Annotated in this window: 94 protein-coding genes, 1 pseudogene, 3 riboswitches and 1 other annotated feature; of the genes and pseudogenes, 22 read left to right on the top strand and 73 right to left on the bottom strand. The window is 38.1% G+C overall.

Annotated elements, in window-relative coordinates:
- Positions 1–112: 112 nt before the first annotated feature.
- The 14 genes from FAR12_RS20075 to FAR12_RS20010 form a co-directional block, all read right to left on the bottom strand.
- On the bottom strand, positions 113–1,117 hold the full coding sequence (locus tag FAR12_RS20075) for a PAS domain-containing sensor histidine kinase (protein ID WP_126410554.1): 1,005 nt from the start codon (positions 1,115–1,117) through the stop codon (positions 113–115).
- A 21-nt stretch (positions 1,118–1,138) separates the two neighbouring features.
- Positions 1,139–1,579: a GAF domain-containing protein gene (locus FAR12_RS20070; RefSeq protein ID WP_126410553.1), complete on the bottom strand. Its 441-nt coding sequence runs from the start codon at positions 1,577–1,579 to the stop codon at positions 1,139–1,141.
- 12 nt (positions 1,580–1,591) lie between these two features.
- Positions 1,592–2,245, bottom strand: a complete 654-nt coding sequence (locus FAR12_RS20065) for a response regulator (RefSeq protein WP_126410552.1) — start codon at positions 2,243–2,245, stop codon at positions 1,592–1,594.
- A gap of 27 nt (positions 2,246–2,272) precedes the next feature.
- Positions 2,273–2,920: a sensor histidine kinase gene (locus FAR12_RS20060; RefSeq protein WP_126410551.1), complete on the bottom strand. Its 648-nt coding sequence runs from the start codon at positions 2,918–2,920 to the stop codon at positions 2,273–2,275.
- A gap of 144 nt (positions 2,921–3,064) precedes the next feature.
- Positions 3,065–4,384 carry a NarK family nitrate/nitrite MFS transporter gene (locus FAR12_RS20055; RefSeq protein WP_126410550.1) on the bottom strand — a complete coding sequence of 440 codons (1,320 nt, stop codon included), beginning with the start codon at positions 4,382–4,384 and terminating at the stop codon, positions 3,065–3,067.
- Between the two features lie 2 nt (positions 4,385–4,386).
- On the bottom strand, positions 4,387–4,662 hold the full coding sequence (locus tag FAR12_RS20050) for a hypothetical protein (RefSeq protein WP_246010460.1): 276 nt from the start codon (positions 4,660–4,662) through the stop codon (positions 4,387–4,389).
- Positions 4,649–4,960 (bottom strand): hypothetical protein, encoded by a 312-nt coding sequence (locus FAR12_RS20045; protein WP_126410549.1) that lies wholly within the window; start codon positions 4,958–4,960, stop codon positions 4,649–4,651. The genes FAR12_RS20050 and FAR12_RS20045 overlap by 14 nt, the downstream gene beginning before the upstream one ends.
- Positions 4,950–5,159, bottom strand: a complete 210-nt coding sequence (locus tag FAR12_RS20040) for a hypothetical protein (RefSeq protein ID WP_126410548.1) — start codon at positions 5,157–5,159, stop codon at positions 4,950–4,952. Before FAR12_RS20040 ends, FAR12_RS20045 begins: the two co-directional genes overlap by 11 nt.
- Positions 5,149–5,673, bottom strand: coding sequence for a QcrA and Rieske domain-containing protein (locus tag FAR12_RS20035; RefSeq protein WP_126410547.1), 525 nt, complete (start codon positions 5,671–5,673; stop codon positions 5,149–5,151). Before FAR12_RS20035 ends, FAR12_RS20040 begins: the two co-directional genes overlap by 11 nt.
- A gap of 12 nt (positions 5,674–5,685) precedes the next feature.
- The gene (locus FAR12_RS20030; protein WP_126410546.1) at positions 5,686–6,246 is read right to left on the bottom strand and encodes a 4Fe-4S dicluster domain-containing protein; all 561 of its coding nucleotides are present in this window, start codon (positions 6,244–6,246) and stop codon (positions 5,686–5,688) included.
- Positions 6,247–8,412 carry a molybdopterin oxidoreductase family protein gene (locus tag FAR12_RS20025; RefSeq protein WP_126410545.1) on the bottom strand — a complete coding sequence of 722 codons (2,166 nt, stop codon included), beginning with the start codon at positions 8,410–8,412 and terminating at the stop codon, positions 6,247–6,249.
- Positions 8,399–9,460 carry a hypothetical protein gene (locus tag FAR12_RS20020; RefSeq protein WP_126410544.1) on the bottom strand — a complete coding sequence of 354 codons (1,062 nt, stop codon included), beginning with the start codon at positions 9,458–9,460 and terminating at the stop codon, positions 8,399–8,401. The genes FAR12_RS20025 and FAR12_RS20020 overlap by 14 nt, the downstream gene beginning before the upstream one ends.
- A 330-nt stretch (positions 9,461–9,790) precedes the next feature.
- Positions 9,791–10,078: a hypothetical protein gene (locus FAR12_RS20015; RefSeq protein ID WP_126410543.1), complete on the bottom strand. Its 288-nt coding sequence runs from the start codon at positions 10,076–10,078 to the stop codon at positions 9,791–9,793.
- Positions 10,079–10,347: 269 nt separating this feature from the next.
- Positions 10,348–10,707 carry an aminoacyl-tRNA hydrolase gene (locus tag FAR12_RS20010; protein ID WP_126410542.1) on the bottom strand — a complete coding sequence of 120 codons (360 nt, stop codon included), beginning with the start codon at positions 10,705–10,707 and terminating at the stop codon, positions 10,348–10,350.
- Positions 10,708–10,957: 250 nt separating this feature from the next.
- On the opposite strand from FAR12_RS20010, the gene FAR12_RS20005 reads away from it, so the two are divergent.
- Complete coding sequence (locus FAR12_RS20005) at positions 10,958–11,527, top strand: cell wall hydrolase (protein ID WP_126410541.1); 570 nt, start codon at positions 10,958–10,960, stop codon at positions 11,525–11,527.
- Positions 11,528–11,788: 261 nt separating this feature from the next.
- Here the strand turns inward: FAR12_RS20005 and FAR12_RS20000 are convergent.
- Positions 11,789–12,118 (bottom strand): annotated as a pseudogene (locus FAR12_RS20000) (transposase); the annotation flags it as partial.
- Positions 12,119–12,712: 594 nt separating this feature from the next.
- On the opposite strand from FAR12_RS20000, the gene FAR12_RS19995 reads away from it, so the two are divergent.
- A complete protein-coding gene (locus FAR12_RS19995) occupies positions 12,713–12,970 on the top strand; it encodes a hypothetical protein (RefSeq protein ID WP_126410540.1) in 258 nt (85 codons plus the stop codon).
- 23 nt (positions 12,971–12,993) lie between these two features.
- Here the strand turns inward: FAR12_RS19995 and qoxD are convergent, their stop codons facing one another.
- The 4 genes from qoxD to qoxA are packed head-to-tail and all read right to left on the bottom strand — an operon-like array spanning position 12,994 to position 16,779.
- On the bottom strand, positions 12,994–13,275 hold the full coding sequence (gene qoxD / locus FAR12_RS19990; protein WP_126410539.1) for a cytochrome aa3 quinol oxidase subunit IV: 282 nt from the start codon (positions 13,273–13,275) through the stop codon (positions 12,994–12,996).
- 1 nt (position 13,276) lies between these two features.
- Positions 13,277–13,873 carry a cytochrome aa3 quinol oxidase subunit III gene (qoxC, locus tag FAR12_RS19985; protein ID WP_126410538.1) on the bottom strand — a complete coding sequence of 199 codons (597 nt, stop codon included), beginning with the start codon at positions 13,871–13,873 and terminating at the stop codon, positions 13,277–13,279.
- Entirely contained in the window at positions 13,870–15,819 is a 1,950-nt protein-coding gene (gene qoxB / locus FAR12_RS19980) for a cytochrome aa3 quinol oxidase subunit I (RefSeq protein WP_126410537.1), read from the bottom strand. Before qoxB ends, qoxC begins: the two co-directional genes overlap by 4 nt.
- 45 nt (positions 15,820–15,864) lie before the next feature.
- Positions 15,865–16,779 carry a cytochrome aa3 quinol oxidase subunit II gene (gene qoxA, locus FAR12_RS19975; protein ID WP_126410536.1) on the bottom strand — a complete coding sequence of 305 codons (915 nt, stop codon included), beginning with the start codon at positions 16,777–16,779 and terminating at the stop codon, positions 15,865–15,867.
- Positions 16,780–17,141: 362 nt separating this feature from the next.
- Between qoxA and FAR12_RS19970 the strand changes: the two genes are divergently transcribed.
- Positions 17,142–18,035, top strand: a complete 894-nt coding sequence (locus FAR12_RS19970) for a VanW family protein (RefSeq protein WP_126410535.1) — start codon at positions 17,142–17,144, stop codon at positions 18,033–18,035.
- Here FAR12_RS19970 and FAR12_RS19965 read toward each other — a convergent pair.
- From FAR12_RS19965 to FAR12_RS19950, 4 genes are all read right to left on the bottom strand, one after another.
- Positions 18,016–18,159: a Fur-regulated basic protein FbpA gene (locus FAR12_RS19965; RefSeq protein WP_126410534.1), complete on the bottom strand. Its 144-nt coding sequence runs from the start codon at positions 18,157–18,159 to the stop codon at positions 18,016–18,018. The two genes, FAR12_RS19970 and FAR12_RS19965, sit on opposite strands and share 20 nt — an antisense overlap.
- A gap of 82 nt (positions 18,160–18,241) precedes the next feature.
- Positions 18,242–18,349: riboswitch (SAM riboswitch) on the bottom strand.
- A 61-nt stretch (positions 18,350–18,410) separates the two neighbouring features.
- Entirely contained in the window at positions 18,411–19,004 is a 594-nt protein-coding gene (thiT, locus tag FAR12_RS19960) for an energy-coupled thiamine transporter ThiT (protein WP_126410533.1), read from the bottom strand.
- Between the two features lie 67 nt (positions 19,005–19,071).
- Positions 19,072–19,171, bottom strand: a riboswitch (TPP riboswitch).
- 147 nt (positions 19,172–19,318) lie between these two features.
- On the bottom strand, positions 19,319–19,921 hold the full coding sequence (locus tag FAR12_RS19955; RefSeq protein WP_126410532.1) for an alpha/beta hydrolase: 603 nt from the start codon (positions 19,919–19,921) through the stop codon (positions 19,319–19,321).
- A 164-nt stretch (positions 19,922–20,085) separates the two neighbouring features.
- Complete coding sequence (locus FAR12_RS19950) at positions 20,086–21,285, bottom strand: alanyl-tRNA editing protein (protein ID WP_126410531.1); 1,200 nt, start codon at positions 21,283–21,285, stop codon at positions 20,086–20,088.
- A 222-nt stretch (positions 21,286–21,507) separates the two neighbouring features.
- Here FAR12_RS19950 and FAR12_RS23580 point away from each other — a divergent pair, with 222 nt between their 5' ends.
- Entirely contained in the window at positions 21,508–21,681 is a 174-nt protein-coding gene (locus FAR12_RS23580) for a hypothetical protein (RefSeq protein ID WP_170972265.1), read from the top strand.
- A 128-nt stretch (positions 21,682–21,809) separates the two neighbouring features.
- On the opposite strand, the gene FAR12_RS19945 is transcribed toward FAR12_RS23580, so the two are convergent.
- A complete protein-coding gene (locus FAR12_RS19945; RefSeq protein WP_126410530.1) occupies positions 21,810–23,171 on the bottom strand; it encodes an aspartate kinase in 1,362 nt (453 codons plus the stop codon).
- Positions 23,172–23,401: 230 nt separating this feature from the next.
- Between FAR12_RS19945 and FAR12_RS19940 the strand changes: the two genes are divergently transcribed.
- Positions 23,402–24,586, top strand: a complete 1,185-nt coding sequence (locus tag FAR12_RS19940; RefSeq protein ID WP_126410529.1) for an MFS transporter — start codon at positions 23,402–23,404, stop codon at positions 24,584–24,586.
- Between the two features lie 184 nt (positions 24,587–24,770).
- On the opposite strand, the gene FAR12_RS19935 is transcribed toward FAR12_RS19940, so the two are convergent.
- Together FAR12_RS19935 and FAR12_RS19930 are read right to left on the bottom strand one after the other, a co-directional pair.
- Positions 24,771–25,562 (bottom strand): ABC transporter ATP-binding protein, encoded by a 792-nt coding sequence (locus FAR12_RS19935; protein ID WP_126410528.1) that lies wholly within the window; start codon positions 25,560–25,562, stop codon positions 24,771–24,773.
- Positions 25,563–25,661: 99 nt separating this feature from the next.
- Positions 25,662–26,654 carry a zinc-binding dehydrogenase gene (locus FAR12_RS19930; protein ID WP_126410527.1) on the bottom strand — a complete coding sequence of 331 codons (993 nt, stop codon included), beginning with the start codon at positions 26,652–26,654 and terminating at the stop codon, positions 25,662–25,664.
- Positions 26,655–26,829: 175 nt separating this feature from the next.
- On the opposite strand from FAR12_RS19930, the gene FAR12_RS19925 reads away from it, so the two are divergent.
- Complete coding sequence (locus FAR12_RS19925; protein WP_126410526.1) at positions 26,830–28,317, top strand: diguanylate cyclase; 1,488 nt, start codon at positions 26,830–26,832, stop codon at positions 28,315–28,317.
- A gap of 276 nt (positions 28,318–28,593) precedes the next feature.
- Complete coding sequence (locus FAR12_RS19920) at positions 28,594–29,505, top strand: MerR family transcriptional regulator (RefSeq protein ID WP_126410525.1); 912 nt, start codon at positions 28,594–28,596, stop codon at positions 29,503–29,505.
- A 128-nt stretch (positions 29,506–29,633) separates the two neighbouring features.
- Here FAR12_RS19920 and FAR12_RS19915 read toward each other — a convergent pair whose 3' ends face one another.
- Positions 29,634–30,788, bottom strand: a complete 1,155-nt coding sequence (locus tag FAR12_RS19915; RefSeq protein ID WP_126410524.1) for a CaiB/BaiF CoA transferase family protein — start codon at positions 30,786–30,788, stop codon at positions 29,634–29,636.
- Positions 30,789–30,976: 188 nt separating this feature from the next.
- On the opposite strand from FAR12_RS19915, the gene FAR12_RS19910 reads away from it, so the two are divergent.
- Positions 30,977–31,564: a TetR/AcrR family transcriptional regulator gene (locus FAR12_RS19910; protein WP_126410523.1), complete on the top strand. Its 588-nt coding sequence runs from the start codon at positions 30,977–30,979 to the stop codon at positions 31,562–31,564.
- 32 nt (positions 31,565–31,596) lie between these two features.
- Here the strand turns inward: FAR12_RS19910 and FAR12_RS19905 are convergent, their stop codons facing one another.
- The 3 genes from FAR12_RS19905 to FAR12_RS19895 all read right to left on the bottom strand — a co-directional run bounded on the left by FAR12_RS19905 (position 31,597) and on the right by FAR12_RS19895 (position 33,958).
- Positions 31,597–32,034: a hypothetical protein gene (locus FAR12_RS19905; RefSeq protein WP_126410522.1), complete on the bottom strand. Its 438-nt coding sequence runs from the start codon at positions 32,032–32,034 to the stop codon at positions 31,597–31,599.
- A gap of 84 nt (positions 32,035–32,118) precedes the next feature.
- Positions 32,119–32,313, bottom strand: coding sequence for an IDEAL domain-containing protein (locus FAR12_RS19900; protein WP_126410521.1), 195 nt, complete (start codon positions 32,311–32,313; stop codon positions 32,119–32,121).
- A 118-nt stretch (positions 32,314–32,431) separates the two neighbouring features.
- Entirely contained in the window at positions 32,432–33,958 is a 1,527-nt protein-coding gene (locus FAR12_RS19895) for a class I adenylate-forming enzyme family protein (protein WP_126410520.1), read from the bottom strand.
- A 440-nt stretch (positions 33,959–34,398) separates the two neighbouring features.
- Positions 34,399–34,636: a binding site (T-box leader), on the top strand.
- Between the two features lie 58 nt (positions 34,637–34,694).
- Here FAR12_RS19895 and FAR12_RS19890 point away from each other — a divergent pair.
- On the top strand, positions 34,695–36,236 hold the full coding sequence (locus FAR12_RS19890) for a 2-isopropylmalate synthase (protein ID WP_126410519.1): 1,542 nt from the start codon (positions 34,695–34,697) through the stop codon (positions 36,234–36,236).
- 42 nt (positions 36,237–36,278) lie between these two features.
- Here FAR12_RS19890 and FAR12_RS19885 read toward each other — a convergent pair whose 3' ends face one another.
- Together FAR12_RS19885 and FAR12_RS23575 are read right to left on the bottom strand one after the other, a co-directional pair.
- On the bottom strand, positions 36,279–38,258 hold the full coding sequence (locus FAR12_RS19885; RefSeq protein ID WP_126410518.1) for an acetoacetate--CoA ligase: 1,980 nt from the start codon (positions 38,256–38,258) through the stop codon (positions 36,279–36,281).
- Between the two features lie 160 nt (positions 38,259–38,418).
- On the bottom strand, positions 38,419–38,592 hold the full coding sequence (locus tag FAR12_RS23575; RefSeq protein WP_170972263.1) for a hypothetical protein: 174 nt from the start codon (positions 38,590–38,592) through the stop codon (positions 38,419–38,421).
- A 169-nt stretch (positions 38,593–38,761) separates the two neighbouring features.
- Between FAR12_RS23575 and FAR12_RS19880 the strand changes: the two genes are divergently transcribed.
- Both FAR12_RS19880 and FAR12_RS19875 read left to right on the top strand, forming a co-directional pair.
- Positions 38,762–39,646 (top strand): SDR family oxidoreductase, encoded by an 885-nt coding sequence (locus FAR12_RS19880; protein WP_246010461.1) that lies wholly within the window; start codon positions 38,762–38,764, stop codon positions 39,644–39,646.
- 93 nt (positions 39,647–39,739) lie between these two features.
- A complete protein-coding gene (locus tag FAR12_RS19875) occupies positions 39,740–39,880 on the top strand; it encodes an FbpB family small basic protein (protein ID WP_126410516.1) in 141 nt (46 codons plus the stop codon).
- A gap of 258 nt (positions 39,881–40,138) precedes the next feature.
- Here the strand turns inward: FAR12_RS19875 and FAR12_RS19870 are convergent, their stop codons facing one another.
- The 7 genes from FAR12_RS19870 to FAR12_RS19840 form a co-directional block, all read right to left on the bottom strand.
- Positions 40,139–41,137, bottom strand: a complete 999-nt coding sequence (locus FAR12_RS19870; protein ID WP_126410515.1) for an LLM class flavin-dependent oxidoreductase — start codon at positions 41,135–41,137, stop codon at positions 40,139–40,141.
- 18 nt (positions 41,138–41,155) lie between these two features.
- Positions 41,156–41,425 carry a DUF3219 family protein gene (locus tag FAR12_RS19865; RefSeq protein ID WP_425456206.1) on the bottom strand — a complete coding sequence of 90 codons (270 nt, stop codon included), beginning with the start codon at positions 41,423–41,425 and terminating at the stop codon, positions 41,156–41,158.
- Positions 41,426–41,537: 112 nt separating this feature from the next.
- Positions 41,538–43,022: an alanine/glycine:cation symporter family protein gene (locus FAR12_RS19860; RefSeq protein WP_126410513.1), complete on the bottom strand. Its 1,485-nt coding sequence runs from the start codon at positions 43,020–43,022 to the stop codon at positions 41,538–41,540.
- A gap of 213 nt (positions 43,023–43,235) precedes the next feature.
- A complete protein-coding gene (locus FAR12_RS19855; protein WP_126410512.1) occupies positions 43,236–43,628 on the bottom strand; it encodes an acyl-CoA thioesterase in 393 nt (130 codons plus the stop codon).
- A 122-nt stretch (positions 43,629–43,750) separates the two neighbouring features.
- Positions 43,751–45,208: a TerD family protein gene (locus tag FAR12_RS19850; protein ID WP_126410511.1), complete on the bottom strand. Its 1,458-nt coding sequence runs from the start codon at positions 45,206–45,208 to the stop codon at positions 43,751–43,753.
- Positions 45,209–45,313: 105 nt separating this feature from the next.
- Entirely contained in the window at positions 45,314–47,188 is a 1,875-nt protein-coding gene (gene htpG / locus FAR12_RS19845) for a molecular chaperone HtpG (protein ID WP_126410510.1), read from the bottom strand.
- Positions 47,189–47,293: 105 nt separating this feature from the next.
- On the bottom strand, positions 47,294–48,052 hold the full coding sequence (locus FAR12_RS19840) for an NRDE family protein (protein WP_126410509.1): 759 nt from the start codon (positions 48,050–48,052) through the stop codon (positions 47,294–47,296).
- A 130-nt stretch (positions 48,053–48,182) separates the two neighbouring features.
- Between FAR12_RS19840 and FAR12_RS19835 the strand changes: the two genes are divergently transcribed.
- Together FAR12_RS19835 and FAR12_RS19830 are read left to right on the top strand one after the other, a co-directional pair.
- Positions 48,183–49,316 carry an MBL fold metallo-hydrolase gene (locus FAR12_RS19835; protein ID WP_126410508.1) on the top strand — a complete coding sequence of 378 codons (1,134 nt, stop codon included), beginning with the start codon at positions 48,183–48,185 and terminating at the stop codon, positions 49,314–49,316.
- A 1-nt stretch (position 49,317) separates the two neighbouring features.
- Positions 49,318–49,578, top strand: coding sequence for a DUF3006 family protein (locus FAR12_RS19830; protein WP_126410507.1), 261 nt, complete (start codon positions 49,318–49,320; stop codon positions 49,576–49,578).
- Between the two features lie 50 nt (positions 49,579–49,628).
- On the opposite strand, the gene FAR12_RS19825 is transcribed toward FAR12_RS19830, so the two are convergent.
- From FAR12_RS19825 to FAR12_RS19785, 10 genes are all read right to left on the bottom strand, one after another.
- On the bottom strand, positions 49,629–49,811 hold the full coding sequence (locus FAR12_RS19825) for a hypothetical protein (protein WP_170972262.1): 183 nt from the start codon (positions 49,809–49,811) through the stop codon (positions 49,629–49,631).
- Positions 49,812–49,834: 23 nt separating this feature from the next.
- Positions 49,835–50,998 (bottom strand): Ger(x)C family spore germination protein, encoded by a 1,164-nt coding sequence (locus FAR12_RS19820; RefSeq protein ID WP_170972261.1) that lies wholly within the window; start codon positions 50,996–50,998, stop codon positions 49,835–49,837.
- A 40-nt stretch (positions 50,999–51,038) separates the two neighbouring features.
- Positions 51,039–52,544, bottom strand: a complete 1,506-nt coding sequence (locus FAR12_RS19815; protein WP_126410504.1) for a spore germination protein — start codon at positions 52,542–52,544, stop codon at positions 51,039–51,041.
- Positions 52,537–52,737, bottom strand: coding sequence for a hypothetical protein (locus FAR12_RS23880; protein ID WP_246010459.1), 201 nt, complete (start codon positions 52,735–52,737; stop codon positions 52,537–52,539). The genes FAR12_RS19815 and FAR12_RS23880 overlap by 8 nt, the downstream gene beginning before the upstream one ends.
- An 18-nt stretch (positions 52,738–52,755) precedes the next feature.
- Positions 52,756–53,646: a GerAB/ArcD/ProY family transporter gene (locus FAR12_RS19810; protein WP_246010458.1), complete on the bottom strand. Its 891-nt coding sequence runs from the start codon at positions 53,644–53,646 to the stop codon at positions 52,756–52,758.
- Positions 53,647–53,967: 321 nt separating this feature from the next.
- Positions 53,968–55,056 (bottom strand): iron-containing alcohol dehydrogenase family protein, encoded by a 1,089-nt coding sequence (locus tag FAR12_RS19805; RefSeq protein WP_126410503.1) that lies wholly within the window; start codon positions 55,054–55,056, stop codon positions 53,968–53,970.
- 53 nt (positions 55,057–55,109) lie between these two features.
- Positions 55,110–55,940: a MetQ/NlpA family ABC transporter substrate-binding protein gene (locus FAR12_RS19800; RefSeq protein WP_126410502.1), complete on the bottom strand. Its 831-nt coding sequence runs from the start codon at positions 55,938–55,940 to the stop codon at positions 55,110–55,112.
- Positions 55,941–55,973: 33 nt separating this feature from the next.
- Positions 55,974–56,645: a methionine ABC transporter permease gene (locus tag FAR12_RS19795; RefSeq protein ID WP_126410501.1), complete on the bottom strand. Its 672-nt coding sequence runs from the start codon at positions 56,643–56,645 to the stop codon at positions 55,974–55,976.
- The gene (locus FAR12_RS19790) at positions 56,635–57,648 is read right to left on the bottom strand and encodes a methionine ABC transporter ATP-binding protein (protein WP_126410500.1); all 1,014 of its coding nucleotides are present in this window, start codon (positions 57,646–57,648) and stop codon (positions 56,635–56,637) included. The genes FAR12_RS19795 and FAR12_RS19790 overlap by 11 nt, the downstream gene beginning before the upstream one ends.
- Positions 57,649–57,725: 77 nt before the next feature.
- Positions 57,726–57,835: riboswitch (SAM riboswitch) on the bottom strand.
- Between the two features lie 137 nt (positions 57,836–57,972).
- The gene (locus FAR12_RS19785; RefSeq protein ID WP_126410499.1) at positions 57,973–58,752 is read right to left on the bottom strand and encodes a carbon-nitrogen family hydrolase; all 780 of its coding nucleotides are present in this window, start codon (positions 58,750–58,752) and stop codon (positions 57,973–57,975) included.
- Positions 58,753–58,834: 82 nt separating this feature from the next.
- Between FAR12_RS19785 and FAR12_RS19780 the strand changes: the two genes are divergently transcribed.
- Positions 58,835–60,001 carry a pyridoxal phosphate-dependent aminotransferase gene (locus FAR12_RS19780; RefSeq protein WP_126410498.1) on the top strand — a complete coding sequence of 389 codons (1,167 nt, stop codon included), beginning with the start codon at positions 58,835–58,837 and terminating at the stop codon, positions 59,999–60,001.
- Positions 60,002–60,271: 270 nt separating this feature from the next.
- Here FAR12_RS19780 and FAR12_RS19775 read toward each other — a convergent pair whose 3' ends face one another.
- From FAR12_RS19775 to FAR12_RS19765, 3 genes are read right to left on the bottom strand one after another with little or no spacing between them, the layout of a single operon-like run.
- Positions 60,272–60,592 (bottom strand): zinc-binding dehydrogenase, encoded by a 321-nt coding sequence (locus tag FAR12_RS19775; RefSeq protein ID WP_246010457.1) that lies wholly within the window; start codon positions 60,590–60,592, stop codon positions 60,272–60,274.
- An 18-nt stretch (positions 60,593–60,610) separates the two neighbouring features.
- A complete protein-coding gene (locus FAR12_RS19770) occupies positions 60,611–61,888 on the bottom strand; it encodes an MFS transporter (protein ID WP_126410560.1) in 1,278 nt (425 codons plus the stop codon).
- 24 nt (positions 61,889–61,912) lie between these two features.
- Positions 61,913–63,229 (bottom strand): alkaline phosphatase family protein, encoded by a 1,317-nt coding sequence (locus FAR12_RS19765; protein ID WP_126410496.1) that lies wholly within the window; start codon positions 63,227–63,229, stop codon positions 61,913–61,915.
- A 184-nt stretch (positions 63,230–63,413) separates the two neighbouring features.
- On the opposite strand from FAR12_RS19765, the gene FAR12_RS19760 reads away from it, so the two are divergent.
- Positions 63,414–63,842, top strand: coding sequence for a cell wall hydrolase (locus FAR12_RS19760; RefSeq protein WP_126410495.1), 429 nt, complete (start codon positions 63,414–63,416; stop codon positions 63,840–63,842).
- A 50-nt stretch (positions 63,843–63,892) separates the two neighbouring features.
- Here the strand turns inward: FAR12_RS19760 and FAR12_RS19755 are convergent, their stop codons facing one another.
- From FAR12_RS19755 to FAR12_RS19705, 11 genes are all read right to left on the bottom strand, one after another.
- Complete coding sequence (locus tag FAR12_RS19755) at positions 63,893–65,077, bottom strand: aminotransferase-like domain-containing protein (RefSeq protein WP_126410494.1); 1,185 nt, start codon at positions 65,075–65,077, stop codon at positions 63,893–63,895.
- 288 nt (positions 65,078–65,365) lie between these two features.
- On the bottom strand, positions 65,366–68,500 hold the full coding sequence (locus tag FAR12_RS19750) for an MMPL family transporter (protein WP_126410493.1): 3,135 nt from the start codon (positions 68,498–68,500) through the stop codon (positions 65,366–65,368).
- A gap of 48 nt (positions 68,501–68,548) precedes the next feature.
- Positions 68,549–69,001 (bottom strand): MarR family winged helix-turn-helix transcriptional regulator, encoded by a 453-nt coding sequence (locus FAR12_RS19745; protein WP_126410492.1) that lies wholly within the window; start codon positions 68,999–69,001, stop codon positions 68,549–68,551.
- 150 nt (positions 69,002–69,151) lie between these two features.
- Positions 69,152–70,519: an MATE family efflux transporter gene (locus tag FAR12_RS19740; RefSeq protein WP_126410491.1), complete on the bottom strand. Its 1,368-nt coding sequence runs from the start codon at positions 70,517–70,519 to the stop codon at positions 69,152–69,154.
- Between the two features lie 137 nt (positions 70,520–70,656).
- Positions 70,657–71,352: a CDP-diacylglycerol--serine O-phosphatidyltransferase gene (pssA, locus tag FAR12_RS19735; RefSeq protein WP_126410559.1), complete on the bottom strand. Its 696-nt coding sequence runs from the start codon at positions 71,350–71,352 to the stop codon at positions 70,657–70,659.
- 26 nt (positions 71,353–71,378) lie between these two features.
- Complete coding sequence (locus FAR12_RS19730) at positions 71,379–71,882, bottom strand: shikimate kinase (RefSeq protein ID WP_425456205.1); 504 nt, start codon at positions 71,880–71,882, stop codon at positions 71,379–71,381.
- A gap of 160 nt (positions 71,883–72,042) precedes the next feature.
- Positions 72,043–72,852, bottom strand: coding sequence for a zinc transporter ZupT (zupT, locus tag FAR12_RS19725; RefSeq protein WP_126410489.1), 810 nt, complete (start codon positions 72,850–72,852; stop codon positions 72,043–72,045).
- A gap of 271 nt (positions 72,853–73,123) precedes the next feature.
- Positions 73,124–74,221 (bottom strand): GerAB/ArcD/ProY family transporter, encoded by a 1,098-nt coding sequence (locus FAR12_RS19720; RefSeq protein WP_126410488.1) that lies wholly within the window; start codon positions 74,219–74,221, stop codon positions 73,124–73,126.
- On the bottom strand, positions 74,218–74,439 hold the full coding sequence (locus FAR12_RS19715; protein ID WP_126410487.1) for a hypothetical protein: 222 nt from the start codon (positions 74,437–74,439) through the stop codon (positions 74,218–74,220). The genes FAR12_RS19720 and FAR12_RS19715 overlap by 4 nt, the downstream gene beginning before the upstream one ends.
- A complete protein-coding gene (locus FAR12_RS19710) occupies positions 74,439–75,596 on the bottom strand; it encodes a Ger(x)C family spore germination protein (RefSeq protein WP_126410486.1) in 1,158 nt (385 codons plus the stop codon). The genes FAR12_RS19715 and FAR12_RS19710 overlap by 1 nt, the downstream gene beginning before the upstream one ends.
- Before the next feature lie 24 nt (positions 75,597–75,620).
- Positions 75,621–77,162, bottom strand: a complete 1,542-nt coding sequence (locus tag FAR12_RS19705) for a spore germination protein (RefSeq protein WP_246010456.1) — start codon at positions 77,160–77,162, stop codon at positions 75,621–75,623.
- 284 nt (positions 77,163–77,446) lie between these two features.
- Here FAR12_RS19705 and FAR12_RS19700 point away from each other — a divergent pair, with 284 nt between their 5' ends.
- On the top strand, positions 77,447–77,635 hold the full coding sequence (locus FAR12_RS19700) for an alpha/beta-type small acid-soluble spore protein (RefSeq protein WP_126410485.1): 189 nt from the start codon (positions 77,447–77,449) through the stop codon (positions 77,633–77,635).
- A gap of 53 nt (positions 77,636–77,688) precedes the next feature.
- On the opposite strand, the gene FAR12_RS19695 is transcribed toward FAR12_RS19700, so the two are convergent.
- Positions 77,689–79,806, bottom strand: a complete 2,118-nt coding sequence (locus tag FAR12_RS19695) for a peptidoglycan D,D-transpeptidase FtsI family protein (protein WP_246010455.1) — start codon at positions 79,804–79,806, stop codon at positions 77,689–77,691.
- Positions 79,807–79,950: 144 nt separating this feature from the next.
- Here FAR12_RS19695 and pxpB point away from each other — a divergent pair, with 144 nt between their 5' ends.
- The 4 genes from pxpB (at position 79,951) to FAR12_RS19675 (ending at position 84,452) form a co-directional block, all read left to right on the top strand.
- Positions 79,951–80,637 carry a 5-oxoprolinase subunit PxpB gene (pxpB, locus tag FAR12_RS19690; RefSeq protein WP_126410484.1) on the top strand — a complete coding sequence of 229 codons (687 nt, stop codon included), beginning with the start codon at positions 79,951–79,953 and terminating at the stop codon, positions 80,635–80,637.
- On the top strand, positions 80,634–81,605 hold the full coding sequence (locus FAR12_RS19685) for a 5-oxoprolinase subunit C family protein (protein ID WP_126410483.1): 972 nt from the start codon (positions 80,634–80,636) through the stop codon (positions 81,603–81,605). Before pxpB ends, FAR12_RS19685 begins: the two co-directional genes overlap by 4 nt.
- A gap of 11 nt (positions 81,606–81,616) precedes the next feature.
- Positions 81,617–82,372, top strand: a complete 756-nt coding sequence (locus tag FAR12_RS19680; RefSeq protein ID WP_126410482.1) for a LamB/YcsF family protein — start codon at positions 81,617–81,619, stop codon at positions 82,370–82,372.
- Positions 82,373–82,448: 76 nt separating this feature from the next.
- On the top strand, positions 82,449–84,452 hold the full coding sequence (locus tag FAR12_RS19675; protein ID WP_126410481.1) for a metallophosphoesterase family protein: 2,004 nt from the start codon (positions 82,449–82,451) through the stop codon (positions 84,450–84,452).
- Positions 84,453–84,531: 79 nt separating this feature from the next.
- Here the strand turns inward: FAR12_RS19675 and FAR12_RS19670 are convergent, their stop codons facing one another.
- The 8 genes from FAR12_RS19670 to FAR12_RS19640 form a co-directional block, all read right to left on the bottom strand.
- Positions 84,532–85,779, bottom strand: coding sequence for a glutamate-5-semialdehyde dehydrogenase (locus FAR12_RS19670; protein ID WP_126410480.1), 1,248 nt, complete (start codon positions 85,777–85,779; stop codon positions 84,532–84,534).
- A gap of 1 nt (position 85,780) precedes the next feature.
- On the bottom strand, positions 85,781–86,896 hold the full coding sequence (gene proB / locus FAR12_RS19665; RefSeq protein WP_126410479.1) for a glutamate 5-kinase: 1,116 nt from the start codon (positions 86,894–86,896) through the stop codon (positions 85,781–85,783).
- Positions 86,897–87,227: 331 nt separating this feature from the next.
- Positions 87,228–87,902 carry a hypothetical protein gene (locus FAR12_RS23875; RefSeq protein ID WP_246010454.1) on the bottom strand — a complete coding sequence of 225 codons (675 nt, stop codon included), beginning with the start codon at positions 87,900–87,902 and terminating at the stop codon, positions 87,228–87,230.
- A 73-nt stretch (positions 87,903–87,975) separates the two neighbouring features.
- Positions 87,976–88,845 carry a hypothetical protein gene (locus FAR12_RS23870; RefSeq protein WP_246010453.1) on the bottom strand — a complete coding sequence of 290 codons (870 nt, stop codon included), beginning with the start codon at positions 88,843–88,845 and terminating at the stop codon, positions 87,976–87,978.
- The gene (locus FAR12_RS19655) at positions 88,842–89,627 is read right to left on the bottom strand and encodes an ABC transporter ATP-binding protein (protein ID WP_170972266.1); all 786 of its coding nucleotides are present in this window, start codon (positions 89,625–89,627) and stop codon (positions 88,842–88,844) included. Before FAR12_RS19655 ends, FAR12_RS23870 begins: the two co-directional genes overlap by 4 nt.
- 86 nt (positions 89,628–89,713) lie before the next feature.
- On the bottom strand, positions 89,714–90,382 hold the full coding sequence (locus FAR12_RS19650) for a GNAT family N-acetyltransferase (protein ID WP_126410478.1): 669 nt from the start codon (positions 90,380–90,382) through the stop codon (positions 89,714–89,716).
- Positions 90,366–91,250, bottom strand: a complete 885-nt coding sequence (locus tag FAR12_RS19645) for a carbon-nitrogen hydrolase family protein (protein WP_126410477.1) — start codon at positions 91,248–91,250, stop codon at positions 90,366–90,368. Before FAR12_RS19645 ends, FAR12_RS19650 begins: the two co-directional genes overlap by 17 nt.
- Before the next feature lie 23 nt (positions 91,251–91,273).
- Positions 91,274–92,992, bottom strand: coding sequence for an ABC transporter ATP-binding protein (locus FAR12_RS19640; RefSeq protein ID WP_126410476.1), 1,719 nt, complete (start codon positions 92,990–92,992; stop codon positions 91,274–91,276).
- 202 nt (positions 92,993–93,194) lie between these two features.
- Here FAR12_RS19640 and FAR12_RS19635 point away from each other — a divergent pair, with 202 nt between their 5' ends.
- A complete protein-coding gene (locus FAR12_RS19635) occupies positions 93,195–93,407 on the top strand; it encodes a hypothetical protein (protein WP_126410475.1) in 213 nt (70 codons plus the stop codon).
- Between the two features lie 104 nt (positions 93,408–93,511).
- Here the strand turns inward: FAR12_RS19635 and FAR12_RS19630 are convergent, their stop codons facing one another.
- Positions 93,512–95,698, bottom strand: coding sequence for a beta-propeller domain-containing protein (locus tag FAR12_RS19630; RefSeq protein ID WP_246010452.1), 2,187 nt, complete (start codon positions 95,696–95,698; stop codon positions 93,512–93,514).
- A gap of 165 nt (positions 95,699–95,863) precedes the next feature.
- Here FAR12_RS19630 and FAR12_RS19625 point away from each other — a divergent pair, with 165 nt between their 5' ends.
- On the top strand, positions 95,864–96,325 hold the full coding sequence (locus FAR12_RS19625; RefSeq protein WP_126410474.1) for a DinB family protein: 462 nt from the start codon (positions 95,864–95,866) through the stop codon (positions 96,323–96,325).
- Positions 96,326–96,446: the final 121 nt, after the last annotated feature.

The following is a 96,446-nucleotide window of genomic DNA, read 5'->3' as shown; positions in this document are numbered from 1 at the left end:
ATTTAGTTTAAGGGGAGGCTTTAGCAGGTTACGGGCTTCCCCCTTGTTTTGGCCAATATTTCCGTCAGATTATTGACAATTAACTCCGTCAATTTCTTGCCATTAAAAGGCGTCAATAACATTCAAATATAACCTTCGTTCCCTGCCCTACCGTTGAATAAATGTGCAATTCCCCGTTTACTGCACGTGCTCTCTCCTCCATACTAAAAAGGCCGACTCCACGGTGAATTTCATCCAAGTTAAAGCCTTTCCCAAAATCCTCAATCATGATTCGTACAGACCCATCCATCTCTCGAATCGTCACATTTGCACGATCAGTTTCTGCATACTTTCTCGCGTTCGTTAGGGACTCCTGAATAATACGATAGATGGCAATTTCCTTATTGGAAGAAAGTCTATTCATTAATGCACAGTCAAAACCAACGTCTATGCCGTAATGCTCAGAATAGCGAACTAAATAGGAGCGAATCGCTGGTACTAAACCTAAATCATCAAGAACAGAAGGACGGAGTTCCCAAGAAATCTCACGAACCTCTTCAATTAAGTCCGTAGCTTCTTTCTGTAATTTTTCCACAATCGGATGATCGATTTCAGTCTGTAATAGATTAATGGTGATAAGATGACTGTAAAGGTTTTGCCCAATCCCATCATGTAAATTACGAGATAAACGGCGTCGCTCTTCTTCCTGTACATCTATAAGTTTAATCATCATTTTCTGAAGCTCTTCCTCTATCTTCTTCAGCTTCGTAATTTCATATCGAATGGCCAAATACTGGTACGGTTTCCCTTTATCATCGAGAAACGGCACAATCGTCGTGTCCACCCAATAATATTCACCATCTTTAGCACGGTTGCGGATTTCACCCTTCCACACCTTCCCAGACGAAATCGTTCTCCACATCTCTTTGAAAAATTCCTTCGAATGATAGTGAGAATTAACAATTCGATGATCAGAGCCGATTAATTCTTCACGAGAGTACTTTGAAACAGCACAAAATTTATCATTCACATATTGAATGATACCTCTTTTATCCGTATAGGCTAAAATCGTTGATTCATCCAAAGCATATTTTAAGTCACTGAGCTCATTATTCGGCTGCGACAAATGATAGTCCATCTTATTAACCTCCAAAAGTTATTAACTAATTGTGTCTTCGATTGAACGAGCCTGTATAATGATTACCTTCTTTTCTTCTTCAGATAATCCCTTTCGCAACCTCTGACCAATTAAAAACACACCTTTTGGAGCCCCATTAAGGTAAATTGGTACGGCATAAGCATATATCAATTTCTCTGCAAGCATGATCGGGTATTCTAGCGCTTTTCCAAGAATATCATGGGGAAAGTCCTCAATCGTCATGGGGCTACCTGTAGAAATGACTCTACCAGCTATTCCTTTCCCATAACGAAGGGTGATATGCTTATATTTTTCGTTTTGATTTCCGGCTACTACATGCCATTTAATATCTGGGCCAATCTGATTTTGAAAAGCAAAACCGACAAAGTCACAGTTCACTTCGTGTAACGTCTTTATGCATATATCCATAATGGCAGCGTTATGTATCGTTTTATCAAACATTCAAATCTTCCTTTACATTCCGTAGCCCAGTAGCCCTTTTTTCAAAGCAAAGGCTACGAGCTCTGGTCTCGTCTTCATTTGGAGCTTTTCCATTAAATTACCTTTATGGGTCTCTACTGTTTTTACACTTATCGATAGCTTTTCGCCAATTTCCTTATTAGAATATCCCTTTGCAATTAAAGTGAGTACCTCTCGTTCCCGATCCGATAATAAGTTAAAATGGTCTGCCTCACCGTCGCGTATTCCGATTAAATACTCTTCCATTAATCTCTTCGTTGCAGAAGGATGAAGATAAGCATTTCCTTTTGAGACGGACTGAATAGCTTGAATAAGTTCATCATGAGGTGCGCTTTTTAAAATACATCCTGAGGCACCCGCCTGAATGGCTCTAAATAAGTATTCTTCATCATCATGCATCGTTAAAATTAGAATGGCTACATTCGGCAGTTGCTTTTTGATTTCTGAAGTGGCTGAAAGACCATCTTTACCGTGGGGCATACTTAAATCCATGACAATGACATCTGGACTTAACTCATGAGCTTTTTCTATTCCTTCATTTCCTTCGGAAGCCTCCCCAACAACCTCCATTTCAGCATGATTATTAAGCAACATTTTCAAGCCCATTCTCACGACAGCATGATCATCAACTAGCAAAATTTTAATCAAGGTATTTCCTCCTTAGCTTGAAACTGGCTATTGTAACGGTAACTCTAACTGAATCGTTGTCCCTTTGCCTAATGTAGAAGTAATTACACAATTCCCACCGATTAGCTTCATTCTCTCATACATCACAGCTAATCCTGGTTTATGTCTATTCTTTTCTACATCAAAACCAATTCCCTCATCACATATAACAATTGCCACTCCATGTTTTTCCCATTCGAGCTTGATATGTACCTGATGAGTATCAGCATATTTCGCAATATTCCCCAACGCTTCCTGACAAACTCGGAATAACATGATTCGATGACGTTCTGGTAGAAGTATTTCTTGCCCAACTTGTTCAACCTCAACAAGAATTCCATACGTCGCTTTATATAAATTCAGATAGCTCTTCAGTGCTGGTAAAAAACCCAACGAAGACAGGGTTGGTGGGTGTAATTCCACGGATAAGAACCGAATTTCTTGAATTGTTTTTTCCAGAATCTCGTTCATTTCATGAACATGATGTTTGCTCTCGTGATCAGTCATATTCGCTTCAAGAAGCTGCATACCTGTGAACACACTATATAACGTTTGCCCAACTCCTTCATGGAGTTCAAATGCAATTCGTTTAATTTCATCTTCTGATGACTGAATGATATAGTTGCTTATTTCTTTTTTCTCTGGCAAACGTTCCATCCAAGTTCCTCCTATTTCTGCTAAACGCTTCTATTGATAATATAACATTTAGTAGGTTTGCTATAAATAACCTAAGCGAGGAAACATAAAAAATGGCCCTCTCTTTACGCTAAATGAAAGGAGAGGGCCATTTAAAGTCTTATATTAAGATGCCTTGTGCACAGAAGGTGACGTACCCTTCTTATCAATTTTATTTCGTTGGTAGAAGTACCAGTTTAGGCCGAATGATAAAACATAAACGGCAATAAAGAAATAAAATGCAGTGACAGGAGAACCTGTTGTACTTGTTGACCATCCAAATAGCTGCGGGATAAAGTATGAGCCATAAGCTGCAAATGCTGCTGTAAAGCCTAATACTGGAGCCGCTTCTTTGGCTGGGAAGATGCTCGGAATCATTTGGAATGTTGATCCAGAGCCAATTCCTGATGCAAGGAACAGGATTAAGAATGACACTAAGAATCCTGTAAATTCTTTTGCATTCGTGAAGTATACAACTCCTAATGCTCCAACTGTCATAACAATAAATACCCATGCTGTAACGAGGGCTCCCCCTAATTTATCAGAAATCCAGCCACCAACAGGTCTAGCAGCTGCTGCAAGTAGAGCTCCTAAAAATGCAAGAGATACATGCTCAGGGAATTGAGATCTTAGTAACAACGGAAATGCTGCTGAATATCCAATAAATGAACCGAAAGTGGCAACATATAAAACTGTCATTATCCACGTATGCTTACGTTTTACAATAACAAATTGTTCTTTAGCAGATTGCGATGTGTTTGGAAGGTTATCCATGCCAAAATATGCGGCAATTGAAACAATCGCAATCGGAATTACCCAGATGAAAGCGGCATTGTGTAACCAAATTGTTTCTCCGCTAGAGAGTACCTGACCTTCACCCATAAAAGCAAAGGTGCTAGTTGCAATGATTAATGGAGTCACAAATTGAACGACTGAAACCCCCATATTTCCTAATCCACCGTTAATTCCAAGCGCTGTACCTTTTTCTGATTTCGGGAAGAAATAGCTCATATTGGATGAAGATGATGAGAAGTTTCCTCCACCTAATCCACATAGTGCTGCTAATAGAAGCATCATAGAAAATGGTGTATCAGGATTTTGAACTGCCATCCCAATACCAATTGCTGGAATAGCTAGAATCGCAGTAGAAATCACTGTCCAATTTCGTCCACCAAATTTTCCAACAGCAAAGGTATAGAAGAATCGCAATGTTGCCCCTACTAATCCTGGAATGGCGGCTAATGTAAATAATTGCTCCTCTGTATAAGTAAAACCAATATCATTTAAACGTACCGCTACAACTGACCAGATTTGCCATACGACAAAAGCTAGCATTAATGACGGAACAGAAATCCATAGATTTCGCTTCGCATGTCTCTTTCCCGTACTCTCCCAAAACTTTTGATCTTCCGGATTCCAGCTTGTAATACGAGTACTTTTTTTCATGACTATCCTACCTTTCGAATAACATACGTTAATTTGTTACACACGTCCGTTGCTGTCCAAGTATCTCCAACTATTTCAACCTTTGATTCCAATGGAATAGCAAAGAATTTCCGCTGGTCAAAGTAAATTCGCAAATGAGTTTGATCTGGACATATCTCTATTTTTCTTATTTCTATACGAACAAAAGGGGCACGTTCTTCTCCCTCATCATCCTGTATCGAAACCTCGACGGGAGATTGAATCAATCCTTCTAAAAGCTCAAAATTAATGGCTGCCACAGGAATTGCACCCTTTCTTATTAGGGTAGACGTACATTTGATAGCCTTGAAGATACTCCCAAAATGCGTCTTCTCCACGTTCTTCTAAGTATTGAATCACTTCTGATTCTGACTGAAAGCGGCTCATTCCTTTTACTTCTGCTACAACAACATCGGCACCATCAACCTTTTTCTCATCTATATACCAATGAAGACGTGTACCCTTAAAAAGTTGTTTCAATATGACATCAATCTCTGCGCCAAAATCTCCACTAGCTTCACGAATGAAGCAGAAATCTAAAAATGTTTCACTGTTCACGTCTGTTCACTTCGCTTTGCTTTTCGTCTCGTTTAAATACAAACAGGGCAATCGGGAAGACGATTAAATTTAAAACGCAATACATAATGGCTACATCATAGTTTTCAAATTTAAATTGATGAACCATTTTCTGAGTGAATACGATGTTCAAAAATAGACAGATTAACAAAGATATAAAATTTACGAGTCTACGATTCATATCTTTTCACCCTTACTGCGTAAACCGCTCCATTTTCAACCTTTACTTCGATTGTTGGCAGTGGACGTCTCGGTGGTCCAGCAATCGGAGAACCCGATTCAACATCGAATTTGCCATGATGACATGGACAAATCATTTCTCCTTCTTCCTTAACCCAAAATACTGGACATTGAAGATGTGTACATGCACTGTTATAGGCAACGAATTTCTCTTCAGAAAGACGAATCAATAAAGCATCGTCATGCTCACCGGGAAACTTGAAATCGACTGCTTCCCCTATACCAATTTTGTTTAAGTCTGCTATTTTCTTATGCGGATATTCCTTTTCACTTAAGCCCATTAGTTCCTTCGCAGCAACTGCTCCCCATGGAAGAGAGGAAACAGCGAATACCCCCGCTGCCCCTACTAATGTTTTCATAAATCCTCGTCTATCTAGCTTTCTTTCATTATTACGATGAATATTATGGGTGTAATTATTTTCATCAAAGGGGATTCGATTGTTTTTCTCTGACATAATTCATCCCTCCTAAAACAATTTCGTAACGCCTTGAAGAATACCTGGCAAATTCACTTTTACATTCGTTTCATTTTCTAGATACGGCATACTTGTTACCCATTTGCCATTATCAAGATTAAACTGCTTTTGCTTTGCTTCAATCTCTACCTCAGTTAGCCACTGAAGTGTATTTGTTGGACAAACACTCGCACACATTGGCGGAATGCCGTCCTTTGTACGGTCGATACACAAGTCACATTTATACATAAGATTTTGTTCTGTATCAAACTTTGGAATTCCATATGGACAGGCAATCGTACAGTTTTGGCAACCAATACATTTTTCTACTAACGCTGATAAAACAGCACCTGTCTCATGAATTTGAATCGCTTGCGCCGGACAGCTTCTCGCACATGCCGGATTAACACAGTGAAGGCACATGAGAGGCATCGTTTGTCGGTTCACAAGAGGATTCACATCATACACATAGTTGCGATTTCTCTCCTCGTGACCGCCACACTGCGTACAAGCAGCTAGGCAAGAGCGACAGCCGATACAGTTTTCTAATTCTATATAGAGCCTCTTCTTCATTTAGTGCACCTTCTTTATTGATTTCTCGATTTGCGCAGCACATGCCTTAAATTCTGGCATTCTAGAAATTGGGTCAAGTGCTGGATTTGTAAGTAGATTAATGGATTGATCATGACCAAAGTGGTACGGAACGAACACCGTATCTTTTCGAATCGCTTCGATAATTTTCACTTTGAACATCGCTTCGCCTCTTCGCGTATATAAACGTACAAGCTCTTCATGCTCAATATCGTACTTGGCCGCTGTTTCTGGATGAATCTCAATATATGGTTCAGGACACATATCTCGTAAAAATTGAATTCTTCTTGTTTGGTTCCCAGATAAATAATGGTAAACAACACGACCAGTTGTTAAACGAAGTGGGTACTCTTCATCTGGCTCTTCTGCTGGTGGACGATAAGGAAGCGCACAGATTTTCGCTTTTCCATCTGGATGATAGAATTTCTTATCGAGGAACATATGTGGTGTCCCTTCATCATCCTCGCTCTTACATGGCCAGAAAACACCATCTTGCTTCTCGATTTTGTCCCAAGTAGCTCCAGAGTAGTCTGCATATCCACCTTTTGTTGCTGCTCTGAATTCATCAGCGACATCTTTTGCAGTTTTTAAATGAGAAAAATACTTCCCTCTTCCTAACCGTTCAGCAAGCTCCACTTGAATTTGCCAATCTGGCTTCGATTCACCAAGTGGCTCCTGTGCTTTGTTAATCTTAATGATGCGTCCCTCTAAATTCGTTACTGTACCTTCGTCCTCAGACCATGTTACGGCTGGTAAAATCACATCCGCAAATTCAGCTGATTCTGATAGATAGAAGTCCGAACACACCATAAAGTCTAAGTCTTTCAAAGCTTTTCTGACAAAGTTTGAGTTAGGCGCAGAAACTGCTGGGTTCGAACATAATAGGTAAAGACCTCGAATCACTTTTTGATCCATTAATTCAAACATTTCATAAGCCGAAACCCCTGGCTGTGGCATCTCTTCTTCTGTAATTCCCCAAAACTCACATACTTCCTTTACATGCTGTGGGTTTGTCAATTTACGATACCCAGGAAGTAAGTCTGATTTTTGACCGTGCTCACGTCCACCTTGACCGTTCCCTTGTCCTGTAAACGTTGCAACACCTGACTTCGGACGCCCGATTTTCCCTGTGATAAGCGCCATATTTGTGTAAGCAGATACGTTATCTACTCCTTTATGTTGTTGCTCAATTCCACGAGCAAACATCACAACAGCATTCGGTGCTTTACCATAAATCTCGGCGGCTCGAATAATTTTTTCAGGTGCAACTCCAGTGATTTCGCTTGTATATTCTGGTGTAAACTGCTTCACAAGCTCTTTTGTTTCTTCAAAACCATTTGTGTGATTGTTCACAAACTCTTCATCAACATGACCATTTTCGATTAATAGATTCAGAATTCCATTTGCTAATGCCAAATCAGTTCCTGGTCTTAAATCAAGATGCACATCGGCTCTTCTTGCAATTGGTGTTTCACGAGGGTCTGCAACAATAAGATAGCCCCCTCTTTCTTGTACATGCCATACTCTAAACATCGATGTTGGATGACATTCGGCTGTATTACTTCCAGCGATGAACAAGCAATCGGTCTCATGTAAATCCGTCCATGGTAATGTTGAACCACGGTCGACTCCAAAGGAGCGTAAGAACCCACCGGCTGCACTGGACATACAGAAACGTCCATTGTAATCGATATAGCGAGTTCCAAGTGCGACACGGGCAAACTTACCAGTTAAGTAGCACTTTTCGTTCGTCATGGAAACACCGCTGAATACAGATAGAGAATCTTTCCCATAAGCCTGTTGAAGCTTTTGAAAGTTTGTCGCAATTAAATCATACGCTTCATCCCAACTTGCCTCGCGGAATCCTTTTGTTGTTCCTTTTAATGATTTATCATCACGAATTAAAGGCTTAAGAATACGGTCATCATGATTTGTTTGTTGATAAGCCGTAACGCCTTTCGGACACATTTTTCCTACATTTACTGGCCAATCATATCTAGGCTCTACGCCGATAATTTTATTTGATCTCGTATCAACTCGTAAGTTCATTCCACATTGCATCCCACAGTAACTACAATGCGTTTTAACAAGTGTTTCGTTAGGATGCTGCAGATTCTCTATTTCTTTGAAAAATTTATCCCTTTGCATTCTGGTTTGCCTCCTTAACCTTTACTTCATGTGTAGGGAATCCAGAAAATTGTGCAATCCGATATTTTCTACGACATGGCAGACAAAGCTCTGCTAAATGGAACTGTTCTTTTTTAAATTCAATTTCATTAACGCCTAATACTTGAATAACGTCGTTAGATTGTTCTGTAGAAACAAACTCGGTTCCACACACTTTACAAGCCTTCATCGATTGCTCTCCATAATGTTCACGATAGTTTTTCGCAAAGACACTAAGCGGTCGGAACGGAATATGTGCAAGTTTTCCAAACGGTAAATAGATTAGTGTAACGATAACTGAATATTGATGGATAAGACTCATTGCATAATGGCCCCAACCATGTAGAAAGACATTACTGAATGTAAGTGCTAATCCAGTTACGCTGATGAAAATTAACATGATTAATGGTAAAAAGTCATACATAAACTTTTGGTCGGCTCTTGCTTGCATATTTTTTAGGCGACGATAGAGCGCCATGCAAACCCCAGTAATAACCATTAAAGCTGAAATATTTAATGCATTATAGGAAAGCTGAGCAATCAATCCTTCTGCAGGAACTGTCATGATGTTCATTCCAAAAAGAACAATTGTATAGTACCCATTCTCTGTCATTGTGAAGTACATCCAGCTGAATACTAATGGGAATGTGACCATACAAGAAAGTAAACAACCCCACCCGATTAAAAAGTGTTGCGTCCAACGGTAAATACCACGGTTCCAGATAAAACGGTAAGTAGCTAAATGCTCAACTGACGTTTTCGGTGTTGATTTTCGAAAAAGTAACTTTATTCCCTTCTTAATAATGATTTTTGTAGGTGGTCTTTCTCCCCAAGCGATGAAGCGATAGAAAAATCCTCCTAAAAAGACGATGGTTCCAACCATATACCCGTATAAGTTTAAGTCAACATGCGTGAACATCCTTGTGCCTATAAAGGTTAGAATGATAAGTCCTAAGACAGCTAAGAACATTGACTTAGCAAATTTTGACGCAAACGCGTTGTCCAGTGAGTTCACATTTTTTGATTCCATGTTTGCTCCTCCTTGTGCTCCAATAACTTACCTTCATTTTAAAATCACTTAAGAATTTCTCGTATAGGGGGATCTCCCTACTCACGAGGAGAAATTCCCCTAGTGACCGTTTTTCGCCTATTTTCACAGGAATTCGACCGTTACAAACCTTGATTTGACAAGGTTTTCTCAAGTCTGTACATTTTGTGACAACTTTGTTACGCATTGCACAAACTTTCAATTTAGGTTTTTGCAAAAATAAAAAGGCTAATGCAGCCGCATTAACCTTTTGGGGTGATCGAAATATTCAACTTCTCTATTTGTATAATACTTTTATCTACTAATATTGGATTAGCCTAAATGACCAACAAAAATAATGTAAGCAAGGAATGATGTGATGACTAGAGTAAAGCCTACGGTAAAAATACTCCTGAGTGCCCCTTTCCAGTCTCTTACACCCAAAAATCCGATTATTCCTAGTAAAAATACAACTAGACAGAAATAAAATAGAAGTTCAAGAGGATGGATACCAAACCATTTCACAAAACGGTCATTCATCGAATTTGTAGACAGCAAGATCATTGCTACTACACAGACAAAAGATAAGTAAAAGGACCATCGATTGAATATGGAACCCACTAGCATCCCTCCCTCACTAGGCGTATGAGGTCTCTTAAGAAACATGATTTTAGAACTGGCAGAGATTATATTAAGGCTCTTTTCTCAAACTTTGTTCCTTTTAGAACATAAAATCAATGAATTAAACTGTATCTATAATAATATCTAGTTTTATCTTAATGAGAAAAGAGCTTGCAAACATCACAACGATGCACCAAATAGCTATTTCTACGTTAAAATCAGCTGTAGGATTTTAACAACAATCTTTACGAAAGCAGTCAACATTAAAATCAATACAATGAAAATTCTCCAATAAATCTTTGACCTATTAATCTAGGCATAGGAGGAAGTGAAACAACTGTCAATGCTCCGTCAGGAAGATGGCTAAAACTCCTATCTCTTATCGAATAGAAGCCATTTTCCTTTAACTTATACAATTCCGTTTCAGTCCCCTTCAATACAATTTTACTCATACCTGCTTGATACCATTCCACAAAATAATCGAAGTAATCAGGGAACTGGCAATTATTCGCGCTCACCATATTGATGGTTGATATCGTTGCAGCGTGCGCGACCTGTGCAGCAACTTTTCCGGGCTCCATTTTTAAATCACTATTTACTACAAAATATTGAATAACTTCATTGTCCATTCTCCCCAGCCCTCCTACATCCAATTAATATAACTTACCTTATTTATACGGTTATGTATGATTGTTTATGAGTCTTTTAGTTTACTTATCAAAAGCAGTAACAATTATATTAAAATACTATTACCAAACTTTACCTTATGAAGACATGTCCCAGGTGTATCAATAGTTTAGAAGTGTTGGAAATATATAGAGGATGTCCCTCCTAAAATATCATGTTACTGTAAATGAGAACTTTCAAGGAGGTATTGAAATGAAAAAACTAATTTCAATCATAGCATTCAGTACAATCATGTTTGCAGGTGTCGGTAGTACTTTCGCTGCAAGCCATACTGTATCTAAAGGAGAAACATATTGGAAAATTGGAGTCAACTACGGGGTACCTGTTAATTCTTTAATGAAAGCAAACAATGCTAAAAATAGTAATTTAAATATTGGACAAAAAATCACGATTCCAGCATCATCAATAACAACTTCGGAAAAAGATTTATTAGCAAGACTTGTGGAAGCTGAAGCAAAAGGCGAATCTTACGCAGGAAAAGTAGCCGTTGCTACTGTAATTTTAAATCGTGTCGATAGTAGTCTTTTTCCGAACACTGTTAATGGAGTCATTTATCAATCTGGACAATTTACACCTGTTAGCAATGGATCGATTAAAAAAGCGGCAAGTAGCACTTCTAAGAAGGCTGTAAACGAAGCATTAGCATTTCGTGGACAAGGTAGTGGTTCCCTTTACTTCTATAATCCAAAGAAAACAACCAACACATGGTTACGCTCGAAAAAAGTAACCATTACAATTGGAAATCACGTATTTGCGAAATAAGCTACAACAATACACTAAGCACTCCATTTGGGGTGCTTCAGAATGTCGACAAAAGCCATCGAGAGGCAACCTCTCAGTGGCTTTTGTCATTTTTGGCATAGTTTGGCTATAAAAATCCGTTGATTTCCGCTCCGGGCACTTGCTTTCCGGGGGGCAGGCGGTGAGCTTCCTCGGAGCTGTCGCTCCTGTGGGATCTCACCTGTCCTGCAAATCCCCCAGGAGTCAAGCACCCTCCACTCCAATCAACTAGCTTGGCTCCTCTTAAGCGGGTTCCAAAGTCCAAGTTGCCATTTTCTTTAAGTACATGGCAGCAAACGTAAGTATCGCCTGCATAGACAATTTTTTAAGACTTCGTAAGGTTGTCCATCTCATTCCATGATTTTCCTTCGCATCCGCAAAAACATGTTCAATCTTCTCCTTGCGTTTCGCGTATATCTGTTTGATTTCTTCATTGTGACGTAAATGTTCTGCTTCTTCTATGTAAGCTTCCTAAATATGACGTTGTATAAGCTTTTGATGGTTTTTACATTCAGTGCACTTCGAAAGAAACGGGCATTCTGCAAAAATCAATAGATTGGATTTATATTGTCTTAAATATGAACTACTGGAGCGATACTTGGACGACCAACCCCTGAATATAAGTTTTCAACCAAGGGATAGATGAACGAAAAATCAATAGCTGCCACTAGCTTGGCTTGCGCACTAAATGCTCTTCAGGAACTAGTTGATCTATCGTCAGTATTTCTAATTGTGCACGGTCATTTGATTGGTTTCTCGTCATCATGTTACGTCAACTCGAAAATTTTTTATCTTATTAGAAGTTGATTGGAATGGAGGGTGGCGACTCCTGCGGGAAAAGCGGGAAAGTCGAGACTTACTGTCGCTAGCGCCTTCCAGCTCGGCCCCGCCCGCGGAAAGCGCCACACGGAGTGGAAATCAACCTATATCGTCTATCATAACTCTATTTTAAAAGAAAAAAGACTGTAGGCACTCATTTAAGGTGCTTTATTTATTTTGCTTAAGACTTTACAAGAAATACATCGAAAACTACTTCGGTAGTCAAGGGAATTCAATTTGACATTGATCAGTTAATTGAATTTCATCGATGTCAATAAACTTTTTCAAAAAAAGTTTGACATTTTTGTGAACAAATTGAATAATTTAAATAAAGGGAGGTTGAATATTGTGACATCAAGAGAAAAAGTATTAAATCTTGTTAAGTATATCGGTTTAACCTTATTAATATCTGGTTCGGTTATGTTCTTATTCGGCTTTATTGGAAGCGGTTTCGGAATATTGACACCTATTGGTTTAGGTATGATAGTTGGGGCTGTTTTCATTTTTCTTATAGGGGTATTCTTTGTTGCAACGGAAGAAATGATTGATAATACTCATAAAGGAATTCAACTGAAATCGATGAATACAAAAAAAGGAGCTCAATAACCTGAGCTCCTTTCATATACAAATTACATATCCCACACAAACAGGAATAGCGTACCAAATATCGTAATCATGGCGATTAATATCATAAAGTAGACATTACCATAAATAGCCCATTTGTCTTTCGTTTCACCAGCGTGCATAAACACCACTAATTGAAGCAATGCTTGAACAAAGGCTGTTACGACTAAAATGGTAAGTCCCGCTGTGAAGGACAAGTCTAAGAAATATACAAGTAAAGCAATTGCTGTGAGTATCAAAGAAAACACAAAGCCCATTACTTGTTTTGCCGGGAATAATTCTTTCATATTACATCATTCCTTTCAAGTAGATGAAGCTGAAAATAAAGATCCACACTACATCTAAGAAATGCCAATAAAGTGAGAAAATAAATGATTTATTTGCTGTTTCTGGTGTTAAACCACGTTTTTTCACTTGAAGAATAATAGCAGTTCCCCAGAACAACCCGAATGTTACGTGAGCTCCGTGCGTTCCTAATGTCGTTAAAAGACTCGCAGTAAATGCGCTTGTTTGTAGACCTGCACCAATATGAACATAATGTACAAATTCGAAGATCTCAAAACCTAAGAAGCCCAAGCCCAATAATAACGTGATGGCAAAAAATGTAATCATCGCTTTTGTTTTACCAAGACGCATCGCGTGAATCCCTAAACCGATCACAAAGCTACTTGTTAAAAGTAACAGCGTTTCAATTAAGACAGGAGTTATTTCAAAGATCTCTGCTCCTGCTGGGCCACTTCCGGTTCTGTTTTCTAATACAAAATAAGAAGTAAATAGTGTTGCAAAAAGCATGATTTCTGCACCGAGGAATACCCAGAAACCAAAAATATTTAAATCGTTTTGTTTCGTACTATATTCAAGAGGTTGAGAGTGTTCTAGATTCATTTTTTTGCACCCCCTAATTTTTCTTCCGTTTCCTCTACTTCTTCTAATGAAATATAACGCCCATGGTCGTTTTCAAATGAACGACTCGCTAGGCAAGCGAATATTCCTAATGTTGCAATTATAACCAAAGGCCAAATGGCGAATACGAACGAAAATCCCCAAACAAAGAATATAGCAGACAAGATAAATGGCATTCCACTATTATTCGGCATATGAATTTTCTTCAGTGGCTCTGGGAATAATACATGTTTCTTTTTCTTTGCATCCCAGAACGGTTCAACTGAATTCACCGCAGGTGTAATAGCAAAGTTATATTCTGGAACTGGAGTATGTGTTGCCCATTCCAAAGTACGTGCATCCCATGGGTCGCTTCCAATATTTCTTGGAGCATAACGAATGCTATAGTAAATGTTATAGACGATCAGCACAAAGCCAATAGCCATAATACCTGCACCAATGAATGATAGCATATTCAATGGTCCAAATCCTGTTGACTCAGAATATGTGTACATACGGCGAGCCTGACCATCTAAACCAGTGATATACATTGGGAAGAATGCTAAAACGAAACCAATTGATAGTGCCCAGAACGTCCATTTTCCAATTCTTTCGTTTAACATAAATCCAAACATTTTTGGCCAATAATACGTAAGACCAGCAAGCATCGCGAACACAACACCCGGAATAATTGTATTGTGGAAGTGAGCCACTAAGAACATCGTATTATGATATTGATAATCTGCTGCTGACATAGCAAGCATTACCCCTGTAACTCCACCAATTGTGAAGAGCGGGATAAAGCCAATTGAATACAGCATCGGAACGGTAAAACGAATTTTCCCCTTCCACATCGTAAACAACCAGTTGAAAATCTTAACCCCTGTTGGAACCGCAATAGCCATTGTTGTAATGGAGAAGAAGCTATTCGATGCAGCTCCTTGACCCATCGTAAAGAAATGGTGAGCCCAAACGAGACAAGATAGAACTGAGATAATGACCATTGAAGCAACCATTGATGTATAGCCATATAGATTTTTACTTGAGAATGTTGAAATGATTTCACTATAGAGACCGAAGGCCGGTAAAATTAAGATATATACTTCAGGATGTCCCCAAACCCAGAAAAGGTTTGCCCAAAGCATATCCATACCACCATTGCTACTTGTGAAAAAGTTTGTTGCAAATAGACGGTCCATTGTTCCCATTGCTAAAGCAACTGTTAAAACTGGGAAAACAGTGACAATGATTAAGTTAGCCACAAGAGTCGACCATGTGAACATTGGCATTTTCATTAACGTCATGCCAGGTGCTCTCATTTTTAAAATCGTCGTAATCATATTAATACCTGTCATCAATGAACCTAATCCAGATATTTGTAGCGCGATCATATAATAGTTCGTCCCCACTGACTCACTAAATTCAGTACCTGCAAGCGGGAAATAGGATGTCCATCCTGCATCAGGCGAACCACCGATAACAAAAGAGATATTAAATAACATAGCCCCCATAAAGAACAACCAGAAGCTGATCGCATTTAAACGAGGAAATGCAACATCACGAGCTCCAATTTGTAATGGGACAATGTAATTCATAAATCCAAAAATGAATGGCATCGCCATGAACATAATCATTACGACCCCGTGTGTCGTAAAAATTTCATTGTAATGCTGGGCATCCAGCAATTTACTGTCAGGTGTTGCGAGCTGAGCACGCATCATAATGGCATCGACGCCACCACGGAACAGCATAAGAATAGCTGATATTATATACATTAAACCAAGTCTCTTATGGTCTACAGTTGTTAACCATTCACGCCATAAGTAGCCCCACTTTTTAAAATAGGTTAACCCAGCAATAATAGCGATCACTGTAAGTGCAATTACAACCATTGAAGCATAAATTGCTGGACTTGGATGTGGTATTGCAAAACGTTCAAAAAATTCCATCCGTTTGTTTCTCCTTTCGAGAAAAATTACTTTTCGATTTACTTATTAATGACCCTCATGTTCAGAATGGTTTGCCTCTGAATGAGAATGTTCCTCGTGAGATTCATCAGTTTCTTCAGTTTCAGATGTACCATGATCATGTTCAGGTGCTGGTGAAAATTCTAAATGAGTCCCAGTGAACGTCATTTGACCAAGGTGACCAGGTTCAAGAATTTCATCAAACTTTTTCTCTGTGAGAGGAGCAGCAGTCTCCTTAACCTCTTCTACCCAATCATCAAAATCATCTGCAGTCATTGCTGTCACGTTGAAAGAATTTTCAGCGAATCCCTTCCCACTGAAGTTCGCATTACGTCCCATATATTCACCGATCTCGTCAGCTGCTAAATGTAATGTCGTTACCATGTCTGCCATGGCATATTTCTGACCACCAAGCTGTGGAATCCAGAAACTTGTAATAGGACCATAAGAATAGAGTTTGAATTCAATTGGTCTATCTGTTGGAATATATAAGTAATTAACTGTTTCGATGTCCTGTTCTGGATAGCTAAAATGCCATTTCCAGTTGGAAGATGAAGCATAAATAACTAAAGGCTCTTGTTCTTCATACCCTACTGGAGCTGATTCAACAATATAATTACTTTTAACAGAAACAAAAGAGAAGAAAGCCACAATAATAATTGGAACTCCTACACAAATTAATTCAACCCAGAAGTTCCCTTCCATATGCGGAGGCTCATAATCTTCCGGTAAGTTTGAAGCACGGTATTTAATCAAAACATAGATTAATATCGCAAACACTATGATAACGATACCGGACATAATCCCGATTGATAATAGGATGTCTCCGGCTTGCCTTTCAGCTTGAGGACCTTTTGGATCTAAGACCATTAAAGGTTCGCATCCTGTTAACACAGTGACAATAGTGAAAATTATCATTAAAAAAGTCCATTTTATTTTCATAAAAGGTTGCTCCTTTCTTGTTCAATTAATCACAATCTCATATATGTAATGACAATTCGAAATTGGATTATAAGAATATTTGTTTTTAAGTACCTGATTGCACTTACTATAGTAACACGAGTTAGCTGTATATAAATGTGACGAAATTTCGAAGGATTTATTTTACAATATTTAACGCTTTCACTTACCTGAATTTACACGAAGTTCTGATTTGTAGGATTTTCGTGACTATATAGGGAATATTAATTTGTGGAATAAACGAAGGATAATCTCGGACACTAATACTAGTAGAATGATGTTAGCGACAATACATTGATATAACTAACACCCATGGAGAAAATGAACTAACTTGGAGGTACATCATGGATTTTTCGTGGATTTTTGGTGTGTTTTTATTCATCAATCCAGCTAATACTCTGACCATTGTAGAAAATGATGAAACGATCGCAGAAATCAATCGCGAAGATATAGCCTTACAATTACCAGGATTAGAGCTTTTGGATCCTATAAAGTCCGAAACATTATCCCAACAAATTAATGAACAAATTAAAAAACCTCCAGAGAATGCTTCCATTAGTGATGCCGGTAGCATTATTCCTGAAAAAATTGGCCATCGACTGAATGAACACGCATTTATGGAAAAGTTGTATGAATTCTATTATAAAAATGGACCCGGTACATTCGAGGTACCAAAAATATATCAATATCCAAAGGTAGACAGTGAGCTATTGTCAAATATTCGCACAAAACGGATTGGACAATACATTACATACTATAATTCCTATAATAAATTTCGCTCTCATAATATTGCTTTGGCGGTTCAGGCGATTAATAATTACGTCGTCTTCCCTGGAGAGATTTTTTCATTTAACAAAGTGGTTGGCCAACGTACTGTAGCGAAAGGGTATCAAAAGGCACCGGAAATCGTTAGAGGCGAGACAATAGAAGGAATCGGCGGAGGAATATGTCAGGTTTCCTCCACCCTATTTAATGCTGTAGATCGGTCTGGTGTTACGATTACCGAGCGCTACTCTCATAGCAAACGCGTACCCTATGTACCTCCAGGTCGAGATGCAACCGTGAGCTGGTACGGTCCAGATTTCGCATTTAAAAATGAATATAACCTCCCTATATTGATACGTGCTCGGGCATTTGGAGGGCAAGTAGTTGTGTTCATCTATTCTTCTGAGGATATTAATTATCATCCTCGTAATGTGCGAGGGATTTTACAATTTCCTACTCGTTTTGCTGAGTAATTTTATTTAGCTCATTCTCTAAATCTTGAAGTGAAAGCTCGAACAATTGTTGGTTTTTAATTTTAAATACACCATGCTGAAGTAATCTATCAATAAGTTCATCTCTTTTCATTGCGTCGTTCATTTATTTACCTCCTTAACTAAACAAAAAACCTCTTCTTATCATTTATCCAAACAATAAGAAGAGGTTTATAATTTAGCCGCTCGTCTTATCTTTCAAGCAATCTGCTTGATGGAATTGGCACAGTTCTCATAAAATGAGTCTGTTGCCGAGGTTTCTTAGGGCCAAATCCCTCCACCTCTCTGGATAAGAAAAATAATTCATATTAAATTTATAGGAATAATATAGATCAGATTTTTATTTTAGTCAATTGATTAGGCTTTTTTTGCTGAAATAGTGCCAGTTCCTTTACGCTGAATCAATCTCGGTGCATTTGATAACAACAGCAGAATGACTACTGAGCATAGGATCGTAGCCCCTAGCATTGTTCCACCATTCACAATTAATGAATAGATGACTGGCGACATTCCCTCTGGAGCATTTTCACCCCAGAAAATAACTCCCGCAATAAAATGCCAAAAATAACGAGCCACACTTCCAACAAAGATGGCTACAACAGCCCATTGCAATGCTTTTTTCTTTTCCCCATTTTGCAGATGAGATTGAATTGGTTTATAGAAAAGACCCGCAAATCCAATAAAAGCAAAAGCAATGAAATATTCAATGGCAAATTGAATCGGTGTTAAGAAATAAATATCTCCTATTGCAACCTGAAGTAATCCCCAAATAAAGCCAGATAAGATACTTACCGTAAAGCCCCAGCGAAAAGCCAAAATAAAGATGGGTACCATTGCGAATGAAATGGAAATCCATGGACCTAATTGAATGGCTGGTAGAAGGTCTAAAATCAATGCAAATGCTGCAAAAAAGGCAGCCTCAATCATCGCAAGTAAACCTAATTTTTTCATAAAAAAATCTCCCCTTTTATTAGATACGAAAGACCTCAAGGGAGAACATGTCTAAAGACGGATACTATTGAACCGTCTTCCACATCCCTGCGCTAGCATTAACTAACAGGTTCAAAGGGTCAGAACAAAACGTTCACTCTCAGCTATAAGCTCCCCTTGTGGTTTCCGCTATGTATATGTCTCATACATTATATCCCATTTAATAACCTTTTTGAAGTAATAATTAATTCTCATTCATAAAGTGCAAAATGTTCGAATGAGAAATAATAAAAATAAGGGGAGCAATCGTTATTTAACTGCTACCCCTTACGTAATCAAAAATGCTTCTTATACCATTCCTTAGCTGCTTCTACCTCAGACATTGTTAATTGATGACCAAATCGCTCCCAATGAATGTCTGTATCTGCTCCGGCATTTGCTAATAGAGTCTGCAATTCAATCGATTCTTGTGATGGGCAAATCGGATCATTCTCACCAGCACCGATAAAAACTGGCGTACCTTGAAGATTTGGCAATTCCACTCCTCTTCTTGGCACCATTGGATGATGGAGAATCGCACCTCGCAAGGCATTTTCATAGTGGAATAAGAGGCTACCAGCGATGTTCGCCCCGTTCGAATAACCAATCGCGATCACATTATTACGATCAAATCCGTGTTCTTTGGCTGCTTCATCTAAGAAATCATATAGTTCCTTTGTACGGAAGATCAAATCCTCTTCATCAAATATTCCTTCTGCTAAGCGACGGAAGAAACGAGGCATCCCATTTTCTAAGACATTCCCTCTGACACTTAAGATTGAGCTTTCCGGATCGATCATATTTCCTAGGCTTAATAAGTCTTGTTCATTTCCTCCAGTACCATGTAATAACAGCAATGTTGGTTTTTCTTTTGAACCTTCTTTAAAAATATATTTCAACGTAAGAACCCCCTGGATTTTATCTTGAATTCAAGATAATTTTATTAAAAGGAATTAGGAATGTCAAATTTTCTTCCTATCTCTTCTTCGAATATCCCAACTCTATTATGTCCAAATTGGCCATAATAGAACGAGCTTGAGTGTTACACTCAAGCCCTAAATAGTCATTCACCGACAAAATTCTTGATTTGTTTTAAGAGCTCTTCGCCAGAAATTATCGCTTTTCCTCCGCCTTGTGCTGCTGTTTCATTGCCTCCACCTTTACCTTCGACGAGAGGTAAGATTTGCTGAACTACCACTTTCATATTAATGCTAGCTTCCTTATCTCGAAGGCAGACGAATTGCAACTGCTCACCGTTCTCTGTAATAAAGAAGACATTTATTTTTTCTACTTGATTTGTCAATAATCTAGCAAGCTTTTGTAGCTCTTGAATCGTCCGATTTTGAAATATTTTTGTAACCATCTTTTCTCCATCCAAGACACTTGCAGCAGCGATTAATTCATTAGCCTCATACTGTAGAAGTTCCTCTCGGAGCCCGTCAATCGTTTTTCCTAAAACTTTGTTCGCTTCAAGTAGCTTATGTGTGGCAGTCGGTAATTCCCCTTCAGGAACACTTAACAATCTGCTTAATTCAGTAGTTGTGGTATGTTTGAAATGCAGATGCTTTAACACTCTATTTCCACAAATAAATTGAACACGGGTTTTATCCTTTTGTTTTTCCCAATCTAATATTTTCAAGACACTAACTTGCCCAGTTGTAGTTGGATGCGTCCCTCCACAACCGTTGTAGTCATAGTCAGGAATTATCACCAAACGAATATTCTCCGTTACCGATAGTTTCTTTCGTAAGTTGTATTGAAGGGCCTCTTCCTTTGTGACCCATTTCGTTTCAATCGGACGATTTTCAAGGATAATTTCGTTTGCTCGTTGCTCTACTTTCTGCAATATGTCTTCTGTTAAAGCATTCGTAGTAATATCAATCGTAGCTGTATCTTGACCGAGATGAAAACTAACTGTCTCAAACCCAAAAAGCTCAACAAAAGCTGCAGTCAAAATATGCTGACCAGTATGCTGTTGCATGTGTTCAAACCTTCTATCCCAATCAATGATTCCTTTAATTTCTTCGATTTGATCAAGCTTCTTTTCTACATAATGACGAATTTCACCGTCCGCTTCTTCTACGTTCGTTACTAGTTCACCATTCAGTGTACCAGTATCATGAGGCTGTCCACCTCCTGTTGGATAAAAAGTTGTCTCCGATAAAACTACAAACCAATTTCCTGCTTCATCTTGCTTTTGATAGAGTCCTCTTGCTGTAAATTCTTTTTGGCATACATCTTGATAATATAATTTTTCCGTCAATGGTCTTGTTCCTTCCCTTTATGTAAATAGAATTAAGAATACGAACATTTTTAAACATATCTATCTCAATTATAAGCAGATTTCTTACATATAACAGCAAAAAAACGATAAAAATGGATCATTTTATCGGAACTCCTTTAACTAAAAATACAGAAATATGTATAAATTTTATTCAGAAGGTGATTCTATAGATGATTTGATAGGAAAGGAGGGCATGGAAGAATGGATGTTACAATGAGTTCTGCTGAGGTACTTGAAGAAATTAAACGCTTAAATTCTAGTGGGGCAAACTTGAGTAAGAAGCATATCAAAAAAATGAACCCACACCTTATGCGAAGCGCGCTTCACTATTTTCCTGACTGGGACAGCGCAATTGAAAGAAGTGTTTCTAGCTAAATTGTTGTAACGTTACATAGTCTATGGCCGTATTTTACCTTAAAGCTTGGCACCGTTGATATGCCGCTAAAAACGAAAAGACAACACGAACAAATCCACGTGTTGTCTTTCTTCGCCCTTCCACTAAACTAAACTGGAACCACCGCAAAAAATTCTTCATAAATCGCTTTGACAGCTTTTCTTTCACTTGCTTGCTTAACCCCAAACATCATGCTTACCTCTGAGGATCCTTGATTAATCATTTCAATATTGACTCCTGCATTTGCCAGTGCTTTTGTAGCTCGAGCAGCCGTGCCAACATTTTGTTTCATTTCTTCACCAACTAGCATAATAAGTGCAAGGTCATGCTCAATTTTCACCTCATCTGCTAGTAATTCTGTTTTGATTCGTTCCAAAATGTCCTGCTCTGTGTATTGATCCATTTGATTTTGCCTCAAGATGACACTAATGTCGTCAATCCCTGATGGTGTATGTTCATAGGAAATTCCATATTCCTCTAAAATCGCCAATAACTTTCGACCAAAGCCCACTTCTCTATTCATTAAGTACTTACTCACATAAATACTACAAAAACCTTTGTCACTAGCAATTCCCACAACAGGCCCATTTGTATTATCTCTTTTATGGACAATTTTTGTACCTGGTGCTGTTGGATTGTTGGTATTCTTTACATTGACAGTAATTCCAGCACGAAACGCTGGAATTAGGGCCTCATCATGAAAAACAGAAAAGCCGGCATAGCTTAACTCCCGCATCTCCCGATAGGTTAACTCTCGTATTTCAACTGGATGATGAACAATCATTGGATTAACCGAATATACCGCATCGACATCAGTAAAGTTTTCATATAAGTCCGCTTTAAGTCCATTTGCTAAAATCGCCCCAGTAATATCCGAACCACTTCTTGAGAAGGTTGCCACTTCTCCATTTTTCGTATAACCAAAAAAGCCAGGAAAAATGATGATACCTGGTATTTTTCTTAAAGTGTACAAACGCTCATAGGATTCAGGCAGTACTTGTGCATTTCCTGATTCGTCACTGACGAGAAGGCCAGCATCTTTTGGACTAAAATATGATGCGTCAATTCCTCTGCTTTGAAAAAACTTTGCTACTAGCTTAGCATTCATATCTTCTCCACTTGCTTTTACTGCATCTAAAAAGCGATTTTTATTTGTAATATCTCTATTTAAAAGCTCTAAAAGATCTTTGTGTAGTTCCTGAATGAATTCGATAGGTAGCTTAAGTTCATCGGCAATATTCCGATATCTTTCGAGCACGGCTTCAATAAGCTCATGGTTATTTTCACCGTTTATTGTCTTTTCAGCACATTCGATTAATAGATCCGTTACTTTGATATCTTGCACGAATCTTTTCCCCGGCGCAGAAACAACAACAAATTTGCGCGCTGGATCGGAAACGACGATATTTAACACCTTTTCAAATTGCGCCGCTGTGGCTAATGAAGAGCCTCCAAACTTGACTACCTTCATGACAGACATCCCTCGTTTATTTTTTATTCACACTTCCTAAAATTTAGTATTTATTATCACTCTAAATAGTAAAAGAATCAAGAGTTTTTTCTCTCTGTTAAGTACATTTGTGCTTTTGGGAAAGACTCGAATTTTTAAAGCACAAATAGATGGATATTTTAAAATTTCCAGGTAATATAATACTTAGTGTTACTAAATATTTTATCGGTTATATTTTGAAAGGAGTCATTATGAGTCAATCTATGGCGAAGGATTCGCCGCAAGGTCAATTTCAATCTGATAAGATTTGGACAAAAGATTTTACATTAATTGTACTATCTAACTTTTTTATCTTTCTCGGATTCCAAATGACTTTGCCGACGCTCCCTCTATTTGTTGAAGAGTTAGGTGGAAACGATCAATTAATTGGTATTGTCGTTGGAATTTTTACATTTTCTGCGCTTCTCGTTAGACCCTTTGCAGGAAAAGCACTTGAAACACGAGGAAGACGGTTTGTATACGCTATCGGTCTCAGCATATTTGTACTCTCCGTTGGTTCCTACGGTCTTATTCATAGTTTAGTTTTCCTTTTTATTATGAGAATGGTGCAAGGGGTTGGTTGGGGCTATTCAACAACAGCTTCTGGAACCATTGCTACTGATTTAATTCCAGTCCATAAACGCGGGGAAGGAATGGGCTACTATGGACTATCAGGGAATATTGCACTTGCCATTGGACCAACACTCGGACTTGCCTTGGCTGGAAAAATATCCTTCACACAGATCTTTCTAATTTGTGCAGTTCTTGGTTTAGTTGCACTTATTTTTTCATCACTGATTCATTATAAGAAGGTTGAACCGGTGAATATCCCGCAAAAAAAGTGGGATCTATTTGAAAAAACAGCGATTCCACCTTCTCTATTACTCTTTTTTATCACGGTGACTTTTGGGGGAATTGCTTCATTCTTACCTATTTATGCTACTCAGAATGATGTAAGCGGAATTGAATGGTATTTCCTTTTTTATGCTCTAGCTTTACTCTTATCCCGAACATTTGCTGGAAAGCTCTACGATAAAAAAGGGCATCAAGCCGTATTTATTCCAGGGACGGCAATGGTAATAATTGCCATGCTTCTTTTGTGGTGGTTGCCAAATAGTCCTATCCTCTTCTTAGCTGGAATTATGTATGGATTAGGCTTTGGTACTGTTCAGCCAGCATTGCAGGCATGGTCGGTGAAGGATGCACCTGTCCATAGAAGAGGAATGGCAAATGCAACCTTTTTCTCTTTCTTTGATTTAGGTGTCGGAATTGGTGCGATCTGTTTTGGGCAAATCGCATTCTTCTTTGGATACAGCAGCATCTACCTTATCTCTGCCGTATCAGTATTCGTTTCTATCCTTCTATATTTGATTATTTTAAGAAAAAGTAGAGGCTAAGAGAAAGCTGTGTCAAAAGGTTGTTAAAAATCAACTTTTTGATCACAGCTTTTTCTTTTTGATTTCTTGGTGATTGCCTTATTGTGTGATTTCCGCAATTATCGTGAGAAGTTCCTGAATAAAAGACAATTCAATAACTTACAAACACTATATGACAAAGGGAAGCCTGTAAATGCTATGCTTCCTAAGACATACTCTTTTCCTTTTTCGTTAACAACGGCCTCTTATTTCTCCATATCACCTCAACCTCTATTCCAAGAAACTCCGATAATACATTTTCTGAAAGGATTTGATAGGTGTTACCTTGAGAGAATACTTCTCCCTTTTTTAATAAAAGAGTCTTCGTAAAGGCTGGTAATATTTCTTCAACATGATGAGTGACATAGATAAGGGTTGGACCATTTGGCTGCAGAGCAATTTTTTCAATAACCTCTAATAAATGTTCTCTTGCGATAAAATCAAGTCCATTCGTCGGTTCATCAAGAATGAGAATTTCAGGATCATTCATTAAAGCACGAGCAATTAAAATCCTTTGACGCTCTCCTTGAGACAACGTTTCGTAGTCTCGATCAGCGTATTCAAGACTACCAAGCTCTTTCAACAAGGATATTGCCTTTTTACGCATTTCATCATTTGGAGTTTCATAAAGTCCAATCGACGTAAAAGCTCCACTTAAGACAATCTCATAGGCACTATCTTCTCTGTAAAATCGTTCCTGTAATGAGGAAGAAACGAGTCCTATTTTTCTACGAATATATTCTCGAATATCGACTTTCCCAAACTGCTTACCTAAAACGTATACTTCTCCATTCGTTGGATAATGGTAGCCATTCAAAAGATTTAACAACGCCGTTTTCCCTGCCCCGTTTAACCCAAAAAGTACCCAATGTTCACCTCGTTCAACTTGCCAATTTATATCATCTAGTATCGTAGAGCCATTTCGCTTTAATGCAACATTTTTTAAAGAGATGACCATATTCATAAATTCCTTTCATATGCAGTTTTAAAAACATCATTAAATTGAATTTTCTGTTAATGTCTATTAAAAAAACAAGAGGAAGTATCTCCTCTTATCTTATACTATCGAAAATCCTATTTTTCCAAGTTGCTCTGCTTTTTCCATTCTTTCAAAGGCTTCTTTAAATTCGCTAAGGTGATAGGTTCGATCAATGATAGGCTTGATTTCATGTTTCTCAATAAATTGAAGCATCTCTAGATATTCTTCCCCACTTCCCATGGTGGAACCAAGCAGATTAAATTGCCCATAGAAGAATCTACGTAAATCAAATTCTACTACATCTCCTGCTGATGCACCGAAGGTAACGATCGTTCCTCCTGGTCGAAGCTGGTCTAATGATTTATTAAAAGTAGCTGCACCTACAGATTCAATAATAAGATCCATCTTTTCTCCCACGAGCTCAGCTGTCCAATCGACATTACTATCAAAAGCTTTATCAGCTCCTAGTTCAAGGGCTTTCATGCACTTCTCCTTAGAACGCGAAGTAACATAAACTGTTGCTCCGGCAGCTTTTGCAAATTGCAATAGAAAAGTTGCGACTCCACTCCCGATTCCCGGAATTAATACTTTCATTCCCGCTTGTAGTTTTCCTCTCGTAAAAAGCGCGCGGTATCCAGTCAGAGCAGCTAGTGATAAGACACTTGCCTCCTCCCAAGATAAAAATTCAGGTTTATGTACAGCATTTTCAGCTGGAATAACAATTTTTTCAGCGAAAGTACCGTGGAAAGGAAGACCTACTATCTCAAAGTCCGCTGGGGGTGCATCACTATTTTCCTTCCAACCAAGACCAGGATTTATGATTACACTATCTCCCACTTGCACATTTGTGACACCTTCTCCAATTGCGTCGACAATTCCTGCTCCATCGGATCCGATAATAAGTGGAGGATCTGTATTTTTATGGCGAGTCAATGTAAATAAGTCACGGTGATTAAGGCCTGCTCCTTTTAAAGCTACTCTGACTTCACCAGCCTTCGGTTGCTCCTCATTAATTTCTCGATAAGCGAGTCCTTCAAATCCATTAATTTCTGCATGAACTAAAGCTTTCATATCAACACTCCATTTTGTGACATATTATCTTATATCTATATGATACTTTTTCTTTTGTCAGAAAAAAAACAAAATGCATTCAAATTCCAAAAAATGCAGATAATATTTCCGTTATTTACAATAATTGAGAATTTAATTCACCTTCCTTCATCAGATTTCCTGGAGTAGTGATTCGATGATCCTTAATATTATTGAAGATTTAATCCCAAATCTTGCAATATTTGTTTCCACAAGTTTTCTTATCTATTTCTTAATGCGAAATCGAATTAGATTCAAAAATTTTAATGCTATTAAACCAAATGCCCCTTTACCAGAAAGAATGATATTTGCTGTGGTCGATGGCATTATTGGTTCAATTATCATGCATTATGGAATAACCGTTGATAATGTGCTAATTGATCTTCGACATTTTCCGATTATGATTAGTGCTTTATTTGGGGGAATTCCATCCGCGCTAATAACAGGTGCGGTTATCGCTTGCAGTCGCTACTTTCTATTTGATGAACCGTCCTTTTCCACAATGTTAGGAGTGATTAATGCTTTTAACATGTCACTTGTTTGTGGAATGATTTCTACATATCTTAAAACGCGTCATAAATGGATCTACATGAACATTTACTGTTTTTTCTCTATAACTGTAGTGGGAGTCATCCTACTAGAAGGAGAAACCTATCGATTGGTTTTTTCATTTTTACTCATTTCATGTATTAGCGCTTTTTGCATATTCCATTTGCATGATTACCTAAGCAAAACTCTTTATTTACTAAGAAAAACCAAAGAAAACGATGATAAATTCCGTGCTATCACGGATAATATTTCGGATGTTGTCTCAATTCTTGATAAGGAAGGAAATACTACCTATGTTTCCCCTTCAATTCGGAACTATGGAATTGAGCCGAAAAAATATACTGCAGAGTTTTATGGAAATTTCATTCATCCAGAGGATAGATCGAGCGTAATGTCTTTGTTTAGAAGTAGTGTAGAGGAGAAAAAAACTTTCAGAATAGAATTTCGTTGGCGTACTCCAAATGGTTCGTGGAGTGATGTAGATATTAGCGGAACCCCAATTATTGAAAATAATACAGTTACCAGTTTGGTACTAGTTTGTCGTGATATTACTGAACGAAAAAAATTAGAACAATCCCTTCTCTATTTATCAAATAATGACGGTCTCACAGGTGTTGCAAATCGGCGTTATTTCGATGAAAGACTAAATATAGAATGGGATCTGTCGATTCACAATCACTCCTTTCTATCACTGATTCTATTTGATATTGATGATTTCAAGCTGTACAACGATACATATGGCCATCAAGCTGGTGATATATGTCTCAAAACGATTGCTTCATACGTCAAAGAAATTGTTAGGTCCCCTCATCTTATTGCTAGGTATGGAGGGGAAGAGTTTGCTGCCATTCTTATCGGTATGAATAATGAAGAATCACATAAAATAGCAGAAAAGATTCGCACTGTGGTCGAATCTTTAAAGATTTCTAATCCTAGTTCAGAAAATAAAGTTATAACAATAAGCCTGGGGTTAGCTACTCAGGGAAATATATCTTTTCGCTCCAAAGAAGAACTGATAGAGAAAGCAGATCTTGCATTATACGAAGCGAAAAAAGGAGGGCGAAATCGTGTCGTATGTTATAATCCAAAATTTTGATTCCATCTCTGAACACATGTCGTCACAATCTGACATCTTACTCTTATCTCTCCCATAAAAAATTCAAAAAATGACATACACAGCGCGGGATATGTCAGGTCCTGCGCTTTCCCGAGAAATATTTTCTGAAAATTCCACCTAAGCATAATCGATTCCAATCAAATCGTGAATAATTTGCTGATTCTTTTCTTCTTTTGATAGGTTTTGTCATATAGCAGGAAAACGGAACCCCTTGCAAAGAATATAGATTTTAAAACCTTTGAAGGGATTGAGAGTATGCAAAATAATAAAGTACTTAAGGCTTATTCAATTAAGGAAGTTTCAAAAAAAGTGAACATCCCGACTGGGACCATCCGACAATGGGAAAAAGACCTGAACGGATTGCTTATCATCCCAAGAACTAAGCAGGGCGCTAGATTTTTTACAGAGCACGAAATCAATCTATTATTGAAAATTAAAGAAATGCGAGAGCAGAATGTTAGTAAAGAAATGATTCGTACCTTACTACAAAAACATTTTTCCGAAGTTTCGGAACCCCCTTCCGAATCGTTCGAAACCTCACTTCCTCCAGCAAAGATAGAAACGAATGAAACTACACCAACATCAGTAGAAGATTTTCAAGTGTTAATCAATGAGTATAAAAAAGAGCTCGTCAATGAAATCAGACAAGAAATTATCTTTAATCAGCAGCAAATTGTAGAAGACTTGAAGAACGAGTTAGCTTCAAACTCACTTCATTCAATCAAAGAAATTTCAAAGTCCATCCAAAGGGCAAATGATAAACGTAAGGCAGAGCTTCAGGATATCTCAGGTGCTATTCTGAATGTTTCGGAACAGACTTCCGAATCGTTCGATATTCTAGCCGACCAGGTTTCGAAGACTTCGCAGGATACTTACGAAAAAATTTCGAAGAAGGTGGCCGAAACAACAAAATCATCCAATAAAGAGAATCATGCTAGCTTGAAGAGAATCTCAAGAAACTTAAATGAATCCAAGAAGGAAATTGAAAGATTAGTATCAGCTCTTGAAGATAATCAGAATAGTTTGTTGGACACTATGCATGAATTGAAGCAGTCTACTGAAGAAATCCAACATCGTGAAGAAGTATTTCAAGGGATGCTTTCAAGCTTTAGAGAAGCTGCTTCAGCAAAATCGAAGAAGAAAAGTTGGTGGAAGATCTGGAGCTAGGTTAGGAAACTCTGAACTCAAAAGCAATTCCTTTCTTTTAATACAAATTTGAACGACTAGAGACTGTGTACCAGATGAAACTTGAAAGACAAGTGCCTATTCCGTGTTTGGTTTAGGCACTTTTTCATTCACTCTTCGAGGCCATTTACAAGCCTGAGCTCCCTCAGAACTTCTTCATTATGCTCCCCGAGCTCTGGAGGTTTACGATATATTTTCGCCGGAGTTCTTGATAGCTTAATAGGATTGGCAATTTGTCGCATCGGCAATGAGTTTAGGTCTTCTACTTCCTCTATCATTTTGCGCTGCAATATTTGTGGATGCTCTACCATTTCAGCAATCGTTAATACAGGTGTTACACAGGCATCAACGTCTTCGAAGAGTGCTACCCATTCCTGTAAAGTTTTCTTCTCAATAACAGACTGAATCTCCATTTTCATTCGCTTCTGTTGTTCAAATGGAGCATTTAGCTGAGTGATAAGTTCATCCTTACCTATGACTTTACAGAAATTCAACCAAAACTTAGGTTCAAGTGCGCCAACTGATAGAAAACGTTTATCTCTCGTTTCATAAATTTCATAACATGCCATTCCACCACTTAAAAGTAGCTCCCCGCTCTCCTGAAGTTCATTGGTAGCCAAATAATTGGGCAAAGTAGTTTGCATCCACGATATCGTTCCATCAAGCATGGAAATATCAATGAATTGGCCATCTCCGGATTTATTGGCTTCAATAATAGCTGTTAAAATCCCGATTGTAGCCATTAAAGCTCCTCCGCCTATATCTCCAATTTGGACAGGAGAGCTGACAGGATATCCCTTGGAATCTTTCTGAAGATCGAGAACACCAGAATAGCTCAAAAAGTTAATATCATGTCCTGGTATATCCCGTAATGGACCCGTTTGTCCATACCCTGTAATCGCACAATAAATGAGTTTAGAATTATAGTTTTTCAAGACTTCGTAACCTAGACCAAGTCGCTCCATCACACCCGGTCGAAATGATTCAATTAAAACATCAGTGGTCTTCACCAAATCTAAAAACATTTCTTTTCCCTCTTCAGACTTTAAGTCCAGCGTTATGCTTCGCTTATTGCGATTTAAAGAGTGAAACATGGCATTGTAATTATTTATTTTGGGTTCTCCCCAGCGTGCATAATCTCCTACCTTCGGATCCTCAATTTTAATTACATCTGCTCCAAAATCTGCTAACATTAAGGAAGTATATGGTCCTGGGAGAAGTCTTGTTAAATCAAGTACACGAATTCCATCAAGTGGCAAAGACAAGTACAACATCTCCTTCTCATACCTATTTTATTAAATTTTAACAATTTTCTATTAATTATACAATTGAGCAATTTTTAAATGGCGGGTAAGAAGATGTTGTTGAAATTTTCATAGACTTTTACATTGGGTTTTTATATGATAGTAAGCAAAATAATTCGAATAAATTGTTAATAGATTGGAGAGAAACAATGTCCTCTTTTAAGGAAAGAAAAATTGCGAAGAAGAAAGAAGAAATTCTTCGCTCTGCTGCAGCTATTTTTGCTGAAAAAGGCTACCATGGTACAACGATGGAGGAAGTAGCAGCAAAGCTTCTAATGACAAAAGGCTCAATGTACTATTATTTTAAAAACAAAGACGCACTCCTCTTTCATTGCCATCAAATGATCATGGATAAGAGCATTGTAACGATGGAGGAGATATTTAATAGTCCTTTGACATGGACGGAAAAATTAACGAATGCCATTAAGGCACATGTTCAGCTTGCCACTTCTGAAAAATCAATGTTCATGGTCATGGATAAGCCGAATCAACATTTTACTGATGAATACTTACAGGAGATTCTTGCTTCGAGAACAAAGTATGCTCAGTATTTCGACCAAATATTACTTGAGGGAATAAGGTCAAAAGAGTTTCAAAACATTGATGTAAAAATGGTAAGAATGATTATTTTAGGAGCTTTAAACTGGATTCAAGAGTGGTACAGCCCAGAGGGTGAAAAATCCGGTGAAGAAATTTCAGAAGCATTTTCTGCCTATTTACTAAAAATCGTCATATGAAACTAAAGCCCCCTATCCAGGGGGCACTCATTTCACTCCCGCTGACCATCAAATTTCAGCTCGAGCTTTGTAAGCAATTTATCAACAGAACCATTAAACCTAAAGAAATAAGGCATATTTTCATTATTAAACACCATCAAGTGTGGATTTTCATACTCGGGAAAAATCACAATAACCTCACTGACTAAATCCTCCATCCACTGATTTTTCACCATAATAGCTGGGTCCAATGGGATTTTTACCATGTACCCTTTTTGTGGAATTGGTTCTAACTCTCTATACAAGTCCGTAACACTTTGAATAATGGTTTCAGTTTCTTTGTGAATAACATCATTCATAGGGACCTTTTTAATAACTTTTCCTTTATTAATATGGAAAATTTCAGCTTTACCTTCGGCATGTACTTGCACTTGTAGACTGAATGCACAAATGAACGAGAGTATGACCAAAAGGAAGATTTTTCTAGTCATCGAATACCACCTCATGACTAGTATATCCAAAAAATACTAAAAAATAAGACTGCTGGTAAGTACCAGACAGTCCGAAATAATGATTTAAGATATTGAGTTCAATTCGGAAGACAAACGAAGAAATTCATCTTTGTCTCGTTCCAGTAAGGATTGGTCGATTTCCTTCCGTAGCTTCTCTTTTCTGTACTCCAGTAGAGACTCATTCAAAATCTGCTCGGCTAACACGGATAACTGTTCTGCAACTGTTGGCTCAGGTAACTTAAGCAAATCCTTATTCATTGGAAATCAACTCCCTATGCTTTTTAAAATTATATCATCAATTATCAAACAATTCAATTATTTTATCCTGGTGTTTTTTGACATATAGATAGACATTTTAATAAAATTCCCGCTTTATTTAAGTCGTTGGAGTACCTTGATAAGACTCCCTCAGCTTGTATTTTAGCACCTTACCAGATGCATTCCTCGGGAGCTGCTCCATTTCATAAATAACTCGTGGAATTTTATAGCCCGCTAGCTCTTGACGGCAAAATTGCAACAAGTTTTCGTGCTCAATCGTCTTATTTTCTTTAGCTACAACTATAGCTGCAACCGTTTCGCCCCATACCTCGTGTGGAATTCCTATAACTGCTGCCTCTAATACATCTGGATGCTTATAGAGAACCTGTTCCACCTCTGTTGAATAGACATTTTCCCCACCGGAGATAATCATATCCTTTTTCCGGTCCACGAGGGTGATATACCCTTCCTCATCAATCGTAGCTAAATCCCCAGTATACAACCATCCGTCTTTGAGTGTTTTTCTCGTTTCCTCAGGCTTCTTATAATATTCCTTCATAATTGTTTCCGCTTTGATGATAAACTCACCAACTTCACCAGGTTTCACATCGACGCCAGCTTCATCAACTATTCTAGCATCAGTAAAATGGTTTGCTCTACCGCTTACACCGAGTTTCACTTTATGCTCTTCTGGTGTGAGGAATATACCACCCGGTCCCCCTTCAGTCAGACCACAAAGATTAAAGAATTGATCAGAATTAAACAACTCCATCGATTTTTGTAAAGTCGCAATAGGCATCGGTGCAGCTCCATATCCTAAACGAGTGACACTCGAAACATCAAACATTCCTTTTGGAACTTGTAGAAAGAAATTATACATGGTTGGTACACCAAAAAAGAGGGATATCTTATGTGTAGCAATCATTTTCAAGGTTTCCACAGGGTGAAAATCCTGCTGAACGACTTGTGTGCTACCAAGAAAGGTGCCTGATGCTAAAAACAAATTCAGTTGGGCTGAGTGGAATAAGGGTGCAACATGAAGGAGGTTGTCCTCTGAACCAATTTTCATAGTAATTGTCATCATGAATGCTACATGGAGGACACGATGATGATCAAGGACTACCCCTTTTGGGAGGCCGGTCGTCCCCGACGTATAAAGAATTTCAGCATCGTCAGATTCCAAAACTTCTAATTCAGGATTTGTCGTCAATGAACTTCTGAAGTCAGCTAAACGTTTTTGTGGTTCTTCTGCTCTTTCTCCAACAATGACTTGGAGCTGAAGCTTTTCATTCCCTTCCCCAGCCTTTGCAACTATTTCTGCATACTCTTCGTCAGCAAAAACGATTCTGGAATCTGAATCATCCAAAATGTACCGAACCTCATGTGCTGTCAAACGAAAGTTGATCGGTACCGCAACGGCCCCTGCTTTCAAGATCCCATAAAATACAAAAATAAAACTATCGCTATTTTTCATCATAATGGCAATCTTATCGCCCTTTTTTACGCCATAGTTTACTAGGGCATGTGCTATTCGATTAACCTCTTCGTTGAACTCTCTATACGTATAAACCTTATCATTAAAAATGATCGCTTTCTTTTTTGATTTACTTCTGGCATTTCTCTCTAAGCTTTGAAAAAGATTCATAACATCCCTCCTCGTTTAATTCTCTTTTCTAGTTAGAAAAATCATTTCTATTCTTATTTGAATACGATTGCGTTTCTAGTTAAGCGCTTACATTTTTTAAAAAAACTATTTCCTATACACTTACAATTTGAGAAAACTCAAAACCTCCTTCTGATTTAATTACAGAAAATTCTTTCTATTATAATTATACAGCCTAGTAACCTATTAAACAATTCATTTTTAGTGTGGAATTTTATTATTATAGCTACCCTTGTCACACATCTTTTAACAAATCCACCTACTTCATACAGATCTCCAAAGTTGTCCCTTTCGATTCAGCTATCACCTTTAATTTATTAAACATTGTTATAAAATTTAGCCCTTTAAACGATTAAGGTATTGCAATTATATTTTTTATGTAGTATTATTTTTTTAAATTTTAGAATTTTTAATATTGTATAAAATCGTCTGAGATAAGGAGCAAGAAAGAACCTTCTTCTACAAGAGAGCCTGTGGTTGGTGCAAACAGGTGAAGAACTCTTTCGACTCGCCTTTGAGACTTTCTTCTGAAACTTAAGTAAGGAGAAACGATTCACAATCGTTATTCTGTGTAGTTAAAGATATACCTTAACTTACGAAGGCTGTAATCCGTGAGGAGCAGCAAATGAGGGTGGTACCACGAGTTTTCTCGTCCCTCAATCGAAGTTAAGGTATTTTTATTTTTGCTGCTACATACTAATTAGGAGGTTTTAGAAGCATGAGTGAAAGAGTGTATTTCTTTGATACGACATTAAGAGATGGTGAACAAACGCCAGGCGTGAATTTAAATCAAGAAGAAAAAGTGGAGATTGCGCTTCGTTTAGAACAGTTAGGAATCGATGTTATCGAAGCAGGCTTCGCCGCTGCTTCACCTGGGGATGCAGCTGCAGTTCGCGCTGTTGCAAAAGCTGTCACAAAACCGATGGTCGTAAGTCTCGCTCGTGCTAACAAGGGAGATATCGATGCTGTCATTGAAGCTTTCAAGGGAATTGACAACACAGGAATACACGTGTTTATTGCAACCTCCCCTATCCATCGTGAAAAAAAATTGAATATGACGAAGGAGCAAGTCATTAACAAAGCAGTAGAATGTGTTTCCTACGCGTCTCAATACTTTACTCATGTTGAGTTTTCTTGTGAGGACGCAACACGATCGGAGCTTGAATTTTTACGAGAAATCTCGGAAAAAGTCATTGAGGCTGGTGCAACTGTGTTGAACTTCCCTGATACTGTTGGTTATACAACGCCAGAAGAATATTCTGAGCTTTTCCAATACATCCTTGAAAACACAAAAGGAGTAGAAAAAGTCATTTTGAGCTGCCATTGCCACGATGATCTAGGTCTAGCTGCAAGCAATAGTATTGCGGCAATTAAAGCTGGAGCGACGCAGGTTGAAGGCTGCGTCAATGGGATAGGGGAACGGGCAGGGAACGTCGCCCTTGAAGAAGTTGCAGCATTACTTGAAACACGAAAAGATTACTATCAAAAAGAAACAGATATTGTCTTGAAGGAAATTGCGAAAACGAGCAAATTAATCAGCCGTTTAACAGGCATTAGTGTTCCACCTAATAAGGCAGTGATCGGCAATAATGCCTTCACACATGCATCTGGCATCCATCAAGACGGCGTTATTAAAGATAAGTCAACCTATGAAATATTGAAGCCGGAAACTGTAGGATTCATGGAAACAAAACTTGTACTCGGAAAGCTTTCCGGTAGAAATGCATTAAAGAAACGTTACGAGGAGCTTGGCTATACAATTAGTCAAGAAGAATTAACCGATCTCTTTTCCAAATATAAGGATTTAGCAGACCGTAAAAAAGAAATTTTTGATGAGGATATTATTGCACTTTTAGAGACGAAATCGGCAGCAGAACATCAATCGACATATACGTTTAAAGATCTTAGCTTACAAGTATTACCGAACAAAAACTACCGCGCTTTCGTTCATATCATTCAAAAAGACGGTTCTATTATTGAAGGAATTGGCGAAGGAAATGGGCCAGTTGATGCGATCTATAAGGGAATTGACCAAGGTTTAAATATTGATATCGAATTAATTGATTATAAAATCAAATCGATATCAAAAGGAAAGGATTCTATCGGTGAGGTTTTTGTAAAAATCAAGAGTGGTGACTCACTCTTCCAAGGTAGAGCGATTCATGTAGATATCATTTTTGCAAGTGCAAGTGCTTATATAGAAGCCATTAACCGACTAATAAGTATCCATCCAAAATATGTAGTTGCAGAAACGAAATAACAGTAGAGCCCAAAACCGAAAATCAGTTTTGGGCTCTATTCGTTAATTCCTTAACTCCCCTGCTAGTTCTAAAAAGATTTCAAGTGAATCTGGATTGCTTAAAGAGCCTTTATTCACCGCTTTTTCAAATGGAACTCCTGTGAGAATTTTCTTAATGGGTACCTCTAGCTTCTTGCCATTAAGGGTACGTGGCACCTCTTTTATAATCATTATCTCATCAGGGACATGCCGTGGTGAACAATGCACACGTACTCGCTCTTTAATAGTTTTTTCGATTCCTTCATTATAAAGAGTGCCTTCCTCTAAAACGATGAATAACAAAAGCCCACTGCCTTGTTCATTGCTTAAATCAATCACAAGACTATCTTTTACACCTTCAACGCCTTCGACTGCACTATAAATTTCACTAGTGCCCATACGGATGCCACCGCGATTAATCGTAGAATCAGAGCGCCCATAAATCTGACAGCTTCCAGTAGACGTGACTTTAATCCAATCTCCATGCCTCCATACACCTGGATACATATCGAAATAACTGCTATAATATCGTTCTCCTGACGTATCGTTCCAGAAAAAGAGCGGCATGGATGGCATCGGTTCTGTTAAGACTAACTCTCCTACCTCATCAACAACAGATTTCCCTGCTTCATCATACGCCTCTACCTTCGCACCAAGCTCTCGACACTGAATTTCTCCTGCACGAACAGGTAAAATCGGTGATCCCCCGACAAACGCAGAACAAATGTCTGTACCTCCACTAACTGAAGCGAGCCATAAATCTCTTTTCACATGATCGTATACCCAGGCAAACCCTTCTGGAGGAAGTGGGGAACCAGTTGAACCAATCGCTCGCAAATGACTCAAATCAAAATTTGCAGGAGCAATTTTACTGTTCATACATGAGAGGATAAAACTCGCACTAGTTCCAAACACGGTCATTTTCGTCTCCTCAGCAAACCTCCACAGCGTATCAAGACTTGGGTAGCCAGGATTTCCATCAAATAAGAGAATGGTCGACCCGTTAAGGAGTCCGCCAACAACGATATTCCACATCATCCAGCCAGTTGTCGTAAACCAAAAGAAACGGTCCCCTTCCTGTAGATTCATATGCAAGCCACATTGCTTTAAGTGCTCTAGTAAAATACCACCGTGCCCTTGTACAATTGCTTTTGGAAGGCCAGTTGTCCCAGAAGAATATAAAACCCATAATGGATGGTCAAACGGTACCTGCTCAAAATAAAAGGAAGCACCAATATGAACGTTGATAAAATCCTCCCATAATACAACATTTTCTAGCTGCTCTATTTCAGGTGACTCATTCAAATAAGGTAGCAAAATTGTTTTTTCTAGAGATGTAATCGCTTTCTGAATTTCACTCACAGTTTCAACTCGGTCGAAGTCCTTCCCACCGTAACGATAACCATCAACTGCGATTAAGATTTTCGGTTCAATTTGCTTGAAACGAGCAATCACAGTCGGACTTCCAAAATCCGGTGAACAGCTCGACCACACGGCTCCAATACTTGCACAAGCTAAAAATGCAATTGTTGCCTCTGGGATATTCGGTATATAAGCGACTACTCGATCCCCTGATTTAATACCATTTGCTTTAAGTCCCGCAGCAAAGGCAGCCACTTTTTCCTCTAATATCTTCCAACTGGTTGTTTGCAAAGGGCGCAACTCGGACCGAGAAATTATTGCAGTATCATTCCCCTTACGATTACGAAATACTTGTTCAACATAGTTCAATCTTGCCCCTTCAAACCATTTTGCCCCAGGCATGGCTCTATCTGACAACACACGTAAATAAGGGGTTGACGATTGAATTTCGAAATACTCCCAAAGCGTTTCCCAGAAAGCTCCAATTTCAGTTACCGACCAAGCCCATAAAGATTCGTAGTCTTCAAATTCAAGATTCCTATTTTCCTTCAGCCACTTCATGTAATCGACGATTTGCGATTGCTCCTTGAAGTTTTCAGACGGCTCCCACAATAAACTTCCCTCTTTCACCAATTGAGACAAACATCTCTCCCCCTTCCCTCAATACTATTTTATTATATAAGATTCTGAATTATTTAACTATTAAAATATCAAAAAGAAAACAAGAACGAATACGCTCTTGTTTTCTTTTTATTAGGTTTTAGTCAGCAAAATATTTTCATAGGTGGCATTCTCTTTCCTACTAAATCTTCGTATAATACGGCTCGTATCGCGGATGGATAAAATATGGCGGTCTAGTCGCTATTAGTGGCAATGAAAAAGGCCGTGGATTGTGATTATATAAGACACTTACCCGCTCATCTGAATGCTCAATTAACAAATACTTTACTTCTGGATTATATTCATAAACAGCCATTTAATCTCCCCCTTAGTCATTACTACACCCTATTCCTCTTCCATACAATTGGAGCCGGTACAGTAGGCACTTTTTCATCGAATTAACATAAAGTATTTAAAAAATGGTTTTGAGGTGGATGCATTTGTCAAATCATAATCCAAAAAAATCGGAGAAACCTAACTATCCGATGTATCCGAATTATGGGAAAATCACACGTTATGAAGAAGTTCCTTTAACAGTACCTGAACAGCGTCAATTTCGTCAGCCTGGGGAAGAGAAATATATGGTTCCGCGGCCAATAATTGAAAATCCCAATTACATTGGAACAGGAAAGTTGGATGGGAAGGTTGCTTTAATCACTGGCGGAGATAGTGGTATGGGAGCAGCAGTCGCAATCGCTTTTGCAAAAGAAGGAGCCGATATCGCGATTTCCTATTTGGACGAAGAAGAGGATGCAAACCGAACAAAAACGAGAATTGAAGAACTTGGGCGACTCTGTCTCTTGTTACCTGGTGACGTTAGAAAAAAAGAACAGTGCATTTTCAATGTTGAGAAAACAGTAGAAGTATTTGGCCAGCTAGATGTTTTGTGTAATCACGTAGGTATTCAATTTCAGCAAAACAGTCTCCTTGATATAAGCGATGAACAATTTGATGACACCTTTAAAGTCAATATTTACTCTCATTTTTACACAACAAGGGCTGCTCTTCGATACTTAAAGGCTGGAAGCTCGATCATAAATACGGCTTCAGAAGTAGCATATTATGGAAATGAACAACTAATCGATTATTCTGCGACAAAGGCAGCAAACGTTGGTTTTACACGTGCATTAGCAAATAATCTCGTTAAGGACGGGATACGTGTTAATGCTGTTGCACCTGGTAGAATGTGGACACCGTTGATTCCTTCTAGCTTCTCAGCCGATCTTGTAAGTCAGGCAGGAAATCCAATGGATCGACAAGGACAGCCCTTCGAAATTGCTCCAGCATTTGTATTTCTTGCATCCGATGATTCTCGGTTTGTTACCGGTCAAACCATACATGTTAATGGTGGAAGGGTCATGTCCTCATAATCAAATTAAATTTGTTGATTATTTCTGAAAATTTTGATACATTTATTTTAGATAAATTTCGACATGTTTCTCGTGTAGGAAGGGGCCTTGAGGATGAGAAAGCAATTCATTCGCATGCAAACACTTATCAGTAACAACAAACAAGAAATTCTCACTGATAAAAAAGAAGTTGCGCGCATTGAACGTTTGATTGAAGATAAACACAACAAACGTCTTCAAACCAATAATCGATAATATACAATGATATAATAAGGCTGTTTTCGTAAAGATTGTTGTTAAAATCTTACTGCCGTTGGCCAGCGGCCGATTTTAACGTAGAAATAGCCATTTGGTGCATCCGAACTAAGTTTGCAAGCTCTTTTCTCATTTGACTTACAACCAATTATCATTGAAAACATAGATAAATTTATTGATTTTTTGCTCCAAAGGCAACAAAGTTCGAGAAAAGAGCCTATAAAAAGAAATGACTTACTTTTGTAAGCCATTTCTTTTTTATTTATCCCGAATTTCTTTAGCAATCAATCTGTAAGACTGGATTTTATCTTCAGGCGAATATGTGATTGTAACAATCATAATTTCATCCACATTATATTGGTCTTTCATTTGTATGAGCCTCTCCTTTACCTCACTAGGAGTGCCGATTATCATGTTCCGTTTCATTATCTCAAGTTGTTCTTTTTCCTTCTCACTTAATGGATAATCCTTCGCTTCCTCAATGGAAGGCACACCCGAAGCTTCACCTCTGCCTTTCGAGATTGACCAAATTAACGAACTGAGCGCTATCTCATGCGCTTTCTCGGTTGTCTCTGCGCAATAGGCTGAAACAGTTAAGAGCACACTTGGAGAATGTTCAGGACTCCTTCGTTGAAAATTTTTTCGATACTCTTGGATGATTTCAGATCCTACATTATCACTCATGAACTGACCAAAGGCATAGGCCATTCCATTTTTTGCAGCAAGCAGAGCACTTTTCTTACTCGTTCCTAAAAGCCAAGGGACTGGTGGAACCTCAGGCACTGGAGCGGCAGTCAATTTGGCAAACTTATGGTCTGAAGGAAAATCCCGATGTAAAAAATGAAGTAACTCTTCTACCAGGCTTGGCATATTCCATACCTGCTGTAGAAACTGGTCGTTCAATGCTTCCGTAGCTTCTGCAGATCCTCCGGGGGCACGGCCGATCCCAACATCAATCCGATCAGGAAACAGGGTTGCCAGCATATTGTATACTTCAGCTATTTTATAAGGCTTGTAGTGTGGTAACAGCACTGCACCAGAACCAATACGAATCTTATTTGTGTTTGCACCAATGTATCCCAAAATTACCTCTGGTGCGGAGCTAGCTAATCCAGGTAAATCATGATGTTCTGCTACCCAAAAGCGTGTATATCCTAACTCCTCTGCAGCTTGTGCAAGTTTCATTGACGCTTGTAACGCCTCTTGAGGAGTTTGATTTTTGGAAATGGGTGCTTGATCTAAAATACTTAATTTCATAGTTGATAGACGCTCCTATTATCTAACTTCTATTAATACCAATAAGAAGTCCCCTACTTGATTCTCTTCATATAAATTTGTTATTGATGTGGAGTACTCCTGTATCTCACCATGAAAATTCAAGTTGTGTTGAGGAACTTCGACTTGAAAGCTCCCTTTATACAACAATGTGGTTACTTCATGATATTCTTCAGTTTTGACATGAAATTGTACTTTGATTTTATGTTTACCATTTTGATTCAGTTCTTCATAGGTATGTGCTTTAATTTTTCTTCCATCTAAAAAAATATCCACTTTCCATCTACCTTTATATGTTTTTGGCTATCATAGCATTTGTTGATTTAATCCACAATTAAAGCGACCTAAAAAGGGCCACCCACTAAATAGGTAGCCCTCAATCTTATTTTTCTAGAGTTGTCCCTGTTGAAGTTGTTTTCTCGCTTGTTCCAGGATACGTATAGTCATTTTCCCAAAAGTCTGCACCCTTGATGCCTAGTTTAACAGGATCAAACACAGGGTCTTTCCCTGCTTTCTTTTGTGCTTCGTAGTCCTTCAATACCTTTATTGCAGGCTTAGCAAGTAGAATGATAGCTATAATATTTAACCATGCCATACTTCCAACCCCGATATCACCTAGGGTCCATGCTAACCCAGCTGTTTTGACACTACCATATAGAGTCATACCGATAAAGACAAATTTCAAGAGATACTCTGTCCAAATACGTCTCTTTTCCCCATTGATATATGCCAAATTTGTTTCTGCCATGTAATAGTAAGCCATGATTGTTGTAAACGTGAAGAATATTAAAGCAATCGCGACAAATGGTGCACCGAAACCAGGCAATACTGATTCAACTGCCGCTTGTGTATAACCAGGCCCTGGTTCCATCTCACCTAGTGTCGTAACAATCGGTTCCTGCCCTTCAGGTGTTACATTGTACATGCCTGTCATTAAAATCATAAATGCTGTAGCGGAGCAAACTAATAGTGTATCAATGTATACAGAAAAAGCTTGCACCAAACCTTGCTTGGCTGGATGAGATACTTCCGCAGCTGCTGCTGCATGAGGCCCTGTCCCCTGACCAGCTTCGTTTGAATAAACACCACGCTTTACTCCCCATGAAATCGCAGCACCAAGGATTCCACCAAAAGCCGAATTCATAGCGAAAGCACTAGAAAATATTAAAGATAATACTTCAGGTAATTGTGAAATATTTAGAATTACGATGATAAGTGCAACAAGAACATAGCCGATCGCCATAAATGGAACAACATATTCTGCAAATTTGGCAATCCTTTTAATCCCACCAAAAATGATAATTGCTAAAACGATACATACAATAATTCCTGAAATCCAAGGGTTAACATTAAATGCATTTTCCACCGATGAAGACAAGCTATTTGATTGAACGCCAGGTAAAAGAGCTCCAGTTGCTAACACCGTTACTAAAGCAAATAATATCGCGTACCACTTAATTCCTAACCCTTTTTCAATATAATAAGCGGGACCACCACGGAATTGGCCATCCTTCTTTACCTTATATACTTGTCCAAGGGTGGCTTCGATAAAGCCAGAACTTGCTCCTAAGAAAGCAATTGCCCACATCCAGAAAACCGCTCCCGGTCCACCAAATGCGATAGCTGTTGCAACACCAGCAATATTCCCTGTTCCAACACGTCCTGCTAAGGCAACAGATAATGCTTGGAAGGAAGATATTCCTGCCTCAGAAGAATTCCTGTCAAAAATTAATTTCCCCATATCCCCCAAATGTCTAACTTGTAGGAATTTTGTGACAATAGAGAATACAATTCCAATACCTAAACACAAATAAACTAGTGCGGGACTCCAAATAATCCCATTGAGCCAACCTACAAAATCTTCCATCTATACCCCCAATTTTCAAAAATAGTCTTTTTTATTATAAATTAGACTTATTAAATTAGAAACTCTTTTTTGAACGAATTTTAAATTTTTTGAAAAATTAAGCGTTTGCACGAAATCGTTTACTTTCTTAATACAACTCTACTTAAACATTACTTTTTGAACCCAATAATTTTAATTTTTTAAGAGTTTACATTTCATATCCCAGGATGGAGTTTATTGGAAGTGTCTAGCAATTTCATCTAATACGACTATCCCTTTTCTGGTAGAAAGATCAAACATGACAAATTTCTTCGTAATTTCCGTAATCTTCTCTTCCTGTTCGTTATAGATCTCTTGTTTAAAAACGAAACTCTTTGTTCCTAATTCTGTTGGAATCGTTACGATTTTAAGTACTTCACCTAATCTCGCTTCCTTTATGTAAGAGACATTAAGATTCACAACAACCGTGCCAAATTTTCGTTCAGCCATCTCTCGCCAATCGCTTCCAGCTTTTTTGTACCAGTCACTCATCGCATGTTCTGAAAAAGAAATATACTTGTTATAGTTGACATGCCCTAGCCGATCGATATCCTCTTCTTTCACTCTTAACTCATAATTCGTGATCATGCTGTTCTCTCCTTTCTCGTAAAAAAATTATATAATAAATTAAATTAATATTCATTATTTTTAGTTAATTAAACATTCATATAAAAAAATGCCTTCTACTCAGTAAAAGGCATTTTTTCATTTTATGATAAAAATTCTCCCGGATTTAGACGTAATTCATGACAAATATCTCGGATCGTATCTTGTTCAGAACGAGCAAATTGTCCGTCAGCGAATCCGATCGCAATTCCGTAACGAACGACTAATCGAGCTAGGTCATATTGGTCACGAACTTTTCCAACCGCACGCAAAGCTTCTCCACGTCCCACAATGGGGTCAAGTTGCAAACCTCTGACAAAATGATCAAACCTAGCAATCACTTGCTGTGTATTAAAGGAACGAAGCTCATCGCTTTGGTGAATGAAATCATACACCTTCTGCTGTTCTCTTTGATCCAAATGCCCATCTGCCATAGCGACTAAGGCACACGAAGCCATAAGTGCATCGAGCACCGAGTTATTATTGTTATATTTTTGGAGTAATTTTCTTGCGTTTTCTTTTTGCTGTTGGAACATCCGATTGAAATCAGTCTGATCCAATGACCATTTGTACTGACACGAGTTACAGCGAAACTCCATTTTATTCGCCCCAAGAAAACCACCAAGTAATCCTACGGGTCCTAAAACGAGTCCGCCAATCGCAGCCTTTCCAATCCCAAACCCTTTTTTACCAGATGTAATATAATCTGAATGACAACGAGGGCATTCCATATCACCACGCGCAGACCCATATGTTCTAGAAGCGCCAGCTCCAAAGGTTTGTTGTGTACTCGATAGATGTCTTACAGGTTCTTCCCGATATGGTTGATTAAAAGAACTCGTTGGTGGCTGATTGTACGTGTTTTGATTTCCGAAGGTTGCAGTATGATTGTATGGTTCATTATTTCGGTTATTACTTTGTGGCATGCCATACGAATGATTTTGATAGGACGGAGCTTGATTGAATCCACTCGAAGCATTCTCTTCTACTTCTACTTCTAAACCAAAATTGCGACAAAGAGCTGCTAGTCCGCCTTGGAAACCACTACCAATCGCATTAAATTTCCATTCATTTTGATAGCGATACAGCTCAGCAGCAACAATCGCTGTTTCTACCGAAAACTGCTGAAGATTAAAGCGAAGCAATTCGGATTGATTTTGTTCATTGACAATGCGCACGTACGCATTTGAAATTTGGCTAAAGCTTTGCCCTTTCACCCCAGCATCATGAATTGTAATCGTAAAAGCAATTCGCTTGATATGCTGTGGAATAGATGGAAGTACAATTCTTATTTGTTCATCATCAGAAGCTCCGGCTCCAGTTCGATTGTCTCCACTGTAAAATACAGACTGATTTCCGCCAACAGGATTATTATAGAAAATAAAATCTTGTTCACTTTTGACTTTTCCAGCATCATCAAGCAAAAAGACAGAAGCATCTAAATCATAGCTTGGTCCACCCACGTGATTGATGTCCCAGCCTAATCCTACTAAAATGGTATGTAAATTCGGAGTGTTTTTCGTTAAATCAACCTTTTGTCCCTTTGTCAATACAACTGCCATCCGATTCCCTCCACACGAATTATTTCTTACTTCTTTTATAACACACTTTCCGTTTTCAATCGATCAAAAAACAGTCTCTCGAGTGTGAGAGACTGTTTTTCGGGTTTAAACCATTACTTTACAAATATCGTTTGTAAATTCTACTGGATCATGGATTGGTAAGCCTTCAATCAGAAGAGCTTGGTTGTATAAAAGATTTGTATATAGACTTAATTTTTCCTTATCGTTTTCGAAGGCTTTCTTGAGTGACTCGAATACCTCATGGTTCGGATTAATTTCAAGCACTTTATCTGCTTTCACATTTTGATTATCTGGCATTGCATTAAGAATCTTTTCCATTTCAATCGTTACTTCCCCATCTGCAGTTAAGCAAACTGGGTGTGATTTCAAGCGTTTTGACACGCGGACATCCTTGACCTTGTCTGCTAAAATAGTTTTCATTTCTGCAAATAGTTCTTTATTCTCTTCATCTTTAACATCTGTATCCTTCTCATTCTCTTCAATCCCGAGATCCCCACTAGAAACAGACTTAAATTCCTTCTCTTTATAATTCACAAGCATCTTAATCGCGAATTCATCGATATCCTCAGTAAAGTAAAGAATTTCATAGCCTTTATCAGCTACAAGCTCGGTTTGTGGTAACTTTTCGATACGCTCGATTGATTCACCAGTCGCATAGTAAATATATTTTTGATCCTCTGGCATTCTTGAAATATATTCATCAAGTGTAACCAATTTCTTTTCCTTCGAAGAGTAGAACATGAGTAAATCCTGAAGAGTTTCTTTGTTCATTCCGAAATCACTGTAGACACCAAATTTCAGTTGTCTACCGAAAGAATTATAGAATGTCTCATATTTTTCTCGTTCATTTTTTAAGAGACTTTGTAGTTCACTCTTAATTTTTTTTGTAATATTTTTCGCAATGAGCTTCAATTGACGATCATGCTGCAGCATTTCTCTAGAAATGTTGAGGGAAAGATCCTCTGAGTCTACCATCCCTTTTACAAAGCCAAAATAATCAGGCAGTAAATCAGCACACTTGTTCATGATTAGGACACCACTTGAATAAAGCTCTAAGCCTTTTTCATATTCCTTGGAGTAATAATCAAATGGAATGTTTTCAGGAATATACAGAATCGAATTATAGCGAATTGTTCCATCAACACTAATATGGATATGCTTCAATGGCTTGTCAAAACCATAGCGTTTTTCGTTATAAAAACTCTCATAATCCTCTTCAGTTAATTCGCTTTTATTTTTTCTCCAAATCGGAACCATGCTGTTAATCGTCTCTTCTTCAACATAGTCCTCATACTCATCTTCGCTGCCTTCTTTTTTCCTATTTTTTGTTACTTCCATTTTTATAGGATAGCGGATAAAATCTGAGTACTTCTTGATGATTGATTTCAAGCGATATTCTTCGAGGTAGTCCTCATAAGATTCTTCTTCAGTGTTTTCCTTTATTTTTAAAATAATTTCCGTACCGACTTCGTTTTTAGTAGTTGGTTCAATCGTGTAGCCCTCTGCCCCTTCTGATTCCCATTTATAGGCTTCGTCGCTACCTAAAGCTTTACTAATAACGGTCACGACATCTGCCACCATAAAGGCCGCATAAAATCCAACTCCAAATTGACCAATAATATCATGTCCATCTTTAATTTCATTTTCTGCTTTAAACGCTAAAGAGCCACTTTTCGCAATAACACCAAGGTTATTCTCAAGGTCCTCCTTCGTCATTCCGATACCAGTATCGATGATTTTTAACAATCGCTTTTCCTTATCCGCTACTACCTTTATGTAATAATCATCCTGGTTAAAGCTTAGACTGTCGTCGGTTAAAGCTTTGTAATAAATCTTATCAATCGCATCGCTCGCATTCGAAATTAACTCTCTTAAAAACACTTCCTTTTGAGTGTAAATCGAATGAATCATCATGTCTAATAACCGTTTTGATTCGGCTTGAAATTGTTTTTTCTCCATAATCCTCTTCCTTTCCAAATCGGTTTATTGATATCTGATTAGCACTCTTGAATCCTGAGTGCTAATACCCATAATTTAAATATCATATTATTTTTGAAGTGTCAATTACGAAGGGAGTAAAAAAGTTTGTGTATTGATCCTTCCATCACTAAAGTACTCTCGCTCCACAAACTTTATTTCATTATTAGAAATTAATAGAACTGTAGAACATCTAGTCCCATATTCTTCACTTTTAATAAATAAAGGAGACAGCATGCGCTCGATTTCTAACGGAACGCCTGTATCTGGAAGAAATTCATCAGGGGCTTGTTCTTCATTAGATAAAAGTTGAAAAAGTTCATTTATAAGATCGTTCTGACCTAATAAGAGAAGTTTTTCTAAACCTTCTTTCCCACGTTGAACCTTTGGCCAATCGGTGCCTAACAAATGGTTACTTAAACCATAAACACCAGGCTCAAGTTTTAGTAACGCTTTACCAACATTCGAATAATAATATAGCTCCTCAGCATTACCAGCTAGCAAATTATACCCTGGATAGATAGAATCGTTCATGGTGAGGGCCTCCATATAATCGCTTATCTCACCTGGAAAACTTAGCGCATTCGAAACAAGCTCTCCCCTTGTTCTTTTTCCAGCTGTTGTCTCATTCGGATCCCGATAATTTGTTAGTGCAGAAAATCTGCCTCCCTTTGTGATTCCCATCCACGTGCCCATTTTTTCTAAGTCTCTACCTGCAAGGATTTCGGGATTATCCTGCCAAAATTGAGCCGAAGCAGTTGGGCGCTTGTACGTTTCATCGCGATTGGCTGCCACGATTAATTTATAAATAGGATGTTTTCGATAGGCAAACAAAATTAAACACATAGCCACTGACCTCCAGGATCGATTCTTTGTAAAAACACCACCTAATACCTACAAAACCTTATGATAGAATAGATAAAGCAAGTAAAGATACTTGTATATAGCTAACAAGGTGATCTATAGGAGGATTTCATTGAAAAGATTATTTATATGTATTGTAACAGTTTTTTTCTTAGCTGGCTGTAATTCCCAACTGGCTACATCAACTAAACAGACTGATACTCTGAATTTAGATAATGGAGACTCTCTCAAAGTGCATTACATCGATGTAGGCCAAGGAGACTCTACCCTTTTTCAAGTGACCGATAATGGACAAGAGTACACGCTTCTTATCGATGCAGGAGACTTTACTGGAGATGAAGTTGTTGAATATCTTCAGGCAAATGGGATTGATAAAATAAACGTTGCCATCGGTACTCATCCTGATGCGGACCATATCGGACAGCTCGATCGAGTGATTAAGGGGTTTGATGTCGATGAAGTGTGGCTTTCCGGAAATACGAGCAACTCTGACACGTTTCATCGGTTATTAGAAGCCATTGATGAAAAAGATGTGGGCTATGAAGAGCCACGAATGGGCGACCAATTCGACCTTGGACCACTTCATATAGATGTGTTGTATCCAAAGCAAATTAGTGGCAAAGCCAATGAGGAATCTGTTTCCCTTAAGCTAACATATCGAGATATTAGCTTTGTTTTTACAGGCGATGCCGAGAAAAGGAACGAAATTGAGATGATAGAAAGTGGCGCAAACTTGAGAGCTGATTTCTTACATTTGGGCCATCACGGTTCTTCTACATCAACGAGTGAAAGTTTTCTACAAGCAGTAAAACCCGCAGTAGCGATTTATAGTGCGGGGAAAGATAATTCATATGGCCATCCACATGAAGAAGTGGTCTCACTCGTGCAAAAATCGGGTATAGAGCTTTACGGAACGGATGTTGATGGCACGGTTATTGTGACGACAGATGGCAAGGCCTACACGATTGAAACCGAAAAAAATGGAACAATCCAATCTTCCGAAGATATTCAAAGTACGATAGGAACAGAGGAAACACCTGTGACCAATGCGAGTTGCATCAATATCAATACAGCGACAGCTGAAGAAATTGAAAAAATTGTTCATATCGGAGCAGACCGTGCAGAGGATTTAATTGAGCTTAGACCTTACAATTCTATTGAAGAACTTTCTAGAATAAAAGGAATTGGCGAAGCAAGAATAGAAGATATCAAGGAAGAAGGTCTAGCTTGTGTAGGAGGCGAATAAAGTGAAGGCTTATTTCGATCGAATCGAAGAAGATGTTGCTGTCATAATAATAGAAGAAACTAAGGAACAATTCATCAAACCGATTGAACAATTGCCCGCTGGAGCGGTACCTGGTACTTGGTTCGAGGTTACGATTAACCAGGATGAAATCGTCGAGATGAAATTAGATGCTTCTACTACTGAATCAAAACAACGAACAACGGAAGATTTATTGGCCAAGATTCGTAGCAAAAACAAAAGGAGTAAATATAGAAAAAATTAAGAGACTACAAAACGCAACTTACCCTTCCAGGTAAGTTGCGTTCAAATTTTTCACACAAATATTCGCATGATGTAGGCAACAATCTGGTTTAGCCCAATAAGCTTTTTCTCAAGTAAGTGTAATTCAGAAAGAATAAAAGCTATACCTAAAATCCCCGTGTAAATCACGATGACCTTCACCTTTTTTGTCTTCAACATATCTTTGTAATCTAAAAAGGATATGGCTATAAACAAAAGGATCAATAAGAATGTGCTCATTAGTCGGTCTCTTCTTTCACTTTTACTTCTGTAGGGTCAATAATTAACCCACTTCTTCTCAAATTGGATTTCACTTTAATATCAAAATCCACACGATTTAAATAGTCAGATGAACCACGAATTTCCTTCCAATATTCAGGATAAAATCTTCTGACCTCTCTTCCCACTCCATAAATATCTGAACCTAAATTTTTTGCTACCTGAAATTCATTTTCCACTGAATTTTTTATATTCATTGCAATTTCCTTCTCTACTGCATGTAAATACTCGGTTTTAAGTAAATCCAATGGACATGTCTGGTCAAGCAAATTCCCCTCTAGCGTTACATTGACCTTAAGGGTAATTCGCTCCCCCTTCAATTCGGGTTTTACCTTACTTAAGAAATCAGTAATTTGAAACGCAAAATACTCTTCTTCCTGTTTTGGACACTTGCCTTCGATGATTGAAAAGTTCAATTTACTATTAATGATTTCTGTCCCCGTCGCATCCGAGCCATAAACATAGCCTTTCAATTTATCTTTATTAAAAATTGCAACACCATCTAACTCAAATGTTTCTACTTTCCCTCTAATTTCTTTGGGATTAATCACATCCAACACTGGTTCTATTCCTGGGGTAGAGAGTATGGTCATCAAATCTCTTAACTTAATTTCCATTGCACTGATTTGTCTGATTGTTGATCTTTCAATAAGTTCTGACATTGATTTTGAAGAAACATTCCCTAGCTCTATTTTTTGATTCAATAAGTCTTCAGCTGTTCCTTTCGTTACAACTAGTAAAGCGCCCGCTCGGCTATCTCTATCTCGCTCAAACCACGCAATCGCTGGCGCTATCCCTTCTCTGGCTAGTTCATCACCAAAGATAATGACTTGTAAGTGGGCAAAATATAAACGGCGTGGAGATAATTCATTTAGGTTTCTAATAGCACCCAAAACCGTTCTCCCAGTCGCAGATACACTCCAAGTAGGTAATTCCGAACCACCGCCACCGGCTTGTTCTCCTGTTGGCGGTTTAATCACTTGGGCTGTGATTTTATATTCTTTATCCACTTTATCAATTCCTACTCCCATCACCACAGCTACTTCATTTAATTCCTTTTTATCCCAACACCCACTCAATAAAAAGAGAAAAAACATAATCAAACAGCATTTCGTAATTCTCATGTTAGTCATTACCCCTGTTAATATGATGATGTGCTCGATCTTACCGTTTCCTATTTTGGTTATCGTTCGTAATTTCATCTGGTCTTTGTTTCATATACCTCCAAGGAACACGAATAAACAGATCTTTCCAGTCTTCCTTGTGAAAAGGAACTAAAGGAGACATGTAAGGGACACTGAATGAGCGAATTGAATTTAAATGGACGAGTAAAAATAGTAATCCGAAAATCAAACCAAATGCTCCTAATACAGCCGACAATAGTAATAAGATAAATCTTATCATTCTCGCAGTGATAGCTATATTATAAGAAGGTGCTGTAAAAGAGCATATGGCTGTAAGTGCTACAGCGATAACAGTCGCTTGTCCTACAAGTCCCGCTTCAACTGCCGCTTGACCCAATACTAAACCACCGACAATTGAGACTGCAGCACCAACTGTTTTCGGCAATCTAATACCTGCTTCACGTAAGATTTCAAAAGTAAGCTCCATGATTGCAATTTCAATCGCAATTCCAAAAGGGACTCCTTCTCGCTGTCCAGTAACGGCAACTAATAACGGAGTAGGTATCATTTCTTGGTGGTATGTAAGCAAACCCACATATAACCCAGGCAAAACGATCGAAAGCAAAAAGCAAAAACCTCTTAATAATTTCATAAGGCTCGATATATCATAACGCTGATAATAGTCTTCATTAGATGTTAGAAAAAGGCCCATTGTAGCAGGTACAAGCAAAGCCACTGGCGTTCCATCAACGAGAATTGCGATCCTACCCTCTAGTAAACCTGCCGCTATTCTATCCGGCCTTTCGGAGTTAAAAACGGTTGGAAAAGGCGTATATCTTTTAGGATCTTCAATCAACTCTTCAATATAGAGCGACTCTAAAATACCATCAATCTTAATCTTATCAATGCGTGTGATCACTTCTTCGACGATTTCAGTCTTAGCAATCCCATCAATTGAAAGAACGGCAATCGATGTATTACTCTCTTTCCCAATCGTTTTCTTATTGACTTTCAGTTTAGGTGTCTTGATCCTCTTTCTTATTAATCCAATATTGGTCATAATTGATTCATTAAAAGATTCTCGAGGTCCTCGAACGATTGTCTCTGTTGTGGATTCTGAGACAGGTCTTCTTTCCCCACCTTCCGTATCGGCAGCATAAGCCATTGTTTTTCCATCGTACAGAATAACCGAATGACCTTGTAACAAGTGTTTAATTACATCTTCTTGGTTAGTCAAATCTTTAATCTTATTAGTTGATAAAATAATCTTATCGATAGTATCTGTTGATTGTTGTAATTGATTATTTAATGGTTTAATAACATGTTGATCAAGGATGTCTTTTTCAACCAAGCTTGCTATATAAACAATAGCAAGTTTGAAGCTATCTCCCTGTATATATCTAACAGAGAAATCAGATTTATCCCCGAATATCTCTTTATATTTCTTTATATTTTCGTCCAATTCACTTAAGATGGTCTGTTGTTCTTCCAAATTTTTAGTGTTTTGGGAAAAAGGCTGCTTTGTTTTATTCCTCAATTTAAACATTCGGATTCCTTCCTTTTACCTTTTCACGAGTCTTTTTAATCTGGCTGATCATTAACAAGACAAGTGGTAGAATTAAGCATACAAATGTAACGTAAAGAGGATAGTAGTTTTTTAAAAAGCGAAATATCCCGATCAAATCTTCACTATTAAGGATGGAAACAATAGCGATCAGCGCTCCCATTGGTACGACCAAAACCTTATGATCCTCCAACTAAAATAATTGTGCGATAGCGAGGACTATAGCATAGAGAAATAAGGTAACTTTCGAGAAAGAGCCTAATGACCAAAGTAGAATCCCCAAAATATCCAACCTTTGTAAGGCTCCAATTTCAATATCTCTTAAAGTGAGAAAGGTTGGAAAGTAAAGGCCTTGTGCTCTTTCTGCTCCATAAATGGCAACAACTCCTGTCACTGGTCCAACAAACATCATAATCAGGATAATCATAGTTATTATGGAATACCTTTTTAGTTGTTTCGTATCATTAACAAATGGAAATATCATACTTAAGACAAATATAGAGCTGTATAATGAAATGATTGGTAGTGTCCCATCCCATACAGGGCCAAAAGAGTCCTCTAATATTGGGAGAAAGTTTCGATAATCCTTATCTTTATGGGTAAGCGCAGATGCTAAAATCCCTATTGGAATCAAAGTAACAAGGATAACTTGATTCGTTCTTGCAATGACTTCAAGTCCACAACGCACGGCATATCCTGCTAGCACTAACATTGCAATTAAGAAAACCATGATTGGTGTTCGAGGCGTAACAGCTGAAGTGTAGAACTCTCCTAACCCTCTAATCGAGATCGTCGCTTCATGAAAGAAATAAAATAGAAAAATAAAGACAACCAATTTTCCAAACCATTTCCCTAAAATTATTTGACTGTATTCAACCATCGAATATCCTTGGTAACGTTGAGACAGTAATGCTACTGTAAAACCAATTAGCATAGCTGGAATTGTGGCTAATAAAAGTGATATCCAACTGTCACGTCCTGCATGGACAATGATGACAGGAATAAATAAGAGATGGCCAGTTACTGTAATACTCGTAATCCCTAGCATTAAGGCTTGAATCTTCGTAATGCTGATCTTTTCCATGGTGACACCTCAGCTACTTCATATTCTTTAATATTAGTTATCCGCATTAATCTTCAGAATTAATCAAAGGCTGGCTTGTAAATTGAATAAGGAAAAATGTTAGCGGAAGAAGAGGTATTGAGAGACACTCATTGGAGTACCATTAGAAAAAGGCAGGAAACCACATAAGAGGCTTAAATGGAATTAAAAGAATAGGTTAACGAAATACACGACAAGCCATTTACTCGAAATAACTAATTTTAAGGGCAGAATGAACCAAATTAATAGGTTCATTCTGCCCTTCTGGTAGAAAATTATGAAGTATCATTTAGAGAAAATTGTTCAGATTCTATTATTCTTTTCTAGCTCAAAGATTGCATCTTCTACTCTATTCGGAGTAATTTGACCAATTGGCATGACATGAATAGATTCTGCTTTAATCGTAGCTTTCTCTGCCACCTTCGTGACTAATTCTTTAGATATTTCTTTAACCCCTATATTCTTGAGGGAAACTGGAAGACCGATACGGTGATAAAAAGGAAGTAACGCTTCAATTTCTGTTAACTTTCCTTCCAGGACAAGCTGAACAAGAATCCCATAGGCAACCTTATTTCCATGGAGAGCATGATGGGTTTCCTCTAGGGCCGTGAGCCCATTGTGAATGGAATGAGCTCCAGCGATTCTACCGTAGTGGTCGCCAAACCCACCAACCATTCCTCCTAACACAATAATCGTTTCTGCCACTTTAATAAATTCATCATTTAGCATTCCAGTTTGGACAGCTTTTATTGCCTCTTCTGAATGCTCAATGATAAGGTCTTTACATTGTCTCGCAGTATAATGAGAAATTTGTAATGGCACAGGCTTGTTAACAATTCCAGCCATCTGTACATCTGCTTCATACCACTTCGCTAATGTATCACCAATTCCAGCAATGAATAAGTCTAATGGTGCACCTACTAAAATATTCGGCTCAATTAGAACTAAGCTTGTACAAATAGGGTAGACGTCGTATCTAATAAACGCCCCAGAACCGTCATAAAGGACACTAAGTGGCGTCCAAGGTGAGCAGTTGGATGCCAATGTAGGAATCAAAACTGCTTGAACGCGAGTCGTATCACAGACAGCCTTTACTAAGTCCAGTACTTTTCCACCACCAACCCCTACCACTCCATTGTAGGATTGGCTTTTGATTATTTCAGAAACCACTGTAATTTCCTCAATCGAGCATTCGCCACTGTAAGTATACTCGTCAAACTCAACTTCTGATAAAACGGGCCAAAAAGCTTTGGCTGCATTCCATGACTTTTCTCCATGAACCACAAGAATTTTCTTAAGTCCTCTTTCAAGCAGCTTTTCTTCAAGCAGATTCAGCGCACCTTCCTGTAATATATATTCACTTGGTGCTCCATGTACGGAAAAAGCATTCATCGTGATCCCCCCAAATATGAAAGAAGACCCACTGGGTCTCCCTTCCACATCTATTACTTCATCCACTCAGGTTTACCAAAACCTTTGAATTCTTCATCAATTACCTTTTCGAATGCATCAGATTCAACCACTTCTTTAATGTCTTTCGCTAACTGGTCGTCTTTATTTTCTGTTTTCACTGCAACGACATTACGATAAGAATCGTTCATGTTTTCAAGAGCTAATGCACTCAGTAAATCCATTCCTGCTGCTAAAGCAAAGTTACCAGGAACTGCAGCAAGGTCTGCACTCTCGACTGAACGTGGTAGTTGACCTGCTTCAATTGGTTGGAATACTAAGTTTTTCTTGTTTTCTACAATATCTTTCTCAGAAACAGTTAATGGGTCAATATTTTCATCTAATACGATAAGACCTTCATCTTGTAATGTATTAAATGCACGAGCCGCATTCGTTGGATCGTTGGGAATTGTGATTGATGCACCATCCTTAATTTCTTCGATGGACTTAAATGTATTTGAGTAGATTCCCATTGGAGCAGTCGGAACAGCAATCAATCCTGTTAACCCCATTTTGTTTTCTTTTGCAAAGTTTTCTAGATAAATAGTGTGTTGGAAAAGGTTTGCTTGAATATCCCCATTATCTAGAGCTTTGTTTGGTTGGATATAGTCACTAAACTCGACAACTTCAACCTTGTATCCTTTTTCCTCAAGTCCCGGAATAATAGCTTTTGTTAACATATCGCTATATGGGCCAGCTGTTGCCCCGATTTTAATATCTTTTGACTCTTCCCCTTCTGAGTTTGAGCCTTTTTCATCATTTCCACCGCATGCTGCTATAAATCCTGCTACTAATAAAACAAGTACTGCCGTTAACCACTTTTTCATTTTACTTTCCTACTTTCCTTAATCTTTTATTTTCTATCTTTTATCTACAACTTTGGCAATAAAGTCACCCAGGATTTGGATAACCTGAACCAAAATAATCAAAATCAACACGGTCGCAATCATAATGGTGTTGTCGTAACGGTAGTAACCGAAGCGAATTGCCAAGTCACCAATTCCCCCACCACCTACGGTTCCAGCCATCGCTGAAAATCCTATTAAACTAATAAGTGTTAAAGTAATCCCAGAAATAATTCCTGATTTTGCTTCAAGAAGCAGAACATCCTTAATGATCATCCAAGGTGTTGCTCCTGCGGCAATTGCCGCCTCGATGACACCCTTATCGATTTCCCGCAAAGCTGTTTCAACAATGCGAGCGAAAAATGGTATAGCTGCCACTGATAGGGATACACTTGCAGCTGTTGGTCCGATCGTTGTTTTAACAATCGCGTCTGTTAGAGGTAGTAAAGCAACTAGCAAGATAATAAACGGTACCGAACGGACCATATTGACAACAAACCCTAACACATTTTGAACAAGACGATTTTCCCAAATCAAACCTTTATCCGTAATATACAGAAGGATACCGATTGGAAGCCCAATCACAACTGCAATGACTAGGGAGATAGTAATCATATATATCGTCTGAAGAAAAGCAGTATTAATATCTGGTATGAGTTCAACGAAATGTGCAAAATCAAATCCCATCTCGTAACACCTCCACTTGTGCATCTCGATGTTCTATATAATCAAGCGCCTTCTGAATTTCCTTCTTTTCACCCTTTAATTCCATTACAAAAATTCCGAGTGGCATCTCTTGAATATATTCAATGGAGCAGTGGAGGAAGTTCCCCTTCAAATTAAACTGCTGCAGTGTATCAGAAATAACTCCTTCACCTGCAACCTTTCCTCTAAAGGTCACTTTCACGATAGGTCCTGTACAGCTTCTTACAATAGATTCAGGAATATCGAAAGAAACAACACTTGCGATAAATTCCTTCGCAAGAGCCGTTTTCGGATTAGAGAAGATTTTATAAACGGCGCCCTCTTCAATAACCCTTCCATCTTGCATAATTGCCATCCGATGACAGATTTCTTTGACCACATTCATTTCATGAGTAATCAAAACAACTGTAATATCAAGTTCCTCATTAATTTTCTTTAAGAGATTCAAAATTGATTTTGTGGTTGTCGGGTCAAGAGCTGAAGTCGCTTCATCACAGAGGAGAACCTTCGGGTTATTTGCTAACGCTCTTGCAATGGCAACCCTCTGCTTTTGTCCACCACTCAGTTGCGAAGGATATACGTCGCGTTTATCAGACAAGCCCACCATATCTAGTAAACTTTCAACTCTTTTAGTGATTTCCTTTGATGGTACCTTTGCTGCCTTTAGCGCAAAAGCAATATTTTCAAAAACCGTTTTTTGACTAATCAAATAGAAATGCTGAAAGATCATGCCAATTTTTAATCTTGCCAAACGTAGTGGTTCTCCCTTTAAAGAAGTAAGGTCCGTTCCGTCTACAGTTAAATGCCCTGTGGAAGGTCGCTCGAGCAAGTTGATACATCTAAGCAATGAGCTTTTTCCTGCACCAGAATACCCAACAATCCCATAAATTTCTCCTTTTTGAATCGAAAGTGTAACATCATCGACGCCCTTTACAACCCCATTTTTAGTATTATATATCTTTGAAAGATTTTGAATTTCAATCATATGCAACCCTCTTTTTCTAACCCAATAAAATAAAAATGCGCCCTTCTCATGAAAGACGCATCGAAATACTATATCTCGACTTATCTTTCAGAATGAAGTTTCATTCTGCAGGAATTGGCACCTTCCCTTACATTAGGGGGTTGCCGGACTTCATAGGGCCATGTCCCTCAGTCGCTCTGGATAAGTTTGAAAATTTTATATTGGAATTTAATTTAGATAATACTAGTGTGCCAAAAGTCTGTCAATCAGAAAATTTCTTATATTTTTCGATGAAAAACGCTTACATCACGATGATGTCAACGTTACATGAGTAGAAAAATATTTTTAAAAATACAATTCATTTCGTCTATCTTGAAAGATCGGAATCGTTTTTCTCACCTTTTCTACCTCTTCCATCTCTATATCAGCATAATAGATTCCTTCTTCCTCGTTCTTAGAAACAAGAAGCTCTCCCCAAGGCGCGATAACCATGGAATGTCCGTTAAATTCATTGTTCGGGTCTGTCCCCACTCGGTTAACTGCTACAATATAACATTGATTTTCAATCGCTCTTGCTTGGAGCAACAATTGCCAATGGTCAATTCGCTTCTTTGGCCATTCTGCAGGTATGAACATAATTTTTGCTCCCTGTAATACATGAGTTCGAATCCATTCCGGAAAACGAATGTCATAGCAAATCACGCCCCCGCACTCGATTCCATCTAAAGTAAATCGATTGACCGATTCTCCCGGTTCCATGTAAAGATGCTCATCCATCAGCTTGAATAAATGAGCTTTATCATATTCGGCTTCTAATTCACCATTTCGTCCAACCACATACATCGTGTTATAAAATTTTCCGTCTTTTTTCGTTGAAACAGAGCCACCTACAATGTTCACTTTATATTCTTTAGATATGCTTAACAGTAATGCTTTCGTTTCAGCCCCATCGTCATCTGCCAATCTATCAAGCTCGGTTAAGGAATAACCCGTATTCCACATTTCAGGCAAAACAATCGTGTCAGCACCTGTTCTAGCTGCTTCTTCGATGTAGTTTTTGACTGCTGCAAAGTTTTTATCTGGATTTCCGAACTCGATATCCATCTGTACACACGCGATTTTCATTTTTGCCTTCCCCCTAGACATTATTATTAAAAGATTATAGAATTTTATCTAAATTCGCAAATACTTTTTAAAGGTGGAACATATGGAATACTCAGATAGATTAAAAAAATTGCCAGTTCAGTTTTTTGCTAGTCTTGTAGAAAAAGTCAATAAGGCGAAAGCAGAAGGAAGAGACATCATCAATCTAGGGCAAGGAAACCCAGATCAGCCGACACCCACACATATTGTTCGCGCTCTTCAAAGTGCAGCTGAAGACCCTGAGATGCATAAGTATTCTCCCTTTCGTGGACTTCAGGAATTAAAAAATGCAGCTGCTGAATTCTACAAACGAGAATATGGCGTTGAAATCGATCCAAATACAGAAGTGGCTATTCTTTTTGGCACAAAAACAGGCTTAGTTGAACTCCCTTTGTGTCTATTAAACGAAGGTGAGCTTATGCTCTTACCAGACCCAGGATATCCAGATTATCTTTCCGGGGCAGTGCTTGCAAATGTACAGTATGAGTTGTTCCCGCTTAAAGCTGAAAATCAGTTTTTACCTGATTATGGAGCAATTTCTAGTGAGAAGGGCGAAGCGGCAAAACTCATGTACTTGAATTATCCTAATAACCCAACAGGTGCAACTGCAGATTTAACCTTTTTTGAAGAAACTGTCGCCTTTGCGAAGGAGAATAATATTACCATTCTTCACGATTTCGCCTATGGTGCGATTGGGTTTGATGGCAAGAAACCTACTAGTTTTCTTCAAGCTGAAGGCGCTAAGGACATCGGAGTAGAAATGTACACCTTATCAAAGACCTACAACATGGCTGGTTGGCGTGTAGGCTTTGCTGTTGGTAATGCAAAAGTCATCTCAGCATTAAATTTGATTCAAGATCATCTTTATGTGAGTTTATTTCCTGCCATTCAAAAGGCGGCAGTAGCGGCATTAACTGAAGAACAGCAATGTGTGGAAGAGCTTGTTTCTCGTTATGAAAGACGTCGTAACGCTTTAATCGATGCATGTCATTCCATTGGTTGGAAAGCAGAAGCACCAACGGGTTCTTTTTTTGCTTGGTTACCTGTACCAGCTGGGTTTACCAGTGAAGAATTCGCTGATTTTCTCCTTGAAAAAGCAGATGTAGCCGTAGCCGCTGGAAAAGGCTTTGGTGAATATGGTGAAGGCTATGTACGGGTAGGATTGCTTGTAGATGAAGAAAGACTTGTGGAAGCAATAGAACGAATTGGTAAAACAGAAGTCTTTAATTAACGCTGTTTTCGTAATGATTGTGGTTTTTTCGTAAATGTCCTAATTTTTTTCTTCAGAAAAAAATCTGAAGCCGACATTTACGCCTCCAACTAGGTTCAGTGGTACACGTTAATTTTGCGCGGCACTTTTCGCTACTCCTATATTATTTTTTGAGGTTAAATAGGTAATTTCTTTACCAATTTAGCTCCAAAAGCAACAAAGTTTACGAAAAGAGCCTTAATTAATAGAAAAAACAGCCGAGTACATTTTAGTACTTGGCTGTTTTTTCTATTAGTTATTCGAATCTACATTCAAAATGATCTTGCCTTTATTTAACCTATTCTCCATTAAATTGTGTGCTTCTGCGGCCTCTTCCAGTGGATATTCATGCCCAATTTTAATTTTCAATTGATTATTAGCAAGTAACGGAAATACTTCTTTCGCTGTTTCTTGCAATAGGTGTGGTCTAAGCTTTCTTGTCGTTCCTAGACTAACCCCTAATACACTTCTGCAACTTGAATGTATATTTTCAATAAATCCCGTAGCATCCAGATCAGGGATAAACGGAAGTGCGTACCCCTTTCCATTTAAGGCACACACCCCCAATGACAAATAGAGTGACCCTATATATTATTTTTCTAAGTCTTTCGATACTGCAGGCATGGATACAGTCTCACTTGTATTTGGAACGCGAAGAAGGATTATCGCACCAACAATAAACAAAATAACGAGGGTAAACACACCATAATTCGTTTTACCTGTAATATGAGTCGTTACCCCTAATAATAGTGGTCCAGCAACTGCGGCAAACTTTCCAAAAATATTATAGAACCCAAAGAACTCATTCGAAGATTCTTTCGGGACAAGCTTTCCAAAATACGAACGACTTAAAGATTGAATTCCACCTTGGGCCATCCCAACGAACATGGCAAGAATCCAAAAATCCAACGCAGAATCTAAGAAAAAAGCATAGCAGCAAATAAAAATATAAATACATATGCCAACCATAATTAATTGTTTATCTCCGTATTTCGTTCCTAATTTTCCAAAAAGGACCGTAAAAGGAGCAGCGACCACTTGGGTGACAAACAAGACAATTAATAATGTAGTAGAATCGATCCCCAAATCTGATCCATACGCTGTTGACATCTTTATAATCGTATTAACACCATCAATATAAAAGAAATAAGCCAGTAAAAATAAAAATAAAGGGCGGTATACTTTAATGTTTTTGAAGGTTACAAAAAGCTTCTTAAAACTAGCTTGAACAGGATTCGGAACACGTTCCACATAATATTTCTGTTCCACATTTTTCAACATTGGAATCGTAAAGATCCCCCACCATAATGCCGTAATCACAAATGCGATTTGACTCGCAACCGTAACCGATAAAGGAATGGTACCTGTTTGAGCTAATACAATAATCGCAATAGAAATAACAAACGGGATAGTACTTCCGATATACCCATAGGCAAACCCACTTGCTGAAATCCGATTCATGCGTTCCTCTGTCGTGACATCGACGAGAAAGGCATCATAAAAAACATTCGATCCGGCAAATCCGATCGAAGTTAGGACAAATACAATCAATAGAATCATCCATTGATCCGCTGGTACAACGGCAAGTAATAACGTGAAAACAATCCCTAATACGGAAAAGAAAGTAAAGAATCGTTTCTTAAACCCTTTAAAATCGGCTATTGTTCCTAAAATTGGTGCCAGTAATGCAACAATTAAGGTAGAAAACGAATTCGCATAGCCCCAGTAAGCTGTTGAAGTAGAGGCTGCAATTCCCGCTTCCGTTGCTGCAGACTTGAAATATAGTGGTAGAATAGCTGTAACAATTACAATTGTATATGCTGAGTTAGCCCAGTCATATAGAGCCCAGCTTCGTTCAGATGTAGTCATTTTTTTCTCCAATTTAATCCCCCTTTAAACAGATAATATGAATTGTTCAATAACTTGCCCATCTGTCTCTCCTAAATCAAGACCAAGTAATCTTGCTAACGTTGGACCTATATCAATAAGGCCCATAGAAGGTATTTCTTCGTTGGGTTGAACCCCTTTCCCAGATGCAAGGAAAAACGTTTGATAATCCTCTTTGTCAGGTGAATACCCATGACAGGCACGTAAAAATTTCGGATTACTTGACCTATTTTCTTCAGTCACCTCTTTAATAAATTCACCGAGATGATCTTCGATAAAATAATAGCCGTTAGCTGCTTCAATCATGAAAGCACAGTTCGGATCGGCGCCTAATTTACCAGCTTCCTCTCCAGTAATGATTTTTTCAATACCATTATTCGGCTCAGCCATTAAGTTTTCTAAAATACGTTTGAGCTTATCTTTTGTTGCTATATCCTCTGGATCCTTTAAATAGATGTAGGCCGAACCATCACACCCCTTACAATAAGCCTTCCAATCTATTATTTTCCCTTTCGAGTTCAAAGTTAGCAAATTTTGATCATGAAAATGGACGTTTAGATTTACTGCTTTATTCTCGTCCAATGCAGCATGATCCCCTAAGATGACTATGGTTGTTTCTGAATATTTCCCGCTATCTTCAAGTGCATCTAAAATCCGACCTAATCTTTTATCATGTCGATGAATGGCATCTCTTGCCTCTTTCGAACGAACACCATAATCATGGCGCATTGTATCTAAATCGGTAAAATGAACAAGTAGTAGGTTCGGCTTTTTAGTAAGTATTGTATGAACTGTAGATTCGAGTACAAAATCGTCTAGCTCAGGCTGACTCAAGCCATTTCGCACGTTACCATAAAGCTTGTTCAACTCCCATTGATAGCTTGCTGTGCCATTTAATAAGGACACCATAATTTGATTTTGCCATGGTCGATTTGCAAAAATTTCCGGCAGGTTATATTGGATTGATTTTGCTTTACCTGTTACAGGCCACAGTAATGCTGCAGTCGTTAGATTTGACTTATACGCCTCATCATAAAGAGTTGTCCCTTTTATGGCACTTCTGTACCAGTTCCAATCTGGTGAAACTGCGCCAGGCTGAATCAAAGTATTGTTAATGACGCCATGATTTTTAGGATACTTCCCCGTCACAATGGTGGAATGACAAGGATATGTTAGTGATGGATAAATCGTCTCTACGTTTCTAGAAAAAGAACCATTCTTGAAAACTCTTTGAAAGTTTGGAAGGGTCTCGATCAGTGAATAATCAAAGGCGGACAAACAGTCAAAGGAAATGACAATCATATTTTTTGTGAGCGCTTTCATACTCTCCCTCCAGTTAAGTCTAATGAACGCTTACTTTCATTGTACTATGCTCATTCGCGATAAAGATAGCGAATATTGTAAATTTTTCTTAAAAATTCTACATCTTTCTACAGCGTTACCATTCGGAAACATCATCCAATTTAAGAATAAGATAAAGTGTATGATGACTTGCGGAGGTGAAAGAATGGGAGTCGTAAAAGCGACAAATGCAGATATAGATTTATTAGCGCGTTTACTTAGAGCTGAGGCTGAGGGTGAAGGACAACAAGGTATGCTTATGGTCGGAAACGTTGCGATCAATCGCATACGAGCAAATTGTTCGGATTTCGAAGGGATACGCACTATGAACCAGATGGTATACCAAGAGCATGCATTCGAAGCAACACTGAAAGGATATTTTTATCAGCCAGCAAGAGAGGTTGAACGAAAATTAGCACGACGAGCCATTGCAGGAGAAAGGGTTTGGCCAGCAAAATTTAGCTTATGGTATTTTAGACCACCTGGAGATTGTCCAGCTGAATGGTATAATCAACCACACGTCGGACGATTTAAGCTTCATTGTTTCTATGAACCAACATCAGAAACCTGTGCGAACATATATAATACGTTTTAAAAAACATAAGAAAGAGTCAGTATGTAAATTCACTGACTCTTTCCTATTCTTTAAACCGTTACTTGATTTAGTAATACAGGGACTAATCGGTCCATTCCTAATTTAATATTTTCCGGAGTAGAGTGGCTGAAATTTATGCGGAATGTATTCAGCTTTGGTTCATTTACATAAAAAGGTGCACCAGGTACGTAAGCAACTCCATTTTTCACAGCTGCATTCAGGAGCTTCGTAACATCAAGGTTGTCTTCACCCTCAATCCACATAAACATACCGCCTTTTGGTTCCTGCCACTTAAATAATCCCGGGTCCAATCGTTTTAAACAATCCCTCATAATTGTCATTCTACGATAATATTCTTCTCGCAATGTTTGAACATGTCTCTGCAAATCAAAATCACGCATAATGTAATAAAGGGCTTGTTGATCAATGGAACTCGAATGTAAATCGGTCATTTGCTTTCCCTGAGAAATCATCCCAATCACTTCAGCAGGGCCTGTTACCCAACCTGATCGTAATGCAGGTACTACCGTCTTTGAAAATGTGCTTGTATATAACACATGAGTTCGATTAACATCAAATGAAGCTACCGGTGGATACACTTCATCCGAAAACCTTAATTCCCCATATGGGTCATCTTCTAATGTAAGAACATTATATTGATAGCAAAGTTCAACTAACTTTTGTCGTCTTTGTGTACTCCATATCTTTCCAACTGGATTCGAGAAAGTTGGGACAATATAAATGAATTTCGGTTGATACTTTTTAATTTTTAACTCTAGATCTTCAGGTACCATTCCATCTTCGTCACTATTTACCGAAACAACCTTTGCTCCATACGAACGAAAAACCTGTAAGGCTGCTAAATAAGTAGGGTCTTCGGTTAATACGACATCTCCTTCTGAAAGCATAACTCTTGAAAACAAATCAATTACCTGCTGAGAACCCGTTGTTAATAATGTCGTCTCAACGGTCGATTCAATTCCCTTTCTCTTCATCACTTCTTGAAGTGCTTCTCTTAAGGGAGTAAAGCCTTCTGTTAGGCCATATTGCATCGCTGATTTTCCAGAAGCAAACACTTTTTCATAGGCACTCTGCACAGCCTCGATTGGAAAAAAGTCATCAGATGGTAGTCCACCTGCAAAGGAAATGACATTTCCTTGTTGAATAACATTGAGAATATCTCTTACAGCTGATGATGAATAATGTTTTGTTTGCTCTGCGAATGAATACTTCACGTAGGTCCCTTCCTTTTTGGTATAGATTATGAAATGAACGGACATTCTCCAAAGAAAACTATTTCAAGAAAATGTTCGCATTAACCAAACATTAATTTAAAAAATTTATAATTATCTGTATTTTTTTATATTTGAATCTAATAATATACTATCTTCATGAAATGTATCAAGATGTTTTTGAAAAAAATGTTAGACGCAGTCTATGGATCAACCTCCCTTGTTTTTATAGCAATATAGATTAAGAGGCTCTATCAGAACTTTTCACAGTCCATAATAGAGCCTCCGAAATTATTGATCTATTCGCTTAAATGGCCACCAGTTAGCTTCTCCAAAATTTTTCACCATTACTGGAATAAACAATGGTAATACCACAAAAGCATATAGCAATAAGCCTACAATGGTGATTGATGCGATTTGAAGCAATGACAGCATTCCGGATGGCATCATAGCAGCAAAGGTACCACCTAATATGATGGCAGCTGAAATGATAACTGTGCCCATCTTTTTCATTGCCATAAACATCGCTTGAGTGACCGTTAAATCCTTGTATTCATTGAATCGATCCATTAAGAAAATACTATAGTCAACACCTAAAGCTATTAGGATTACGAAGGCAAAGAACGGTACTGCCCAGCTAATCCCTGCATAACCTAATATATTAACAAAAATGACTTCGTTTATAGCCATCGTTGTAAAGAAAGTTAAAATGAGCGAACCAATGATATAGAGAGGCATAATCAATGAACGGAATAAAAATACTAAAATGATTGAAATTCCGATTAGCATATACACTACAGTTCGTGTATAGTCTTTTCCAGATACAGTATCTAAATCAGCATTTGTACTCGTGATACCACCCAGAGCAACAACTGCATTTTCTAATTTCGTATCCTTCGTTGCACGTTTAACTGCCTCTTTTATATTTTCCACTTGAGCAATAGCCTCATTTGAATATGGACTTTCCTCAAAAATGACATCAAATGTCATCACTTTTCGGTCTTCTGACATATACGTATCAAGCACTTGAGCAAAATCTTCACTTTCTAACACTTCAGCTGGGAGGTATATACCACTCATCTCATCTGCTTCAGATAAACCAGAAAGATAATCTTGGGCAGATTGCAGTCCATCTGATACTTGGTTAAGACCATCAGCACTTTGTTCAAGACCATCGGTTAATTGAGTTAATTGACCACCTATTTGCCCAAAACCGTCAAGTAGTTGCTTCTGTCCATCGTTGACACCGGCAATTCCGTTCGTTAGCTGTGGAATATTGTCCACAATCATGCCTTGCCCATCGGCTAACTGATTAAGGCCTGCTTGCTGTGCTTCAATTCCTTCGATCAGCTGCTGAAGTCCAGAACCGAGTTCATTCTTTCCTTTTTGTAGAGCTTGATCAAAGCCTGCATTCGCCTGAGTCATACCATCATTAATTCCAGCAATTCCAGAGTTTAATTGATTGATAGAGTCAATTAAACCTGCTTGTTGGTTTGGAATCCCCTGCAGTGTTGCGTTTATCGTACCCTTCCATACTTGATATTGTTGATCGACTGCAAGTGCTGGATAGTTGCTATCCAAATGATTAAACAATTGCCCTGTAGCATCTGATAAACCAGTCATTCCTGCGCCAATTTGCTGATAGCCACTACTTAGTTGGGAAAGATTTTTTCCCATCAATTCATAATTGGATAAAAGTTGAGAACGGTACGTATCGAGTAATTGCTCTACCCCAACCTTTGCTTGTTTCAAACCGTTACTTAACTCCGTGGAGCCTGCAGAACCTTGACGAATCCCATTTTCAATTTTGTCCAAATTCGTTTGAATCTCCGCTAAACCACTTTGAAGCTGACCTGTACCCGTAATTAATTCATTAATCCCATCTGTTGCTTTATTTAGTTCAGGGGCAGATTTTGATAATTCATCACTTGCCTCCTGCAACCCATCACTTATTTTTGTTAAGCCATCTTTACCTGCTCCAATTCCATCTCCCAAGTCTTGCGCTTGTTTTGCCACTAGAAAATCTTCAATTGGTTCACCTGCAGGCATAGTAATAGAACGAACTGTTTGAACATGATCAACTTTTTCTAATTCTTTCGTTATCTGATCAACTAGCGCAATGTATTCAACCGAATCCATCTCTTCATCATTTTTCACAACAACTTGTGTTGGCATTGCTTCACCAGGGCTAAAGCTACCTGAAATTGCATTGAAAGCTTGTAAAGAGCCAACATCACCGCTAATTTCTTCCATAGAATCATAAGATAAATCTCCGTCATAACTAATTAAGAACGGTACACAAATAGCTGCGACGACAAGTAAAGAAACAAAAGGACGTGAAAGTGAGAATTTACCAGCCATTGTCCATAGCTTACTATCTCCATGCTCGGCTTTGCTCTTCGATGGCCAGAATAGCTTTTGGCCCAATACTGCCATAAAGAACGGAACAACAGTAAACAAAGCAATTAGTAATACAGCAACCCCAACTGCCACAGCAGCCGCAGATTGATATAGGATGAATTGTGAAATGCCAATTGCTGCAAATCCAATCATCACTGCAAGACCGCTAAAAAATACAGTACGTCCCGCATTTCGATACGTAACTAGGATGGCTTCTGCCACAGTTTCTTTTTGCGTCAGTTCTTCTTTAAAACGACTTAGTAGCAAAATACAATAATCAGTTCCGATCCCAAACAAAATTGCTACTAAGAAAATTTGCGTGTATGTCGAAATCGGAAAATCAAACTTATCAACTAAAAATGAAACAATGGATTGAGAGGCTACATACGAAAACCCAACAGTTATCAATGGAATGAACGGTGCAATAAAGGATCTAAATACAAGTAACAACACTACTACGATAAATGCGACCGTAATTCCTTCAGTCTTTTTAACGCCCTCCTGAGAGCTATTCATTAAATCTTCGTTTACTAACCATTCACTCGTAAAATAATGATCAACTTTGACATCTTCTAATATTGAATACAATGCTTCTTTTAATTCCTTTGGTTCACGGTCTTCCCATTTCAAACTTACAGAGGCAAGAATCGCTTTACCATCCTCGGAAACAAGCTGTTCCTTAAGAGTATCTTCATTAAAATGCGTAAGAATATTCGTAATCCCAAGCTCTTCCTCATGCTCCTCCAGAGTTCGAATCGCTTTTTCTGCTTCCTTCACATCTTCAGACGTTAGTTCATCGGGATTATGAAACACCAAAGCAACGGTTGTTTCATTCTCGCCTCCCTCTTGACTTTGAACATCCTTCAAGATTTCTCCAGCTAGAGCAGAAGAATACTCATCAGGAACTTTAATCTGTCCTTTTTCACGAACAAGCTCTCCCATATTAGGGGCTACCAGAAACAAGACCGTCGCAAAGACAATCCATGCAACAAGAACAAACCACTTTCTTTTAATGATAAAATTCACGTTACTTTCCTCCCGATAAGAGTAGTATGTAAAAGTCTGACGAATAACCTATTGTTTATCTTTAATTTCAATTAATACTTGATTGAGTTTTTCATATGTATCAATAAATTGTTCCATTTCTGACTGTTCAAATTTAGACATAAACAATTCCACAAAACAATTGATCTTTTCTTCAATCTTTTGATAAAAAATTTCACCTTGTTCTGTTAAAGTTAGGTACACTACTCTTCGGTCCATTTCATCTCGAGTTCGTTTAATGAACCCCTTTTCCCAAAGACGATTAATAATCGCTGTAATTGCACTTTTTTTCACTTCAAATTCTTCAGCGAGCTTCGTTGACGTACATGATCCCACGCGGTATATATACCGTAAAATATAGTGTTGGTCCTGTGTAATTTCACTCCCCAACTGTTCTGTCATCAGTGATTCTTCTTTCTTCGTAACTGAAAAGGATACATCAATATACCGATCGATTAATGACTGAATGGTTTCCTTAGACATGTATTGATCACCTCACTTTTAATACTTTCACACATTAATTGTTAAACAGTTTAACTATCTCTTTCATTACTATAATTCCCGTTCAAATCCATGTCAACATGAAAAAAACAAGAAACGCTTGCCTCATTTCTTGTTTTTCTCGAGTATTATTTAACTCACTTTTTCCTGTATGATCCCAAATTTTCGTTTTTGCACTTGATGTAGTCGAATGGCTAACGCAATTCCTGCCACAAAAAGCCCAATCGTAAGACCAATCCAATAGCCGCTAGCATCAAGGTTCGTAAAACGAGCTAACGCATAGCCTGAAGGTAAACAAATCAGCCAATATGCGATCAAAGTCATGATAAAGGCAATATTCACATCCTTATACCCTCTTAAGGCAGCCTGGGTTGTTGCTTGAAGAGCGTCCGACATTTGAAAGAATAAGGCATAGATGAGAAAATGCCCCGTTAATTGAATGACTGCTGTTTCATTCGAATATAGTCCGGCCACGTCATAACGGAAGGTAATGACAAGGATTCCGGTTACAAATGCAATGAGGATCGCCAAACCAATCCCTAAAAAGCTGTATATTCTTGCATCCTTATTTCTTTTTGCCCCTACTTCATAGCCAACCAAAACAGTAAGTGCGGTGGATATACTTAAAGGAATCATATACAAGAAAGAAACGATATTCAGTGCAGTTTGATACGCGGCAATCGTTATGACATCATATTGGCTAATTAAAATGGTCACAATCGCAAACATGCTCGTCTCAAAGAATATCGACAGCCCCATCGGTACACCAATTTTTAAAATCTCGCTACACTTACTCCATTTAAAGTCTTTAAAGCTCGCTAATTTCACATATTGATTAAATGGTTCTTGTATTTTAATCACAAGAGCTGTCATGGCTAATATAAACCAATAAGTAATCGCAGAAGCATATCCTCCTCCGACACCACCGAGCTCTGGAAACATCCACTTCCCATAAATCAACACATAGTTAAGGAATAAATTAATTGGCAATGCCAATAAAAGAATGTACATAACAATACGAGTCTTCCCTAGGCCATATATGAACGATCTTAACGTATTAAATACAAATAAAGGAATAATCCCAATGCTTAATCCGATAAGATAATCATGGGCAACAGACTTCACATTGGCATCTAAATTCATCAACCCCAGTAATGGATTTAATAAAAAGAAGCCTAAGATCATGACGGTTATGGCAATCATCAATGCTAAATAGATCCCATGGGCCAAGGTAACGGAGATTTCCTTTGTATTTCTCTCCCCGTAACGTTGAGCCACAATTGGTGACACAGCCAGCAAAATCCCGCTTAATCCAGTAAAAACGGGATTCCAAATTGATGTACCAATCGCCACACCAGCTAAATCATATGGACTATACTTTCCTGACATAATCGTATTAAAAAAGACCATAGAAAACATCCCAAGTTGAGTAATTAAAATTGGGATTAGTAATATAAAAATTTGTTTTATTTTTTCTCTATAAGTAAAAGTCTGTTCCATGAACGGTCTCCTCTAACGAAACGAAATTGAAAAGCCAATCATCATTATAGTTGATTTTTGAAAATATTACCTTATTTTTTTCTAAAATGGCGTACATAAAAACCAGACCCCTTTATCATCAGGGATCTGGTCTATCCTCAATCTGTATGCTTTTTATTTCTTCCTTTAACAAATCGATAAGCGACATAGGCCACGTACAGAGGAGCAGCTATATAAATGAGGTACGGAAACTTATCGTACGTTCCACGATAAATTACTACAAGCAAACAGCCAATAAACACGGTAACAATGGTTCCGTATTTCGGTAAAGGCACTTCTTTTAAACTTGGGATTCTTATCCTGCTAATCATGAGAAAACAAAGCGCCGTATAAACGACAGTTGTAATAATATCTGGCAATTCTCCACCGAATAACGTTAATAAAGCCAGGATGCCTCCTGCCGCTGTTATAGGTACCCCAATAAAATAATTCAATGAAGATTTATCAGAGCTAATATTAAAACGTGCTAGACGGTAAGCTCCAAACAATGGAAACAATCCTGCAACAACTAAACCGATAAGTTCAAATTGATAAAAATATGTATAATACACGAGAAAAGACGGAGCTACACCAAAGGAGACAATATCTGCCAACGAATCTAATTCTTTCCCTAATGTGCTATCTGCTTTTAGCATTCTTGCCAGTCGACCATCCATGCTATCAAGCATCATTCCGATTAAAATCAGAATAGCAGCATTGTTATACTCGCCATTTGCGGCAAATCCGATCGATAAAAAGCCACAATATAGATTCCCAAGAGTGAACATATTAGGAATTGATTTAATTATTCTAATTCGCAAAAAAAGACCACTCCTTTCCATTACTTTTGTGGTTCATATAATTCCCAGGCTAGTTTTATTGAATCAGCAATGTAATCGGCCGTTTCTTCAATTTCTAGATGGTCTAAAGGTACTCTTGAATGATGAACAGAATAAATTTCCTGCCTCTTATAAAATAATTCTTCGATTTCTTCTAATGTACGCCCTTGAATCACTGGGCGACTATCAATAATAAGGCTAATACGATCTTTCCATGACTCCCATGATAAGTCTAGGAAAAAGACAAGGCAGTTTTTCAAGCAAACGTCTTTAATCTCTTTCTGTAAAAAGGCTCCTCCACCAAGAGAAATGATATTCAATCTTTGTTTGCATAAACGAATAATCATTTCCTTCTCTTTTTTACGAAAAGTTTCTTCACCTACTGTCTCGAAAATTTTCGTAACAGGCATGCCAAATTCTTTTTCAATTTCTACATCTGTATCATAAAAGTCACGATAGAGCCTTTTCGCGACTCTACTTCCAATGGTTGTCTTACCAACACCCATAAAACCAATAAAGACAATACTCTTTTCTCTAAGAGGGATCTCTCTATCTTCCAATTGATTACACTCCTCACCTAGAGTCGTTTACAACTCATTTTATACCTCTTTGAATGCTAAAACAATACAAAAAAACATCCGCATTTAACGGATGCTTAGTTGATTCTTATATGACAAGTAACAAACTTACAGCCATGACAACCATTCCAGCAATCAATCCATAAATGGAAATATGGGCTTCATCATATTTCTTTGCAGCAGGAAGTAATTCATCGAGTGAAATAAACACCATGATTCCAGCTACACCAGAAAAGATAATTCCAAAAATGATATCGTTCAAGAACGGCATCAAAAGGAAATAGGCGACGATGGCACCAATTGGCTCTGCCAGACCAGATAAGAAAGAGAGTTTAAAAGCTTTTTTCTTGTCACCTGTAGCAAAATAGATTGGTACGGAAACCGCAATTCCCTCTGGAATATTGTGAATCGCGATTGCAATGGCTATCGGTATTCCTAATGCTGGATCCTGCAAAGCTGAAGTAAAGGTAGCAATTCCTTCTGGAAAGTTATGAATCGCAATCGCCAACGCTGTAAATGTACCCATTTTCAGCAAGGCAGAATCTTGGACCGCTTTACTTGAAGCATTCATATCCTCGACTTTTTTAAGTTCATGAGGATTTCCTTGCTTTGGAATAAATTTATCGATTAATGCAATGAGAAGCATCCCACCAAAGAAGCCACCAACCGTCGCCCAATTTCCTAAAGTCTCATCTAAAGCCCCTACTAATGCAACCTTGGCCTTAACAAAAATCTCAATCATCGAGACATAGATCATGACACCCGCCGAAAAACCAAGGGCTAAGGATAGAAATTTGGTGTTAGTGGTTTTTGTAAAAAAAGCTAAGATACTGCCTATCCCTGTGGCTAGACCAGCCATCAACGTAAGCCCAAATGCTAGCAATAGATTATCAGCCATGTTTTTTCTCCTCCATTTGTGACTTTTTCAGTGTACATTTTTTATAATCCGAAAGACCTACTGTCAATCTTTCGAAAATTTATCAAACTCCCCGATTAACACTCAAACTATGGATATACTTAAAAAAGTTTACTATAGTAAACATTTTAACTCATAGGAAACTTGACTGACAACATAAAAGTATAAACTTACGGATATTTTAAGTTACCTCCTTAAAAAACATGCGAAAAAGAGTTGTTTTACGACAACAACCCTTTTTATGATAATAACGTTATGCCTTTATTTCATTGTTTTTTCCTTTATTCTTCTTATTAAAATACTTGAAAAATATAAAACCGAGAATAATGATCAATTCTAGTATCATCCCAAGTGTTGGCCACGTAAAAAACGAATACTCAATTGATGCAATATTGTTCTTAAAGAAGTGATTCGTCAGTCCAAGCAGGATACCTAATGGAATGATACTAAAATCCGAATCCTTCCCCCTTATAACATTTAATAATTTCTGAATACCAAACAAAAGTAAGGCAAGTTTACAAAGCATCGTTGGAAGCCATACAACAACTATAATAAGGTCTAACCTATCAAGAAAATCGGTTAAATTGATTTGTTGAATTAATGCGAAGTTCGGATAAGTTGCTTCGGATGCTACCGCTACTCCCAGTACAGTAATGTTCAAGAGCATTAAGATCAAAAGTACTACTAAGCCACAAGTAAGGCCTAAAATACTTGCTTTTCTTAATTGGTTAAAAGGTTCAATAAAAATAAGCAAAAAAATAAATATGACAACTTCAGCTATCCAAGAAAAATAAATATACACAGACTTTATCAATTCAGAGAAAAAATTAATACCACCAATAGGTTGAAGATACGCTAACTCTATCTCATTTAACAAAAGAAATGGCAGAGCCACGATGATGATGGAGATTGTTAAGAAATGAATAACCGTTATTCTCGCAATAACTTCAATCCCCGTAAGACTAATATATGTTAGCGATAAAATACTTAAGAAAGCGATGACATCAATCGGTGTTTTAGGTAACAAAACTGCGTCGATAAATCCATTTAACACTTGCAAGTCTCTTATAAAAATGGACAACATAAAAAATAGAAAAACTGTTAAGAAAACCTTTGTGTACCATGATTTATTCTCCGAATTGAAAACCCCTTTAATCTTCTTAATCCTGTCAGTTTGACTGCTTAGAAAATACACAATCCCATAAATAAAAAGAAAAGTAACAATAACAACTATCCACGAATTTTGTTTGGAAATCTCTATGATTAATTGGGGAATCAAGACTAGTGTACCTGTAAAAATGAAATTTCCGATGATACATGCATACTGTAATACTGATATTTGCTGTTTCATACCTTAATCACATTCTTTGTCAAATCACCGAGTGATTGGTTTAGAACTTTCATTAATATATAGAGCGGTACATCAAATGCCACCATAATCGATATTCCAATCGCTATGAAGGTTAGAAATAATACCCCGTTTCTTTCTTTTTTGTCCTTTTTAAGCTCTTTCCAATTCTTAAGGTAAAAAAGCATTAGAATAGTAACCACAATTAGAGGTGTAAGCATCACGTTGCCTCCCTTATCTTGATGCCCTTATTATTTATTACTGCAATCTCAGCCTCTACATTTACCGCAACTTTAATATCAGGAAGGAGTTCTCTCCAATTTTTTGATAAATTTTCTTCCCAAAGCTTGTTGTCATGACGATAAACCAACCATCCTAATCCATATGGGTCCACTCCTACAGATTTTGCATGATTGATAATCCCTGCTACTTGTTTCTTTATTTCTTCTTCAATTTTTCTCGTCGCTAAACTGTATATATCTGGATCTTCAAGATTTAAGTCTGGTTCATTCTGTAGCAGATTACAATCTACAAATAGGCTAATTGTAAATTCTGGAAGTTTGTTATTTATCTTATAACTCGGTTTTAGCTTGTAATCTTCGACAATCAGATTTAATTCCGATTCTTTTCTAACCGAAACCGTTAACTTTTTTTCATACATTCTTTTTAAGAGCCAAGATATTCCGAGTGCTTCTTGGTCATTTGTCATAAACTGGAGCACATCATCCTTTAGAATGGCCGCACCATCTATTTGCAATTCTATTTTCTCATCCTGACCGTTATTTTGAGTCGTTACAGTCCGAACTACTGGAATAATCGGATCCTTTCCAGGTAAATGCAATTGATTAATAATTTCTCTTGTATTCATTTTCAATGCTGTTTTCGTTAATTCCCTGACAGCTTCTGCAGGGATTTGTTCAAAATGAGGTGATGACGTTAAGATATCCATGGCATTCCCTTTTGCAACTAACATAAAAGTGGATAGTCGGGATTCTGGATGTTCTAAAATTAAGTCTAGAGAACGTTCCATTCCTTCAGATGCAAGCTTTTCTCCAAGAATAATCACCCGTCGGTGAGCAAAATATAATTCCCTAGACATACGTCTTTGCATATCATCATTCGCCTCGCGAACATTTCTCCCAATTCCTGAATCTACATAGTAAGGCTTATTGCCGCTTGTTCCTCCACCGCCTCCACTAGGACCACCCATTGCACTCGGGAGAGGGACCTGAATGGAAACTTGAAACAAATTATCTTCTAATTTATCGATTCCTGTAGAAGTAATAAAGGCCAAGTCATTCACTTCAGTACGGTCCCAACAACCGGTTAATGTCAGTGCAATGACAAAAACGAAAAGGATATGTTGGATTTTTTTCATTTGGAGCTCTCCTTAATGAAAAAACTATTTCTGCTGAACACTGCTAGGCTTTAAATTATCTACTTGTCTATTTAGGTTTTCTTCTATTGTCTGAGTTGGACGTTTGTCCATTGCCCACCAAGGATAACGCACAAAAATATCTTTTAATTCCCGCCATTTTAAAGGAGCGATCGGTGAAAAATAAGGAACGCCAAAAGAACGTAGTTTACACAAATGTGTAACGATGATTAATCCACCAATGGAAATACCAAACAATCCAAACATCCCAGCTAAGAACATCATTGGAAAACGTAAGATCCGAATTGAAATCGCCATATTAAACTTTGGGATCGTAAATGAAGCAATTCCCGTTAAAGAAACAACGATTACCATTGGTGCTGAAACAATTCCTGCTTCTACAGCAGCTTGTCCAATTACAAGAGCCCCCAAAATACTAACAGCCTGACCTACGATTTTTGGAAGCCTAAGTCCAGCTTCTCGAAGTGCCTCAAAGGCTATTTCCATAATCATGGCCTCAATAAAAGCAGGAAAAGGAATCGACTCTCTGCTTGCGGCAATGCTGTATAGCAAGTTAGTTGGAATCATTTCTTGATGATAGGTCGTAACTGCTATATAAATTGCCGGTAGTAAAAGTGCTAGAAATACCATAATGATCCTCAAAAATCTTATAAAAAATGAAATATGATAACGATGGTAATAATCCTCATTAGCCTGTAAAAATTGCCAAAAGGTAGCAGGAACAATAAGTGCGAACGGACTACCGTTTATCAGTATGACCACTCTTCCTTCTAAAAGATTTCCGGCTACTGTATCAGGTCTTTCTGTATTTTGGATTTGAGGAAACAGGCTACTTGGGGAATCTTCAATAAATTCTTCAATATAACCACTCTCTAAAATGGCATCTATCTTTATTCGTTCAAGACGGTCCTCGATTTCTTTAACCAACTCAGGTGATGCTAGATGCTCTAAATACATCATTCCTACAATCGTTCTTGAGACAGTCCCGATTTCTTTTGTAATCAATTTGAGATGATTCGATCTTAATTTCTGTCTGATAAGAGCAATATTAACCGCTATATTTTCAACAAATCCTTCTTTCGGTCCACGGACTGCTGTTTCGGTTTCTGGTTCAGCAACCGCTCTTCTTTCTCCACCTTTCGCATTAAGTACAAGGGCTTTTTCTAGACCATCGACAATTAACACAGTGTTTCCATCTAAAACATTTTTCACAATATCATCAAGTTTTTCTATTTCGATCACATCACTAATCGAAACAATTCTTTGTTCAATATATTCTGAAGTAAGTTGTGCATGTACTGTTTCAGATAGGAGTTCGTGGATCGCATTAAATTGAATACTTTGATTGTCAACTAAACCGTCTACAAAAAGAATAAATGCCTTGATATTCTCTAATTTAATCTCTCGAAATTTAACATCTGAACATTTTTCAAATGAAGACTTCAAACGCTTAATATTTTCTTGAATATTAGGGACGATAGGCTCCTCGATCGGGGCTTGTATCACAATTTCCTGAATAAGCTTCTTCGGCTTAATGAATCTCTTCAAAAAGCTAGCCCCCTTTTTCATAAATTTCATAGCAAATATCATACTTAATATTCCCTACGTTTACATTTATATGAAAATCATTGTTAATTATAGGAAATCATAGACTTTATATGATGGAGATTACTGTTTATTAATGAAAGGAGGGCTTAGCAAAAAAGCTTCCTAATGCAATATATATTTTTGCACCTTCTGGGGAAATTAAAGATGAGCAATTGCTTTGTGATTGCTCAGAAAATGCTGAGCGACCTAGTAATTGCTCAATCCATGCTAGGGAGTGGTGTATCATGGCAAGAAACAAACTTTTGGTTCCTGGTTCTGAAAATGTTCTTAACCAAATGAAGGAAGAAATCGCCAACGAGTTTGGAGTGCAGCTTGGTGCAGATACGACCGCGCGTGCGAATGGCTCAGTTGGGGGAGAAATGACAAAACGGCTCGTCCGACTTGGTCAGCAACAATTGCAAAATAAACAATAACGAAAAAAAGGAGGCCCGATTGGGTCTCCTCAAATTAAAACAGGCTATATTCCTTAATTAGAATTTATTTCTGTTAGCTTCCCTTCTTCTCTTTTCTTCTTCAAGTCAAAATAGGCGTCTAGTGAATCTCTACTAATTTTCAGGTTTGTAGAAGGGTATCCACTACTTTTAGAGTACGCATATGGTACAATGACAGCTATTGCGACCTCTGGATTATTATAAGGGGCGTAACCCACAAAGCTAAGATTGATAACAGAAGGTGGTGCATCATAGTTTTTTCGCTCGGGCCCATCATAAAAAGCCTGTGCTGTCCCTGTTTTTCCAGCTGGTTTGTAATCAATTGTCATATTCGTAAAAGCACTACTTGCTGTACCTGATGTCACGACTTCTCGAAACCCTTTCTGCACGGTTTCCATCCACCCTGGCTCCAAATCTAGACGATTTAAAATTTCCGGTTGTATTTCTTCGAACACTGGTCCTAATTTTTCATTCTCCATAATTGGTTCACGAATTTCTTTAATTAAATGAGCTTGAATTCGGTTCCCACCATTGGCAATTGTCGATACATATTGGGCTAGCTGCATTGGCGTATACGTATCATATTGTCCAATAGATAGATCGAGTAAAAACCCTGGTAAGGTTGATTGTCCCTTAAATCCGATTTGCTCATTTGGTAAATCAATGCCTGTCCTTGTTCCTAATCCAAATTGGCTGAATGAATCTCTAAAATTTTCGAACGCATCAGGCTTAAAATTTAATGGTTGATCATATTCATACCTATCCCCACCGATTCGAATCGCCGTCTCAAACATGTAGACGTTCGATGATAAGCGAAGCGCGCTGACTGGATTCAACGTACCTAGACTGTTACTATAGGAACCCTTTAAATCTGTACCCCTAATTTTTAATGGACGATCAACGAAATAGGTGTTTGGTGTGATTGCCCCTGTTTGAAATCCTGTTAAAATCGTCGCACCTTTTACAGAGGAACCCACATTATAAGAAGTATTAATCGTCCCTGCTGCAAAATCTCGCATTTCCATTTGTCCTGTCTTTTCGTTTCGTGCATATTGCTTTCCAGCCATCGTCAAAACTTCCCCAGTACGCGGATCCATAAGCACAGCAAAGGCCCGATCTAAAAAGCCTGTATTAGGGATCTTTTTAGCATCTAGCAAATGTTTTTCGATAATTTCCTCGACTGCAATCTGAAGTTCCATGTCAATCGTTAAAACGAGATCCTTGCCTCTTTGGCCTTCTGAGAGAACTTCAGTGCTCACAATATTCCCTGCTTTATCGGTGACATTTTTCTCTTTCGCTTTTTGTCCATGAAGAACATCCTCATACTGTGCTTCCAAATAACTTGTTCCCACTCGGTCATTGCGGTTGTAATCTCTGGCCAAATAATAATCAAGCTTTTCTTTCGGTATCCCTTCATTCGTATCCGTTACGTTTCCAAGAATGGTTTGAAGTGTATTCCCAAAGGCATATTTCCTGTCCCAATCGGTGGTCGTATCAACACCAGGCAAGTATTGAAGATTTTCACTGACAGCTGCAAATTCCTCATCAGTAACTCCTTCATTTTTAACAATTTGCGGAGTCAGCGCATACCCACTATTAAAAGCTATATAAATAGCTAATATCTCTAAATCTTGAGCCGTTAATTCTTGAAGCTCCGTTTCTGTTATTCGTTCAAGCGTTAATTTATATACTTCTTTATCTAATTCTTTTTTCTCAAGCTTTTTATCAAGCTTATCCCTTTCTTCTTTAGGAACTTTTTCCTTGGCGCGATCAGGATTTTCCCTAATCCAATAATCCTTCATATCTCGTTCTTGAACTTTGTTAGGTGTGAGCTCAATCAATTGTGCAAGCTTTTCTGCCACTTCCAGCATTTCCTTTTGATCCGCCCCATAATTGGTATATGTAATGGCATTTTTAGGTGTATTGTCTACGATGATTTCAGCATTTCTGTCAAACATTCTTCCACGGGGAACCGAATGACTAATAATGATGTCCTCGGTTTTTTCAATCTCCCTTTTATAATCCTCCCCGTGCACGATTTGTACAATCCCTAATCTTAAGACAAGTAAGGAAAACATGAGGAATACTGCAAAAAATATAATGTTCACACGAAAAGGCACATGCGTTTTCTTCTTTTTCTTATCTCGATGCACGCTTCTTCTCCCCCTTTAAAACGAAATGCTCTATTACTATTAGACCATATTTTTCTGGAAAAAGTTTCTTATTTACTTAAAAAATATGAAAATTCTTAATTTCATACTATAATATTTTTCATAAAGCTATAAAGGGGTTCTAACATGGATTTACAATTTTATCCTTTAGGAGATCAAGCCGTTATTTTGGAGTTTGGGAATATCATTAATCCTACGATCCACAAACAAATTCAAGTTGTTTCAAACTACATAGAAGAAAACCCGCCAGATTGGATGATTGAATTCACCACTGCTTTCACGACGATTACTGTCTTTTACAATCCTGAAGTACTTTTTTACAAAGAGGTTTGTCAGGAACTGTCTCACTTACTTAAAAACATTAAATGGGACGAACCTAATGAGTATAGAATGATTGAAATTCCGGTTTGTTATGGTGGAGACTTCGGACCAGATCTTATCGAAGTAGCAAAGACAAATGGTTTAACTACCGATGAGGTCATCGATATTCATGCCAAAGGTGAATATATTGTCTATATGATTGGTTTTGCCCCTGGATTTCCATATTTAGGCGGGATGTCCGAAAAAATCGCAACACCTAGAAAAGCAACACCAAGGCTTAAAATCCCTGCTCGGTCAGTTGGCATTGCCGGTACGCAAACCGGGGTTTATCCAATTGAAACACCAGGTGGGTGGCAATTAATCGGTAAGACTCCGCTAGAACTTTTTCTACCAAATCAAGAAGTACCAAGTCTATTAAGAGCTGGAGACAGGGTCCACTTTACTCCAATTAGCCTGGATCAATATATGGAAATGGAGCAAACGCGTTCATGATAACGATTAAAAAGCCTGGCCTTCTTTCAACGATTCAAGATTTAGGCAGATATGGATATCAAAAGTATGGGGTAGTCGTTAGTGGTGTAATGGATTCTTTTTCTTTTCGCATTGCCAATCTATTAGTTGGTAACGAAGAAAATACGCCAGCCATTGAAATGACAATAGTAGGTCCCTCCATTCAGTTTCATCAAGACAGTCTGATTGCGATATGTGGCGGAGATTTATCCCCATCGATTGATGGCCAGACTATCTCAATGTGGCGTCCTATTTTTGTAAAAAAAGATAGTACACTTCAATTTGGGGAGTCTATAAATGGCGCTCGTGCTTATTTAGCTGTGGCCGGCGGAATTGTCGTTCCATATGTAATGGGGAGTGCCTCCACTTATGTGAGAGGGAAATTGGGAGGGCTACTAGGACGGGCTTTACAGTCAGGCGATCAGGTTGAAATTGGAAATTTAACTGAGCTTTCTAAAAAGGTCATGGACCACTTACATACAAACGGACCAGCAAAATGGTTCGTGCCCTTTTATAAACCGATAAATCCCATTATTCGTATGTTAAAAGGTCACGAGTTTGATTTATTTACAGATGCTAGTAAAAATCTATTAATTAATGAGACTTTTACAATAACTAAAGAAGCAGACAGAATGGGGTATCGTTTAAGCGGACCAAAGCTAATGCAAAAGGAACAAAAGGACATGCTTTCTGCGGCTGTATCCCTTGGGACTATACAGATTACACCAGATGGTTCCCCCATTATCCTTCTTGCAGACCGGCAAACGACAGGAGGTTACCCGAAGATAGCTCAAGTTATTTCCGTAGATTTACCGCTGCTTGCGCAAATGAAGCCTATGGACCAAGTGCGTTTTCAAATGGTTACACTAGAAGAAGCACAACACCTTTTTAGAAAAAACGAAACTTACCTGACCGACATTAAACGAGCTATTAAACTCAAATATAGATAGGAGTAATTCATATGCCTGTTATTGATTTAAATTGTGATATGGGAGAGAGTTTTGGCCGCTACACACTTGGATACGATAATGAATTAATGAACTACGCTACAAGTATCAATATTGCCTGTGGATTCCATGCTGGAGATCCTCATACAATGAGGAAAACCGTACAGCTTGCTCTCGAAAAAAATATCGCGATTGGAGCACACCCCGGTCTACCTGATTTAAATGGATTTGGAAGAAGAGAAATGAGCATCACTCCTCAGGAAGCTTATGAACTTGTAATCTATCAAATTGGTGCTCTCAACGCTTTTGTCCAATCTGAAGGCGGTGTGATGCAGCATGTGAAGCCTCACGGAGCTCTTTACAACATGGCCGCTAAAAACGCTGAGTTATCTGAAGCGATTGCAGAGGCTGTTTATAAAGTAAATCCTACGCTCATTTTATTTGGCTTAGCTGGGAGTGAGCTCATTAAGGCGGGGAAACGACTTGGACTTCGCACCGCCAACGAAGCTTTTGCGGATAGGACTTATCAAAGTGACGGCACTTTAACTCCTAGAAGTAGAAAGGATTCTCTTATTCATGACGATGAAACTGCTTTGAAGCAAGTCACTCGAATGATTATCGAAGGCAAAATAGAATCAGTTGATGGAGAAGCAATTCCCATAAAAGCAGATACCATTTGTCTTCATGGCGATGGAGCACATGCTGTTCAGTTTGCCAAAACGATTTCAGAAGGATTAAGCAAGGCTGGGATTACAATTACTCATTTTTAAGGAATTGGGTCGCTTACACACGAATCCAAATAGTTGAATATACTATCACAACTCGATTTATGGAGCTGTGATGTCCATGAAATTGCCAAAGCTTTTAGCAGGACCTATTATTCGTAGGGTTGAGCCTATGAAAGTATATGTTTGGGTAGCGATGAGTGAACTATACGATATTAGAGCGGAAATGTTTGAGGTACAGAACTTTGAGAGTCATTACCAATATAGACCTTTACATGTGAAAACAGAAATAAAGCAGATTCGGTTGGGTAAACGTCTATTCTGTTATCTAATTGAGATTAGTAGCCCTTTCCCCATTGAAAGCCTAATAGGATATAATCTTCATTTTTCCAATTCAAATGAAAAATTCGATTTTAAGAGTCTTGGGTTACTAGATAAAGATAATCAGAACTCTATCGTATACACACCATTAAAGTATCCAACTCTTTTAATCAGGACGAAAAATGAAAAGATATTATTTGGATCATGTCGAAAACCCCATGGAAAAGGCGAAGATGCCCTTGCGGCTGGAGATTTGAAACTAAAGGAATCTTATTTTGATACGAGCGAACGGCCAGGTGCATTATTTTTAGTTGGCGACCAAATTTATGCCGATGATGTGGCTGACCCAATTTTCCCTTTTATTATTGATTTAGCACAGGAACTGATTGGATATGAAGAGGATTTGACTTTGCTTGACAGTCGCTTAGCGGAACCATGTTTTCAGAAAGCCTTAAAACAGGTTCATAGCAGGCAATATATTATAGAAAATTTTTGTCATTTTACCTCAAGGAAGGCACATAATCATCTCATTACATTCGGCGAGTTCGTAGCTATGTATTTATTAAGCCTAAATCCTGAATTATGGACTTTGGCCAATGAAAAGCATAGTTTGACCTTTGAGGAATTAACCATAAAAAAGGATAAAATAAATTATGAGGAGCAATTAGAAAATCTTCAACAATTCCAACAAACCCTTCCGCAGATTCGTAGATTATTAGCGAATATTCCAACCTATATGATGTTTGATGATCATGATGTGACTGATGATTGGAATTTATCTTTTGAGTGGAAGAAGAATGTCGAAAATTCCGCGTTAGGGCAGCATGTTATCGCAAATGGCTTAGCTTCTTGTTGGGCTTTTCAGTGCTGGGGAAATGCTCCCGAACAATTTGACAACGAATTTATGCAGAACATGCAATCCTATATGAAATCTTATCAAATTCATTCGACTTCGTATGATTCCTGGCAAAAACAGCTACTCAATTTCAAGAATTGGTCCTTTGTTGCACCTACACATCCGAAAGCATTGTTTCTAGATACGCGTACAATGCGCTCATTTGAACCTACGTCTAAACCTACTCCAACTGGAAAGCTAATAAAAGAAATAGCCTCGGGTCCCCAATTAATTAGCCAAGAAGGATGGGAAATCGTTTCCTCACAGTTAGAGGACAGTGGTTGGAAAAGCGACTCCCCTCTTATCCTAGTTTCACCTGCCCCATTTTATGGAATCCGTTTGATTGAAACCTTTTTATATCAATATATCTCTCCTTTAAAGCTATTAAATATCCCAGTACAAACAGCATTTGATTTGGAATTTTGGATATTTAACGGAAAAGGGTACCATGACTTTCATGAGCAAATCTCCAAGTGGAATCCTAAGAATTGCGTCATACTCTCAGGCGATGCACATATGGCTTCAGCTGTCGAAACAGTGGTTTCTTTCCAAAATGGACAAAAACGGAAAATCCAGCAATTCACTTGTAGTCCCATGAAAAATGACAGCTATTCCTTATTAACCAATTTCTTTCTACAAGGAGTTCTAAGATTAAACACGTTTTTAAACGGTGAAAAGGAACTTCATCGTTTCTGCAATTCTAACTTTAGCCTTTCTTTTGAAAACGGAGATTCTAACAGTGAGCAAAATAGTTTATGGAAGGAATTGATTCATTACTTATCTCTACCAAATGACTCGATTGTGGAAACAAAAAATAATTTGGGTTTACTCATAATGGAACACAATGAAGTCAACATGCAGCTTCTCCAGCTTAAGGACTCACAAGTCTATGATTCCAGCTTTAAATAGTTTTCTATTGTTAGAAAAAACAGAGAGATTTATTCCCTCTGTTTTTTTGATCATTGTATCGGGTTCTCTCGTAATACACTTATTCCCGCACTTGCCCTTCTCCATATATAAAATACTTACTTGAGGTTAAGGCTTCTAACCCCATAGGGCCTCTTGCATGAAGCTTCTGAGTACTAATACCAATCTCCGCTCCGTAACCAAACTCAAATCCATCTGTGAATCGAGTGGAAGCATTATGATATACAGCAGCTGCATCGACCTTCATCATAAACAACTTTGCATTTGACACCTCTTCAGTAACAATTGCTTCCGAGTGATTCGTTCCATAAGTGTTAATATGGTCGATAGCCTCCTCAACATCTTGAACCACTTTCACACTAACTTTTAGGGCTAAATATTCTGTTGCCCAGTCCTCTTCAGTAGCCTGCTTTGCTGCTCCGAACGTCTGGACAACCTGTTCATCTCCATAAATCTCAACACCACGATTAGTCAGGGCTTGCAGTAGCTCAGTTCCAAACTGAGGAAACCATTTTTCATGAATTAATACTGTCTCGATTGCATTACAAACCGACGGACGCTGTGTTTTCCCATTTACCACAATTCTTTCTGCCATTTCGTACTGGGCTGTTTCATCTATAAAAACGTGACAGTTGCCTGCACCAGTTTCTAGTACCGGAACGGTTGAATCTCGCACAACTGTATCGATGAGATTTTTCCCACCCCTTGGAATCAAAACATCTAAATATTCATTTAGTGTAAACAGTTCTTTTGCTGTTTCTCGGCTCGTATCTTCAATCAGCTGTACAGAATCAAGTGGTAGTGACGTCTTAGCAAGGGCTTTATGAATTGTTTGTACGAGTGCTCTATTTGAATAGTAAGCAGATGAACTTCCTCGCAAAATTACTGCATTGCCGGTTTTCAGAGATAAAGTAGCGGCATCCACTGTGACATTTGGGCGCGCTTCATAGATCATCCCGACCACACCAATTGGTACGCGATTTTTTTTAATGAGCAATCCGTTCTCCTTCTGGATTGTTTCAAGGTTGTCACCAATCGGATCCTTTAGCTCTATTAAAAGCTTAATCGCTTTTGACATATCTTCTATTCTCTTCTCATTCAGCATAATTCGGTCGAGAACCCCATCCGATAAGCCTCGCTCTTTTCCAGCCTGTAAATCCTTTGCATTTTCTTCGATAATCAGTGACTTTTCCGCAAGCAATCCTTCTGCAATTTCCAATAAAGCCTGGTTCTTCTCTTCTGTCGTGACACCAACAAACCTTAAGCTCGCAGCCTTTGCCTTCTGTCCCTTTAACAGCACTTCACTCATTTCAATCTCTCCCCTCAAATAATTGAACCCATTGATCTCGGTGAATGACTTCATTTGATGAATAGACTTTTTCTGTTTCAAGCTCGGGCTTTCTTTTTCCCATCAGCTTGCGAATTTCCTCTGAAGAATAGAGAACTTCACCTTTGCCGAGCAATCCATTTCTACCGTACACTTCCACTACATTTCCTTTATCAAATACGCCGTCAACACCATATATCCCTGCTGGTAACAAGCTACTTCCTTTTGACAAAATAGCATTTTCAGCACCGTTATCGATAAAAATTTTCCCCGCTACTGGCGAATGGAGGGATATCCATTGTTTGTTGTTCTTTACAGTAGTTAACAACCTACTCCCGATATAAGTCCCGTCACCATTCCCTTCCAAAATTCGAAGTAGCTTATCTTCCCCTTTACCTAGCCCGATAAAGACTTTTACCCCTAGAGAATTCGCCGTTTGCGCAGCGATCAGCTTTGATTTCATACCTCCAGTGCCCACATTTGAGCCGGTACCTTTAGCAAATCCAAGCATTTGATCTGTTATCTGCTCTAAAAAATCAAAACGCCTAGCATCAGGGTTATCTCGAGGATTGCGATCGTACAAACCATTAATATCGGTCAAAATGATTAATTGATCTGCATGGATCATTCCACTTACAAGTGCAGACAACATATCATTGTCTCCGAAGGTAAGCTCCTCAACAGAAACCGTATCATTTTCATTGATTATTGGCAGAATCCCTCTTGCCAATAACTCTGAAAGCGTAGAATAGGCATTTCGATAGCGCTCTTTTTTAGAAAAATCATTTCTCGTTAAAAGAATTTGCGCAGGAAGGATCCCAAATGGACTTAGCTCTTTCATATATGACTGAATTAATAAGCTTTGGCCTACTGCAGCTGCAGCTTGTTTACCCTTTAATGTCACAGGACGACTTGGATAACCAAGCTTTGAAAAGCCAGCAGCTACTGCACCTGAAGAGACAAGAATGAGTTCATGTCCGGCCTGTCTTGCCGCTGCAATTGCTTCGATATGATCCATAAATTTCGCTTTATCAATCTCGCCCTTCGAATTCGTTAAAGAGCTACTACCAATTTTGACAACTATGCGCTTTTTATCCATGACCATTGATTCCTCCAAAAGAGTATGTAATGAGTTCCCGATAAATAAAAAAACCCTTCTCATCCCTAAAAATAAGGACGAAAAGGGTTAATCTCTCCGTGGTACCACCTTGCTTGAATGTCGCAACATTCCACTTAACTCATAACGCTGAGTACGCGCCTATGTTTGCATAAGACTCTGAAGGTAGGTTCGGCCGGCTTCTTGTGATGGAATCTTTCAGCTCGTAAATTCCACTCTCTAACACTTCCACCATTGCGTACTAGTCCTTCATTCACGTTCAATTTTTATATATTATGCAGAGTATCGATGTGTAATGTCAAGAACAATGTTCTTAATTTCTAAATGGCCTTCGCCATATAAAGACTTGAATCCCCGCAAGGACCAATAAATACACCCATAACCCCCACTGTACCTGTAAAGAAAAATAGTGAATTGCGAAGAAGACGCCTATTAAAAGGACAAATGGCAGAATCTTTAATCCGGACTCCTTCTGCGCATCTTCAAACGACTCAGAAAAGGGTAATGACTTTATAAGCACTTTTGCACAAATATAGGCATATAAAATCGAACTCAGTAACACAATGAACAGGTCAGGTATAATTCTGAAACCAAAAATAAATAGAAAAATCATGCTAACCAACAAGAATATGGGTAAGTAAAGATTCACTAGAAATGCCTTAAGCGTCCCACTATAAAGCGAGCTCCAACTTTTTATTGGTGCTGTTTTATAAATCCATGCACCTTTATATTTTCCAGAGAATCTAAACATGATGACTGCCGTTGGAATGATAATAGTACAAAAATAAATCGATAAATACCATTTACTTGAACTGATTTCTGCATAACTGTTAAAAGTCAGCTGATTGACGATAAAAACAAATGGAAAAACTAAAGAGAATCCTAGACTAGGATAAACCTTCAATCGAAACTCCCGTTCATTTTTCATCATTAGTTCAGCAAACCGGTAAAATGCCTTTTCCTCTTTACTAAAACAAAATAGATTCATCAACCATGATTTCCATCTTGGAGCTTTCTTCCCTTCTCTCCCGCTATGATCAGATAATTTTTTCAGATACTTTTCAAAGGCGGGCATCATTTTTATATAAAGAGTGAATGAGATAATTGGGACAATCAAGGCTAGCAAAGATAAAGCAATATAAAGGAGAGAAGTTGTGATTTAACAATAGCTCAAAAGGTGCAGCATACCAGATCGGTGGAATCAGAAATTGCCACCAGCTCGGTACAAAAACGATATCAAGATTAAGGATGTCAAACGATCGCGCGACGAATTGATAACCAATAGCTAAGGCGATTGTTAAACCTATTTGAACATAATTGATAATGTCCTTTAATTTTTCCCCATCAAAAAACTTCAAAATGACAAAATAGATAAGTGCCGTTAGAACAACAATCAGCAGATCAATGAAGATGATTTCGATTAAAAATAAGAACGTAAAAAGAATTCCATGCTTAATTAATCCAGCAATAATACTAGGAAGCGTGAGTGCACCGGATAGAAAAAAGAGGTAGATACACACGTGAATGGTCTTAGCCATGCTGATCGTCTTTCGTTCGACAGGTTTGGTAGCGAGCACGGTTTTATCACGGATGTCCAAAAGAACGGATGAGAAATCAGAAATCATCGATGTCATAATAAGAAACATCACAATTCCAAAGATAATGCTTGTTTGAAAAAGATAGCTTTCTCCTAGAATCATAAATGGAATTAATAATGCACCATATAGAACGTACATCCATAAGCCTTTAATAAAATAATTCTGGTCCTTTTCCTTCTTTTTTCCGGTTTGATTAAAAATCGTCGGAACTCTTCTTTGATCCATTAATAATTTGACTTGAAGTATTCGCCTCATCACACCATAATCTATCCCCAGTTTCACAAATAAGAACTTGAACATATCGAGGAACTTTAATGTTTGAAAATCCTTCATATTAAATCACCTTGAATGACACTCACAAATTGCTCTGCGATTTCCTTATGTTCATTAAAGCCTGTAAGCTGATTAAAAATCTCCTCCAACGTACCCTCTTTGTTCTGTTTCTTGAGCTCTTCAAAGCTTCCATCGGCGACAATTTTTCCTCCGTTGAGCAAAATAATACGACTACTGATTTTTTCAACGACGTCCATTATATGAGATGAATAAAACACCGTTTTTCCATTTGCAGCAAGCTGAGAAAGGATCTCTTTAAAAACCATTACACTATTGGCATCTAGCCCATTAATCGGTTCATCAAAAAAGAGTAAATCAGGATTATGTAGCAAACTAGAAATAATGAGCACTTTTTGTCTCATGCCCTTTGAAAAAGAAGAAATACGCGTATGAAAAAGACCACTTAAGCCAAACAAATCCATTAATTTCTCTGCCTTTTGTTCCACAACTTCACTTTCAAGACCGTAAAGCTCTCCAACAAAGGTTAAATATTCATAGGCTGTTAGATTGTCATACATTTCAGCTACTTCTGGTACATAACCTATCTTCCGCTTATATTCGGTGTTTCCTTGTATCCTTTTTCCGAAAATCTCGATGTCCCCTCGATAGCTTTCCTCTAAACCTAGTAAAATCTTCACAGTCGTACTTTTACCAGCACCGTTCGGCCCGATGTAACCAATGATTTGGCCCTTTGAGACTTCTAAATTAATCCCATCCAATACTTGTTTTTTCCCGTAGTTTTTCTGTAAATCTTTAATAGATAAGACAACTTCATTTCCGATAGGAATCACCTTCTATTTTTCTTTCATTCTACCATATTTTTTCCAATTAAAAACACCTATGGATATTTTTACCCATAGGTGTTATTTCATTTTTTAAAAGGATTCTTCCATTCCATCAGAACAGCATAGTTATGCGATTCTTCATCATCTAAATAGTTTTCAACAATTGTCAAAGGCGTTCTCCCGCATCTTAACAGGAAGGTAATGACCGGATCCTTAATCTCACCTTTTACCACTTCATTCACATATTGCTCAGCACGCAAACTCTCTGCAAATTTATGGTATCCAGGCATTCTCCCTCCACCGAGCAGACGGTCGAGACTTTTTTGAATAACGAGATGATACATCGCCTGCATCATGAGTTTCCCTAACCCTAGCTTTCGATATTTCGGACGGACACTAATATCGACTATATAAAGCGTATTTCCATCCGGTTGATGGTTTCGAATATAGCCGCTATCGGTCACTTCCTCCCAAGTATGCTGTGGATGGTTTGGGTCAAAATGAACTAATAACCCCGTTAAAGATCCAGCTAACTCCCCTTCGATTTCCATACAGAGTGCACCCTCTGGAAAAAGGGTCGTATGATTCGTTAACTGTTCTTTATTCCACCACAATTCTGACGGAAAAGGTGGCGGAAAACATTCTGCTTGAATTTGAATGAGTTCATCAAAGTCGTTCGTATTATAGTTGCGAATAACCGCTGACAGTGGCTTTCCGTCATCAAATACATAAAACTCACTTTGATACGCCATTGACTTCATCCTTTTCCCAGTCTACATAAAGGTCTGTACGACGATCACGCCAAGTCGTTACAGCACCTCTTTCTCGAACCTCATACAATAATTCTAAATCTAAATCAGCTGTAACAATCATGTCGTTATTCAATTCACCTTCGACCATAATCCCTTTTGGTGGGAAGGGAATATCATTTGGTGTGAGTACAGCAGCTTGCCCAAAATTAGCCCGCATAAAATCAACGGTCGGCAATGCCCCAACTGTACCAGTCAGCACCACATAGACTTGATTTTCAATCGTTCTTGCATGACTTGTATAACGGACACGGTGGAAGCCATGACGATCATCGGTACACGAAGGACAGAAGATTACATCTGCTCCTTTTGCCTTTGCCATACGAACAATCTCAGGGAACTCAATGTCGTAGCAAGTAAGGATCGCAATTCTTCCTTTATCCGTATCAAACACATTTAAAGCATCCCCGGCTGACATATTCCATTCTTCTACTTCTGTTGGCGTAATATGGAGCTTTGCTTGCTCAGCCACTCTGCCATCTGGATAGAACAAATGAGCCACATTGTAGAGTTTTCCATTTCGTTCGAGTACATGGGTTCCCCCGATGATGTGGATATTGTTTGATTGAGCAAGTTCAACGAAAAGCTCTCGATACTGCTCAGTAAATCCTGGTAAATCATTAATAGTTAAAGGGGCACCATTTTCATCCCCAATGGAAAGTAACTGTGTTGTAAAAAATTCTGGAAATAAAACAAATTCTGCACCAAACTCCTGAGCTGTTTTCACATAATGGATACATTGATTCGCAAATTCATCAAAGGACCCAATCGTATGGAGATGGTATTGGACAGCTGAAACACGAAGCTTCATTAGGTATTCCCCTTTCAAATTTATTAACTTTGTTGATATTGAACGCTATGAAGATTAGCAAAAATGCCACCACGGCGAATCAATTCGTCATGACCACCTTCTTCAGCAATTCCTTCTTCCGTTACAACGACAATGCGATCTGCATTACGAATAGTTGCTAATCGGTGTGCAATAATCAATGTCGTTCTATTTTTAGCAAGTTCATTAAGTGCCTTTTGAATAATAAGTTCTGTTTCTGTATCTAAAGCTGATGTTGCTTCATCAAGAATTAGAATTGGAGGGTTTTTCAAGAACATACGCGCAATCGCTAGTCTTTGTTTTTGACCACCAGAGAGCTTCAAACCACGTTCCCCAATTTCTGTTTCATAGCCATCAGGTAAAGACTGGATAAAATCTTCTAAATGGGCACGACGTGCTGCCTCAACAATTTCCTCGTCCGTTGCATCAAGTTTTCCGTAAGCGATATTCTCTTTAACAGTACCGGTAAAAAGGAAGACATCCTGTTGCACGATTCCGATATTACGGCGAAGTGATTCCTTCGTCATTTCTCGGATATCAATCCCGTCGATTTTGATGCTCCCTTCATTAACATCATAAAAGCGTGGAATAAGGGAACAAATCGTTGTTTTTCCAGCTCCAGAAGGACCAACAAAGGCGATAGTTTTTCCAGCTTCGATAGATAAATTTACTCCATCCAGTACCTTTTTATTATGGTCATAAGCGAAGCCAACATTCTCTAGAACGATATCTCCTCTTAATGCTCCCACTTCAATAGCATCTTCTTGATCTTGAACCTCAGGAACTGAATCAATTAGTTCAGTAAATCGCTTAAAACCAGCCATTCCTTTTGGATATAACTCCATAAGGGCACTAATTTTATCAATTGGTTTAAAGAGTACATTCACGTAAAGCACAAAACCAACTAGCTCTCCATAGGAAAGAATACCCTTGAAGCTTAGCCATGCACCATAGACAAGTACAACCAAAATAAAAAGACGAGTCATCATGTACATTCCTGATGATGTATAGGACATAATTTTATAAGCTGCGAGCTTCGCAAGACGAAATCTTTGATTGTTCGTTGTGAATCTAGAAATCTCATATTTCTCGTTTGTAAAAGACTGAACAACACGAACACCAGATACTGAATCTTCTACTCGCGCATTTATGTCAGCAATTACACCGTACATTCTTTTCCATGCTTTGTTCATATGAAGATTGCAGTAGGTAATTAACCAAATAAGAAATGGAACAACAAGGAACGTAACCAGTGCTAATTGAACGTTGACCGTAAGCATGATCCAAAATGCCCCTACGAAGGTCATAACAGCGATAAAAGCATCTTCTGGGCCATGGTGGGCTAATTCCCCAATATCAAACAAGTCATTTGTGACTCGGCTCATGATATGACCTGTTTTTGTATTATCAAAAAATCGGAATGATTGCTTTTGTACATGCTGGAACAATTGCTGGCGCATATCGGTCTCAATATTGATTCCGAGCTTATGGCCCCAGTAGTTCACGATATATTGTAAAAACATACTAAGTAAATACATCGCTAGCAGTGCAATACTGACCGAGACGATCATCGACCAATTTTCATCTGGCAATAGGTCGTCAATAAACCATTGGACAGCTAATGGAAAAGCAAGTTCCAACAGAGCAACAACGATCGCACTACTAAAATCAAGGGTAAATAATTTTTTATGCGGTTTATAATAAGAAAAAAAACGGCGAATCATATAAGTAGTCCTCTCTCATGTCAGTTTTTAGGGTTACGAATTAAAATCTACTAACCTATATAATAAACGAAGAAGAAAGTAAAAGTAAATGAAGGAGTATCAAGGAATCTTCAAATAATCATACCTTACTACCATCCAATTGTTGGTAAAACACTTATTATTTATTAGAAATTTCTGATATAATGAAGATGAGGTGATTTCAATGATATGGTTATTTATTATTTTTGCTGGGGTCATTGCTTTGGCTTCGCTAATTGACCGAAAGAATAAAAGAATTCATCACAATTCGAATGATCCAGCGCTTCATTCGTTTACTAACCTTAGTGAGAGTCAAAATTTCACGATGGAGAGCCATAGCCATTTTGATGGAGGTGGAGGAAGTTCTGATAGTGGTGGTAGTAGTGGCTGTGATTGAAGAGAGAAAAATTGAGCTTGGCCATTATGCCAAGCTCTTTGTATTTAGTTAGTTTAAGCTCAAAAAAACGCCCAAATCACGAAATGATTTGAGCGTCAATATTATTAGTTTAGAGTAAGCTCTTCTTTCATCTGATAATCATCAAGTGAATGAGAAGAGATTTTTGAATTTGATAAAGCATATAGAGTATCACCGATATAGACGAGGCGTTGAATTTCATTCTCCCATTCTTCAAATGGCTCGTTGCCTTTCATATGAGAGATTTTTGACTTTATCTTAAAACCTTCCTCGCTATCTACACTAAGCACATACGCCCCTTGAAACTCAAACTTTTGTTCAAAATCGCTGCCTTCAACCTCTTGATAAATATTAATTGGGAAAGCAAAGAGATTTTTTGCTTTATCAAACAATAAAGCTTTATGGTCATAATTTAGAGGTGAATACGTCCCCCTCCCACCAATGATTTCCGTAAACTTCTCCTTCGGGTTATTCATATCCGATACATCAAATAGAGATAGCTTGACGCCACCTGTTAGAATAAGTGGCTCTTTTGAATCCTTCGTAGTCACCGATTTTGTGTCATAACCAAAGCCAATCAGATGATTCTCATCATACGGATGAAGGTAGTTGCTGAATCCTGGAATTTTCAATTCACCTAATACCTTAGGAGATTCTGGCTCAGTTGTATCGATGACAAATAACGGATCTGTTTCCTTAAAGGTAACAATGTATACACGATCACCCATAAAGCGTGCGGAATAAATTCGTTCTCCTCGAGCTAGATCCTCAATCGAACTAACTTGCTTGAGATTTTCGTCAAAGATTAGCAAATTATTGGAGGAAGGACTTTCTTCATTCCATGATTGCCCTTCTGTTGTGGCAACACGAAAATACCCGTTATGCTCATCCATTGAAAATTGATTAAGAATGCTCCCTTCCAACTCAGTGGAACTATTAAATTCTACTTTAAGTTCATCAATACCGAACTTATAAATCGTTGTATTTTCGCTATCTTGTACTGGTCCATCAATTAAGGTTCTTATTCCCCAATCTCGTACTGCTAAATATAAATTTTCTGTGGACATATACATTTGATCGCCGCTTCCTAAATAGGTTGTAACAGTAGCTTTTTTATCAGGTTTTTCAAGATCAAATGCTGAAATCAGTGTATAATTCGGTTCCTTTGAATCAGGGAAGTATTGAATTTCGTCATAATCAACGACCAAATCTTCTTCACTAATCTTACTATCTGAATAACGTGGTCTTAAATCTATTTGGTCATTTTCTTGCAAAATCCAATATTGTGGGTATTGATTCGTTACTAAATAGACAATACTGTCAATTTTTCTTGCAGAAACCATATATCCATCTAAAGTGAGCGTTCTTTCTTCCTTTGGATTACTTGGGTCTGCAATATTATAAACAATCGCTTTGGTTTTATCATTGACTGGTGCAATCATTTTCTTTATCGCACCATCGTCGTTACTATTCATGTCCTCAAAACTATTACCAATCACTAACAGTTTATCCTCATGCAAAAAAAGTTGAGAAGGTGTAAAGTTTTTTGGAAATGAGAGAGAATCTAACTTTCTCATTTCAGCTCCATTATTGGTTTCAATAATATTAACCTTGTTATCCGTGATCTGATAAATATGGGTACCGTTTGTTTTCACAATATCCGTTTCATCGACCCCTTGTACTTGGATATTCGTTTCAGACACATCCTGTGAAGCTTGTTTCTCTATAGCCCCAGCAGCACTATCTGCTGATTCATTAGACGATTCTGCCGTCTCTAATCTTAGGCCAAATTTAGTTTGACTTTCAGCCTCTGCTTCCATAATACTTGCAAAATATTGATCGAGCTTATCCTTAGAACCAATGACTGGTAAGGATTCCTGAACAACAAACCGGATCGTTTGGTCTGACCCCATCCCTCTGCCAAAAACAGATTTAACTTCATCTCCGACATGCAGTGTATAGAATCTAGCCTTTAAGTCGTATCCATTCTCTGGAGGAATAATTCTTAATGTGCTTTTATCTTTGCTTAAGGAAATTTCGGTGTTTATTTTCTCCCCTTTATCATTTGTCACATACACCGTGTTAGCATTGACTGTTTTTTCATCTATTTTTTCAGAAAAAGACAGTGTCCATGTTTTGTTATTAAGGACGACAGTGGATTCATCTTCTACGTTCCACCCATTTACCAGTTTCAATTGAGTCATGTAAAAGTAACTAACAACAATCAAGACCACAACAACAAACAAAGACAAACTTAACCATTTAATTTTCATTTCAACCCTCCTTGATATCAAAGCGCTTTATTTTCTTTGACTTTGTTTTCTTATATAAAGTTACATTTTTGTTACAAAAATAATTTTCAACTTAATCTACCTTGAATTTGAGGTATTGTCAGTCCTATTTTAAAATGGAGGTAGACTAAAGGGAGGAGTGAGAGAATGTCAAAATCAGAAAAGTTGCTATCACATTTTTTATCACACCGAGAGGTTACGAATGAGCTTGTGCGCAAAATTCAGGAAAGTCAATACGACTTCAGACCAACAGAAACGTCAATGCGAACTAAAACATTAGTGAAACATATGCTACATTCCTTTTATGCCTTTGCAACTATAGCAAAAACTGGAGATCCCACATATTTAGCGAAGAAACCTGTGGACCAGGAAACAAACCTAACTGACTTAGTAGAGAAATACACAGCCTTAACAGTAGAAACTATTCAATCCATTACAGATGATGAATTACGACGTGAAATCGATTTAACTAAACAAATGGGTATAAAATTAAATTCAAAGCAATTATTGCAAATGGCTATTGACCATGAAATCAATCATAAGGGAAACTTATTTGTATACTTACGTTTAATGGGACATACTGACCTTCCTTTATTTGTGAAAAGATAAAGTAAGTATCCGCCCGTAAAACGGGCGGTTTTAATTTCGCCCTATAAGGGCATTTTACCAACGAAGCCCCTAAAGGGGCCCCTTAATTGACCGTCAACCGTTTACTCTCCTACTTATCTTT

Source organism: Bacillus yapensis (genome assembly GCF_005280205.1).
Classification (GTDB): Bacteria; Bacillota; Bacilli; order Bacillales; family Cytobacillaceae; genus Robertmurraya; species Robertmurraya yapensis.
This window is presented reverse-complemented; position numbering and strand designations above follow the sequence as displayed.

Excerpts from the sequence above, each read along its gene's own strand:
- FAR12_RS20075 (WP_126410554.1), bottom strand. The coding sequence starts at position 1,117 with ATGGACTATCATTTGTCGCAGCCGAATAATGAGCTCAGTGACTTAAAA.
- FAR12_RS20070 (WP_126410553.1), bottom strand. The coding sequence starts at position 1,579 with ATGTTTGATAAAACGATACATAACGCTGCCATTATGGATATATGCATA.
- FAR12_RS20060 (WP_126410551.1), bottom strand. The coding sequence starts at position 2,920 with ATGGAACGTTTGCCAGAGAAAAAAGAAATAAGCAACTATATCATTCAG.
- FAR12_RS20055 (WP_126410550.1), bottom strand. The coding sequence starts at position 4,384 with ATGAAAAAAAGTACTCGTATTACAAGCTGGAATCCGGAAGATCAAAAG.
- FAR12_RS20040 (WP_126410548.1), bottom strand. The coding sequence starts at position 5,159 with ATGAATCGTAGACTCGTAAATTTTATATCTTTGTTAATCTGTCTATTT.
- FAR12_RS20035 (WP_126410547.1), bottom strand. The coding sequence starts at position 5,673 with ATGTCAGAGAAAAACAATCGAATCCCCTTTGATGAAAATAATTACACC.
- FAR12_RS20030 (WP_126410546.1), bottom strand. The coding sequence starts at position 6,246 with ATGAAGAAGAGGCTCTATATAGAATTAGAAAACTGTATCGGCTGTCGC.
- FAR12_RS20025 (WP_126410545.1), bottom strand. The coding sequence starts at position 8,412 with ATGCAAAGGGATAAATTTTTCAAAGAAATAGAGAATCTGCAGCATCCT.
- FAR12_RS20020 (WP_126410544.1), bottom strand. The coding sequence starts at position 9,460 with ATGGAATCAAAAAATGTGAACTCACTGGACAACGCGTTTGCGTCAAAA.
- FAR12_RS20010 (WP_126410542.1), bottom strand. The coding sequence starts at position 10,707 with ATGGACAATGAAGTTATTCAATATTTTGTAGTAAATAGTGATTTAAAA.
- FAR12_RS20005 (WP_126410541.1), top strand. The coding sequence starts at position 10,958 with ATGAAAAAACTAATTTCAATCATAGCATTCAGTACAATCATGTTTGCA.
- qoxD (WP_126410539.1), bottom strand. The coding sequence starts at position 13,275 with ATGAAAGAATTATTCCCGGCAAAACAAGTAATGGGCTTTGTGTTTTCT.
- qoxC (WP_126410538.1), bottom strand. The coding sequence starts at position 13,873 with ATGAATCTAGAACACTCTCAACCTCTTGAATATAGTACGAAACAAAAC.
- qoxB (WP_126410537.1), bottom strand. The coding sequence starts at position 15,819 with ATGGAATTTTTTGAACGTTTTGCAATACCACATCCAAGTCCAGCAATT.
- qoxA (WP_126410536.1), bottom strand. The coding sequence starts at position 16,779 with ATGAAAATAAAATGGACTTTTTTAATGATAATTTTCACTATTGTCACT.
- FAR12_RS19970 (WP_126410535.1), top strand. The coding sequence starts at position 17,142 with ATGGATTTTTCGTGGATTTTTGGTGTGTTTTTATTCATCAATCCAGCT.
- FAR12_RS19965 (WP_126410534.1), bottom strand. The coding sequence starts at position 18,159 with ATGAACGACGCAATGAAAAGAGATGAACTTATTGATAGATTACTTCAG.
- thiT (WP_126410533.1), bottom strand. The coding sequence starts at position 19,004 with ATGAAAAAATTAGGTTTACTTGCGATGATTGAGGCTGCCTTTTTTGCA.
- FAR12_RS23580 (WP_170972265.1), top strand. The coding sequence starts at position 21,508 with ATGGATGTTACAATGAGTTCTGCTGAGGTACTTGAAGAAATTAAACGC.
- FAR12_RS19945 (WP_126410530.1), bottom strand. The coding sequence starts at position 23,171 with ATGAAGGTAGTCAAGTTTGGAGGCTCTTCATTAGCCACAGCGGCGCAA.
- FAR12_RS19940 (WP_126410529.1), top strand. The coding sequence starts at position 23,402 with ATGAGTCAATCTATGGCGAAGGATTCGCCGCAAGGTCAATTTCAATCT.
- FAR12_RS19935 (WP_126410528.1), bottom strand. The coding sequence starts at position 25,562 with ATGGTCATCTCTTTAAAAAATGTTGCATTAAAGCGAAATGGCTCTACG.
- FAR12_RS19930 (WP_126410527.1), bottom strand. The coding sequence starts at position 26,654 with ATGAAAGCTTTAGTTCATGCAGAAATTAATGGATTTGAAGGACTCGCT.
- FAR12_RS19925 (WP_126410526.1), top strand. The coding sequence starts at position 26,830 with ATGATCCTTAATATTATTGAAGATTTAATCCCAAATCTTGCAATATTT.
- FAR12_RS19920 (WP_126410525.1), top strand. The coding sequence starts at position 28,594 with ATGCAAAATAATAAAGTACTTAAGGCTTATTCAATTAAGGAAGTTTCA.
- FAR12_RS19910 (WP_126410523.1), top strand. The coding sequence starts at position 30,977 with ATGTCCTCTTTTAAGGAAAGAAAAATTGCGAAGAAGAAAGAAGAAATT.
- FAR12_RS19905 (WP_126410522.1), bottom strand. The coding sequence starts at position 32,034 with ATGACTAGAAAAATCTTCCTTTTGGTCATACTCTCGTTCATTTGTGCA.
- FAR12_RS19900 (WP_126410521.1), bottom strand. The coding sequence starts at position 32,313 with ATGAATAAGGATTTGCTTAAGTTACCTGAGCCAACAGTTGCAGAACAG.
- FAR12_RS19895 (WP_126410520.1), bottom strand. The coding sequence starts at position 33,958 with ATGAATCTTTTTCAAAGCTTAGAGAGAAATGCCAGAAGTAAATCAAAA.
- FAR12_RS19890 (WP_126410519.1), top strand. The coding sequence starts at position 34,695 with ATGAGTGAAAGAGTGTATTTCTTTGATACGACATTAAGAGATGGTGAA.
- FAR12_RS23575 (WP_170972263.1), bottom strand. The coding sequence starts at position 38,592 with ATGGCTGTTTATGAATATAATCCAGAAGTAAAGTATTTGTTAATTGAG.
- FAR12_RS19880 (WP_246010461.1), top strand. The coding sequence starts at position 38,762 with ATGTATCCGAATTATGGGAAAATCACACGTTATGAAGAAGTTCCTTTA.
- FAR12_RS19875 (WP_126410516.1), top strand. The coding sequence starts at position 39,740 with ATGAGAAAGCAATTCATTCGCATGCAAACACTTATCAGTAACAACAAA.
- FAR12_RS19870 (WP_126410515.1), bottom strand. The coding sequence starts at position 41,137 with ATGAAATTAAGTATTTTAGATCAAGCACCCATTTCCAAAAATCAAACT.
- FAR12_RS19860 (WP_126410513.1), bottom strand. The coding sequence starts at position 43,022 with ATGGAAGATTTTGTAGGTTGGCTCAATGGGATTATTTGGAGTCCCGCA.
- FAR12_RS19855 (WP_126410512.1), bottom strand. The coding sequence starts at position 43,628 with ATGATCACGAATTATGAGTTAAGAGTGAAAGAAGAGGATATCGATCGG.
- FAR12_RS19850 (WP_126410511.1), bottom strand. The coding sequence starts at position 45,208 with ATGGCAGTTGTATTGACAAAGGGACAAAAGGTTGATTTAACGAAAAAC.
- htpG (WP_126410510.1), bottom strand. The coding sequence starts at position 47,188 with ATGGAGAAAAAACAATTTCAAGCCGAATCAAAACGGTTATTAGACATG.
- FAR12_RS19840 (WP_126410509.1), bottom strand. The coding sequence starts at position 48,052 with ATGTGTTTAATTTTGTTTGCCTATCGAAAACATCCTATTTATAAATTA.
- FAR12_RS19820 (WP_170972261.1), bottom strand. The coding sequence starts at position 50,998 with ATGAGAATTACGAAATGCTGTTTGATTATGTTTTTTCTCTTTTTATTG.
- FAR12_RS19815 (WP_126410504.1), bottom strand. The coding sequence starts at position 52,544 with ATGTTTAAATTGAGGAATAAAACAAAGCAGCCTTTTTCCCAAAACACT.
- FAR12_RS19810 (WP_246010458.1), bottom strand. The coding sequence starts at position 53,646 with ATGGAAAAGATCAGCATTACGAAGATTCAAGCCTTAATGCTAGGGATT.
- FAR12_RS19805 (WP_126410503.1), bottom strand. The coding sequence starts at position 55,056 with ATGAATGCTTTTTCCGTACATGGAGCACCAAGTGAATATATATTACAG.
- FAR12_RS19800 (WP_126410502.1), bottom strand. The coding sequence starts at position 55,940 with ATGAAAAAGTGGTTAACGGCAGTACTTGTTTTATTAGTAGCAGGATTT.
- FAR12_RS19795 (WP_126410501.1), bottom strand. The coding sequence starts at position 56,645 with ATGGGATTTGATTTTGCACATTTCGTTGAACTCATACCAGATATTAAT.
- FAR12_RS19790 (WP_126410500.1), bottom strand. The coding sequence starts at position 57,648 with ATGATTGAAATTCAAAATCTTTCAAAGATATATAATACTAAAAATGGG.
- FAR12_RS19785 (WP_126410499.1), bottom strand. The coding sequence starts at position 58,752 with ATGAAAATCGCGTGTGTACAGATGGATATCGAGTTCGGAAATCCAGAT.
- FAR12_RS19780 (WP_126410498.1), top strand. The coding sequence starts at position 58,835 with ATGGAATACTCAGATAGATTAAAAAAATTGCCAGTTCAGTTTTTTGCT.
- FAR12_RS19770 (WP_126410560.1), bottom strand. The coding sequence starts at position 61,888 with ATGACTACATCTGAACGAAGCTGGGCTCTATATGACTGGGCTAACTCA.
- FAR12_RS19765 (WP_126410496.1), bottom strand. The coding sequence starts at position 63,229 with ATGAAAGCGCTCACAAAAAATATGATTGTCATTTCCTTTGACTGTTTG.
- FAR12_RS19760 (WP_126410495.1), top strand. The coding sequence starts at position 63,414 with ATGGGAGTCGTAAAAGCGACAAATGCAGATATAGATTTATTAGCGCGT.
- FAR12_RS19745 (WP_126410492.1), bottom strand. The coding sequence starts at position 69,001 with ATGTCTAAGGAAACCATTCAGTCATTAATCGATCGGTATATTGATGTA.
- FAR12_RS19740 (WP_126410491.1), bottom strand. The coding sequence starts at position 70,519 with ATGGAACAGACTTTTACTTATAGAGAAAAAATAAAACAAATTTTTATA.
- FAR12_RS19730 (WP_425456205.1), bottom strand. The coding sequence starts at position 71,882 with ATGGGTGTTGGTAAGACAACCATTGGAAGTAGAGTCGCGAAAAGGCTC.
- zupT (WP_126410489.1), bottom strand. The coding sequence starts at position 72,852 with ATGGCTGATAATCTATTGCTAGCATTTGGGCTTACGTTGATGGCTGGT.
- FAR12_RS19720 (WP_126410488.1), bottom strand. The coding sequence starts at position 74,221 with ATGAAACAGCAAATATCAGTATTACAGTATGCATGTATCATCGGAAAT.
- FAR12_RS19715 (WP_126410487.1), bottom strand. The coding sequence starts at position 74,439 with ATGCTTACACCTCTAATTGTGGTTACTATTCTAATGCTTTTTTACCTT.
- FAR12_RS19710 (WP_126410486.1), bottom strand. The coding sequence starts at position 75,596 with ATGAAAAAAATCCAACATATCCTTTTCGTTTTTGTCATTGCACTGACA.
- FAR12_RS19700 (WP_126410485.1), top strand. The coding sequence starts at position 77,447 with ATGGCAAGAAACAAACTTTTGGTTCCTGGTTCTGAAAATGTTCTTAAC.
- pxpB (WP_126410484.1), top strand. The coding sequence starts at position 79,951 with ATGGATTTACAATTTTATCCTTTAGGAGATCAAGCCGTTATTTTGGAG.
- FAR12_RS19685 (WP_126410483.1), top strand. The coding sequence starts at position 80,634 with ATGATAACGATTAAAAAGCCTGGCCTTCTTTCAACGATTCAAGATTTA.
- FAR12_RS19680 (WP_126410482.1), top strand. The coding sequence starts at position 81,617 with ATGCCTGTTATTGATTTAAATTGTGATATGGGAGAGAGTTTTGGCCGC.
- FAR12_RS19675 (WP_126410481.1), top strand. The coding sequence starts at position 82,449 with ATGAAATTGCCAAAGCTTTTAGCAGGACCTATTATTCGTAGGGTTGAG.
- FAR12_RS19670 (WP_126410480.1), bottom strand. The coding sequence starts at position 85,779 with ATGAGTGAAGTGCTGTTAAAGGGACAGAAGGCAAAGGCTGCGAGCTTA.
- proB (WP_126410479.1), bottom strand. The coding sequence starts at position 86,896 with ATGGATAAAAAGCGCATAGTTGTCAAAATTGGTAGTAGCTCTTTAACG.
- FAR12_RS23875 (WP_246010454.1), bottom strand. The coding sequence starts at position 87,902 with ATGAATCTATTTTGTTTTAGTAAAGAGGAAAAGGCATTTTACCGGTTT.
- FAR12_RS23870 (WP_246010453.1), bottom strand. The coding sequence starts at position 88,845 with ATGAAGGATTTTCAAACATTAAAGTTCCTCGATATGTTCAAGTTCTTA.
- FAR12_RS19650 (WP_126410478.1), bottom strand. The coding sequence starts at position 90,382 with ATGGCGTATCAAAGTGAGTTTTATGTATTTGATGACGGAAAGCCACTG.
- FAR12_RS19645 (WP_126410477.1), bottom strand. The coding sequence starts at position 91,250 with ATGAAGCTTCGTGTTTCAGCTGTCCAATACCATCTCCATACGATTGGG.
- FAR12_RS19640 (WP_126410476.1), bottom strand. The coding sequence starts at position 92,992 with ATGATTCGCCGTTTTTTTTCTTATTATAAACCGCATAAAAAATTATTT.
- FAR12_RS19635 (WP_126410475.1), top strand. The coding sequence starts at position 93,195 with ATGATATGGTTATTTATTATTTTTGCTGGGGTCATTGCTTTGGCTTCG.
- FAR12_RS19630 (WP_246010452.1), bottom strand. The coding sequence starts at position 95,698 with ATGAAAATTAAATGGTTAAGTTTGTCTTTGTTTGTTGTTGTGGTCTTG.
- FAR12_RS19625 (WP_126410474.1), top strand. The coding sequence starts at position 95,864 with ATGTCAAAATCAGAAAAGTTGCTATCACATTTTTTATCACACCGAGAG.